This is a genomic window from Oceanimonas smirnovii ATCC BAA-899 (assembly GCF_000381965.1).
GTDB classification, from domain to species: Bacteria; Pseudomonadota; Gammaproteobacteria; order Enterobacterales; family Aeromonadaceae; genus Oceanimonas; species Oceanimonas smirnovii.
The window spans coordinates 111,045-226,387 of the sequence record NZ_KB908455.1 but is presented as its reverse complement, the minus strand read 5'-3'; the positions used below and the strand labels follow the sequence as shown (position 1 = coordinate 226,387).

The window sequence follows — 115,343 nt, the reverse complement described above, 5'->3', positions numbered from 1 at the left end:
ACGCTAACCTGCGCACAAAAAGTCAGGCTGTGGTCGATGCACTGACCGCCGCCGGCGTTGTCATTCACCCCGAAACTCCGATGGTAGTTTTCTCATGAAGCACAGTCACAGCATCATTACCCTAGCCGCCCTACTGGCGGCTTTTTTATTTAGTTGGCAGTGGGAAGTGGCGCTGGCCATGGCTGCGTTCTGGCTGGGCCGCGAGCACGCCCAGGCGGAATACCGCTGGCTGGCTGCTCACAATGCCAACCGCGCCCGCATGCCCTGGTACGCCGGCTTTCTGCCGGCGTCCTGGAGCCGCGACAGCTTAATCCGCGACCTGCTGCTCCCCACCGCCGCTGCCCTGGCCCTGTGCCTCGCCGGCTGGTGGATGGGGCAGTAACGCAAGTGGGGCCTTGTAACACTATAAGTTCTGAGTCTATCCTATTGTTTATACGAGACATTCATCACAAAAAGCAGCGTATAACAAGTGACGGTATTCCAGTCGGTATGGACGTTGAAGGCCGTTGCGAAAAGTCTTGTTGATCATACAGTTCCATTCGTAGTGCACAATCGAGTGGGAATAACCACTCGTTAGGTAACAGCTGGTACTAACCGGCATGAAATGACACTTAAGCCCATGTTTACATGGGCTTTTTTGTTTTTGGGGCCAGCACTGTCTGGCAACAATTGGCAGCGGGAAGCACGACTTGTGATATAGATAAGTTGCGTTAATCCCTATGCAGTTTCTTCATGAAAATAAAATAGATAGTTGATAGTAGTAGTAGAGTTAATGATGCAAGGTAAGTGTAAGTAATATATTTATATGAAGGGCCAAGTTCATTTATTGCTAAATAAAAAATCTCATTGTCGATCATGATGAAATCGATCTCTCCTATAATTAAAAATAGAAGGAAAATAGCGTAAGGCCAAAGAAACCAATGAGTTTTTAGTTTTAAAATTAAAATTAAAATTAATGAAATTGCACCAAGGAAAACAAGCATTTTATCATAACTAATTATCTTGTCAGCCACTTCGGCATGCGCAAGGAAAGGCCAAATCCCCATAAAAATAATTAAAAAGTAATAGTTCACTCAAGCACCTCAACAAGAATCGGACCATTTGAGATTCTAATGATGGTTCTCATAGCTGCTGTCTGTTTGTTACCTAATATACCACCACCTATGTCGATACATCCTGCAGAACCTAGTAAAGAACCACCATGCAAAAAAAATCCATCTCGTCCGTAAAGCTCAAAATCCTCTCCTTCTTTTGGGTGTAACCTAATTCTCCAATTTCCCCAATCCCCATGTCTAATGTTTCTATATGTGTTTTTTAACAGTCCTGGACTACTCAATTCCTCTGGCTTTACAATATACCTTCCTACAGGAAGGGGGCCTTCCCACGAAGTACTTTGACACTTAACAGAACTATTGTTAAGACAAGATCCAGTACCAGTTGTAGCATCCATTGTCATTGAGAAGCTAGGAGTAACTATAAAAATCTTACCTTCAGAAATACGAAATTTCATTCTTACAGAGTAGGCGGCTTCAACATCGATAGGTGTAATATTTGAAGCAGCAGTAGTCGTCAAATCCGCAATCTTGACATAATGCTCATCATCTATAACTAAAGTGTTTTGGCTGTTCATGTGTTCTCCTCCGTGAGCGACATAAATATTTCGATATTTTCTGGATTGTTACGCTCCTTGAGCAAGTGTGTAACTCCATATTCATCAGTAATTCCTCGCTCATGACTTCCATCTTGTCTAATTATAATGTAGCTTCGATTGGCTATGGGTAGACTGTTCGAGTCCAGCAGCCGTATCTTCTCGTTATATCTTGTATAAATTGAACCAAAGTTATGTGGCTGGGAAGTATCGTTGCTTTTCGGGTGGCCAGTACGACTACTTGATCTTGCAATAACTTTCCCACCACATGATGTCACACTAGCATTAATTGCTGCGGGCTTGCCATCAACCATAATCCACGATAAACCAGATACAATGACTGCCCCACATGAGCATTTGTCACCTACACGAGCTATGGGCATCCCATCGAGAAAGCTTGATGGAGATCCTTCAATGATACAATGTGGTCCATTTTTGCATTTACAATCGATTTTATCACCGACTTTGCCTGTTCCATAAGAGACTCACCTTGTTTATTTTCACTTAGAATTAAATTGATAACAATGCTACTATTATCGTGAAAGATTAACCATTACAAAGCATTCGCATGAAGGAAACTAATGTTTTTTTATATTCTTTTTGGCTGGAGTGTGAAACATAGCTTTATATCTTCGCTGAAAATACAGAGGGAGGCCGTCCGAACTGTTTGCTGAACGCCGTCGTGTAAGCGCTGTGGCTCTCGTAACCACTTGCCAGTGCTACCTGGGTAATTGGTACTCCCTTGATTAACAGCGTGAGTGACGACATTAACCGCAGTTGTTGACGCCATTTACCAAAGGTCATGCCGGTTGATTGCAGAAAACGCCGGTGAAAAGTCTTATCGCCCATTGCCAGTTTGTCAGCCCACCCGGTGGCGGTGGTTGCATCACCCGGGTTGTTCAGGAGTGACTGGCACACTCGCTGTATCGGGCTGTCAGCATTGCCTGCAGGCCAGGGAAGGTGAAACGGAAGGGCAGGCTGGGCATGTATTTCCTCGATCAAAAGCTCGCCCAGTAAACCCATGCGGGTAGCAGACAAACTCTGTTTGTCGGCCTGGGTCAACGCCATGATCAACTCTCTTACCAAACCGGAAACATGTATCACACAATCTGTTTTCGGTAGGCGGGCGCAGATATCATTATGCACGAACAGTCCGTGTGCTTGCAGCGCCACGGGAACAACCAGACGGTGTTCAACACCTGACCGTAACCAGACCGCTGCAGTGGGAGGAACCAACCACTGACCGCTTTGTGCTTCTACGCGCAGTAAACCACGATCTGCATAAATTAAATGACCATGCGAATGCGTGTGCATGGGAACGACATGACCGGCAGGGTAGTGCACCGCCACACCAAATATTGGCAGACCGCTTGCTTCTTCCAGGCTGAGGTCAAGTGCATGACTGCCGTCTTCAGGAGAAGAAAAACCCATACAAGTGGAATTTGTCCATTTAGATAAAATATCTGTCCATTTTTATGTAGTTAGACAAATTGTACAAGTCTAATATTGGGTCCAGGCAAATCACAGGATCTCATTCCCATGTTCAATTTTGATCTTTCGCCACAGCGACTAACGCTGGCTCCTGGTCGGGGTCCGCACGTATTTACCCGTGCTGCGACCCATCCTGATTTCCCCTGACCCCGACCATCGTCAGCTTGTTTCGAGCCAGGGGAATCAGGAGTTAACCGATTCTTTTGGAGTATTTTTAATGCTGGCTGATCCTTCCCGTAAATATCGTCCTGTTTCTCCGGTTAATCTGGCCGATCGTCAATGGCCGTCCCGTACCCTGACGCAAGCGCCTGTCTGGTTGTCCACTGATTTGCGCGATGGTAATCAGGCACTCTTTGAGCCAATGAACCGCGATCGCAAGTTGCGCTTGTTCCATGAACTGGTGCGGATCGGTTTTAAAGAAATTGAAATAGGCTTTCCCGCGGCCTCGCGCACCGACTTCGAGATTGTGCGTCATCTTATCGATACGGATCAGATCCCAGATGATGTTACCCCCATGGTGATGACGCAATTACGCGATGACTTAATCACCGAGACGGTACGCAGTATGGCGGGTGCACGGCGTGTTATTGTGCATGTTTATAATGCCATCGCGCCCGCCTGGCGTGACATCGTGTTCGGCATGAGTGTGCCACAGATAATGGAAATGGTGGAACGCCACATTGTGCTGCTTAAGCAGCTAACAGCAGACCATCCAGAAACGGAGTGGGTTTTGCAGTATTCTCCCGAGACATTCAACATGGCTGAGCCGGAGGTTGCACTGGCCATGTGTAACACCGCCATTCGCGTCTGGGATGCCGGGCCGCAGCGGCCGATGATCATCAACCTGCCAACCACGGTAGAAGTCTCCACGCCCAATGTCTTTGCCGATCAAATCGAATGGATGGATCGCCGGCTGGAGCGGCGTGAGCACATTGTTCTGTCTGTGCATCCTCACAACGACAGAGGAACGGGAGTGGCCTGCGCCGAGCAAGCCATGCTGGCCGGCGCGCAACGGATTGAGGGCTGTCTGTTTGGCAACGGTGAACGCAGCGGCAATGTTGATTTAGTCACGCTGGCGTTGAATCTGTATACCCAGGGCATCGCACCCGGACTGGATTTTTCCGATATTGCAGCGGTTGCCCGTGTGGCTGAGGAATGTACCGCCTTGCCGGTGCATCCGCGTCATCCGTATGTGGGCGATCTGGTGTTTACCGCTTTCTCTGGCTCGCATCAGGATGCCATCGCCAAGGGATTTGACGCGCAGCAGGCAGATATGCCTTGGCGTGTTCCTTATCTGCCGGTTGACCCACAGGATCTGGGGCGCACTTACGACAGCATAGTGCGCGTTAACAGCCAGTCGGGAAAAGGCGGTATCGCATTTTTACTGCAACGGGATCACGGCATCACCATGCCCCGTCGCATGCAGGTGGAATTCAGCTCGGTTGTGCAGACGTTGGCCGACACCAGTGAAACAGAGCTGAGCAGCGAGCAAATCTGGGAACTGTTTGAGTGCACTTATTTTGCTTCGATACGGGAACAGTCCGGCTTCACCTACCGCGGCCATCGTCTGTACGAGCATGCAGACGGGCAGGGTATTACCCTGGATATTGCGGATGCGAATGGCAATATCAACACTGTCGAGGGAGCAGGCAAAGGCCTGATTGCCGCTACTGTGGCTGCGTTGGGGCTGCCGTTGCGTATCGATAGTTATGAGGAGCGCAGCCTGGGCGCGGGCTCTGATGCAGAGGCACTGGCTATTGTGGAAGCAGCCGTACCCGGCGTTCCCGGGTCCCGCTTTGGCGTGGGGCGGCATCTGAACATTGTTACCGCTTCGGTTTTGGCGGTGTTAAGCGCAGCGGCCAGATTTTCGATGTTAAACAAAACAAGCCGCTGAGTTTAATTACCACTCAAACCGCCTCAAGTGAGGCGGTTTCTTTATCACGCTGAGTTAAGGTATCAACCAGCTGGTTGTAGCGCCTTGATCGGTGGTTGTGGGCGCTGTTTAGCTTGGGCCAGATCGTAGTTCATCTGCATGGTGAGCCAGGCACGGGCTGTGCTCACACCCGCCATTTCCAGACGAAGAGCAAGGTCAGGGCTGATCGCTGCTCGGCCGTTCAGTACATGGGACAGGGCTACACCGGACATGCCCAGTCGCTCAGCCGTTTCCATGACGGACAGGCCCAGCTCAGCAATAACGTCTTCGCGCAGCAATTCGCCAGGGTGTGGAGGGTTTATCATTATGGTTTTTCTCCAGTGTGGTATTCGACATAGTAGTAGAGGCGCGGTATGTGAACCTATGCTTGTATCATTCAGCCTCTTGCAGCTCTTGGTGTTCACGTTTATGATTTGTTCATGATTCATGAACGGTAGTGATGTGTGAACACTAACGCGACTCTGCTGATGCTGGTCATGGATAATCTGCCCTCGCATATTCAAGGAGAGTGCACCTTTGACCCACAGCCGGATGGCAAGCCTTACTCTGATGCCCAGGTCACCCTGACGGTACGCGGCGAACGCTACCAGTTTAGCGCTGAAATAAAGCATATCCACCGCAAAGAAAGCCTCACAGCACTGCTGGACGCTGCTCGTCCCGACACCCTGCTGGTGTGTAACAGACTGACCGCTCATCTCGCCGACTTTTGCTCCAGCAACGCTATCAATTTCATCGATGAGGCCGGCAACGCCAGGGTGAGCTGTAACGGGCTGAATCTGTGGATTGAAGGAAAAAACAGCTCTGAAAGTCACCCTGTAACTCAGCAGCAGGCAAAGCCTGGGCTGGGCTTTATGAAGCTGGTATTTGCCTTTTTGGCTGATGAGGATGTGTTACGTTTACCATTTCGAGCCATTGCCGAGACGGCAAATATTTCATTGGGCATGGTCAGCAAGGGGTTTAAACACCTGGAGTCTGAAAAGCTTGTCAGTCTGGGCAGTACCCGGCGCATTCTGGATAAGGAAGCTCTTTACCATATCTGGATTGAACACTATCGCACGGTACTAAGACCAAAACTCGGTGGGCTAAAACTGGTTGCGCCTGATGATTGGCGAGATATCCCCTTAACACCCAATGATTACTGGGGGGGAGAAGTGGCCGCCGATGAACTGACGGGCTACCTACAGCCTTATGAGTTACAGCTTTTTACCTTTGAGCCACTGCAGAAAAAGCTTGCTCTGCTCAAGGCAAAGCCAGACCCTGCCGGCAGACTCTGGTTGGTTCCGGCATTCTGGGGAAAGGAGCTGGACATCAATATCAACGCCAGGGCATTGCTGGCTGTTGCTGAGCTGCTTGCAAGCAACGATAGCCGAAACAAAGAGGTTGCCGAACTCATCAATGAGCAATATCTACACCTTAAAACACTCCCTGAAACCCGGGTTTGAGCCTGTACTGATACTGCTCACGAGCAGGACCTCGGGCGGGACTGGAGTTGTGAAAACAGTCTCCACTCAGTTAAAAAACTAAAAAATTCTGAACATGGTATTTTTCTTGGTATCGAAGAGTTAAGGCTTGTTAAGTATCTGATACTTAAGGCTTTGAAGTCGCTGTTAATAATAGAGTCGGAATAATCCAGTTTAGCTGAATGACAAAAGCCCCTGCAGTGCAGGGGCTTTTTGTTTTGGAGGTGTTCATGATTTTACCGTGTTCATGAATCGTGAACGTTTTCTGGGTGTGAACGTTTAAGCGTGCTCCTATGCCAGCTTAAGCAGTATCACGCCCAGAAAGATGGCGGCTACGCCGGACCATTCCACACGGTTGAGCCGTTGCCTGAAGAGCACCAGGGCAGTAGAGGAGGTAAGTAGTATGCCAATGCCGCCCCACAGGGCATAGGCTACGGACAGGTCTATGCCCTTAACTGCCTGCGACAGAGACGTGAACGAGGCCAAAATACTGATGATGCCCAAAGTACCGATCATTCGTTTGCGAAAACCATCAGAATATTTGATGAGTATATTGGCCGCCACTTCCAGCACAATGGCCAGCAGCATAAAGACATAATGAATAAGTTCGGCGTTTTGCATGGTTTAATCCCCCGCAACATTTTTTGTGGAGGCCCCTACAGTTGTTAATACCACGCCAGTGACCAGCACGGTAAGTCCAAGCAGTTTGGTCCAGCTGAGGCTTTCATTGAAAAACTGAAAGCCGATAAAGGTGATGCTGATCAGGCCTGCTGCCTCCCAGGTGGCGTAGGCTTTGGCCAGTGGTATTTGCTTAACAGCCAGCGCCAGAAAGTAGAAAGACAGCCCAATCATGGCATACATAAACAGCAATGCCGGCACGGAAGTGCTGTCAGAGACTATTTTCATGGTAACTACTCCCACTACTTCAGCAGCGATGGCAGCCATCAAAAAGATCCATGGTCCTGTCATTGTCATGATTTTCTTTGCTCCTTTAAGCACTGTTATAATGCCATTGTTACCGTAATCAATACGGAACCAAAGTTTGACTCTATCTGTTTTATTGATAGATTGGCGGTATGCAATGGAATCTTGAACAATTAAGGCAGTTTGTTGCCACCGCTGAGCACGGTTCAATCAGTGCCGCAGCCCGTCATTTGAGCAAGGCACAATCGGCGGTCAGCACAGCGCTCGGATTGCTGGAAGCCGACCTGGGCGTGGTGCTGTTTGATCGCAGCAAGCACCGCGCTACTCTGACTGATGCCGGTCAAATCATGCTGCTGGAGGCGCGGGAGCTGTTGCGGCAGGCACAGGCTCTGAACCAGCGCGCGCTTGCTCTTGCCACTCGTAACGATGGCAAGCTGGCGCTGGCATTGGATGAAGTCTTACCGCGTACGGCCATCAGGACGCTGGCACGGGATATTGCCTGTCACTTTCCTGAACTTGAGCTTACCCTGCTGAATGGCACGGCGACCGAAGTAGCTGACTATGTGGATCAGGAGCGTGCCGATCTGGGCTTTCACTTTAACCGGGAGCCACTGCGGGAGCGCTTTGACGAACGACATATAGGGGCGCTGAACCAGGGGTTATTTGTGTCTGAGGGACATGATCTGTTGCAGAAAAAGCAGGTCAGTCGCACCGATCTGGCCCGTTATCGGCAGCTGGTCATGCATTCCGAAGATATTGAAGAAAATGTATACAGCCCGCGTGTATGGCGCGTGGATAACTTTCATACCATTGCCGAAATGGTGGCGGACGGGCTTGGCTGGGCGGTGTTGCCGGCGCACATTGCTGCTTATGGCAGCCATAATACGCCCTTGTGTCAGGTTTATTGTCCGTTTTTGGACTTGCCGCAGTTGTCTGTGCGCATGCTGTGGTGTCAGGGCAGCAGCCCGGGTGTCACGGCACACTGGGTGGAGAAACGGTTTATGGCGCTGCTGCAGCAATAAATGTATGCCGCGGAGTTACCGCGACATACGGCGTTACTCAATAAGACTGACTGTGCACCCCTTTTACTGCCCGGCCGGATGGATCTGCCATGTTTTTCCATTGCTCGTCCCATTCCAGCGCGGTAGGCGTGGAGCAGGCCACGGAAGGGCCACAGGGCACACACTGGGCGGCAGAGTCTTGTGGAAAGTGGCCTTCAAAAATGGCGCGGTAGTAATAGGCCTCTTTGGACGTGGGGGTGTTGATCGCAAAGCGGAATGCTGCCGTGGCCATCATCTGATCCGTCACCTGTTCTTCTACCAGTGCCTTCAGGCTGTCGATCCAGGAGTAGCCCACGCCGTCGGAAAATTGCTCCTTCTGTCGCCAGGCCACTTCATGAGGCAGCATGTCTTCAAAGGCTTCACGCAGAATGTGCTTTTCCATTTTACCGTTAACGCACATTTTGTCGGCGGGGTTGAGACGCATGGCCACGTCCATAAATTCCTTGTCGAGAAAGGGCACCCGGGCTTCCACGCCCCAGGCCGCCATCGACTTGTTGGCCCGCAGGCAGTCAAACTGGTGCAGGGCTTTTAGCTTGCGCACCGTTTCTTCGTGAAAGGCCTGAGCATCGGGGGCTTTGTGAAAATAGAGGTAGCCGCCAAAAATCTCGTCGGAGCCCTCGCCGGAGAGCACCATTTTAATGCCCATGGCCTTGATCCGCCGGGCCATTAAATACATGGGCGTGGAGGCGCGAATAGTGGTGACATCATAGGTTTCCAGGTGGTAAATCACGTCACGCAGGGCGTCCAGGCCTTCCTGCACTGTGTAGTGCAACTCGTGGTGCACGGTTCCCAGTTCATCCGCCACCTTGCGGGCGGCAATCAGATCCGGTGCGCCTTCAAGGCCAATGGCAAAGGAGTGCAGCCTGGGCCACCAGGCGTCGCTGTTACCGCCGTCTTCAATGCGTTTGTCGGCATAGCGTTTGGCAATGGCCGAGATAATGGAAGAGTCGAGCCCGCCCGAGAGCAGCACGCCATAGGGCACATCGCACATCAGCTGACGCTTCACCGCCGCCATCAGCGCTTCACGCAGCTCGGGCACGCTGGAGGTATTGTTCTTCACTGCGTCATAATCTTCCCAGTCTCGCCGGTAATAACAGCGCAGCTGGCCTTCCTTGCTGTAGAGCAGATGGCCCGGAGGGAATTCACTGATGGTTTTGCAGATGGGGGTGAGCGCCTTCATCTCGGACGCCACATAGAAGTTGCCGTCTTCATCATGGCCGGTGTAGAGGGGAATAATACCCATGTGATCGCGGCCAATCAGATAGGTGTCGTTTTCCTCGTCGTAGAGCACAAAGGCAAAAATACCATTGAGATCGTCGAGAAACTCAGGGCCTTTTTCCTGATAGAGGCCGAGGATCACTTCACAATCAGAGTGGGTTTGTGGCTTATAGTCACAGGTGAGGGTGGCTTCCAGCGCTTTGTGGTTATAGATTTCACCATTTACTGCCAGCGCATGTGTGCCGGTCGCGTTCAGCAGAGGCTGAGCACCGCTGTCCAGACCGACGATGGCCAGGCGCTCATGCACCAGAATGGCTTTATCATTACTGTAAATGCCAGACCAGTCCGGGCCGCGGTGGCGTAACAGGCGGGAAAGCTCCAGCGCCCGCGAGCGCAGGGCGGCCGGGTCTGATTTTAGTTCCAGAATACCGAATATTGAGCACATGGTGTTGTCCTTAACCAAAAAAGCGATTGCTTTGAGATTGGCAAAGGATGGAAGAACTGGAAAGCAAAACTTATAAAAAACCAGCAAAAATCCTTTTCTGGTTTTGAATCGTTAAAAATACAGTCCTATTTTTAACGGTTGAATAATTCAGGCTCAGGGTATGCTACAGCCTGAGGGCAGGGGCAATGGGATCATCTACTCTGAACCAGCCGGCAATACTGAGCCGGGAGCGGTTTGCCGGCAATACCTCGTGCGGAAAGCGCTCGGATAAAAAGCACACCAGGGTGCCGCCATGTGGCGTTACGCTGTGCAGAGGTACTTTGCTTTTTTCACCATAGATCAGCAGCTCGCCGCCATCTGCAGGCTGCCAGCCGTCGTTCAGGTAGAGCACTGTGGTCAGCCGGCGGTTGCTGCGGCCTTTAAAGGCATCCAGGTGCTTTTTATAAAAGTCACCCTGATCATAACGGGCATAATGACACTCGTAGTCTTTTAGCCCCATAAATAGGTGCCGGTTAACCGCCTGCTGCAGATCAGCCATTAATGATAGATAAGCTTGCTGAGGGGCGGTGGTGCCGTCCAGCCAGCGGGTTTTGTCGGTTCGAATACGTTCATTGTTGTGATTGGCCTGCTCGCGACCGATACCAGCCGGGGTAAATTCCCAGTCGGGCAGGTGATGAAAGTCATCGCGCAGCGCCGTTACCCGGGCGGACTCGAGAAAATCAGGAAAAATACCCATGCCGGGGCCGGCAATGGCGTCAATAATATCGTCAAGAACCCATTTAGTGTGCACTGCGCTGGTCAATGGCAAACCCTCCTGTGGAGCGCTTTTTTACACCTTCAACAACGCGGGGAACAGCGAGAAATATTTCCCGTCAGAAAGAGTAGATTCATGGATGGTGCCAAATACCGCATGTAAACGCAAAAACCCGCGCATTGCTGCGCGGGTTTTTTAATGTGGCGGTGAGAGAGAGATTCGAACTCTCGATACGTTGCCGTATACACACTTTCCAGGCGTGCTCCTTCAGCCACTCGGACACCTCACCAAATTTTTGCTCCCTCGGGAACGGGACGTAATGTACTGGGTGCGGCGGGCAGGTTCAAGTACTTTTATACGTTTGTTGTTTGATTGCCTTTTTACTGCGCAGAGTGGCGGCTTAATGCACAGCTGCCGGCATTTTCTGTGGTTCATCCTGCATCAGATAGCCCAGATCACCCAGCTCCTGCGTCAGCTGATGAGTCGCCATCATGGTTTGCTGCATAATCCACTGAAACTGATGCTGCTCTATCCCTGCCTGAGTATGCAGGTAGTTGGCCACAATCAGCCGGGGCAGATTGTCATCTACAATATCCACAAAGATTTTAAGGCTCGGGTAATTCATGTTCAGTCTTCCCAGATCCGCCATCAGCATCAGCAGGGCGGTGGGACGAATTTCCACTTCGGTAGTAACAATGGCGTCTTCGTGCTCTACAAACAGCCGGCTTTCCAGAATGCCGTCCAGTTCTTGCAGTTCAGCAAGGTGAATGCCATGACAGTTTTCGCAAATATAATGATCTATGTGGCCGGCCACCAGCCAGCGCATGGCAATTTCTGCTGTTAACACGTGTTATCCCGATAAAAGAAAGCTGAAGGGGCAGCATTGTAAACCAAAGCAAGGGTGCTGCAAAACCGGCATTACCTATCTGCATCGGTTGCTTTTTATGCGAAAAAAAGGAAAGCTGTTCCACAACGGTCGTCATGGCAGGGATGCAACAAAAAAGGGTAAGTAAATGAAGATATTACTGGCAGCAGTTGATCTGCAGGAAGGCGCTGAAAGGGTAGTCGAACGGGCCGGCATGCTGGCTGCACAGTTAAATGCCCGTTTGCATCTGGTGCATGTGATTAATGAGGCCATGGTGCTGTATGAGCCTATGGTGGAAATTTCCGTGCGCCGGCGGCTGCAGCAGGGCGCAAACCAGGCACTTGATCAGCTGATCCACCAACTACCGGCGGCACAGGCGGCGGTCACAGAGCGTCATGTTATGCTGGGCAAGCCGTCTCAGGCACTGGCGCGCAAGGCGGCTGAGCTTAACGCCGATCTGGTGATTGCCGGCCGCCAGCACGACGAGCCGGTACAAGAGCTGTTTTTGGGGACCACGGTAGAGCGGCTGTTACGTCGCTGCATCATGCCAGTGCTGGTCGTGTGCAATACCAGCCGCATTCAGCCCTATCACCATCTGGTGGCAGCTACCGATTTCTCCCGCAGCTCTCACCATGCGTTGCGTTCCGGGCTGATGCTGGCACCCAAAGCCAATGCCACTTTGGTGCACGTATTTGAGCCTCCCATGCTGCCAAGGTTGTTACAGCAGGACAACATGCACCCCGACAGCATGATGGCCCACCAGCGCAGCCGCATCGAGCAGGAAGTGCAGGAAGAAATGTCCCATTTTATTGCCACGGATGATCATCACCGCATCAGCACCCGCATTATGTCGGGTGAGGTAAAGAAAACCATTTTGTCGGTCGTAGAAGAAACCCATGCTCAGCTGCTGGTGCTGGGCTATCATGGTCGTCAGGGTATCAGCCGCTTGCTGGTAGGTAACCTGGCCATGAGCTTTTTAAGTGCGCCGCCCTGCGATGTACTGGTGGCTCGTTAATCTGGTTAATTTCTGCCCAAGCCTTTGAACTTTCCCTCGGCCGCCGGTATCCTTGGCGGCCTTCGGCATTCTGCCTGTTTCTCTTCAATTGATAGTGAGTCTGTTTCTTTGATTTCCACCAACAACATCACCATGCAGTTTGGCGCCAAGCCGCTGTTTGAAAATATTTCCGTTAAATTCGGCGACGGCAACCGTTATGGCCTTATCGGTGCCAATGGTTGCGGCAAGTCTACCTTTATGAAAATTCTGGGCGGTGATCTCGAGCCCAGTGCCGGTAATGTCAGCCTGGATGTCAATGAGCGCATCGGCAAACTGCGTCAGGATCAGTTCGCCTATGAAAATAACCGGGTGCTGGATGTGGTGATGATGGGGCATGCAGAGCTGTGGGCGGCCATACATGAACGCGACAGCATTTATGCCAATCTGGAAGCCACCGATGAGGATTATATGCGTGCCGCCGAGCTGGAAGGGCTGGTGGCGGAATATGACGGCTACACCGCCGAAGCCCGTGCCGGAGAACTGCTGCTGGGCGTGGGCATTCCGCTGGAGCAGCATAACGGCCCCATGAGTGAAGTAGCGCCTGGCTGGAAACTGCGGGTGCTGCTGGCGCAGGCGCTGTTTTCCGATCCTGATGTGCTGCTGCTTGATGAGCCCACCAACAACCTGGACATAGACACCATTCGCTGGCTGGAAGGTGCGCTGAACGAGCGCAACAGCACCATGATCATTATTTCTCACGACCGCCACTTTCTGAACAGTGTGTGTACCCATATGGCGGATCTGGATTATGGTGAACTCAGAGTTTATCCGGGCAACTACGACGATTACATGTTTGCTGCCACTCAGGCCCGGGAACGCCTGCTGGCCGATAACGCCAAGAAAAAGGCCCAGATTGCCGAGCTGCAGAGCTTTGTCTCCCGCTTCAGCGCCAACGCCTCCAAGGCCCGCCAGGCGACTTCCCGCGCCAAGCAAATCGACAAGATCAAGCTGGAAGAGGTAAAAGCTTCCAGCCGCCAGAACCCCTTTATTCGCTTTGAGCAGGACAAGAAGCTCTATCGCAACATTCTGGAAGTGGAAGGCCTCATCAAAGGCTATGGCGAAGCGCCGCTGTTCAGCAATCTGAATATGATGATTGAAGTGGGAGAGCGGGTTGCCATCCTGGGTACCAACGGCATTGGTAAAACCACCCTGGTGAAAACCCTGGTCGGCGAGCTGACTCCCGACAGCGGCACCATTAAATGGTCAGAAAACGCCAGCATTGGCTATTATGCGCAGGATCATGCTGCCGACTTCGACACTCAGATGACAGTGTTTGAATGGATGAGCCAGTGGCAGCAGGAAGGAGACGACGAACAGACAGTGCGCTCTGTGCTGGGCCGGCTGCTGTTCAGCCAGGACGATATCAAAAAGAAAGTGGGCGTGCTGTCGGGTGGTGAGCAGGGCCGCATGTTGTTTGGCAAGCTGATGATGCAAAAGCCTAATATTCTGGTGATGGACGAGCCCACCAACCACCTGGATATGGAGTCTATCGAGTCATTGAACATGGCGCTGGAAATGTATCAGGGCACGCTGATCTTTGTGTCTCACGACCGGGAGTTTGTGTCGTCGCTGGCCACCCGCATTCTGGAGCTGAGCGAGAACGGTATTCGTGACTTCAGCGGCAGCTACGATGATTATCTGCGCGAGCAGGGCGTAGTGTAATCAAATAAAAACGCCGGGCATTGCCCGGCGTTGTTGTATTCAGGGGTTATCAGCGCAGGATCAGCATGGGTTTGTGCGATTCCTGCAGCATCAGGTTGGTGATGCTGCCCAGCAGCCACAGGCGAATACGGGAGTGGCCGTAAGCACCCATCACCATCATATCCATGTTCTGCCTGTCCTGATAGGCCAGCAGATTTTTCTTTACCTCTCCCTGCAGCAGCGCTGCCGTGGCCTGATGGCCGTTATCTTCCAGCAGCTGACGGGCGGCTTCAAGCTGAGCCTGTTTTTCCTCGCTGGGGCCGGCCACCATGACCACATGGCATTCCAGCCCCTTGAACAGGGGAGACCTGGCAATATATTCCACGCATTTGCGTGTTGTTTCGCTGCCGTCAAAGGCGATCATGACCCGCTCGGGGGCCTTGAATTCACCGTCGGTCAGCAGCAGCGGCTTGTCGGTGGTGCGAATAACATGCTCAACATGGCCGCCCAGACGGTCGGGGCTGTCATCTTCGTTATTGCCGCGCCGGCCCAGCACCACCAGATCGGCGTAATCATCGTATTGCTCCAGCACCTCGGTCAGGCGACCCTCGCGGGAAATGGTACGCGGAGCGGGATAGCCTGCCTGCTGAACGTGCTGGCTGGCCTGCTCCAGAATAACCTGGCTCTGGGCCTTGGCGAGTTCGGCACGTTTTTTGTCGAGATCAGCCAGTTCTGCGTGAATTTTATCCTGAGCACTCAGGCTGGCAGCAGCGCTCATGTTGTAGAGCAGGGTAGGCTCTGGTTTGTGCATAACGTTCAGCAATACCAGAGAGGCAGAAAGTTGCTGGGCAGCCCAGGCCGCATATTCGCTGACACAGGCGGTGTGTTTGGAACCGTCGATACCGGCCAGTACATTGGTGCTCATCTTTTTCATCCTGATATAGAAAGGTGATTGACACAATATGAATGTAGGGGGCTTGTTGGGCGCACTGTATCACAGTTTGCCGCAGGTTAAAGATGGCTTGGCCAAGACCGTCACTTTTATTGATTCAGAACAAAATGACCTTAAGTTCACGTTGCTTAGATGAAAATAAGATGTAAAAAATCGTAATAAATTTGATCCTGATCATGTCTAACTAGCTAGCCGACAGGTTTTCTTTCGGTCGCGTTGTGTTAACACTGCACCGCTGAAGCTGGAGTTCACTTAAAGGTTTTGGCGCTTTACCAGGAGAATTACCATGAAAACCGTCATGTCCTTGCTGTTTGCTGCTGTATTTACCATTGGCATGGTGCCGATTTCTGCCACCGCCGCCAGCGGAACCGCGCCTGCGTTTGAAGTCCCCCTTAAAATGGGTGATGGTGCAGACAATCGTCAATGTAAAATGCTGGAAAGGCAGGGTAAAAAACTGCCGGGTTATTGCCGTCTCTGATAACCGCAAGTCGTAATGCGGTAAAAAAGGAGCCATAAGGCTCCTTTTTCTTGTGTGCGCTGCGGCGCTCAGCGCAAGATCAGCAGGGGGGCTTGTGCATCCTGAATCATGGCGGTGGTAGTACTGCCCACCAGCCACTGCCGAATGCGGGAATGGCCATAGGCACCCATGATCATCAAATCAATGCTGTGTGCCTGCTGATAGCCTGTCAGCGCCTTGTCGGCCTCGCCGGGCACAATGGCAGTGACGGCACAGATGCCGGCCTGCTCCAGCAACTGCCGGGCCCAGCCCAGTTGTGCGCGGTTGTCGTCGGTATCGGCACCGGCCAGCACCAGATGCAGCTCCAGCCCCTTGAACAGCGGGCTTGCAGCCAGCATTTCCACGCCCTTGCGGGTGGTGGCACTGCCGTCAAAGGCCAGCATCACTTTTTGCGGAGCGGCAAACTCACCCAGGGTTACCAGTATGGGTCTGTGCATGGCGCGGATCACCTGCTCCACATGGCTGCCCAGGTGAGCAAGCGCCGAGCCGGACGCTTCACCCTGGCGGCCCAGCACCAGCAGCCGGGTGTCGGTTTCAAGCTCTGCCAGCGCCTCCACAAAGCTGCCGTGGCGTTGCAGCGTACTGGCGTTACTCACACCCTGCGCAGTTACCCGCTCTTTGGCGGCGTCCAGCATCAGCCGTCCCTGCTCTCGGGCCAGCTTGCCGCGTCTGGCATCCAGCTCGGCCAGCTCGGCCAGCAGCTGCTCCTGGCTGCCAAGACCGATGCTGCCGCTTAAATTACCCTGCACCGGGCCGGTTTCTTTGTCGAGAACATGCACAAAGGTCAGAGGAACATTCAGGCGCTGCGCTGTCCAGCCGGCCCAGTCGCACACGGCTTCAGCGTGGCTTGAGCCGTCGATACAGGCGAATACTTGTTCGGTCATCTTCTTTCCCTTTCTCATTAGTGGCCCATCAGCTTTTCAACGGCTTTGGGATCATTATGCACGGCAAAGCGATCCACCAGCGTAGCGCTGGCCTCATTCAGACCAATTATCTCTACGTCTGTGCCTTCCCGGCGGAACTTGATTACTACCTTGTCGAGGGCACTGATGGCGGTAATGTCCCAGAAGTGAGCGCGGCTCAGGTCAATGCGCACACGGTCGACCACTTCCTTGAAGTCAAAGGCGGCCACAAACTGCTCGGCCGAGGTAAAGAACACCTGACCCACCACCTTGTATTCACGGGTGCCGTCGGCGGCTTTTTCTGAGCCTATATACAGAATCTGGCCGACCTTGTTGGCAAAGAACAGGGCGCTCAGCAGCACACCTACCAGCACGCCCCAGGCCAGGTTATGGGTGTAAACCACCACGGCCACGGTGGCAATCATCACCAGACTAGTGCTTTTGGGATGAGTTTTGAGGTTCTTGACAGACTCCCAGCTGAAAGTACCAATAGACACCATGATCATCACCGCCACCAGCGCCGCCATGGGAATTTGTGATACCCAGGGGCCGAGAAATACCACCAGAATAAGCAGTACCACACCGGCCACCAGGGTGGACAGCCGGCCACGGCCGCCGGATTTCACGTTGATGATGGACTGGCCAATCATGGCACAACCGGCCATGCCACCCAGCAGGCCAGCTCCAATATTGGCCAGGCCCTGACCTTTACACTCGCGGTTCTTGTCGCTTTTGGTGTCGGTGAGATCATCCACTATGGTGGCGGTCATCATCGACTCCAGCAGGCCCACAATGGCCAGCGACAGTGAGTAGGGGAAAATAATGGCCAGGGTTTCCAGGTTCAGCGGCACATCGGGCCACAGGAACACCGGCAGGGTATCGGGCAGCTCGCCCATGTCGCCCACGGTGCGCACATCAATATTGAACAGCATGGCCACCAGGGTCAGACCCACAATGCACACCAGCGGCGAGGGCAGCAGTTTACCGACCACCGGCACCAGCGGCAGCAGGTAGATAATGCCCAGACCGGCGGCGGTCATGGCATACACATGCCAGGTGACGTTAGTCAATTCCGGCAGCTGGGCCATAAAAATCAGAATGGCCAGCGCATTAACGAAACCGGTGACCACAGAGCGGGACACAAAGCGCATCAGCTCACCCAGACGCAGGTAGCCGGCGACAATCTGAAACAGGCCACACAACAGAGTGGCGGCCAGCAGATATTGCAGACCGTGCTCTTTCACCAGGGTGACCATCAGCAGCGCCATGGCACCGGTAGCAGCAGAGATCATGCCCGGCCGGCCACCCACAAATGCGATAATGACAGCGATACAGAAGGAGGCGTACAAGCCAACCTTGGGATCGACCCCGGCGATAATGGAAAAGGCGACGGCTTCCGGGATCAGGGCCAGGGCAACGACAATGCCAGCCAGCACATCGCCGCGCACGTTCGAAAACCAGGTTTGTTTGATACTGGGTAACATAATAATGGTTCCAGGTTGTGTATAAACGCAATCCATGCCGGTTGTTAAGGAGTGAGAGCATGGCGTTCATGTTTTAATCGGGTACAGCAGAATACTCGCCATAGCGAGTGAAGGGCCGCCAAGCTATGGCGGAAGGGAAGAGTAAAGGCTAGGGTGGCGTAACGCCGTTATTCATAAATTTCATAAAAGTACAATTTTTTATAATCACTATTAGTATGGCAAAAGGTATTATAGAGAGCTGGCCGTCCGGTAACAAGGTCGAATAGGACTTCCTTACTGGCACGTGGTTTGCTGGTCATTGAATAGCAGTGAATACAGTGCTAAACGATGGCGGAAAAGATGAGCAATTGTATCTAAAAGGAGCTGAACTTAATGAGCGATAACCGAATGCTGGGCAGCCGCGTGCTGGATGCCCTGCAGCATATAGGCCTGATTATTGTGGCGGTCGCCACCGTGGTGGCGGTGGGCATAGAAGTGAACACCATGTGGCAGAACCGGACCGTGACCCTGGCGGATCTGCTGCTGATGTTCATCTATCTGGAAGTGCTGGCCATGGTGGCCATCTATCTGCGCTCCGGCAAGCTGCCCATTCGTATTCCGCTTTACATTGCCATAGTGGCGCTGGCCCGTTATCTCATTCTTGATATGAAAGGCATGGATAACTGGCGGCTGATCACCGTAGCCGGCGCGGCCCTGGTGCTGGCACTGGCCGTGCTGGCCATTCGCTTTGGCCACGCCAAATATCCCTACGACAAGGAAGAAGGCGGGCACTAGCCCGCGTGTTCTATTACATGGCGGGCAAAACCGCTGCCTGCTTCTTCATAAATATTAAACACCTCATCGGCCCCCAGCTCGCGCAGCTGGGCGCCTTCTTCCGGATAGCGAATAATGGCGGCCACCCGGCCACTGAAGTTGGCATGGCGTATCTGCTCCAGCGCATAGAGGTTACCGGCATGGTTGGGCATGGCCAGAAAGATATATTCCAGCTCGGTACCAATGTTGGCCTTGTCCCAGAAATCCGAGTCGGACGCATCGCCTTTAATCACATTAATATTCAGCTCTTTCAGCAGCGGAATTTTCTTCTCGTCAGAATCTATTCCTACCAGCTTGCGGCCTGAATTAACACTTTCCAGCTCCATATAGGCACCCTGACCAATGCGGCCCATGCCTACAATCAAAATATTGGCATCCCCCAGATGAATGGGCATATCGTCCGGGTGCAGACGGTTCGGATCCCGGGGTGAAAGCCTGTGCATCAGGCGACGGTAAATATTTTCGTTATTCGCATTAAGCGGGGCCGAGGCTACAAAGGAAACGGCCAGAGCGATAGAGGCCACAATGACCCAGTCGTTACTGAGCATGCCCTGCTGGGCAGCCAGTGCCGCTACAATCAGACCAAATTCGGAATAGTTGCTCAGGCTCATGGTGGCCAGCAGGGCGGTACGGGGACGCAAAAAACAGCGTTTGTACAGCTGGTAATACAGCAGGCTCTTCAGTGGCAGCACCAGCAATAAAATCAGCGCTATCCACAGCGCATCCATGGTGGGCATGCCGTTCAGGCCAATGTTCAGGAAAAACGCCACCAGAAACAGCTCTTTCATATTAAAGAAGGACTTGGCCAGCTCGGGCGCGCTGTAGTGTGACGCCAGCATCATGCCGATAACCAGCGCGCCCAGGTCACCCTTGAGCCCCACCAGCTGAAAACCGCCGTAACCCACCACCAGCGCCAGAAATACCGCAAACAGGGTTTGCAGCTCGCCATGACCGGCCCGCTCCAGAATGCGAAAGAAAACCGGCCGCAACAGCGGCAGCAGCACCAGCAAACTCAGTGCCCAGGGGCTGGGTACCTTGCCGGCAGAAATGCTGAGAAAAGCGACAGCAAACAAGTCCTGCATCACCAGCACGCCAATGGCCACTACGCCATAGAAGGTGTTCATGTCGCTGCGCTCTTCCAGCACTTTTACGGCAAATACCGTACTGGAAAAGCTGAGCGCAAAGGCCATTAGCATGGCCTGTTGCCATTGCAGCTCCTGCGCCAGGGCAAAGCCCAGGGTCTTGATGGCCAGCAGTACCAGGGTAAACAGCAGGGTAGAAGAAACGATATGACCGCAGGCGGTGCCCCACACTTCCTTGCGCAGCAGGGTTTTAATATCGAGCTTGAGCCCGATGCTGAACAGCAGCAAGGTAACCCCCAGATTGGCGAGGGTATCGAGAGTGGCGTTGGGCTCAAAGCCCATGGCATTCAGTACAAAGCCGGCGGCAAGAAAGCCAATCAGCGGCGGCAGTCCAATCAAATAAACAGCCAGACCGCAGCCGAAGGCAACAGCAATAAAAATGGGATCCATGTAATTCTTATCGGTTTTAATTAGCTCCTGAAGTGGCGTTATAGTGGGCGTTTGGCCCGTGTGTTGTCAACAAAGCTCGCCACTTTCAGGTATTTTTGTCAGAACAGATCGATGTCGTGCACCGAGCTGTAAATATGCTGCGGCCGGAACGGCATTTTATCAATGTCGGCCACCTGGCTGACGCCGGTCAGTACCAGAATGGTTTCCAGCCCGGCCTGAAAACCGGCCAGAATATCGGTGCGCAAATTATCACCGACTATCAGGGTGTTTTCTGAGTGTGCGTCCATATGATTAAGGGCGGCACGAATGATCCAGGCGCTGGGCTTACCCACATAAAACGGTTTCTTGCCGGTCATGCGCTCAATGGGGGCACACAGGGCACCACAGGCCGGATGCATCTGCGGGCCGTGGGTGTCGGGATTGGTAGCAATAAAGCGGGCACCTTTGGCCACAAAGCGGGCCGCCATCTGAATCATGCTCCAGTTGTAGTTGCGGGTTTCGCCCACTACCACAAAATCCGGATCAATATCGGTAATGGTAAAGCCGGCTTTATACAGCTCATGGATCAGCGCGCCTTCGCCAATCACGTAGGCTTTCTGACCGCTCTGGCGCTTAAGAAAGTCGGCGGTGGCCATGGCGGATGTATAAAAGCAGTCTTCGGGCACTTCGATGCCGGCAGAATAAAACCGGTTCTGCAAATCTTTGGGAGTCTGTGCCGGATAGTTGGTTAAAAACAGCAGGTTCATATCCTGCTCCAGCACCCGGCGCACAAAGGCATCGGCACCGGGAATTAAATCGTTGTTGTGCAGAATAACGCCGTCGATATCGCAGATAAGATTATTTTTTTGCATTGCCTCTCCTTAAACCGGTGTTGCCGGTACCTGAACCACTGTGTTGCCAGAATATGACAGTTTCATGACCAAGTCCGGTTTTATTACCGGTTTATGCAAGTGAGCCAGCCTCCCAGACCATTAATACGGCGGGAAATGGCGGCGGCCCGCTGATTGACATACGCTGACGGGCGGGCAGCAGAAAACTGCCGGGGATTAGGCAGCACGGCGGCCAGCAGGGTGGCCTGCCGGCGATTGAGGCTGGCTGCCGTGGTATTGAAATAAGCCTGAGCAGCCGCCTCGGCACCATAAATGCCCGGACCAAATTCGGCAATATTCAGATAAAGCGTCAGAATACGCTCTTTGGGCAACAGCAACTCCAGCATGGGGGTATAAACCGCTTCCAGAGCCTTGCGGGTGTAGCTGCGGCCAGGCCACAGATACAGATTCTTGGCCGTTTGCATGGTGATGGTGCTGCCGCCCCGCAGCCGGCCGCCCTCGGCGGCTTCGGTCAGCACATCGCCAAAGGCGTCCCAGTCAAAGCCGCTGTGTTTGCAGAACTTGTTGTCTTCGGCAGCAATGACCGCCATTTTCAGCTGGCTGGAAATGCGCGGGCCGGGCTGCCAGTCTTTCTGCAGGCTTTCTCCTTCAAACAGCCGAATCACCATCAGCGGCGTGACCGGGACCGGCACAAAGCGATACAGCAGCGTCAGTGCCAGCGGCACCAGCACCAATAACACAAGCAGCCAGCGCAGCAGGCGTTTAAGCAAAAACATGTGAGCTTGTACTCTCTTTTTCAGGGTTTATTGACTGTGGCTCAGCTGACGCCACAATATTCGCTTAAATTTGTTATGTTTATTAACAAGCCGGCAATAACAAGGAGAACCACCATGTCTGCATTTATTGAGCAACTGCCGAAGGTGGAGCTGCATCTTCACATTGAGGGGTCTCTGGAGCCGGAGCTGGTATTTGCCCTGGCCCGGCGCAATGGTATCACCCTCGATTATGCCAATGAAGCTGCCCTGAAAGCAGCCTATGAGTTTGACGATCTGCAATCGTTTCTGAATATCTATTATGCGGGCATGAGTGTACTGCAAACCGAGCAGGACTTTTTTGATATGACCCATGCCTATTTGCAGCGGGCTCACAGTGAACATGTGCGTCATACCGAGATCTTTTTTGACCCTCAGGCCCACACCGGCAGGGGCGTGCCCTTTTCAGTGGTGGTTACCGGCATTCACAGAGCGCTGGAGCAGGCCCGTTACGACTGGGGCATGAGCAGCCGGCTGATCATGTCGTTCTTGCGCGATTTACCGGAAGCGTCGGCCATTGACACCCTGCGACAGGCTGAGCCGTTTCATGGCTGGCTGACCGGGGTGGGGCTGGACTCTGCCGAAACCGGCAATCCGCCGGACAAGTTTCGCCGGGTCTATGCCATGGCGCGGGATCAGGGTTATCGGCTGGTGGCTCACGCCGGTGAAGAAGGGCCGCCTCAGTATATTCGTGATGCGCTTGAACTGCTCAGGGTAGAGCGTATTGACCACGGTGTGGCGGCCATCAAGGATCCGGCCCTGATGGCGGAGCTGGCCGAAAGCCGCATTCCGCTCACCGTATGCCCGCTGTCAAATCTCAAGCTGAAAGTGGTGAATACCATGGCCGAACATCCCATGGGCGAGCTGCTGCAGGCCGGACTGTGCGTGACCGTGAACTCAGACGATCCGGCCTATTTTGGCGGCTACATGAATGCCAACTATCAGGCTCTGCAACAGGGCCTGGGCATGAGCGACAGCGAGCTGTTACAGCTGGCGCTGAACAGCGTGGAGGCCAGCTGGCTGTCACCGGAAGAAAAAGCCCTGCTGAACCGTGAGGTGCACGAGCATGGCGAAAAGTTCGGAGTTTATGCGCCGCTGGGCTAAAGCCGGGCCTTTCCCTGCCGATAGACTCTCTGTCACCAAGTTAACGGCAAAGGGCAACAAGAGGCGAGTGGCGTGCGCAAACTGACGGTAGTAACAGCACTGATGCTAAGCAGCGCCAGCTGGGCGCAGCCCCGCACCTATGTGGCCGATTTGGATCATTCCCGCTGGCGACTGGCTGCCGATTCGGCGGTGGAGTGCCGGCTGGAGCACAATATTCCCGGGTTCGGCACCGGTGCCTTTGTCAGTCGTGCCGGCAAAAACGTCAATCTGGTGTTTGAACTGAGCCCGCTCAGGGCCAACCCGCGCACCCGCCAGGCGGCCTTGCGCAGCGAGTCACCCTACTGGCAGCCGGGCCGTGCCGCCCGTGCCATCAGCCAGGTGACTTTTTATCAGCAGTTTGATGCCATGGTAGAGCAGCAGAATGCCTGGGTGATGCTCGACGAGCTGAGCCAGGGGCGCTGGCCCACCTTTTATTTTGAAGACTGGTATGCCGGTGACAAAACCACTGGAGTGGGGCTGTCGTCGGTGAATTTTCGCGCCCGTTACGCCGCCTTTCTGGACTGCCAGCAAAGCCTGCTGCCTTACGGCTTTGAAGACATTGCCTTCAGCGTGCTCAATTATGTGAACAACGCCGATGAGCTGACCCCGCATTCCCGCCAGCGGCTGGCCATGATTGCTGATTACGTCAAGGCCGATCCCAATATCGGTGAGGTGGTGATCAATACCTACACCGACAGTTTTGGTACTGCCTTTCATAACAAGCAGCTGTCGCTGCTGCGGGCCAAAGCTATCAAGGATCACTTTATGGCGCTGGGCCTGCCCGACACCAGCATTATGGTGGAAGGCCATGGCGAGCGCCGGCCGGTGGCCGACAACAGCACCCCCGAAGGCCGCGACACCAACCGCCGGGTAGTGATAAGCCTGGGCCGCGCCCCTATCTGAATGGACTCCGGGTCACGCCCGGAGTGACGGTGCTTTACGCCGGGAAAAACAAGAATTTGGCACCCACCAGCAGCAGAAATACCGCAAAGGCGCGCTTAAGCACTGCGGCCGGCAGCTTGTGCGCCAGAATGGCACCTACCCGGGCAAAGGGCATGCTGGCCACGCTGATACCGATCAGGGCCGGCAGATACACATAGCCCCAGGCTTCATCGGGCATGTTCTGATCCAGCCCGTGCACCACATAACTGAGTGCACCCACCAGCGCAATGGGAAAACCACAGGCCGACGACACCGCCACCGCCCGCTGCATGGGCACCGAGCACCAGCTTAAAAACGGCACCGTGAGCGATCCGCCGCCAATGCCGAAAATGCCCGAGGCCCAGCCAATCACGCCGCCAATGGCCGCCTGCACCGGTTTACCCGGCAGCCTGCCGCTGCCCTTGGGCATCAGATTAAACAGCATCTGTGCCGCCATCAGCCAGGCAAACAGGCCAATCACCCGTTGCAGCGCCAGACCTGACATTTTGTCGGCGGTATAGCCACCCAGCCAGGCACCAATCACAATACCGGCACTGAGCATGGCGGCCAGCGGCCAGTCAATGGCGCGGCGGCCATGGTGAGTATGAATGGCACTGAGCGAGGTGAACATAATGGTGGCAAGGGAGGTGCCCACCGCCATGTGCGCCACCAGATCACCGCCAATGCCTTGCAGGTTAAAACTGAAAATCAGTACAGGCACAATAATCAGGCCGCCACCCACACCAAAAAGTCCTGCCAGCGTGCCCGCAAAGGCTCCCAGCACCATATACATCAACCAGGTCATGTTCGTTCCTTGAAATAAGGGGTTAAAGGTTATTTTTCTTGTTTGGAAAGCCAGTCATCAAGCCGGGCTGTCAGCCATAAAATCAGCAGGCCCAGGCACACCAGCGCCACATAGCCGAGCCAGCTCATTGCTGCCCCCGAATTTTGCGAATGCCTGCTTCATAGCGGCCTTCCGGGCTGTGTTGCTGAGTCTGAAAATACTTCAGGAACCACATGTATTGCTCGGGCCAGTGGCTCAGCAGAGCTTCAATTTCAGCGTTCATGGCCCGGGTATCAGCGGTGAGATCCGCTGTGGGGTAGGGGGCCATGGACGGGCGTACTATCAGCTCATAGCGGTGTTGCTCGGTGTTATACACGCTCAGCACCGGAATAGCACAGGCACCGGTCAGTTTGACCAGTTTGGGCAATGCGGGCAGGGTGGCTTTCATTTCGGCAAAAAAGGGCACAAAGATACTGGCTTCGCGGCCATGGTCCTGATCCGGCAGATAAAAGAAATGCTTGCCGTCCCGAATGGTTTTAATCACCGCCTTAATGCCGGCATCGCGCTCATACACAATGCCGTTAAAGCGGGCCCGCTGGCGATTAATAAACCAGTCGAACACTTCATTTTTGGCACTGTGCATCATGGTGCACATGGGCATGCCCAACGAGGTCAGATAAAGCCCGCCGGCATCAATGGCCCAGGTGTGGGGGATCATGAAAATAATCTGTTTGTTTTCTGCCAGGGCGGCGTCGATGTGCTCCTGGCCATGCACTTTGAAGCGCCCCTGTAAATAGGCGGGGCTGCGGGCGGTCCATTCGCCATAGGCAAAAAAGGTCATCAGGCCGGCGCGAATGGAGTGCAGCAGCAGGGCCTCGGTTTCCTGGTCCGATAACTCAGGAAAACACAGCTTTATATTGGTGCGGGCAATGTAGCATTGCTTTTTGGCAAATTTGACCAGCAGCGGGGCAAAAAAGCCGGCAAAAGCATCCCGTGCACGCACCGGCACCCAGGCCAGCAGCCATAAAAGAGCAATAGAAAGCCAGGTAGGCCAGTGGCGCGGATGCAGATAGCGGGATTTAAACTCAGCATCGTAAACGGGATCTTGCCCGGACATATTCTTTACCTCTAATGCGTAAGATCGCCAAGTGTAAGCAAAAACGGGTCTCAAATCACCCCTGCCGCCGGGGCCGGAAGTAATCGGTATTATTATAAAAGGCCGGATTTTCATTGGCCGGCCACCAGCCGGGAATGCCGAGCAATGGCAGAGGGTGCAATGGCTTTGGCTTATCAAACAGTTGTTGCTGCTCCAGGTGCGCGCACAGGGCGCTGTCCAGCAGCTGATACTGGCGGTGCACAGGGGCCTCAAAAAAAGCATCGGGCATGGTAATGACCACGGCTTTGGCGGTCAGGCCAATAAAAGGTGCCAGTGCCAGCTCATACAACGCATGGCCAAACACAAAGGCCCGGCGCTGCTGCCAATGCGTCCGGCCAGTTACAAACAGGGTTTGCCAGTCGTGCGCCTGCAACAGCGCGGCGGCTTCATCGCCTTCACGTACCGCCAGCACCAGACCGCATTCATCAAAATGGGTGATGCGATCCCGGCGGGGCGTACGCCGGCGGGCACCGTGAACGGCAATATGCTCCATATGCAGCCGGTTCAGCAGCGCCTTGGTGTGAGGGAACAGATGCCAGATAACAGCACCGAAAAAGTCATGCCAGTTAGCCTGTCGGGTAGGAACCTGCCCTCTGGCCACCGCTTCTTCGTAATAGCAGTCAAGAGCGGCAAAATGCTGGTCGTCAATAAAACGCACGGGTAGCTGTGCTGCCAGCTGCTTATTCAGACAGGCAACATCGGGCCAGCGGGGCTGCTGAAACCGTATCAGATCGGTCAGCTGGCCAAGAATGGGGTTGCGCGTGGTAAAATCAGGGTCCCAGCTCATTGGTCGTCCGCTCACATAAAAGCCGCCAAGCATAGCGCCGCGGCAAAAAATGTTCAGCAAATTTTGAAAACAAGGCATTCTCCGGTGCCAGGACCCTGGTTAGAATGCCTGTGTCAAATTCTGACGAGTGAGGCAAGCCAATGAAACGGGTATTACAGACAATCTGGTTAATGGCTTTACTGCTCCCTGGCACGGCCATGGCAGCAAAGGATAACAGTGTGAAAATAGATGATAAATGGGTACTTGGCCGGGTGGAGTGGTTGTGTCTGCCGGCATTGCAAGACACCATAAAGGCACGCATCGACTCTGGTGCCAAAACCTCTTCCATGTCGGCGACCAATATTGCAGAGTTCGAGCGCGGCGGCGAGCCCTGGGTGCGCTTTACCTTTTTGCACGACCACATCTCATCGGACATGGAAGCGCCGCTGACGCGCTATGTGCGCATTCGTCAGGCCAACAGCAAAAAGGCTGACCGACGAGTGGTAGTGACGCTACCGGTACGCCTGGGTGATCTGGAGAAAAACGTGGAGTTTACACTTAAGGATCGTACGCGCATGCTGTATCCGGTGCTGCTGGGCCGCGAATTTATGGGAAATGATGTGCTGATAGATCCGTCCCGGCGGTTTGTACAGCCAAAGCATCCATAAAAAAAGGGCGGTAAACACCGCCCTTGCTATTTATATTCCGATGTTACCTGGACTGCATGGCCCGGCGTATGCACAGGGCAGCACCGCCCCAGGTAATGCCAAGGCCGATGATCATCATGATAATGGCACCACTGGTCATGCCTTTACCTCCTGCTTGTTGCTCATATTAATGATAATGGCCACCACCAGCATCACGGCAATCATGCCCCAGCCAATAAACAAAATTTCGTTATTGCTGTAGCCGCCGTAGTTCTCTTTAAAGGCATCCATGATGTTGTTGAACAGAATCACAATCAGCATGCCAATGGAGACAAATTTGATGCACAGCTGCCACCAGATGCCAATGCTGAACTCAGACAGCTCATTGGCCCGCTTCTGATAATCCGACAGCTTGCACAGCCAGCCCACCAGGAACAGCTCAAGCAGACAGGAGCCCAGCAGTGCCATATTGTTAATGTAGTAATCCACCAGATCCAGCAGCAGCAGACCGCCGTTGGTAATAAACAGCAGGCTCACCACAAAACCGGTGCCACAGAACACCACAGAGGTTTTCTGCCGGCTCCAGCCGGTCTTGTCCATCAGACCGGTGGTAACGGCCTGGGCAATGGAAATGTGTGAGCTGATACCGGCAAACACCAGTGCCAGGAAGAACAGCGGGCCGGTAATGCCCGGAGCAGGCAGCAGATTGATGGCGGTAGGCAGGGTTACAAAGGCAAGCCCCACGCCCGAGCTGACCACTTCAGTGAGCTCTTTATCCTGCACGTGGGCCATGTAGCCCAGGGCACCAAAGATCATGATGCCGGCCAGCATGGAGAAGCCGCAGTTCATCAGCACCGTCATAAAGGCGTTGTTGTTGATGTCTGACTTTTTGGGCAAAAAGCTGGCATAAGACAGCATAATGGCAAAGCCCACACTCAGGGTGAAGAAGATCTGACCATAGGCGGCAGACCACACCTTGAGATCCCAGATTTTGCTGAAGTCGGGCTCCAGCAGCCAGTTAATGCCGTTCAGCGCGCCGGGCAGCGACACTACCCGGCCAATCAGCACCAGCACCAGCAAGAACAGCAGGGGCATCAATACCTTGTTGATTTTTTCAATACCGTCCTGCACGCCACGGTAGGTAGCCACAAAGCTGGCTGCCCAGGCCAGGATCAGCGGCAACAGCAAGTGAGTCTGAATGCTGCCAAGATTGGACGGAGAGTTGTCTCCCAGCTTCAGAAACTCGCCAAAGAAGAAGGCATTGCTGTCGTCGCCCCAGCTCTGATCCACCGCAAACCAGGCATAGGAAATGGCCCAGGCAATGACCACCACATAATAAAAGGCGATCACCGCGCAGATCATGACCTGAAACCAGCCCAGCCACTCAAAGCGATGGTTCAGCTGGCGCAGGGTGCCGGGCGCACCGGAGCGGTATTTATGCCCCAGCGTAAACTCCAGGATCATAAAGGGAATGCCTGCGGTCAGCATGGCAAACAAATAGGGAATAAAGAAGGCACCACCGCCGTTTTCATAGGCCATATAGGGGAAGCGCCAGATATTACCCAGGCCCACGGCAGAGCCGACGGCCGCAAGGATAAACCCGGTACGGGAACCCCACTGCTCACGTTTCATAACGAATCCTCGGGAATAAAAGATAACTAAAAGGGTAGTTTCACCGGCGCAGGGTAGGCGGGGGCAGGGGTAAAATCAACGCGCCGATCTGCTGCTTCAAAGGATTTATCCCTTACATCTGTATGTCATTGGTTCTTTTTACGGAATGATTAACAACTATGTGTTGTTATGCTGGTGTGATCATCTTGAAACTGGCAATGCTTCAGCTAAATCGTGTTTTTTGCATTTTGATAAAAACTGTGGATGTACGCATATACCGGAGTGTAAAAAGAAACTTGCGCACTTATGCAGCAGGTAACAATGCTCTCTTGGTTTTAAGCAGCACAAAATCAGGCTTGATGCATAAAAAATCATGCAAGTTGATTTTTTATATAAGCATCAGTAATTCTTATGACCACAGGGCATTGGTTGGTGTTTATTGCTTGATAATTAACCGTTAACAGGTTGTTTTCTTTCGTGCTGTGAGTGATTTGCCATTAGTTTTTCTAACTTCAAAACGCAGAAAAAGTCAGTTGAGGGCAGCGCCGCCCGCGCCTATGCTGCGCCCGCATTCATTTAAGGAGGCGCGTTATGAACACCACTTTGCAATCAGTACACAAAACTGCCCGCCCGGCAGCAAAAGCCGGCTTTCTGAGTACCCTTGGTACCTGGCTGCGCCGCAGCCGCACCCGTCGTGAGCTGGCGGCACTGCCGCCCTATCTGCTGAAAGACATCGGTATTAACGAAGCTGATCGTTATCAGGAAGTCAGCAAGCCGTTCTGGCAACAGTAACGCAACGGAATGCGCCTCAACAAAAAAGCCGCTGTCAGCGGCTTTTTTTATTAACCAAACACACCAAACCAGAGGGTGAGCACCAGAATACAGATAAGGTTAAGGGCAAAACCGGCCTTCATCATTTGTCGTTGCGGAATATAACCCGAGCCAAACACGATGGCATTGGGTGGGGTGGCCACCGGCAGCATAAAGGCACAGGATGCCGACACCGCAATCAGTGCCGCCACCATCACCGGCGACAGTCCCAGCCCTTCAGCCACGGCCGCAAACACCGGAATCAACAAGGCAGCGCTGGCCGTATTGGACGCCAGCTCCGTTAAGAACACCACAAACACACAAATGGTCAGCAGCATGACCAGCGGACTTGCCTGGGTCAGCCCTTCTGCCAGGTGGTTGGCCAGAAACAGACTGGTACCGGTTTCCTTAAGAATATGGCTCAAGGTCAGGCCGCCGCCAAACAGCAGCAACACGCCCCAGTCGGCCTGATGCTCCACTTCTTTCCAGTCGGCCACTTTGGTGACCCCCACCAGAATAATGGCCAGCACTGCCACCAGCGTATCAAAACCCGATATGCCGCCCAGCAGGGCGGATAAGGGTGATGAAAAAATCCACAGGCACACGGTGAGGGCAAAAATACCCAGAGTAAGAAAGCGCTTTGGGCTCCAATCGGGTGCATTTTCCGTCAGGTTGATTTGCTCATTAAGCTGAGGCCGGAACAGTACCCACAGCAAAACAATGGTCAGTGGCAGCAGCACCAGGCTGATGGGCAGACCAATGGCCATCCACTCGGCAAAGCCCAGACCGGTTTCGGCAGCGGCAATGGCGTTGGGCGGGCTGCCTACCAGGGTAGCAATGCCGCCGATATTGGCGCTGTAGGCAACTCCCAGCAGCACAAAAACATAGGTAGAAGCGTGGCGGTGTTCGTCCAGACAGCGCAGCAGCCCCAGCGCCAGCGGCAGCATCATGGCGGCCGTGGCGGTGTTGCTGATCCACATGGATAAAAAGGCCGAGGTAATAAACAACAGTAATACGGCGACGGCCAGCCGGCCACCGGCCAGCTGCAGAATGCGCACTGCCACCAGCCGGTCCAGCCCCTGACAGCGCATGGCGGCTGCCAGTGCAAAGCCACCCAGGAACAAAAAGATAATGGGATTGGCAAAATTGCTGAGGGCATCTCCTGTGCTCAGCACGCCCAACAACACTGCCAGCAGCGGCACCAGCAGGGCAGTAATGGTAATATTTACCGCTTCTGTCAGCCAGAGGGTGGCGATCACCAGCAGCAAGGCCAGTCCCTTGTTCACTTCCGGCTCAAAGGGCAGCCCCAGCGCCAGCGCCGGCAGTGCCGGAATGCACAGCAAAAAAACGCCGGTGCGAAACCGGGAAGAGGATGATTGGTTAGACATGTTGATTCCGTTATGTTGTTGTTTTGGTTTTGATTATCAAAAATGCGGCGAACTATATCACCGCCCGCAGGAGCAGTAGATGATGGCAGCCGCAAAATTCGAACCCAGTATTCACAAAAAACATAACTGGCTGATATTGGCGCTGGTATTAGTGTTACTGACGGTGTTGTGGCAGGGCGTCAGTCTGTTTCAGCAATACCGTAACGGCAGCCAGCTGGTGCAGGTGGCCACGCCGGTGATTGATGAACTCTATCGCATACACCACAACATCATGATGCCCGGTGCTGAAACCACAGTGCTGCTGGAAGAGCAAAGCCGTCGGCTGGCCTTGCTGGTATCGCACTTTAATAAATATCTGCAGCAGTTAAAGATGGCGCCTCTTGCCGAGTCTCTGCAGCCTGACGTCTACCTTGAGCGCTTGCAGAAATTACAGGATGCCGAGCTGCATGCCCGCCATAGTCTGCAGCATTTTATCGAGACCAGGAACAAGATACGTCAGCCTGAACAGCGGGCCGCCTTGCAGCCGCTGCTGCAGCGCAGCCGGCTCTATCTTTACAGTACTAACCCGCTTTTTGTGCAGGTGCTGGAGCAGCAGGCCATCAAGCTGGAGTCATTGTGGCCCAAGGCACCGGCCATGGCAGAAGCCTTGTATGCCCATGGCATTTTTATCAGCGATCTGCATGAACTGGTGCTGCTCAGGCAGGACCTGGCCGGTCGCAACATCACGCTTTTTTACCAAAAAGTGACCGAGTGGCGGCAGCAAGCCGAACGCAACCGGGATCGCTTACTGGTACTGGCACTCATGCTGTTGCTGGGCGGCCTGTGTGTGGCAGGGGGGGTGCTTTACATCAATAACCGTAAATTACATAAAGCCAATATCAGTGCCAGCTCACTGGCACAGGCGAAAACCGACTTTCTGGCCAATATGAGTCATGAAATCCGCACTCCCATGAATGCCATCATCGGCTTTGTGTCGTTACTGCAGCACACCCGCCTTGATCAGCGCCAGCAGGACTATCTGGCCAAAATCGGCTTGTCTGCCGATAACCTGTTGTTACTGATTAACGATATTCTCGATCTCACCAAGGTGGAAGCCGGCAAACTTGAGCTGGAAAATATTGATTTTGATCTGAATGAGCAGCTTGAGCAGCTGGCGGTGCTGTTCGCCGACATGTCGGAACAAAAGCGGCTGGAAGTCATTATTGACAAAGCCCCCTCAGTGCCCGACAGGCTGCGGGGCGATCCGCTGCGGTTGGGGCAGGTGCTGACCAACCTGGTCAGCAATGCCCTTAAGTTCACCGAGCGCGGCGAAGTGATGGTCAGCATTTCTCTGACCGATGAAGTCAGCCCCAGGCTGTGTTTTGAAGTGCGTGACACCGGCATTGGCATTATGCCCGAGCAGCAGGAGCAGCTGTTTCAGTCATTCAGTCAGGTGGATGCCAGCACCACCCGCAAATACGGTGGCAGCGGATTAGGTCTGAGTATCTGCCGGCATCTGGTGGAGCTGATGCAGGGGGATATCAGGCTGCACAGTGAGCCGGGCAGAGGCTCGGTGTTTTATGTGTATTTGCCGCTGCACCTGGCACAGGAGCAGGTTCAGCAGTCAGAGTGCCTGTTTGAACCCGGCACCCGGGTGTTACTGGTGGATGACAATGCACATGCCCGTGAGGCGCTCACTGCCATGCTGAGCAATGCCGGTTTTGTGGTGCATGGCGCGGACTGTGCCGAGCAGGCCCGCAGCTTATTGAAGCTGCATGGCACCGAGTTTGATCTGGCCCTGATAGACTGTTGTCTGGGAATGGAAAACGGCATGGATCTGGCACGTTATATTCGTCAGCAACCCGCATTTGAAGGGTTGCCTGTGGTGGTGGTCAGTGCCTTTGGCAGAGAGCGGCAAACGGCTCAGATGCGCCTGCTGGGCATTCATCATTATGTTTCCAAACCGGTGACCTGGCAGCGTTTGTCGGCCTGTTTAAGCAAGGTATTGCACCCTCAGACAGCATCTGCTGATGTGGTGGTCACCACCACAGAGCAAGACAGTTATCGCCAGCAGCTGGAAGGCATGCATGTGTTGCTGGCAGAAGATAACCGGCTTAACCAACAGCTGATAGTAGAATATCTGTCCCGGGTGGGCGTGCGCGTTACCCTGGCCGATAACGGCCGCCAGGCCGTTGAGCTGCTGAGGCTGCAACCCTTTGATGTGGTGCTGATGGACTTGCAGATGCCGATTCTGGACGGGCTGGAAGCAACTCGACAGATACGGCGGCTGCAGCAGCATCATCAGGTTCCCATTATTGCACTGACCGCCAGTGCCATGCGGGCAGATCAGGAAAGCAGTCTGGCATCGGGCATGAACGCCTACATTTCCAAGCCGGTGAGCAGTGTTGTGCTGTATAAAACTCTGCAGGAATACAGTGGCAGACCCATACCGCCGCTGTCTTCCTCTGTGGTATCGTCTTCACCGCCGGTGACGGCCTCCCAGGCTGCTAAAACAGCGGTGGCCGACCTGCTGGCCTGCCGGGATCAATTGTGGCTGGTGCAGGCGGCTCAGGCCGAAAAGAACCGGGCGGAAACCACACAGCTGCTCAATGAGCTGGCGCATTGTGCGGTCGCAGCCGGAGAAACCGCATTGGCAGATCTGGCTGAGGCGGCCATGGTCTGGCCGCAACAGGGAGAGGATGTGCCCTATGCTCAGCTGGAATTACTGCAAAGAGAGCTGGCCATGGTGTTATCTCGCTACAACTAGCATAAATTTATGTGTAACGTGATCTTTGTCACACATTGTTTTGTTTTGGTTTTATGTTCTGATTTTTTAGTTTTTGTTGGAGTTTTATATTTCAAGTAAAACCTGCCGCAGTTTAACCACCAATCCCCTTTGGGAAGCGGGTTTGAAAGAGGTTTTTTCATGCATAAGGCAAGGTTTTTTTGTGATGTAACTCGCTGGATTTTTCCCTGATTTTGGATGATATTCTCGCCCAACAGGCATTCAGATTCCAAAGTAGGGTAGCGTTATGAAAGTATTGGTTTTAGGTAGTGGTGTGGTTGGCGTTACCAGCGCCTGGTATCTGGCTCAGCAGGGGCATGAAGTGGTAGTGCTGGACCGCCAGCCCGATGCCGCAGAAGAAACCAGCTTTGCCAACGCCGGCCAGCTTTCTTTTGGCATGTCTTCTCCCTGGGCTGCGCCGGGCATTCCGGTCAAGGCCATGAAATGGATGTTCCAGGCTCATGCCCCCCTGAAAGTGCGCCCCGGCACCAATCCGGCGCAGTGGAAGTTCATGCTGTCGATGCTGGCCAACTGTAATGAAAAATCCTACAGCATTAACAAATCCCGCATGGTACGCGTATCCGAGTACAGCCGTCAGTGCATCAACGCCCTGCAGGATGAACTGGGGCTGCCCTTTGAAGGCCGTAAAAAAGGCCTGTTGCAGGTATTCCGTACCGAAAAGCAGGTAGCCGATGCCGCCAAAGACATCAAAGTGCTGCAGGAATTTGGTGTGAATCACGCCATGCTGAATGTAGAAGACTGCATTGCCCGTGAGCCCGCACTGGCCCGGGTAAAAGACAAACTGGTAGGCGGTCTGCACTTTCCGGACGATCAAACCGGTGACTGCAATCTCTTTACCAAGGCACTGGTGAAAAAGTGTCAGGAAAAAGGCGTTGTGTTCAAATTCAACACCGAGATCAAGGCACTGGTGCGTGACGGTGACGAAATTCGTGGCGCTCAGACCGATCATGGTCTTGAAACTGCCGATCAGGTGCTGGTGTGCATGGGCAGCTACTCGCCGTTTCTGCTCACGCCGCTTGGCATCAGTCTGCCCATTTATCCCATCAAAGGCTATTCACTGACCATTGATGTGAAAAAAGACGAAGATGCGCCTCAGTCCACGGTAATGGATGAAACCTACAAAGTGGCCATTACCCGGTTTGAGAACCGTATTCGTGCTGCCGGCACCGCTGAACTGGCCGACTTTAACAAGGATCTGCCCAAGGCCCGGCTGGATACCATTTCTCAGTCGGTCACCGATTTGTTCCCGGAAGGCGGTCATATCGACAAGGCCGAGTTCTGGACCGGTTTCCGCCCCATGACCCCGGACGGTACTCCCATTATCGGTGGTACCCGCTACAAGAACCTGTGGCTGAACACCGGTCACGGTACGCTCGGATGGACCATGGGTGCCGGCTCTGCCTCGCTAATTGCCGATCTGATCAGCGGTAATAAGACCGATATCGACAGCGACGGCCTGGCTTACAGCCGCTACGGTTAAGCTGGCCGGAGAAGCAAACCGCTTCTCATCTGGACACTGAACGCCAAAAAACGCACTATTGCCGTTTTTTGGCGTTCTTCGTTTATGCTGCTTACTCTGCTCAATATAGTGCTGCCGGTGTTTGCCGTGGTGGCGGTCGGTTTTCTGTTTGGCCGTCGTCAGCACAACCCGGAAATGGGCTTTGTAAACGCGGCCAATGTGGCGGTATTCTGCCCTGCACTGGTGTTCTCGGCGCTGATCAGCAACCCGGTTTCCCTGTCTCAGAGCTGGCCGTTAATTGTGGCCGGTGCATTGTGCATCATACTGCCGGGGCTGATGCTGGCGCTGTTTCATGTTCGCGGTATTGAGCGGCGCACTCAGGTGCTGGCGGGCATGTTCCGCAACACCGGCAATATTGGCATTCCGCTGATGATGCTGGCCTATGGCGAGGAGCAGCTGGGGGCCATTATTATTTTGTTTGTGCTCTCTAACCTGCTGCACTTTTCCCTTGGGCTGTTTATTCTTTCCCGCGAGGCCGGCCGCTGGCAGTGGCTTAAAAATCCCATTGTATGGGCGGCCGTGGCCGGGGTTGTGCTGGCCGATCATCAAAGCCTGTTGCCGCAGTTTGTGTATACCAGTGCCGACTTGCTGGGCCAGATGGCGGTGCCGCTGATGTTGTTTGCACTGGGCGTGCGCTTGTCGGCGGGCGAGGTGGGCAACCTGGGGCCGGCATTTAAACTGAACCTGCTGTATCTGCTCGCCGGTGCCGCCAGTGTTGCGCTGGTGGCCTGGTGGCTGCCATTAACCAATGACTGGCTTAAACTGCTGGCATTATCAGTGATGTTGCCGCCGGCGGTGCTTAACTATCTGCTGTGCGAGCAATATCGCTGCCAGCCCGACAAAATGGCCAGCATAGTGCTGCTGGGTAATGTGATGTCGGTTGCCGTGATCCCGGTGGTGGTCTTTCTGACCCTCACCTATCTGTAAAGAGAGCTGCGAAGCTTGCAGCAGTCGAGTATCGAAGCATCAATGCGGTTGCACTCCGCCGACACGCTTCGAGTACTTCCCTGTAACGCTCGAAAATGCCATCCATGGCATTTAATGCTCGGCTACGGCAAACCCCATTACTGCTTCGAGTGTCTGCAGGCGGTAGATGGGACAAGACGGTTGGGACGAGTCCCAACACTCTTCAATTCCCGCCAGAGTTAGCTTGGTTAAATTTACGTTAAATTAATTTTAACACCAGGTTAATACCAAAGTCTAAGTTTCAATCAGCCCTGCCAGCGCTATTGTTATTTTCGAACCGTATTCGGCTATTCAAGGAGAGGAAGAATGGCGTTCGAAAATCAGGAAAAAGCAAAAGCATACTGGCAGGAAAACCTCAGGCTGATGGGCATATTGCTCGCCATCTGGTTCACGGTTTCCTATCTGTTTGGCATTGTGCTGGTAGAAGCCCTCAATGCCTTCACTATTGGCGGTGCCAAGCTGGGGTTCTGGTTCTCCCAGCAAGGGGCCATCTACGTCTTTGTGGTGCTCATTTTCGTTTACGTATGGCGAATGAATGTGCTCGACAAAAAATACAACGTTGAAGAAGAGTAAGGGGTAGGAAATGGATATCCAAACCTGGACATTTATACTGGTGGGGCTGAGCTTTGCCCTCTACATTGGCATTGCCATCTGGGCTCGTGCCGGCACCACAGGTGAATTCTATGTGGCTGGCGGTGGCGTGCATCCGGTGGCCAACGGCATGGCCACCGCAGCCGACTGGATGTCGGCGGCGTCGTTTATCTCCATGGCAGGCATTATTTCCTTTGCCGGTTACGACGGCAGTGTGTATTTGCTGGGCTGGACCGGTGGCTATGTACTGCTGGCGCTGTGTCTGGCACCCTACTTGCGCAAGTTCGGCAAGTTTACCGTGCCCGACTTTATCGGTGATCGTTACTATTCTCAGACTGCCCGCATGGTAGCGGTGTTCTGCGCCATTTTTGTGTCCTTCACCTATGTGGCCGGACAAATGCGCGGCACCGGCGTGGTGTTTTCCCGCTTCCTGGAAGTAGACATTGATGTGGGCGTAATCATCGGCATGGCCATTGTGTTCTTCTATGCGGTACTTGGTGGCATGAAGGGCATTACCTATACCCAGGTGGCCCAGTATTGCGTGCTGATCTTTGCGTTTCTGGTGCCTGCCATTTTTGTCTCTCTGCTGGTGACCGGCACTCCGGTGCCGCAGCTGGGCTTTATTGGCCAAACTAGCGACGGAATGGAGCTGCTTGATAAACTGGACGGCCTGTCGCAGGAGCTGGGCTTTACCGAATATACCTCCGGCAACAAATCGGGCATTGATGTGTTCTTTATTACCGCCGCGCTTATGGTGGGTACTGCCGGTCTGCCTCACGTGATTATTCGCTTCTTCACCGTGCCCAAGGTGCGTGATGCGCGTATTTCTGCCGGCTGGGCGCTGCTGTTTATCTCTTTCCTCTACACCACGGCACCGGCTGTGGCTGCCTTTGCCCGGGTTAACATGATTGAAGGGCTGAACGGCCCCGACGGTCAGGGTGTGGCTGCCGAGCAGGCTCCCGCCTGGGTAGGCAACTGGGAAAAAACCGGCCTGGTTAACTGGGAAGATAAAAACGGTGACGGTCGCCTGTTCTATTCCGGTGACGAGCGTAATGAAATGACCATCAGCCCCGATATTATCGTGCTGGCCAGCCCTGAAATCGGCAAGCTGCCCAACTGGGTAGTGGCATTGCTGGCGGCGGGCGGTATGGCGGCGGCGCTGTCGACGGCAGCGGGTCTGTTGCTGGTTATTTCCACCTCCATTGCCCACGATCTGCTCAAGAAAGGCCTCAAGCCCGACATGACCGATAAGCAGGAGCTGATGGCCGCGCGTATTGCCGCTGCAGTGGCCGTGATTGGTGCCGGTTATCTTGGTATCAACCCGCCCGGCTTTGTGGCACAGGTAGTGGCCTTTGCCTTTGGTCTGGCTGCCGCGTCTTTCTTCCCGGCCATTGTGCTTGGTATTTTCTACAAGAAAATGAACAAGGAAGGGGCCATTGCCGGCATGGTGAGCGGCATTGCCTTTACCGCCAGCTATATTATTTACTTCAAGTTCATCAACCCCGCCGCCAGCACCCCGGAAAACTGGCTGTTCGGCATTTCCCCCGAGGGCATTGGTACCCTGGGCATGCTGGTTAACCTGACCGTGTCTTTGGTGGTGGCCAAAGTGACTCGTGAAACCCCGCAGGAAGTGCAGGAACTGGTAGAAAGCATTCGTTTCCCCAAAGGGGCAGGCGAAGCTCACAGCCATTGATCTGCATCATGGTAAATATCAGGGACGCGTAAGCGTCCCTTTTTTATTTCACTGGTTTGCAAGCCTCTGTTCATTAACTGCTTTTATCTGTTTATACTGGCTTTTTTATTTTTCGGTGGCGTTAAGGATCTGAATGTTAAAATGGTTCAAATCCGCTCAAAGCAGCACGGTAGTCAGCATCTATCTTACCCAGACGGCGCTGTATGCAGTGGAAGAGCAATATCCGCGGCAGGTGATTGAGCTGCTTTTTAATCAGGGCGAATCCGCAGCCTCAGCGCTGGTCCGGTTAATCGGGCAGCAACAATGGCAGGGCCGCCGAATAAAACTGGCACTGGGCCGGCATTTTTACCGGCAAACACAAATAGACAAGCCCGCCATGCCCGACGACGAGCTGGCCCAGGCCTTGCCCTGGTGCATGCGAGAAATGGTGGATGAACCGGTAGAGCAGCTGCTGTTTGATTATATTGATTTGCCAACGGGGCCGCAGGGCACAGCGCGCATTGCCGTCTATTACAGCAAGCGCCAGCCGCTGGCCGAGCTGGTGGCTGCCATTACGCCGCTTTGCTCCATCGCAACCATGGGGCCAGATGAACTGGCCATGTGTAATCTGCTGGCGGCTGATCAGCGAGGACTGGTGCTGCACAAGGTGCCCGGCCAGGAGCTGACCATGACCTTTATTCATCAGGGACAGTGGCATTTTTCCCGTACCATTCGTGGTTTTCAGGCGCTGGATGATGAGTCGATGGCGGTTGATCAGTTTGTATTCGACAACCTGCTGCTTGAACTGCAGCGCAGCATTGACTACGCCACCGGCCAGCTGAAGCTGAATGCTCCCAATCAGTGGTTTTTGGCGTTGCCGCAACGAGTGACTCCGGAAGTGCAGCTGGCTATTAAGCAAGTATTTGATATTGAAGCCGAATCATTGACCAATGAGCACTTGTCACCGGTCAGCCTGCCCGCCATCGGTATGCTGGAGGAGGACAAGGCATGAAAACCCGCATTGAGTTTTATCAGGCTGCCCTCAAGCCGGTAAAAGAGCTGCCCACCAGCCGCCATGTGCTGCTGGGCATGCTGGCCGTTGTGTTGTTGTGGGGTCTGGTGTTTGCCTGGCAGTCGGTGACAAACCATCGTCTGACCGTTGGCAACCAGCAGCTGCAGCAACAGCTGGACGCGGCCCAACATACGGTAGCCCGGCTGCAGCAAAGTGTGGCGCTGCTGAATCAGGCTCAGGACGACACCGAGCGCCTTCGTCTTGAGCGTGATATTCGTACCCGTCGCCAGCTGCTGGGGCTGCTCAGCCGGGATCAGCTGGTGTCTTATGCCAGCACCCTGGACGACCTGGCCCGGGTACCCTGGCAGCAGCTGTCTCTGACCAGCCTGCAACTGCAGGGGCAGGCCATGACCCTCACCGGCGAGGCTGCCACCGCCGCTGCCGTGCCGGCCTGGATCCTAGGGTTTGAACATTATCAGAGTCTGGCCAGACGCGAGTTTGGCAAGCTGGATATTCATCAGAATGGCACCGAAGGCCTTGAATTCAGTCTGCACAGCGACGGAGTAGCCCGATGAAAGCAAGGCTTAAACAGCTTCACGATGCTTATATGGCCCGCAACCGGCGCGAGCGCTGGTTACTGGCCGTGGTACTGTGGGCGCTCACGGCCTGGGCCGGGCTCACTTTGTATGAGCAGACCCTGGCTGCCACCGGCCAGCAGCTGCAGGCACAACAGCAGCTGCTGGAACGGCAAATTAACGAGCAGCAAGGACTGGAGCAGGAATTTAACCAGCGTATCAGTGAGCTTAAAGCCAACGATCAGCGGGCGCGGGTGGCCCGGTTGTCTCGTCAGTTAAGTCAGATCAATGCCAATGTGGATGCCCGCATGCGCACCCTGGTGGGGCCCGAGCAAATGCCGGCGTTGTTGCTGTCGGTGCTGGATCAGCAAACCGGGCTGACCTTAACCGGCCTGACCAACCTGCCTGCCGAGCCCATAAACCCGGCTCAGGAAGGCGGCGACATACTCTACCGGCACGCGTTGGCGCTGGAGCTGTCGGGCAGTTATTTGCAGCTGCTCGACTACGCCAAACAACTGGAAAGCCTGAGCGGACGCATTTTCTGGCAAAGCCTGAGCTTTGAGCTGCAGCAGCACCCCACCGGTCTTATTCGGCTGGAGTTTTTTACCATCAGTCAACACAAGGAGCTGATCCGTGGTTAACGCCAGTGTTCTGCTGTTTTCATTATTAAGCACCGCCGGCAGTGTGCAGGATCCGACCCGGCCGCTGGCCGGCGGGCCGCAGCCGGTGACCGAGGCGGACAAACCCGCAAGCAATAACAGCAGTGTGCCTGTAGTGCAGGCCATTTTTGCCGGCGGCAGCACCCAGGGTGCCATCATTGACGGCCAGTGGGTGACGCTTGGCAAGGCAGTTGGCAACTACCGCCTGCTGGCCATCACCAAAGAGCAGGTGACCCTGGAAAACCAGGGCAAGCGCCTGATCCTGAACCTGTTCTCTACTTTTAATGATACGGATACCCCATGAAACGGATGCTTAAACCGCTTACATTGGCCCTGGTTGCTGCCGGCCTGACCGCCTGTGTGCAGACCCCCGACGGCTCCTTGCCCAAGCAGGCGCTGGACGAAGCCCTGCAAACCCGGCCCGATGCCGTGCCCGCTGTGGTGGAGCAGGAGCTGTTAAGCAGCCGCCGGCCGGCAGCCGGCACCAGCCTGGCACCGGCGCGCCGTTTTGATATTGCCGCCCGGGACGTAGATGCCCGGGAGTTTTTTGCCGCCCTCGGCAGCCAGCATAACGTGAGCATTGCGGTGCACCCGGATGTGACCGGCACCATTACCCTTAACCTGCGCCGGGTGACCCTGCCGGAAATTCTGGATGCCATCTCCGGCCTTTACGGCTACGGCATAGAGCAGCGCAGTGGCGTCTATCAGGTGTATGCCAACGGCGTGCGCAGCCGTACCTTTAATGTGAATTATCTGATGTTGTCGCGCAATGGTCAGTCGCAAACCGCCATCAGCGGCAGCAGCCTTGGCAGCAGTGACGAAGACAGTAATACCGGCGGCAGCTCTACCCGTATTAATACCGAATCCAATAATGACTTCTGGTCTGATCTGGAAAGCGCCCTTGGCCGGTTAATTGGCAATGAAGAGGGCAGGGTGGTGGTCACCAACCCTCAGGCCGGCCTGGTGACGGTGCGCGCTGCTCCCGACGAGCTGGCACTGGTAGACGACTTTTTAACCCGGGCCGAACGTCAGCTCAAACGCCAGGTAATTCTGGAAGCGCGCATCGTGGAAGTGGAGCTGAATGACGGTTATGAGCAGGGCATAGAGTGGAATAACCTGTCGGCAAACAGCCGCTCTGGTCAGGTTGCTACGGGTAATACGGCGGTAACCTACCCCGGCTTTTTAAGTCCGTTGTCAGACTTGCTGGGAGGCGGAGCTGTATTTACCTATACCGATGGTAACTTTGATGCGGTGGTAAACCTGCTGCAAACCCAGGGTGAGGTAAATACGCTGTCAAACCCTCGTGTTACTACCAGCAATAACCAGAAAGCGGTGATTAAAGTAGGCACAGACGAATACTTTGTGACAGACTTTTCCATTGAAACAGAAACAAATAACGATGGCAGCACCAACCGAATTTATCCGGAGCCCAAATATAAGCCGTTCTTTTCGGGTATATCTTTAGACGTCACCCCCCAGATTGGGGAAGACAACCGTATTTTGCTGCATATTCACCCGGCTGTCGTGGAAGTTGAAGAAGATCTTAAGCTGTTACCACTGGATAATAATGTCACTATACCCTTGAATTTTGCCAAAAGTACGGTGCGTGAGTCGGACACGGTAGTAGAAGCCGCCTCTGGTGAAGTGATTATTATTGGTGGCTTGATGCAGGAAAAACAAACCGAACAGGAAACGGCCATTCCATTGATCAGTGAAATACCTGTACTGGGCAATTTATTTAAAAACCGTAATCTTGCTACTCAGAAAAGCGAGCTGGTGATTATGCTGCGTCCGGTGGTGGTGGCCGCCAATACCTGGCAGACCGAGCTGCAGCGCTCCCGGGATCTGCTGGAAAAATGGTATCCGCCCCAGCCTGAGACGGTACCGCTGAGCCAGGAATACCGGGGGGCACGATGAAGCTGACGGCAAGTCTGCTGCTTGTGCTGACGGCTGCCATGGCTTATGCCGATGATCAGCCCGACTGGAACGATCCGGTGTGGGCTCAGGTCATGGCCACGCCGCCGGCGGCCAGCGAGTTGTCCATCAGTGAAGTCACGGTCAGCCGTGCCGATCAGCTGGCAGAAGCCGAAGCCACCGCCAATGCGGCGCTGGCCACGGGCAACTGGATGCAGGCCGAACAGCAGTTGAATGATGCGCTGGCACGTTATCCTGATGCTCATCAGTTGCGGCTTAAGCTGGCGGCACTGCAATATGGCCGGGGCGCACCGGCACAGGCCAAGGCGCTGTTGCAGCAGGGGCTGGCGCAGGCGCAGGCACCGGAGCAGGCCGAGCTGCGCCTGACGCTGGCCCGTATTCTGGCCAATGAAAACCGCCATGCCGCAGCCTGGCAAGTGCTGAAGCAAGCCGAGCCGGAGCTGGCGCAACACCTGGACTATTATGCCCTCATGGCCGAAGCCGGCCGGCGCAGTGGCCGCTGTGAAGACGCCATGGCCGTTTATCATCGCCTGCTTACTCAGCAAAACAGCGGCCCCTGGTGGCTGGGGCTGGGATTGTGCCAGCGCAGTCTGGGCCGGGATTTCACCCATGCCTTTGAGCAGGCGCAAGCCAGTGTGGATCTGGGTGTGGCATCCTTGCAATTTGTTAACCAGCAACTGGAGCAACATGGCACAACGCAAACTCACTAAACGTCTCGGCGAGCTGCTGATTGACCATGGCGTGATCACCCAGGGCCAGTTGGAAACCGTGCTGCAGAAGCAGCGTCAGGAAGGGGGCCGCCTGGGAGCCGTGCTGGTGCAAATGGGCATGCTCACCGAGCTGGAGCTGCTGGGTTTTGTGGCCGAGCAGCTGGACATTCCCCTGCTGGATCTCAATAAAGTCGATATTGATCCCCTGGCGGTCAAGCTGATGTCGGAAGTGTATGCCCGCCGTCACCGTGCGCTGGTGATCGGTGCCGACGACACTCAGGCTACAGTGGTGCTGGCCGACCCCGCCGATCTCGACACCCAGGATGCCATCAGCAATTTGCTCTCGCCCCGGGAAGTACACCTGGCGGTGGCCCCTCACAGCCAGATGCTGGCGCTGTATGATCAGCTCTACCGCCGCACCGACGACATTGCCAACCTGGCCGGCAAGCTGTCGGAAGAGCATGCGCCCAGCCGCACCGTGATTGAAACCGCCGGTCTGGAAGACAACGACGCCACCGTGGCCCGCCTGCTTAACTCGCTGTTTGAAGATGCCATGCAGGTGGGGGCCTCCGATATTCACATAGAGCCCGACAATAAAGTCATTCGTCTGCGCATGCGGGTAGACGGCCTGCTGCAGGAAACCCAGCTGAAAGAAGTGGCCATAGCGCCGGCGCTGGTATCGCGGCTCAAGCTGATGGCCGGGCTGGATATTTCCGAGCGGCGCTTGCCGCAGGATGGCCGCTTTGAGCTGACCATTAAACACAATCCGGTGGATGTGCGCATGGCCACCATGCCGGTGCAATATGGCGAGGCGGTGGTACTGCGGCTGCTGGATCAGTCCGGCGGCACCCGCACTCTGGAGCAGGCGGGCATGCCGCCTGCCTTGCTGGCCTCCTTCCGGCGCAAACTGGCCAGCCCCAATGGCATTATTCTGGTCACCGGCCCCACCGGCAGCGGTAAAACCACCACCCTCTATGGTGCCCTGGCGGAGCTGAACACCCCCGACCGTAAAATTATTACCGCCGAAGATCCGGTGGAATACCGGCTGCCGCGGGTCAATCAGGTGCAGGTAAACAGCAAGGCCGGGCTCACCTTTGCCCGCATTTTGCGCACCAGCCTGCGCCAGGACCCCGATGTGCTGCTGATTGGCGAAATGCGCGATCAGGAAACCGCCGAAATTGCCATGCGCGGGGCGCTGACCGGCCACCTGGTGCTGTCTACCCTGCACACCAACGATGCGCCCAGCTCGGCAGTACGATTAATGGACATGGGCGTGCCCGGTTATCTGGTGGCCAGCACCCTCAAGGCCGTGCTGGCCCAGCGGCTGGTGCGCAAAATTTGTGAATACTGCAAGGTGCCGGCCCAGCCCGACGAGAGCGAACGCCAGTTTTTAATACATTTGAATCCGCAGGCCGAACAGGGCCGCTTCTATCGTGGTGAAGGTTGTGCCAGCTGTAATCACACCGGTTTTAAAGGGCGAATAGGGGTGTTTGAGTGGCTGGAAGTGAATCAGCCCATGGCCGATGCCCTGCGTCATGAAAATACCCAGGCCTTTGAAACGGAAGTGGCCCGTCTGCCGGGCTTTGTGACGTTGCCTCAGGCGGCCCTGGAGCAGGCACTGGCAGGCAACATTGCCGTTTCTGAGGTGCTGCGCCTGTCTGAGTGGGTAGACTGAGATGGCCTTTTATCACTACAAGGCGCGGGATCGCCAGGGCCAGCTGAGTGAAGGACGCATGGAAGCGCCCAGCCGGGAAAGCGCTGCCGCCAGTCTGGCTCAGGCCGGGCTGATCCCGGTAGAAATGAAAGAAACCCGCTCCGGTACCAAAACCTGGCTGCAGGTGCGTCAGTTTTTAAAAGGCGGCATCAAGCCCGAAGCGCTGCTGATATTAAGCCGGCAGTTTGCCTCCCTTACCCGCGCCGGTATTCCCATTCTGCGCATTGTGGAAGGGCTGCGCGACACCACAGACACCAGAGTATTAAAAGAAGCCCTGGATGAGGTAGCTCAGGCACTGAATCAGGGCCAGACCCTGGCCAATGCGCTGGCGGCGCATCCGCATTTGTTTAACAGTTTGTTTGTGTCTCTGGTGGAAGTGGGGGAGAGCACCGGGCAGCTGGAGCAGGCATTTTTGCAGCTGGCCCATTATTACCAGCTGGAGCTGGATACCCGCCGGCGCATCAAGGCGGCCATTCGTTATCCCATGTTTGTGACCATTGCCATGGTAGCCGCCATGACGGTGATAAATATTTATGTGATCCCCGCCTTCAGTGGCATTTTTGCCCGGCTGGGTGCCGATTTACCCTTGACTACCCGGTTTTTGATTGGCAGCTCACATTTTTTTACTCACTATTTTGGCCTGCTGGTGATGGTGTTGCTGGGCCTGAGCGCCGGCTTTATGTGGTATGTGCGCACCCCGGCCGGCAGGCTGCGCTGGCATAAAATCCTGCTGCGCGTGCCCATAGTGGGGCCGCTGATCAAGCGCATTTTGCTGGCGCGCTTTTGCCGCAGCTTTGCCATGATGCTGGCCGCCGGCGTGCCCATTACCCGGGTGCTGCGGCTGGCAGGCAGTGCCACCGACAACGCCTTTTTAACCCAGGCCATTCACAATATGGGCGAGGGCCTGTCTTCCGGTGACAGCCTGTCGACCGTGGCGGAAAACAGCCGGGTATTTACCCCGCTGATTTTGCAGATGTTTCGGGTGGGCGAAGAAACCGGCCGGGTAGATGAAATGGTGATGGAAGCGGGCCGCTTCTATGAAGAAGAAGTGGACTACGACATTGCCAACCTGTCTTCCCGCATTGAGCCCATTTTGATCACCGCCATTGCCGCCATGGTGCTGGTGCTGGCATTGGGTATTTTTACTCCCATGTGGGACATGATGGATCTGGTCAAAGGCGGGTAAGTGTGAAGCATCAGTCCGGCCACACCAAGCATCAGCACAGAACGCTGCAGAGCAGTAGTAAGGATTACCGGAGCCGACCATTAAATGCCATGGATGGCATTTTCGAGCGTTACATGGAGGTACTTGTAGCGTGTCGGCGTAGTGTAACCTTGCTGCTGCTCTCAAACTGCTGCTTCAAAAATACTCGGAACAGGGCTGGATTGGCACCATACAAGCCGTTAAGATAGTAACCACACCTTTTGTAATAATTAACCTGAAAGGAAATAAAATGAAAAGAGCAGCGGGTTTTACCCTGATTGAACTGGTTATTGTTATTGTAATACTCGGCATTCTGGGTGCCGTGGCGGCACCGCGGTTTTTAAACCTGCAGGGTGATGCTTATGCCGGTAATATTAATGGTCTGAAAGGCTCTATTCAGTCTGCACTGACCCTGGCCAATACTAAAGCTGTGCTGGAGGGTAAGGATGGTATTGGTGAGAGCAATGCTACAGTTACTGATGTTGACGGTTATCCTGATGTTGAATTTAAGTATGGATATCCCATTGCTGCCGATGATGAGACAGGTATCTTAGGTGCCTTACAAAGCGTTCCCACATCCGGTGATGATGGTGATTACACAATAGTTGAAGAAACAAATGCTATAAGAATCCATCCTAAGGGCAGAGCCAGCGATGATGAAAAGTGTTTTGTAAGATATACAGAAGCAACAAGCTCTAACGCGCCAGCTACTGTCGAAGCTAACACAGAGTGTGATTAACTTTAAAAAAGGCGGCTTCGGCCGCCTTTTTTAACCATTCACTCTTTCCAATAAAGGAAACCCATGTGCAGCACAGCCGGTTTTACCCTAATCGGGCCCGTGGTGATTCCCGCTGTTTACGGGGCCACCAATGCCCCCCATTTATTAAGCTCTCCCCCTTATGGTGCGTAAACACGCTGCCTTTACCCTGATAGAAATGGTCGCCGTGCTGGTGCTGGTGGGCATTCTTGCAGCCGTGGCCATTCCGCGCCTGCCCGTGGGGGGCGACTTTGAAGATGCCCTACAGGCCCGCAATCTGGCGGGGTTACTGCGTCTGGCCCAGCTAAGAGCCATGAACGACCCCGAAGCGCTGCAAAGCGGCACCGATATCAACCGCTGTGGTGTGATTGCGGTTACTCGAACAGGAGTAAGCATTTCCAGCAATTGCAGCAGCGCCACTTTGCTTACCGGCTTCAGTGGTACAAACCCTGATATCTGGCTGGGAGCTGAGCTTTCGGTTTCCTCAAACCAGAATCTGCCCTTTACTCTGCAGTTTGGCCTGTTCGCCAATGAAAACTTTCTTAGTGATAACAGCTACCTGGGCCGGCCCCATATAAACGGTAATCCGCTTGATAGCACACTCACCATAACCCTGGCCGGCACCTCGGTAACCATAGAGCCAGAGGGGTATATTTATGTGGCGCGCTAATGCCGGCCTCAGCCTGCTGGAATATGTGATTGGCCTGGCCATTTTGGCTATTGTGCTGGTGGGGGCGGGGCTGTTTTTTGTAAGCCAGCCCCGCCAGCTGGATCCGGTGTTTCAGTTTCGCGCCGTCTCACTGGCCGAAGCCCTGGCCGAACAGGTGCTGGCGGTACAGTACGACGATAATAATAATCCGCAGGCACAAGTTCGGTGTGATATCGATGAAGACGTTAACTGTTTGAATAGCGCCACTGCTGATGTAAGTAGCGGCATTAAGTCTTTTGAGCATTTGGATGACTTTCATCTTTGGTGTGATGAAAACGCCATTACCGGCGATGCGCTGGCAGCCCAACTGGCACTGACCCAGCAACAGCTTTATGCCCGCTACACAGTAGAAACCTGCGTTACCCTTGAAACTGATGATGCCGGCACTGCATTTAAAAAGGTGCTAATTGCCATCGCAGATCAAAACGGAGCCGATGTGTCCTTTACCCTGCACAGGTACAACATAAGATGAAAGCGCGCGGTTTCACCCTGCTGGAGCTGGTTATCGTGATGGTGCTGATTGGTATCAGCGCCGTGTTTGGCACCCGTTTTATTGCCCAGATGGCCAGCAGCTATATGGGCGGGGCCGAGCGTGCCGAAGTGCTCGCCGGTGCCCGCTTTACCATGGAGCGGTTGCGCCGCGAGCTGGCCGTGGCGTATGGCCCCAGTGTGTATATCAAAAACAACTGCCTGGCATTTGTGCCTGCCCTGGCGGCCGGCACCTATACCGGCACGGTGAAAAACCAGCTGGCTACTTTTATTAAACCGCTGAGCCTGCAAGATAAAAATATAAAAAATAGTTATATGGCCATTCGGGCTGACAGTGGCGAGGCTGAATGGAGTAATTATCCAGCTACACTCACCAACACTGTTTATCAACTGGAGCAAGAGCCTGCCAATGACAGCTTTGGTGTGAGTGACATTTTTGATACTCCTGCTGATATTGATTTCAAGCGAGAAGGGGCAGGCCAGCGTTACACTCTGCTCAAGCCTGAGCAAATTCGGTTTTGCAGCGAGCAGGGCAGGCTTTATCGTGAACAAAACACCGGTGCCGGCTGGGAAGATAAAACCCTGATGTTGAGCGGGATCAGTGAAAATGGCGTATTCAAAGACTATGATGAGACCAGTCAACTGATACAAATGGAGCTTGTATTGAGCACCCAGGACGGCAATCTGGTGCTGCCCGCGCAGCTGCAGGTGATCTATGCGCCTTAACCCTCAGGCCGGCAGCATGCTGGTAAGCATCATCTTTATTATTGTGATCCTCTCGGGGTTAATGGCCGCCATGGTCACCCTCTCGGGCCAGAGCAGCCGCCAGCTGGTATACGAAGTGCAGGCGCTGAAAGCCCGCCTGGCAGCCGAGTCGGTACTGGAGCAGCAAATTTATGCCGTGCTCGACAATTTCAATGCCGACAAGGTAGTGGATAAAGACAGCCCTTTCTTTGTTAATGGATGTGATGCGTACATTCACAGCATCACACCTGCTGGCGCATTACAAAGACAAATTATTTCCACCGGCACCTGCACCGGCAGCGGCCTTACCGTGGTCCGCAATATAGAAGTTGAGGTGATTAATGAATAAAACGGCCTTGTTTTATCTGACGGCACTGCTTGCCACGGCACCGGCACTGGCATCCGGTATTCCTGCGCTTTTCCCTTTTGCTGCCCAGAGCCATGATCAAAAGGGTGAAGTGGAAATGGGCTGGAGTACCAGCATTAACGGCACCAATAACGGTGTGCTGAACTTTAAAAAAGAGGATGATCTGAAAGGAAAGTGCGACGGAATAACATGCACTGTTTCAGGGAAAATCACTCCGGCTTATTCACTGCCGCGATTTAATCGCTCTCCTTTTACATTGCCAGACTTCAAGAAAACGAACTCTTCGTTTGAAGCCAAGTGTAGTGGCTCCGGCACCATTAGATATGATCGCGATGCATACGAAAAAGTGGAAGCGCAGGGAAGTTGCAGATTGCATATTGCCAATTCGGGCGATGTGCTGATAAAAGGAGACTTGTCGGCACAGGGCAGTACCATCCTTTATCTTGATAGCGGTAATTATTGGTTAGACTCATTGAAATTATCCGGTAGCAGCAAAATTATTATTAATGGTAATGGTGAGGTTAACTTTTACGTTAAAGACAATGTTGATGTCTCCATCAGTAATCAGGTGGGCAGCCCGTCACAAAAAGTGAACATATTTCATTACGATGATGATCAGGTAAAGCTGGGTAGCAGCGCCACCTGGTATGGAAATATAAAATCTTACGGCGACTTTGAACTGCAAGGCAGTAGTAAGCTTTATGGCGCGGTACAAGCCAAATCTCTTGAATTATCTGGTAGTACCAGACTATATCTTGATGCCGGCACATACTGGTATGAAGAGGTTGACTTACAGGGCAGCGCCAGAGTAATACCACAAGGTGATGAACTCACAACCTTTTATATTGAAGAAGATTTAGAGTTACAGGGTAGTACTGAACTGGGTACCAGTGAAAACCCGGTACTTGCCTTTGTATACGGTGACGGCGAAGCAGAGCTTGAAGGCTCTTCCAGGATCTATGGTTATGTATACGTTGAAGGCGAATTGGAGATGCAGGGCAGCACAAGAATATTTGGTGCTGTCAATGTGGTTGATCTGGAAATGGAGGGAAGCTCCGCTATCAACTTTGAAGAACTTTCTGCATCAGATGGAGTTCATCATTACCAGCTCAGCTTTAACAAGGAAGCGAATGAACTGACAGCCTACGCCTGTGGTGATGAGGCCTGTAACGATTTGCTGCTCTATTCAGACTATGCCAGGTTGAAGATAGATGATGGCGAGAACAATAATAACATTTCCAACTTCAATAATTTTATAGGCAAGGTGACTGACTATAAGCCTAATACCAAGCTGGATAAAAATAAATGCATACAGTTTGTGGCAGATAAAATGACCCCCTCACCTGATGAAGGTGAGTTGCGCTGTTATCTGTCTGACGGCACTCGCCTGCCAAGCTGCAAGTTGTGTACCGAGCAGGATGTGCAATCTTATCTCGCTGCCTATGTGTATGATGAGATCACTCTTAATGAAGAAAAATTGGGAGAAACTACTCCCAACTTCGATTTTTATATTACTGAGCTGAACGGCACCGGAACACTTCAAACCGGTAATAGAGTGTTGAAAAAAGGCAGTGAAGTTAGCTTTCCGTTGGACCTGACCTATAACAAGGCTGAAGCCATATCCCTGACCATTAAAGGTGACAATGGCAAAAATGGTAAAAACAAGCAGGAAGTGGAATATCAGCTTGATCTGGTGTTTGTGCCCAAACAGCTGCGCTGGTCCGCTGCCGATTGCAGTGGCGATGATGGCTTTTTATACGCCGAACATGCGGCATCTTGTACCGTACTGGGTAACGCCGGTGAACAAGTCGCGCTGACACTGCAAGCTTATGGTGAAGGCGATAAGCTGATTGATGATTACAACGCCCAGTTGAATGACATTATTATTCATGAATTGGGTGATGATGCCAAAGAAACTGATGATACTCCTGTCATCAAACAGCCTATGGTTAATTTTAATCAAAATAATAACCCGGGCTTTCAAAGCGCCAAGCCTATTTCCGGGGTAGCCCTGATACAGGCAACCGTGCCTGAAACCTGTGCGCCTTATGCCGTGGGTGATAACGGCTGCATGCTGAAAACGGATGGTGATATAGCCATTGTCGGCCGCACCGTGCCTGCTTCACTTGAGATAATAAAAACTCAAAATGGTGATATCAAAGATGATGTGGTTTATGCAGGTAAACCTGGTTTAAGCTTTGACACAGAGCCCGCTTTTACTGTGGTGGGACTTGATACCAAGGGTAATGTACTAAGCAGTTACAGCGGTGAGTTTGCTGAAGGTCTTGTCACTAATACGGAGCTTGCACTCAGTACTTATCTTGAGTACGGCACTCTTGAGCTGAATATCTCAGAGCAGAAAACTGGTGAGCATAAGATAACGCTTGATACCAGCATGCTCAAATTTATCAAAGCGGCTCCTTTTTCAGAAACAGCGCTTGATCTGCCTCTTCAACTGACAATCAGTGATCATGACAAGACAAAGGGGAGCGAAGATACAACCACACTTGCCGGCGAAGACGACACCCTGCGTTTTGGCTTTGTCACCCTGATGGATACTGAAATAGAAGTAGGTAAAGAAGGCACCATGTTCAGCAAGTTGCACTATTACGGTGATAGCCTTAAGCAGCTGAAAGAAGATACTGGTACCGATTACGATCTTTCAGATGGAAGCCATCTACAGGCTGCTTTGGATGGTAACTCAGTGGAAAATCTGACGCTCGGGTTCAAGCTCAAGGCTGAGGGCGAGGTGAGCAAGGAGATTAAGGTCGACCCTTACGCCAGTGAACTAAAAGACATAATAGTTACCATTGAAGGACTGCATTACTGGCTGAAGCCGGCAGATAAAGACAATGAAGGCGGCCTTGAAGATCCTGAGGCACTGCTGGACATTACCGGCCGCTTCAGCCCGGGCGAGCGCACCTTTAACCGGCGTGAAGCCACTCGCTGATCCCAGCCGGTACTGCAGGCCCAGCCTGCAGTACAAAAGTGTGATGTAGATGTTTTACTAATTGTTTACAAAAAATTATCATCAGTTCGCAAGCCATAATAACAAGGTAAGGATACCGACAGTGCGCGAAGATCATCACCATCAGGAGGCTGCTGCTCAGACGAGCGTGTTTGAGCAAAACCTGAGCTTTAAGCGGCAGCTGCTGCACCATGTGTTTGAAAATGCGCTTGAGTCCATTATCGTGACCAATGCCGACGGCATTATCGAGCGGGTTAATCCGGCCTTTACTCAAATTACCGGCTTTACTGCCGAAGAGGTGTTGGGCAAAACGCCACGGCTTATTCAGTCTGCTAAACATGAGCCTGACTTTTACCGAAAAATGTGGCAACAAATCAGCCGTACCGGCCAATGGAGTGGTCAGGTATGGAACCGGCGCAAGTCCGGCGAGGTGTATCCGCAGTGGCTCAGCATTAATACGCTTACCAACCACCATGGTCAGATAACCCACAGAGTGGCCATTGGTCACGATCTCAGCGGTCAGCGCATGGCCGAGCAGGATCGCATGCCCTTTACCTTTAAAGATCCGCTCACTCAGCTGGGCAATCGTCAGTTATTAACCTCTCGCCTGGAGCAGGCGCTGGCCGAAGCACAGCGTAACAAAATACGGGTGGGGTTAATGGTACTCGATATTGGCCGGCTGAAACCGGTAAATGAGCAGCTGGGCATGACCTGGGGCGATGATGTATTGCGTCAGCAGGCGCGCATTATGCAGGCGGCAGTAGACGAAGCCGATACCCTGGTGCGGCTGCAGGGCGATATGTTTGCCATTTTGCGCCACAGCAAGGCGGAAGATACCACCATGGGGCATCTGGCAGAAAAACTGCTCAGTCTGCTGGGGCAGCCCATGGTGCTGGCTGATCAAAATGTGGTGTGCATGCAGCCCAGCATTGGCATTGCCATTTATCCGCGCGATGCCAAAGAGCCCGAAAACCTGTTGCAGGCGGCAGAATATGCTCATGCCATGGCCAAGCGGGAAGGCCGCGGCCGCTATCAGTTTGTGGATGAGCAGCAGCACAGGCTGCACCACAGAGAGCTGATTATTGAGCAGAGCCTAGGGCATATGCTGAATACCGGTCTGGTGCAGGGAGTGAGTTTGCATTATCAGCCACAGGTGTGCTCGGTTGATGAGCGCATTGTCGGGGTTGAGGCACTGCTGCGCTGGACGCACCCGCGCCTTGATATGATTTCTCCTGCCGAGTTTATTCCGGTGGCCGAGCAAAGCGGGCTGTCTGTGCGTTTGGATCGCTGGGTAATAGAGCAGGTGTGCACACAGCTGGCCGCCTGGCGGGAGCAGGGCATGATGCCGCCCATGGTGTCGGTAAACCTGTGTGCCCAGCAGTTCAGCCAGGCCGATTTTTGTGACTGGCTGATGGTTACCATGGCCCGCTTTGGCTTGCCGCATTCTCTCATCAAGCTGGAAGTCACCGAGTCCACCATGATGGATCAGCTGGATACCGGCATTAATATGCTGCAGCAGCTGCGGGATCAGGGATTTAAGCTCTCTCTGGACGACTTTGGCACCGGTTATTCGGCGCTGTCCTGCCTGCACTGGTTTCCGCTGGATGAGCTTAAAATTGATCGCAGCTTTATGGTGGAAGCCTGCGAAAGCTCAAGAGCGCTGACCTTGTTGCGCACCATTATGCAGCTGGCAGAGCAGCTGTCATTAAGCCTGGTGGTGGAAGGAGTAGAGCAAAAAGAGCAGCTGGAGCTGCTGGAAGAGTTCGGCTCCATTACCGTGCAGGGATATTATTATTACAAGCCCATGCCGGCCAGCGAACTCTTGCCGCTCTTGTCTTTATGCAGTAAAGGGCCGGGTAACAGCACTCTTATGTAAATGCTGCCTTAATTAAGCTTTTGCTGGTTTGGCCGATACCTTGTTTATCGAATGCTAAAAAGGAGCAGGATAATGGCGATTTCTCCGGTTTCAGGTAATCAGGTTTATCAGGTAGCCAGCAAAAACGAGCGACAGACACCGGCAGAAAAAGGTGCCGAGCACGATGTGGTCAGCGCCCGCTCCGAGCTGAAAGCCCGCAGTAACCAGAGCATAGTGCAGGCCATGTTTGATGGCGGTAATACGGGCAATAACAAGGCCATGAGTATTCTTTATGGCGAGATAATGAGTACGATCAATGCGGAGCTTGGCGAGCAGCATGCCATTACTCCCGAAAAGCTGGCAGACAAGCCCGACGATTACTGGTCTCCGGAAAACACCGCCAGCCGCATAGTAGACGGAGCCCTTGGTTTTTTTGAGACCTTCCAGAAACAAAACCCCGGTATGCCGGAAGATAAGCAGCTGGAGCAGTTTCTCGACACCATCACCAGCTCCATTGATAAGGGCTTTGGAGAAGCCGTCAATATTCTGGAAGGGCTAAGTGTGTTCGACGGCAGCATCAAGGATAACGCCACCGCCACCCGCGAACTGATTACAGACAAACTCAACACCTTTCGTGAAGAAAGGTTAGGATCTGGCGCTTAAATATTCCTGTAACCGTTGCTGCCTGGCGTTATTGAACACCAGCCCCAGCTTGGTGCGCCGCCACAGAATATCGTCGGCGGTGCGGGCCCACTCCTGCTGCATTAAATAATCCACCTCGGCACCGTATAAGCCGGCTCCCAGGTGCGCTCCCAGGTCTTCCAGACCTTGGCAGCCCTGCAAAAACTGCCGGCACAGGGTGCCGTAGCTGCGCACATAGCGCCGAGCCAGGGGCAAAGGCAGCCAGGCGTATTCTTGTATCAGCTTCGCCTGCAGGCCGGCATGGTGATTGAAATCGCCGCCGGGTAACACCAGCTGGCTGGTCCAGGGGCCGCCGGTGCCGGGCAAAAACGCCGCCAGCTGGTTGATGGCGTCTTCTGCCAGTGCCCTGAAAGTGGTGATTTTGCCTCCAAACACCGACAACAGCGGTGCCTCGTTGCCATCGGCGCTCAGCAGCAGTTTGTAATCCCGTGAGGCTTTCTGGGCCTGATTATCGCCATTGGCCATTAACGGCCGCACGCCGGCAAACTGATGCACTACCTGTTGCGGTGAAATCTGAGTGCGAAAGTGCTCGTTAACCACGTCACACAGGTAGGTAATTTCATCATAAGCCGGTGCCACACTGGCCGGATCACCGGTGTAGTCCACATCCGTGGTGCCAATCAGGGAATAGTCCTGCTCATAGGGCAGCACAAACACAATGCGGCCGTCGCGGTGTTGCAGAATATAGGCGTCATCACTGTCATACAGGCGCGGCACCACTATGTGGCTGCCCTTTACCAGCCGCAGGTGCGCCGGTGGCGCTGTGTGCAGCACCTCATCAAACAGGCTGCTGGCCCAGGGGCCGGCAGCGTTCACCAGAACCCGTGCCAACACGGTGCGCCGGCTGCCGCTGGCGTCTTCCAGCGTTACCTGCCAGAGGCCGTGGGCACGCTGTGCCTGAATGCAGCGGGTGCGGGGCCAGATGTGTGCGCCGCGCTCCCGGGCCGCCATGGCACACAGCACCACCAGGCGGGCATCGTCCACCCAGGCATCGGAATATTCAAAGGCCAGCTTCAGCTTCGGTTGCAGAGGGCTCTGCCCGTTCAGAAACACGCGGCGTGATGGCTGCAGCCGATCGCGCCGTGCCAGATGATCATACAGCCACAGCCCCAGCCGTATCATCCAGGCGGGGCGCAGGTGAGGTTGATGAGGCAGCCGAAAGCGCAGCGGCCAGATAATGTGCGGTGCCGCCCGCAGCAGGGTTTCCCGCTCGGCCAGTGCCTCGCGCACCAGCCGGAATTCATATTGCTCAAGGTAACGCAGGCCGCCATGGATCAGCTTGCTGCTGGCGGAGGACGTGGCTGCGCCCAGATCGTTCATCTCGCACAGCGCCACATCAAGCCCACGGCCGGCGGCATCCAGGGCGATGCCGGTGCCGTTAATGCCGCCGCCTATGACCATTACATCCAGCGGTTGGCTCATGGTTCACTCCTGGCGCGGGCTACTGCCGCCTGCCAGCCTTGATAATGGGCCTCGCGCTCATCATTTGGCATAGTGGGCGTAAACGCCTGATCAATGCTCACGCACTGCGCCAGCTGCGTTGTATTCTGCCAGAAGCCGGTGGCCAGCCCGGCGAGAAAGGCTGCGCCCAGCGCCGTGGTTTCCAGCAGGGCAGGGCGCACCACCCTGGTGTGGGTAATGTCCGCCTGAAACTGCATTAAAAAGTTATTGGCAGCGGCACCGCCGTCCACTTTCAGCGCCGCCAGGCGAAGCCCCGCGTCCTGTTGCATGGCATCGAGCAGATCCCGGCTCTGAAAGGCAATGGCCTCCAGTGCGGCCCGCACAATATGGTGGCGGTTGGCCCCGCGGGTCAGCCCCGTGATGGTGCCTTTGGCATAGGCATCCCAGTAGGGCGCGCCCAGTCCGGTAAAGGCGGGCACCAGATACACACCATTGGTGCTGGCAACTGCGTTAGCACAGGCTTCGCTGTCCTTGGCGTGAGCAATTAACCCCAGCTCGTCCCGCAGCCACTGAATAATGGCACCGCCCATAAAGACCGAGCCTTCCAGCGCATAACTCACGCCGCCGCCGGCCCCCACCGCCAATGTGGTGAGCAGGCCATGGTTCGACTCCACTTTTTGCTGGCCTGTGTTCATCAGCATAAAACAGCCGGTGCCGTAGGTGTTTTTTACCATGCCCTTGTTAAAGCACAGCTGGCCGAACAGTGCCGCCTGCTGATCCCCGGCCATGCCGGCAATGGGTACTTTGCCGCCAATATCCGCATCGCCATACACCCGGGAAGACGGCTTTACCTCGGGCAGCAGGCTGGCGGGAATATTCAGCGTTTCCAGTAACAAGGGGTCCCATTCCAGGGTGTTGATATTAAACAGCAACGTGCGCGAGGCATTGGTATAGTCGGTGACATGCACCCGGCCTTCGGTCAGCTTCCACACCAGCCAGGTGTCTATGGTGCCAAACAGCAAGTCACCGGCGTCGGCCTGTTCGCGTGCACCGGGCACATTGTCCAGCAGCCAGCGCAGCTTGGTGCCCGAGAAATAGGCGTCGGGCACCAGACCGGTGCGCTGTTTTATCTCGTCGGTCAGGCCCTGCTGCTTGAGCTGCTCGCAAATAGCCGCAGTGCGCCGGCATTGCCAGACAATGGCGTTGTGAATGGGCTGGCCGGTGTGTCTGTTCCACACCACTGTGGTTTCCCGTTGATTGGTAATGCCAATGCCCGCCAGCTGGCTGGGGCGCACGCCGGTTTTGGCCAGCACTTCGGTTAAGGTGGCGCGCTGGGTGGCCCAGATTTCGGTGGCATCGTGCTCCACCCAGCCCGCTTGCGGATAGTGCTGGGTAAATTCCCGCTGGGCTATACCCGCCACACGCGCCTGGTGGTCAAACAAAATAGCGCGCGAGGAGGTGGTACCCTGATCCAGCGCCAGTATGTATTGTGGCTTGCTCATGATGCCTCCTTCCGGGCCAGTAATTGAGTACAGACAGCAGGCAATAGCGGCTTCCAGGGTTTGCGCGGCCCCTTATACAGCTCGCCGGTTTTGTCGTTTATCCAGCTGGCCAGCTCACTGCCGCAGCCGGTGCCGGCGGGCACAGGGTGCTGAGGCTCGCAGCTCGCATGGCCGGCAGGGCAGTGCAGCCGCACATGAAAATGCCCCGAGTGACCATACCAGGGGCGAAGGCGGCCCAGCCAGGGCGCATCGCCGTAAGCACGGCACATGGCCTGTTTGATCAGCGGGTGCACAAAAATACGGCTCACGCGCTCATCCTGGGCGGCCAGGGCAATCAGCCGGCGCTGGTTATCGGTAAAGTGGCGGTTAAGCACATATAGCTTATGGTTGACCATGTCCTGCTCGGGCAGGGCAGGGTTGCCCGCGCGCAGCCAGATGTCTGCATCCAGCCCGCTCTGGTGGCTGCGGTGGCCATATTCAAAGGGGCCGCCATGCTTTCTTGCCATATCGGCCACCAGCATGGGCGGCAGGCCGGCGGCGTTCAGCCGTTGGCCCAGCCCCTGCAAGTAATCAATCAGCTCGGGCTGGCCGTAATAACGCTGGCGCTCGGCGCGAACCACCTGAAAGCCCGCACCAGAAAGAGGCAGCGCTTGAGACTGAGTCTGGCAGCCCGCCGCGTAGCCACCAATGGCCTCGGCCTGTGCGCCAAAGTGAATGCTGAACAGGATCAGCGCCAGCCAGAAAACCGGTTTTAACATCAATGTGCTCTCCTTTGCCCACATGGCACCATTATTTATGCCAGTGCAAATTTTTGCTAGGGTAGCGACTTTTAATCTCGTCGGAATTTCATCATGACCGCCCAGCGCCTGTCCGTGCAACAGTTGTTACAGCAGCCTCTTGAGTTTGTGCTGCTGCCACCTGCTTTTCGTTTTTATGCCACTCAGGCCGCTGTGCTGCTGGCCAGTTTGGCTGTGGTGGTGTGGTCGGCGCTGGATGCGCAGAACGGCTTTGAGCTGGTGCATTATGTGGGGCTGGTATTTGGCGGTGTGCTCTTGCTGGTGAGCCTGTGGCCGGCCAGCTGGAGCCGGCAGCGGTTAATGAACCTGGCCTATGACGCCGAGCGGCTGTATCTGGTGAACGGGAATCGCAAGCTGGTGGTGAGCCTGCCCAGAGACAGGGTGAGGGCAGTGAACAAGGGCAAGCTGCCGGGCCACGACGGAGCCATTATTGCCTTTACTCTGGATCTGCAGCTGAGCGAGCAGGAGCTGAACGCCGTACAGCAGGCGCTGGAAACCCAGGCCGAAGAGCGCTTTGCCCTGGGTGAAAACTGCTACCGTTTTGGCTTTGTGGCCAACTGGCAGCCGCGCCGCAAACTGCTGGATGCTATCGCACCTTTGGCACCCATGGTGGTGGTAGAAGAGCCGGTGGAAGAAGACGACGATGACTGGGATGACTGAGCCGCGCCTTTAGCGCGGCTGGTTGCTGGCGGGTAACTGGGAATGCCGACAGTCGTTCTCAGATACGAAACACCGAGACCACCTCCTGCAGGTTTTGTGCCTGAACGGCGATGTTTCGAGTGGCCTGAGAATTGTCGCGCACGGCCTGTACGGTATTGTCGGTGATGTCCCGAATGACTACCACATTACGGCCAATTTCATTGGCAACGCTGCTTTGTTGCTCAATAGCAGTGGCAATTTGAGTGGCCATGTCTGAAATGACGGTCACTTCTCCGGTAATGTCATCCAGTACTCTTTCAGCTTGTTTGGCCTGCTGGCTGCTTTCCAGTCCTTCTTCTCTGCTTTGGTAGATAATCTTCACCATGTCGTCAGTTTTTGCGTGCAGTGAGCTGATGATGGTCGCTATTTCCTGGGTTGCATCCTGAGTGCGCGCCGCCAGCGCCCTGACTTCATCGGCCACCACGGCAAATCCCCGGCCCTGCTCACCTGCTCGGGCGGCTTCAATGGCAGCATTGAGCGCCAGCAGGTTGGTCTGATCGGCGATATCGCGAATAACCTGTAATACGGTACCGATGGTGTCGCTCTGACGGGACAAGTCCTCAATGCTGCCTACCGAGTCTTCCAGCCGGCCGGCCAGACGGCGAATGCGCTCTATGGTGCCCTGCACCTGCTGCTGTCCTTCCGTTGCACTGCCGTTGGCCTTGCCGGCCTTGATGGCGGTCTGGTCGGTATTGCGGGCAATGTCATCAATGGTGCTGACCATTTCTGTTACTGCGGTGGCAACCTGCTCGGTTTCCTGCTGCTGGCGTTCAATGTCTGCGGTCGTGGCGGCGGCGCTTTCTGACAGTTGCTGAGTGGTCTGATTCATGGTGCCCACAGCCTGATGCACCTGCTGAATTACCTCCCGGAACCCCTGAAGCATGGTATTCAGCGCATCGGCAATGTCTGCCATTTCATCTTTGCTGCCGGTATCAATGTGCAGTCCGAGGTGGCGGGTATGATGAATGCTCAGCACGCCTTCACGAATTTGCCTGATGGGGCGGAAAATGGAACGACTGATGGCAATGGCGACTCCTGCAGTGAGCAGCAACATCAGCATAAATACCAGGGTCGCGGTACGGGTTGACTGATCCAGATAGGCCTGCAGCCGCTGCTCGATATCGGCAAGAGTACTGTTCAGCAGGCTCTCGGTACTCTGAATAGTCTGACGCATGGTCAGCTGCAATCCTTCCTCACTGCTCAGTCCCAGACGTTGCAGCTCATCGGCATAAGCGAGAAAACGCTGCCGGTAATGGCTGGCCTGAACCCGGGATAAAGCCAGGGTGTCAAGTTCACTAAGCAATTGCTCATGCAGATTATTAAAACGTTGCAAATAGCGGACTTCATGGCGCAGCATAAAGTCCTTTTCGGCTCTGCGAAGCTGCAGCAGAGTAATAAGAATCCGATCGGCACCGGCGTTATTCAGAGAGGCTTCAACATCGTGTACGGCTTGGCGCAACTCGCCCTCCAGCCCGGACTCATGATCCAGCCCGAGACGCTGATAAGCGTCCGCCACTGCCGTGAAATCGGTGCTATACCGGCTGAAACGTTCACTTAAACTGGTCAGTGCGGTGATCGGTAACTGTTGCTGCTCAAGCACAGCCTTCAGTTGAGCCAGGTGCTGCTGGGTTTGCGCCATTTGTTGCTGAAAGTCGTCCAGATAACGGGTATCGAGGCGGGCGATAAAATCTTTTTCATCCCGGCGCAGGCTGAGCATATCGTTATGCAGCGTCATTGCCAGTGCCTTGCCATGGTTCAGAGCTTTGATGGTATTCAGGGTATGCGTAAACAAGGTAAACAAAATTCCCATGGCGGCAATCACCACCAGGGTGTTGAGAGCGAGCTTGTGTTTTATTTTCATCCGTTAATTTTTTCTCGTTATCGGAACATCTGAAAGAGGGGGTTGTGCGCCATGAGCAGGCGCAGAGGGTCAGCGTAAAAACGGGTTATTCAGTCGCTCATGGCCGAAGGTACTTTCGGGGCCGTGGCCGGGTACAAAGGTGATGTCGTCACCCAGCGGCAGCAGAGTGTGTTTAATGCTGTCTATCAGTTGCTCGTGGCTGCCGCCGGGAAAGTCGGTGCGGCCAATGCTGCCCTGAAACAGCACGTCGCCCACAAAGGCCAGCCGTTGCGCCTTGTGCAGCAGCACCATGTGGCCCGGCGTGTGGCCGGGGCAGTGATACACGTCCAGCACATCTTCACCCACAGTGACGGTGTCACCGGCATTCAGCCAGCGGTCGGGAGTAAAACCCGGCACGGGATCAAAGCCAAACATCTGCACCTGCTGAGCCAGGCCGTCTATCCAGTAGGCATCTTGCTTGCCCGGGCCTTCCACCGGCACGCCGGTATTGGCTTTCAGCTCGCCGGTGCCGCCCACGTGATCCAGATGGCCGTGAGTCAGAATAATGCGCTCCAGAGTCAGCCCCCGTTCATTAATGGCGGCCAGCAGGCGCTCGGTTTCACCGCCCGGGTCTATCAGTGCCGCCTTGTTGGTGGCGCTGCACCATACCAGGCTGCAGTTTTGCATAAAGGGGGTTACCGGCAGGGTAATACGATTCAGCATTGTGTTTCCTCAGGTTGAGCTTCGGGCTGCTGTGCAAGCCATTCGGCCAGTTCGTCGGCGTCACCGCGTTTAACGATGCGATCGGCCTTGGCCGCCTGATGGCGGGCATAAATGGGGTCGTAATAAACACCCAGCAGGGTGGCGATCCACTCTTCATGGGCCTCACTGCCATAACCCAGCTGCTGATGGCGAACCGCCTCAGACATAATTTCCGACAGCCGTCGCCATTCCCGATCGCCCAGGCGTTTATACAGCCGTTTCAGGCTGTTCTGCAGGTAGCTTTCCAGCCGCGCAAAATCCTGGTTAAAGTGGTGTTGCATGGTGTCTACATAGTCGTGGCGAATTTGCTGCACCCGCTGCTCAAAGGGCACTTCCAGCAACAGCAGCGGTGCCTGCTGCATGCGCTCATACAGGGGCAGGGGCACCGGGCAGCGGCCAATCATGGCGCTTTCGTCTTCTACCAGCCAGCCCTTAATACCACTGTGACGCTGCTTTAACCGGGCAATGGCCAGGCGGTTTTCAAAGTTGATGGGAGTGGGCTGAGGCTCGCCCCAGTTGCCAAAGCTGGAGCCTCTGTGGTGGGCATAGCCTTCCAGATCCAGCGACAGCGGGCTGCGCGCCAGCCAGTCGGTTTTGCCGCTGCCAGTGAGGCCGGTGAGCACAAAACCCGGGCCGGCAAAACCCTGTTCAATTTCGGTGAGCAGCCGCCGGCGCAGTGCTTTGTAGCCACCCTTGACCCGGGACACTGGACGGCCGGCATCACCAAGCCACTGCTGCACCGTCTGGCTGCGCAGGCCGCCCCGAAAGCAATAAAGCACGCCGTCAGGGTTTTGCTCAAGCCAGTTCAGCCAGCCCTGCAGACGGGCCTCGCGTATTTCACCGCACACTAATTGATGGCCCAGTTCAATGGCGGCCTGCTGGCCTTCATGTTTGTAGCAGGTGCCCACCTGTGCGCGCTCGTCATCTGTCATCAGTGGCTGATTACAGGAAGCCGGAAAGGCCCCCTGTAAAAACTCGACCGGCGCGCGCAGGTCCAGCAGAGGCGTGTTATTGATAAACAGCGCATCGAGATCGGTGTGCAGATCAGGCATCCACTACCTCAATGCGGTGTTCGCCGGCGGTGACCAGCTCGCCAATGGGCGCCAGGCTCAGGTTATGGCTGGCGGCCACGGATAAAAATTCGTCAATGGCGCTGGGGCGCACCGCCACCAGCAGGCCACCGCTGGTTTGCGGATCGCACAGAATATGCTGCTGGCGCTGCGTGATGGGGGCCACTTTATGGCCATAGGCATCAAAGTTGCGCAGGGTGCCGCCGGGCACGGCACCCGCCTGCAGGTAATAATCCAGGTTGGGCAGCAGCGGAATATCCGCCATATGCAAAATGGCGCTCACATCAGCCCCTTCACACACTTCCACCAGGTGCCCGAGCAGGCCAAAACCGGTCACGTCGGTCATGGCACTGACGCCGTCCAGTGCGGCAAAATCCTGACCGGGCCTGTTCAGCCGGCACATGACCTCGGGCGCAATCTGGCTGTCTTCGTTTCGCAGCACGCCTTTTTTCTGGGCGGTGGAGAGCACGCCAATGCCCAGCGGCTTGGTCAGAAAAAGAATATCGCCGGCGGCGGCGGTATCATTGCGTTTCACCTGATCCAGCGCAATCTGGCCAGTGACTGCCAGGCCAAAAATGGGCTCGGGTGCGTCTATGCTGTGGCCGCCGGCAAGGGAAATGCCGGCGTCATGGCAGGCCTGACGACCGCCGTCAATCACCTGCTGAGCCACTTTCGGTGCCAGCGTGTTGATTGGCCAGCCCAGAATGGCAATGGCCACCACTGGCGTGCCGCCCATGGCGTAGATATCGCTGATGGCATTGGTGGCGGCAATGCGGCCAAAGGTAAAGGGATCGTCCACAATGGGCATAAAAAAGTCGGTAGTGGAGATAATGCCCATGCCGTTACCAACATCCACCACGGCGGCATCGTCACGGCTGTCGTTGCCCACCACCAGGCGCGGATCGTTAAAACCGGGCAGCTGGCTGTGCAGTATGGTGTCGAGGATTTTGGGGGAGATTTTGCAGCCGCAGCCAGCACCGTGGCTGTATTGAGTCAGGCGAATGGGTTCCACGTGAGCTTCCTTGGTAACTGTCAGAAAGCCTGTATAGTACTCCTTATAGGCAGGAATCGCACCCCACAGCGCGTGCGGGTGAGCGTAAACTTAAAGGCAGCGAAACAATAAAAAGGAGCCGAAGCCATGAGCATTATTGCCAGAAAAATCTGGGTCAGCGGTCGGGTGCAGGGAGTGAGTTTTCGTTATTACACACAGTGCGAGGCCGAGCGTCTGGGCGTGAGTGGTTATGCCCGTAATTTGCCCGATGGCAGAGTGGAAGTGCTGGCAGAAGGGCAGGCCCCTGCCGTGCGGCAGTTAACCGCCTGGTTACGCAAGGGGCCCGACAGCGCAAATGTGGCAGGGCTGGAAGAAAACGACATCACCCCCACAGGTGTGCGCGGATTTGAAACCGGATGACAAGGGCTGGAAGCTTGAAGCCGGAAGTGTGGCACAACAACTTCCGGCTTTCAGCTTCACGCTTCCAGCTTGTGTTTAGCCTTTAAGCGCCTGGTCCAGCTCTTCGATTTTGGCTTTCCAGATGGCGGGGCCGGCTTCGTGGGCATTGTTGCCGTCGCTGTCGACCGCCACGGTGACCGGCATGTCTTCCACCTCAAACTCGTAGATGGCTTCCATGCCCAGGTCTTCAAAGGCCAGCACTTTCGCTTTTTTCACCGCCTTGGCCACCAGATAGGCGGCACCACCCACGGCCATCAGATAAACGGCCTTGTGATCACGAATGGAGCTCACGGTGGCCGGGCCGCGCTCAGCCTTGCCCACCATGCCCATCAGGCCGGTCTGCTCCAGCATCATGTCGGTGAATTTGTCCATGCGGGTGGAGGTGGTGGGACCGGCCGGGCCCACGGCCTCGTCACCAATGGCATCCACCGGGCCCACGTAGTAAATAAAGCGGCCGTTAAAGTCCACCGGCAGGGGCTCGCCCTTGTTGATCATGTCCTGAATGCGCTTGTGAGCCGCATCCCGGCCGGTCAGCAGCTTACCGGAGAGCAGCAGGGTTTCGCCCATTTTCCAGTCTTGAATGTCGTCACGGGTCACGGTATCCAGGTTGACCCGGCGCACGTTTTCACCCACTTCCCAGGTGACTTGTGGCCAGTCTTCCAGTTTTGGCGGAGTCAGCTCGGCAGGGCCTGAGCCGTCCAGATGAAAGTGCACATGACGGGTGGCGGCGCAGTTGGGGATCATCACCACCGGCTTTGAAGCGGCATGGGTGGGCGCGGTCTTGATTTTCACATCCACCACGGTAGTAAGGCCACCCAGACCCTGTGCACCAATGCCCAGTTTGTTGGCCTTTTCAAAGATTTCCAGACGCAGTTTTTCTTCGGTGGTGTCGGCACCACGCTCGATCAGCTCGTGAATGTCCACCGGATCCATCAGGGATTCCTTGGCCAGCACGGCGGCTTTTTCAGCGGTGCCGCCAATGCCGATGCCCAGCATGCCCGGCGGGCACCAGCCGGCACCCATGGTGGGCAGTGTCTTCAGCACCCATTCCACCACGTCGTCGGACGGGTTCAGCATCACCATTTTGGACTTGTTCTCGGAGCCGCCGCCCTTGGCGGCAATGGCCACTTCCACTTCGGCACCGGGCACCATGTCGATATGCACCACGGCGGGGGCGTTATCTTTGGTGTTTTTGCGGGCACCGGCGGGGTCAGCCACTATGCTGGCGCGCAGCGGATTATCCGGGTTGGAGTAGGCGCGGCGTACACCCTCATCCACCATTTCCTGCACCGTCATATCCGAGTCCCACTGCACCTGCATGCCGATTTTTACAAAGCAGGTCACAATGCCGGTGTCCTGGCACAGGGGGCGGTGGCCTTCTGCCGACATGCGGGAGTTAATCAGAATTTGCGCAATGGCGTCTTTGGCGGCCTGGCTCTGCTCTTTTTCGTAGGCTTTTTCCAGCGCCTGCACGAAATCCAGCGGATGGTAATAAGAGATATATTGAAGGGCGTCAGCAACGGAGTCGATAAAGTCCTGCTTTTTGATAATGCTCATGGCTTCCTCATGGGTTATCGGCTGGCTTTGAGTTGTTATAATCGGCGCTATGATACGCTTGCGCGCCCCCGGCTGACCAGCCGGAGCCTGAGCGTAATGCCAAAACTGTCGAGTGGATTACATAATGGGACTGCCTTTGCACATACACAGCGAGCCCTTTGCCGGCCCGGTGCGTGACTTTTTCTCTCCTCTGGCAAGCCAGCCCTGGTCGGTGCTGCTGGAGTCGGCCTCGCCGCTGGCCGGTGACAGCCGTTATCACATTATCAGTGCCGGGCCGGTGGCCACCCTGGTCACCAGAGGGAACAGCACCACCATTACCCATGCCAATGGCACAGAGCACAGCAGTGACTGCTCCTTTGCGTTGCTTAAAGCCTGGCAACAGCGGCTGCTGGATGAGGTGACCTTACCAGAGGAACTGGCCCATCTGCCCTTTGCCGGTGGTGCCCTGGGGCTGTTTGGTTACGATTTGGGCCGGCGGCTGGAGCGCATTCCTGAACATGCCCGTAATGAGCTGATCACCCCCGATATGGCAGTAGGCCTGTATGACTGGGCCTGGGTGATAGACCGTAAAACCGAACAAGCTCATTTGCTGGTGCTGGGCAATGAGGCGGCACTGCAACAAAAACTGGCCTGGTGGCGGGGCCTGAGTGCGCCAGAGGCGGAAAGCTTTAAGCTGGCCGGCCCCTGGCAGGCCAATCAGAGCCGCGAAGCATATGGCACCAACTTTAATAAAGTGCAGGACTATCTGGCCGCCGGCGACTGTTATCAGATAAACCTGACGGTGCGCTTTAATGCGCCTTTTGAAGGGAGCCCATGGACCGCCTATCAGGCGCTCAGTGAGCATAATAAAGCGCCGTTTTCCGCCTTTATGCCCCTGCCGGACACCACCATTTTAAGTCTGTCGCCTGAGCGCTTTATTGCTCTGGAAGGCCAACAAATAGAAACCAAACCCATCAAGGGCACCCGGCCCAGAGGCCAAAACCCGCAGCAGGACCGGCAACTGGCCGATGAGCTGGCCGCAGCGCCCAAGGACAGATCCGAAAATCTGATGATAGTGGACCTGCTGCGCAACGATATTGGCCGGGTCTGTGTACCGGGCAGTGTCAGGGTGCCGTCGCTGTTTGCCATTGAGTCGTTTCCGGCGGTGCATCATCTGGTGTCGACCATTACCGGCGAGCTGAAGCCGGGGCTCGACGGCACCGATCTGCTGGCGGCCACTTTTCCCGGCGGCTCCATTACCGGTGCCCCCAAAATACGCGCCATGGAGATTATTGAAGAGCTGGAGCCCCATCGCCGCCATGGCTATTGCGGCAGCATGGGCTATTTAAGTGCTCATGGCCGCATGGACACCAGCATTACCATTCGTACCCTGCTGGCAGAGCAGCACCGGCTTTACTGCTGGGCCGGCGGCGGCGTGGTGGCCGACTCCGAGCAGGCCAGCGAATATCAGGAGCTGTTCGATAAACTGGGCCGCATTTTACCCGTGCTGGAAAAGCTATGACCCTGGATGAGCTGATCACCCGCATTAATCTGCTGCCGCCACAGCCTGATGACGGCTGGCCCGGGCATGCCCGGCCCGCAGCGGTGCTGATGCCGGTGCTGGAAGGCCGGGAAGGGTTAGAGCTGGTGCTGACCCGGCGCAGCCGGCATTTGCGTCAGCATCCCGGGCAAATCAGTTTTCCCGGCGGCCGGGTAGATAAAGAAGATGCCAGCCTGTGGCACACGGCCCTGCGGGAAAGCGAAGAAGAGATTGGCCTGCCGCCGGCGCGCTGCCGGCAGCTGGCGCGGCTGCGGGCCCAGTACACCATTTCCGGTTTTGCGCTCACGCCCTTTGTGGGGCTGGTGGAGGGACAGCCGGAATTTGTGCTGAACCCCGATGAAGTGGACGAGCTCTACCGGATTCCGCTGGATTATCTGCTGGACTTGCGCCATCACCATGTGCTGAGCCAGCAGCGGCGGGGCAGGCTGCACCGGGTGGTGTTTATTCGCTGGCACGGGCTTTGGGTGTGGGGCATTACCGCGTCTGTTATTCATCAGTTTGCCCATCAGGTGGCGCGCTGACTGGCGATCCTTATCACAAAGTCTATGTTTCTGCGCTGGCTTGTTAAAATTCTGTTGGGTTAAAACTCAAATAAACCTACAATCGTTCAATAATAGTTGAGCGATTGCCGCGGCGTCGCTGTTTCACATCTGTAGTGTTCGGAGTTGCCATGATCAGCGTGTTTGACATCTTCAGTATCGGTATCGGCCCGTCTTCTTCCCATACCGTAGGCCCCATGCGGGCGGCCCATGCCTTTGTGCAGGCCATGGCGGAGCAGGGCACCCTTACTCGTACCACACGAGTAGAAGTAGAGCTGTTTGGCTCTTTGGGCCAGACCGGCATTGGCCATGGCACCGGCAAGGCGGTGATCCTGGGGCTGGGCGGTTTTGATCCCGAATCCGTGGACGTAGACATGATCCCTGAGTTTCTGGAAAAGGTGGAAGCCAGCCAGGAAATTGTACTGAACCAGACTCATGCTGCCGCCTTTCCGCGCACGGGTGCCATTGTGTTTCATCGTCGAAAAACCCTGCCCTTGCACAGTAACGGCATGACCTGCCGTGCCTTTGAGGACGATAAGGTGCTGGCAGAGCAGTCTTATTACTCCATTGGCGGCGGTTTTATTGTGAAAGCGGAAGAGTTTGCCGACACCAAGGCGGCCGCCGTGGCCGAGTCCAGCGCCAGGCCGGTGCCGTTTCCGTTTAAAAGCGGCAATAAGCTGCTGCAGCTGTGCCGGGAAAACGGCATGTCCATCAGTGGCCTTATGATGGAAAACGAAAAGGTAAACCGCAGTGAAGAAGAAGTGGTTGCCGGCCTGCGGGAGATCTGGGACGTAATGAAGGCCTGTGTGAAACGGGGCTGTAAAACCGAAGGCATTTTGCCCGGCGGGCTTAAGGTAAAGCGTCGTGCACCCTCTTTGCACCGCCGGCTGGTGAGCGAAGCCCATTACAATAAGGATCCCTTAAGCGTGATGGAGTGGGTGGATTTATTTGCGCTGGCGGTAAATGAAGAAAACGCCGCCGGTGGCCGGGTGGTGACGGCGCCCACCAACGGGGCCGCCGGCATTCTGCCTGCGGTGCTGCATTATTACGACAAATTCGTGCAGCCGGTAGACGACGACGCCCTGGTGCAGTATTTCCTTACCGCCGCTGCCATTGGCATTCTCTATAAGGAAAACGCCTCTATCTCGGGTGCCGAAGTCGGTTGCCAGGGGGAAGTGGGCGTGGCCTGCTCCATGGCTGCCGGTGCGCTGACTGCTGTGGTGGGCGGCACCATCGAATATGTTGAAAATGCCGCCGAAATTGGTATGGAGCACAACCTGGGCCTGACGTGCGATCCTGTGGGTGGTCTGGTGCAGGTGCCCTGCATAGAGCGCAATGCCATGGGCGCGGTGAAGGCCATTAATGCCAGCCGCCTGGCCCTGCGCGGCACCGGCGAGCACAAGGTGTCCCTCGACAAGGTGATTAAAACCATGCGCGACACCGGCAGAGACATGAAAACCAAATACAAGGAAACCGCCCGCGGCGGCCTGGCGGTGAATATTATTGAATGCTGAACGGAAAGAAAGCTTGAAGCTGAAAGCCTGAAGCTGGAAGTAAAAAGCCCGGTTAAAAACCGGGCTTTTTTGTAGCTGTCACTTTAGTTGGCAGAAGGTACTTCCAGCTTCCAGCTGACGGCTTCCAGCTATTACTTGATGCGCATGCCGGGCTGGGCACCGGTGTGCGGCTCCAGGATCCACAGATCCTTGCCGCCGGGGCCGGCGGCCAGCACCATGCCTTCACTCATGCCAAAGCGCATTTTGCGCGGGGCCAGGTTGGCCACCATAACGGTGAGTTTGCCTTCCAGATCTTCCGGGCTGTAGGCCGACTTGATGCCGGCAAACACTTGGCGGCTTTCGCCACCCAGGTCCAGCTCCAGGCGTAGCAGCTTGTCGGCCTGGGGCACGGCTTCCGCTTTCTTGATCAGCGCCACCCGCAGGTCTACCTTGGCGAAGTCATCAAAGCCGATGGTGTCGCTGATGGGGTCGTCTGCCAGCGGGCCGGTGGGGGCTGCCTTGGCCTGCTCAGCGGCCAGATCTTCTTTGGACGCTTCCACCATGGCGTCGACCTTGTCGGATTCCATGCGGCTGAACAGCGCCTTGAACTTGGTCACGGTGTGGCCGGTAAGCGGCGCGCTCACGGCATTCCAGGTGAGCTCTGTGTTGAGGAAGGCCTCGGCGCGCTCGGCCAGCTTGGGCATCACCGGCTTCAGGTAGGTCATCAGCACCCGGAACAGGTTAATGCCCACAGAGCAGATGGCCTGCAGCTCGGCGTCTTTGCCTTCTTCCTTGGCCACCACCCAGGGTGCCTTGTCGTCCACGTAGCGGTTGGCCTTGTCGGCCAGCGCCATGATCTCGCGAATGGCACGGCCATATTCACGCTGTTCGTAAAATTGACCAATGCGCTCGGCAGCACCGGCAAATTCGGCATACAGCTCAGGCTCGGCACACTCGGCGGCCAGTTCACCGTTAAAGCGCTTGGCAATAAAGCCGGCATTGCGGGACGCCAGATTGACCAGCTTGTTGACCACATCGGCATTTACCCGGGCCACAAAGTCGCCCAGGTTCAGGTCCAGATCGTCAATGCGGCTGGTGAGCTTGGCGGCGTAGTAATAACGCAGGCACTCAGGGTCCAGATGATTAAGGTAAGTGTCGGCCTTGATAAAGGTGCCCTTGGACTTGGACATTTTGGCACCGTTTACCGTTACGTATCCGTGCACAAAAATATTGGTGGGCTTGCGGAAACCGCTGCCGTCCAGCATGGCCGGCCAGAACAGGCTGTGGAAATAAACAATGTCCTTGCCGATAAAGTGATACAGCTCGGCCTCGCTGCCGGGCTTCCAGTAATCGTCAAAGTTCAGATCGCCGCGTTTGCCACAGTAGTTTTTGAACGAGCCCATGTAGCCGATTGGGGCGTCCAGCCATACGTAAAAATATTTGCCCGGCGCATCGGGAATTTCAAAGCCGAAATAAGGGGCGTCGCGGGTGATGTCCCACTGTTGCAGGCCGGATTCAAACCACTCTTCCAGCTTGTTGGCCATTTCTTCCTGCAGGGCACCGGAGCGGGTCCAGGCCTTGAGCATGCCCTCGAACTGAGGCAAATCAAAAAAGAAGTGCTCGGTATCTTTCATCACCGGAGTGGCGCCCGACACCGCAGAGCGGGGGTTAATCAGCTCGGCGGGGGTGTAGGTAGCGGAGCAGACTTCACAGTTGTCGCCGTATTGGTCTTCCGCCTTGCAGCTGGGGCAGGTGCCTTTTACGAAACGATCGGGCAGAAACATGTTCTGCTCAGGATCGTACAGCTGAGAGATGGAGCGGCTTTCAATAAAGCCGTTTTCCTTCAGGCGGCCGTAGATAAGCTCCGCAAACTCACGGTTTTCATCGCTGTGCGTGCTGTGATAGTTATCAAAGCCGATATTAAAGCGTTCAAAGTCGTGTTCATGCTCTTTTTTCACCGCGGCGATCATGTCTTCCGGGGTTACGCCCAGTTGCTTGGCCTTGAGCATGATGGGGGTGCCGTGGGCATCGTCGGCGCAGATAAAATGGACCTGATGGCCACGCATTCGTTGGTAACGAACCCAGATATCGGCCTGAATGTGCTCCAGCATATGACCAAGGTGAATTGAACCGTTGGCATAGGGGAGGGCGCAGGTAACGAGAATCTTACGTGGATCGGTAGCCATAATTTCCATTTTTGTAGAGTTGAGTTTACGGGACCCCGCATGTTACCCGAGTTTTTTGGCATATACACTCTTCAGCAACGTTTTACCTGCGCAGTGCTTTTGCTAAAGTGCTGTTACTCCCCTCATTTGGACCTAACTGAATGAATATTGAACCAATTCGGCAACGGTTAAGCCGCTTTCAGCCCGTTTTCTGGGCGCAGGATCCGGTGTCTGCCGGTTTTGTACGCAGCATAACCTGTGAAGGCGATGTGTTAACCATTGCGCTTACGCTGCCTTTTGTGGGAGCGGACAAAGCCGGGCTTGAGAGCCTGAATGACGAGCTGTGCGCCATTGCCGGCGCAAAGCAGATTAACTGGCAGCTGCATACCGATGTGGCGTCTCTGGCTCATGCCAATGAAGCCAGGCCCATTGCCGGTGTACGCAATATTATTGCGGTGTCGTCCGGCAAGGGCGGCGTGGGCAAGTCCACCACGGCAGTGAACCTGGCGCTGGCGCTGAGCCGGCTGGGGGCGAGAGTGGGTGTGCTGGATGCGGATGTGTACGGCCCTTCCATTCCCATGATGCTGGGAGTGACCGGTCAGCGCCCCGCCAGTGACGACGGCAAAACCATGAGCCCGATTTCCGCTCATGGCGTAAAAGCCAACAGCATAGGTTTTCTGGTGGGAGCCAACGACGCCACCATATGGCGCGGGCCCATGGCCAGCAAGGCGCTGGAGCAGATATTGCGGGAAACCCGCTGGGGCGAGCTGGACTATCTGGTGGTGGACCTGCCCCCGGGCACCGGTGACATTCAGCTCACCATTGCCCAGCAGGTGCCTACCACCGCTGCTGTGGTGGTGACCACGCCCCAGAACGTGGCCCTGGCCGATGCGGTAAAAGGCATTAATATGTTCGGCAAGGTCAATATTCCGGTGCTGGGCGTGGTAGAGAACATGAGTTATCACCAGTGCAGCCAGTGCGGCCATAAAGAAAGCCTGTTTGGCGAAGGCGGTGGTGAGCATCTGTGCAGCGAGCATGGCGTGCCTTTGCTTGGCCAAATGCCGCTTAATGCCACTCTGTGTCAGCAAATGGATGCCGGCACGCCGGTAATGACGGTAGATCCGGAAGGTGAGGTGGCTGGCCGCTACCTCAATATGGCTGCCCGGCTGGCTGCCGGCCTGTATTTTACCGGCAAAACCGTGCCCACCACGCTCTACACCCGGCTGGTATAAGTATTAGTGCTGCTGGTGCGCCATGCGGGTGCACCGGCTTTTATTCAGGTTTCAGGAGTTGTCATGCGTCTTTGCGATCGGGACATTAAACAATATCTGGCCGAGGGCCGAATCAAGATTGATCCCGCCCCGGCAGAGGAGCGGATCAGTGGTGTGAGTGTGGATGTGCTGCTGGGCAACGCCTTTCGTGTGTTTCAGGATCATACCGCGCCCTACATTGACCTGAGCGGCCCCAAAGGGCAGGTGCAGGAGCAGATTAACCGGGTAATGAGTGATGAAATCATTATTGCAGACGGTGAAGCCTTCTTTCTGCACCCCGGCGAGCTGGCGCTGGCCGTTACTCACGAGTCGGTGACGCTGCCCGACGACATAGTGGGCTGGCTGGACGGCCGCTCTTCCTTGGCCCGCCTTGGCCTGATGGTGCACGTAACGGCGCACCGCATAGATCCGGGCTGGAGTGGCCGCATTGTGCTGGAGTTTTATAACAGCGGCAAACTGCCCCTGGCTCTGCGCCCCCAGATGGTGATTGGTGCCCTGAACTTTGAAACCATGTCGGGCCCCGCCGAGCGCCCCTACATGAGCCGCGCCAGCGCCAAATATAAATCTCAGCAAGGTGCCGATGCCAGCCGCATAAATCAGGACTGACCCCCTTCGGGGGAGCTGTAAGCTATAAGCCGTCAGCTTTAAGTGGTGTTGTTTTTACCGGGAACGGCCACTATTGGTTTTACACGCACAGAACGGGACAAAAATAATGAAAAAATGGCTATATGCCTTGGCGGCACTGGTGGTGCTGCTGCTATTGGGGGTCGTGGCGCTGACCCAGCTGGTAGACACTGACAGAGTCAAACGCCTGCTGGTGGAGCAGACCCGGGAAAAAACCGGCCGTACTCTGGTCATAGAAGGAGACTTAAGCTGGCGCTTTTTTCCTTCGGTGGGGTTTACCCTGGGCAAAACATCGCTGCTTAACCCGCCCGGCTTTGAACAGGGCGCCACTCTCTCGGTGGGGGAAGTCAGCCTGGATGTGGCGCTCAAACCTTTGCTTGATAACCGGCTGGATGTGGGTCAGGCCGTGCTCAGCAATGCCCGCCTGCACCTTATTACCCACAAAGATGGCAGCACCAACCTGGATGATCTGCGTAATCTGGGCCAAAAAAGTGCCGAACCCCAAACCGCGCCAGCTCCTGACGCACAGGCCAGCGAAGCCGGGCCCAAACGTGAGCTGCAGTTTGTCAGTCTGGCCGGTATAAAGGTAACCGATGCGGAAGTACTGCTACAGGACGAACGTTCCGACACCCTCACTCGCCTTAACCGGGTAAATATCAGCCTTGACCAATTTGCGCCGGGGCAGGAGGTGCCGCTGACGCTGTCCGGCAACCTGTTCTCCGATGAAGTACAGGCCAGTATTAACGCCAGCGGAACACTCTGGCTGGCACCGGAATATGACCGGCTGCGTCTGGATAACCTGACACTGAACGCCGGCGTGACCGGCCGTGCTGTGCCCGGTAATAAAGCGCTGACGCTCAGCGGCAATCTGGCCTATGACATGACCAGCAAGCAGGCCGGTTTTACCAACGTCACTATGTCGGCAGGCTCTTTGACCCTGGATGGCGAGCTGCAGGTAGATCACGGCCCGGAAATTCCCGAGATTCGTTTTAATCTGCACACACCGCTGCTGGATCTGGAGCAGCTGAGTGCGGAGTGGAGCAGCGAGCAGGGCGGCAGTGACAGTGCGGCCACCAGCACAGATAATGCTTCGGCCAAGTTACCGCCTTCGGTGGCTGCCAGCGAGCCGGATCTGTCCATTCTCCACAAGCTCGATGTGCAAGGTACGCTCGCAGCCGATCTGCTTAACGTGCAGGGCATGGAAATGCAGGGCGTGTCTCTTGAGGTAAAAGTGCAGGACGGCAAGGCCACTGCCAGCGACATTAACGCCAGCCTGTATCAAGGCTCCCTGCAGGGCGAGGTGAGCCTGAATGCCAACCGTAACCCTGCAAGCTTTATGCTCAATACGCAGCTGCAAAACGTAAACGGCTTTGAACTGCTGAATGACGCCGCTGGTATTGACTCTCTCGAAGGCCGCGCCAGTGTGGCCCTGAATGTGGCCGGGCGCGGGCTGACCGAACGGGCCATTAAACAAAGTCTCACCGGTACCAGCCGGGTGGAATTTGCCGACGGTGCCCTGCGCGGGGTCAATATTGCCGCCATGATCCGCCGTGGTTATGCTCAGGTAAAGGGGCTGCCGGTGCCCAACGACAATGAGCCTCAGAAAACCGATTTCAGCGCCCTGACTGCCGACTTTGATATCGGCAAAGGTAAGGTCAGCACGCAAAACCTGAACCTGGCATCTCCGTTGCTGCGGGTAAAAGGCGAAGGTGAAACCAGCCTGCTGGACAGCACGCTCGATGTGCTGTTCAGCACTGCCATTGTAGGCACGCTCAAGGGCCAGGACGGTGAATCACTGGATGAGCTGAAAAATATTACCGTGCCCCTGCGGGTAAGCGGCACCTATCAGCAGCCGCGCTACACCCTGGATATGCAGCAGGTGTTTGACCTTTACCTGAAAGAAAAAGCCAGCAAGGAAGCCGAGCGGGTCAAGCGCAAGCTCAACGAAAAACTCGGCGACGAGCTTGGCGACAAAATCAACGAAAAACTGCCCGGTCTGTTTGACAAGCTTGGGCTGTAACTACTCTGCCCGGCGGCAGCCGGGCTTTGTCTTTAAAAAGACAGGCCTTTTCCAATGGCGTCCAGCTCATGCAGCGGAAACGGCTGATTGGTATCCTCGTTATACTGCACATGCAGCTGGCGCAACCTGTGGGTATATAACGCCAGCGTTTGTGGCTCGTCCTGTGGCTGGCAAAAGACCACGCATATTTCTTCCGGACGCACCAGCTGACGAATGTTGCGGGCACTGTATTTGTGCTCCCCGTTGTCATGGCGCGATAGCCCGGCATTATGCTTGTGCGGGATCATGGTTTGCGCCGGAACCTTGAGGCCATAGAAGGTGCGGGACGCAGCTTCCCAGTCAAACAAACCGGATACATCCAGTTGCTCTCCCTTATGAAAATGTAGCGGTATTCTGTGTTCATCTCTGTTTAGCCGCACCAGCCGGGTATTGGGCAGCTGGCTGGACGTGACAGTTTGATTAAGCAACTGAAGTTTATCAAAGGCCAGTTTATTGTTGGTGAGGCTTGCCCATTGCTGGCCGATATGACTGACGTTGGTTTGCACCAGGTTGGGGCCGTTTTTATCAATTTGTTGCAGTGCCTGCTCAAAGAAGCGTTCAAAGCGTTTATTGTTGTTATCGGCTTCAGTGCGCGAAAACGGTTCAAACTTGCCTGTCAGCACCGTTAATAACGCGGTTGCATAGGGCTGCCATTGCGGTGTGCCATCGGCTTGCGGCAAGGCGCATTCAAGGCAGTGGTTAACTACTCTGGCCGCCAGCGGCAGTGTGATGGCAGGCATGATTTGGCCGGCGGTGATATGGCGGTTTTGTTGTATTACGGTCAGGGCCGCCGGTGCCGGATCTGTGTCATTCAGCCCGGCGGGAACCACCCCCAGCATACGCAAACAATCGCGCATAGCCATGGTGTATTTTTCAGCCGGCATCGTTTCTTCAATTAATATTACCTGGGGCAGAATATGATGCTTTGCCAGTGCCCGGCGGGAAAAAACGTAAGGGTCACAGGCTTTACCCCGCAAGCTGCTGTTCATTTCCAGCACAGCACAGGCAACGGAGCCGGAAGTGTCGAGGACGCTTCCAATATATTGCATCATGGTTTGTTCTGTTTGCCGGTTCAGTGTTTTTTGCCTGTCGTTGAGTATCTGCTTAATTTGAGACGGAGTGCGTCCTGTTTTCTCTTCTTCGTTCAGCTCGGCTGTGGGCAGTTGTTCACTCAAGGGGCCGGCCGCCAGAGAGACCAGGTTAATACACAAGCCATCGGGCCAGCGTAATTGAGTGTTTGTGCTGTTTTCAGGTTGGCCCAACAGTGTGATCAATTCATTCATCACCACAGAGCGCGTGTTTTCCTGTCGCTGAAATAAATACAGGGTTAGCTGCTGCAGGCCGGTTTCAAGATGGTTGAGCGTATCTAGCACCCGTTGGCGACGCAGCTGGCTGGCATTGTTTTCCCGAAAGGGTTTGTTCAGACGTTTTCTTTTTGTAACACGCTGCATGGTACCGGTCTGACAAAAGCCGGCCTGCTCCAGGTGCTGATTAAGGGAGTGAGTAATATCCATGCGGTCTGGCCAGCCCACTCCGGTGCCTCCGGCAAAAAAGCGATCACCGGCACCATGGCTTAACCGGGGGAGTAACCAAATGCTCTGATCCTGAATAATGGGAACGATACACTCGCTTTGTTCGTGGTGCTTACTACCGGTCAGGCGGTTAATCAGCGCCAGAATACGGGCATCCTGTTTGTACTTCCAGCGGGCTTCAATGCTTTTGTGGCTGCTGTGTTTGTCTTGCTGAGCATAGTATTTCAGCGAGGTATGCCGGTAGTTGCCGGCTTCATCCGGAATAAACATATCCATACTGCGGGCATTACCACCATAGAAAGACGGATAGTCAACTGGACCCCAGTTGCGAATGGACGGGCGAGCCAGCAGGTGAATGCCTTCACGTTCTGGAAAAGTGGCTGTTGTCAGGCTAATGGCCTCAGACCAGTAACAGTTCTTCTTTACCGAGTCCTGGCTTGGTGGAAAAGCCACCAGCTCCAGGCCATAAAATAGAGAAGAAGAATGAGCGGTCACCGGAACAAAGGTTCTTGTTTCTCCCGATCGGAATGCCAGTGTTTTACCGCCCAATATATGATTGGCATAGCTCACCAGAGCATCAAAGGCGAGGGTATCTTTTGCCATGGCGCAGGCACCGGCATGCTGCTCTGTGGCCAGACTCACGTCTATGATGTGCCAGTTCTCATTGTGTTGCGCGCTAGCGGCAATCTCTGCACGCGCACTGCCCGGCTGTTTGTCATAAAGAATGCCAAGCCACAATGACAGTGCGCTGAACACGGCGTCACGCAGGGTGTTATCTTGTGTGCGGTCATTGAGAAAATACAGTTGCAGGTAGCCATCGATTTTGTTTCTTCTTACCATGGCCAGATCCGGCACCAGCACGGCCAGCACTTCATCCAGTCCTTTCAGTGCCTGAGATGGCCAGATTTTTGCGGAGCGGCTTTGAAGCCGGTGCCATTGCAACAGCACCTGATGAGCAGACATGGGCATGGTGAAGCAGGTAAGCGACAATGCATTGAATGATGCAGCTGGTGTCCAGGCGGCCAGGTGCAGGCTGTTAACTGAGATCGCCATATTGCAGTCCTTGTGTCTGTTTCAGGGCGAGATAAAAAGGCTCGTAAAGCAGCCGGGCTATGTCGTGCTCGTTAGGGTTATAGCGAGGATCCATGGCCTGTTGCAGTTGCTTGACCATTTGTACCAGTACGCTGGAGCCAGGTGTGTCGGGTTTATTGTCGATGCACTCAAAAGAATGCGGGGCAAACCGTTCATCCACAAAACCAACAAACACCGGGCAACCACCACGAATGCCACGACCGGTGGTTTGCCAGAGCGGAGCCAGCAGGTTCCAGGCAAACTGCGCTTTGTAAGTGGCAGGAAGCCCTGAATACTGGCTGCGATAGTCCAGGCTGAGGCGCACAATGTGTGTGGCTTTATTGCGCATTCTGCGGGCTCTTTCTGCCAGCGGTGCGGTTTTGGACAGGTGCTCACTGCTCTGATTGATTTGCGCAATGGCAAAGCGGTTAAGCCGGCCGGTAACCGCCGACAGATCATCGGGACGGGGATGAGGGCGATGCAGAAAATAGATGCTTGAAATGGCCGCTTTATTAGCTGAGTTCAGTATGTTGTGGCCTCGGGAGACCACCTGCACAGGGGCCACCAGCACGGATTTTTCCGGCGTGTTGCCAAATTGCTCTATCAGTGAACGAGGCAGGGGGCGGGCCAGCTGGGGGCGTTGATCCGACGCGTTTTCATCTGCTTTATCTCTCACCAGGCAATAGACACGCCAGTCACCAAAACCGTTTTTATCCAGACATTGTCTGAGCTGATCTGCGGTGTGGGCTGCATCGGCATAAGAGTTGGTTACCAGCAATGCCCGCCGCCTGTTATGCAGCCATGACGCTCCCCATTGCTGCTCCAGCCGCTGCCACTGTTGCTCCAGCAGTGTGAAACCGTCGGCATTGGATGCCAGGCCATGAGCAATAAAGGTCAGATTATCCCGGCGTCTTTCGGGGCTGGTGCCCGATACCCTGACCTGTTGGCCAGTTTGGCGGGGCAAATGAACCAGCGCAAAGGTGGAGTGTGCAATGGCGTCCAGCTCAGCGTTGGGCTGTAGCAAAATGCCCTTTACCGGCACCTGTACATCGAACACCGGAGAAGCATTATCGGTATGGTTGCCACCTGCCCAGCTGGTGCCCGACAGCATGAGCACATTGGGGCCGACTTGCCCTTCGGCCGCAAGCAATTGATGCAAGTGAGTCAGCAAATATCTGCCTACTCCCAGATGGTTGATCAGGGTGAGTTGTCCTCCCTGACGGTCGAACTTATCCTGGCCGGGCTCGTCGTATAACAGCCCAAAAATGGCACCGGACGGGTTCATGGGCAACAGGCTGCGATAATGCCGAATAAGATGATTGGCTTTGGTAAACAGCTCTTCGTCGTTCAGGCCAAAGTCCTCGGCCACCGCCGGCTGGGCCTTGATCAGCCAGTTGTAATAAGACAGTGCCAGTTCGGCAATCACAGCCAGTAACAAGCGCAGCGCATTTTCTCTTCGTGTGACCACAGACTGGCTGGCGGGCAGGCAGAACACGGCCAGCTCGGTATTCAGCAGTAACTCTATTTGTGTGGTCAGATCTTCAACGTGATCGTGCAGCAATACATCTTTGGCAATGGCCTGCAATGCATGGGCGGCTTGTTCATAGCCGGTATCTGTAAATAAAAACGATGACTGCCGTGATGCCATGGTGCTGGTATTAATGGGCAGTGCTGAAGAAATGGCTGATGCTACCTGAATAATTTGCTGAAAGTCCTGCTCGGCCTGCTGTTGGTGGCCGGCGGTATTTTTGACAGGGTTAATCTCGCGCCAGAGGCCATACAGCAGGCCGGCGGCGGTAAAGGGAGTGTTCTGGTAGACCTTGCACAGGCTGGCGCGTTCGCGTTGCAGCAGCGCATAAAGCGTGCCGATTAACCTGGAAAATACGTGGAAGTTGTTATGCCAGCGGGTTGCAGTGGCGTTGCGATACTGCAGGCCACTTTTTTCCCTGATTTTTTCTGAAGTTCGCATGCCAATAACAGGAATATACACATCCGGGGCGCTGCCCATAATGGCGGTGCTGGGCACAAAGGCGTTATCCAGACTTGCCTGAACAGCATCTGCCTCATCCACAATGACCAAATCAATATCATATTGCAGTAGTTCCGGCAGGGTCAGATGCTCTGCCCGGGTCCATTTATCCGGGCTCATATATGCAAATGCTGCCGATGTCATGATCAGTACCTGGGCGGTTGTCGCATCACGCTGCTGCGATTGTGCCGGACACTGGGCCCATAACGGGCAGGAATGTGCTTTACCGTCCTGTTGCTGTGACTGGACAGCAGAGATTTTTTCGTGATCAGAAAGCGTTGTTTGTCGCAGGTTATGGCAAGGCTTTTCACTAAAATCGGGAAAGCGGCGGCTGCGTTCTCCGCGCACCACGGGGGGAGACTCAGGCTGCATGCCGTCCAGCGGGCAAGACACACTGAAACTGGAGGCAAGATCTCCCAGGGAGGATATGGCCCAGCCGGTATGTCGCTGGCCTTGCTGCCAGTGAATGGCATCCAGGTGCGTTTCACGCCGGCGCAGGCTGGATAATACAGTAGCGCGAATGCCGTGCCGTTTCAGCCTTGAGGAAAGCGTGGCACCCTGAATAGTGTCATTTACTATCATGGCAATACGCTTTGGCTGCTGCCCTTTGGTCAGGGCAAACAATAACGCCATTACCAGCGTTGACTTTCCTGATGACAACATACCTACCAGATGTGTGCTCCCGTTAAGGGTGATAGTGTCGCCATCAAAAAAATCATTCGACAGGCTTTTAAGGTTGAGTGTTTGCTGCAGACGTTGCTCGAGCCGAAGTGGCGGCAAACTGGCTGGCCAGTCGGGCTGGCGTTCGGTGCTATCTATGTCTTTGGCGGCGGCTATCAGCTCGCTTAACTTAATGCGAACAGGTTGGCGTTCATGGCGGGGAGACAGTGCGTGTTGCTGAACAGAGCCCGCGGTTATGTTTGTCACCGGAATTTGATAGGAATATACCGTATTACCATTATTTACTTTGACTCTGGCGCTGCCGGGAGAGGCCAGTTTGATGTCTCGTATTACCCAGGGCACGGCACCTGCCAGGGTCTGGTGCAGCAAGGTCAGCACTCGGGGGTGAGCAAACTGTTTAAGTGTGGGCTTGTTCTCCGTGATATCAAAGCTGCGCAGTGTGGCGGGCTGTTCACGGTAGTGGCGACAGTTATCGGACCATACCGCCACCGAGCCGAAGCGGCCACATAAATGACGCAGGTTACACAGCGCATTGGCCAGTGCCGGGTGAGCGGTGGCACCGGCAACCAGCGAAGGGTAGCCCAGCATCAGAGCGGGTACGGCGGTAATATCCTGCTCTGGCAAGTACTCGCTCAGCACCACAAAACACAGCTCGGTGAGGGCCAGGGTACGTAAATGATGCTGATTAAGTCTGGTAGCTGCGGGCTCGGTGAGCGCCAGTGCGTTGCAGTACTCATCAATAAACTGCAGATCGGTTCTCATCAAGTGTCCTCCAGGCTGGCCAGTAGTCCGGAGACAGTGCTGAGTGTGACCCGCTGTTTGCCGTAGCTTGATCTGAAAGCGTTGAACCGTGCTTCAAACCGACTGTCTGTTTCCAGCAAATAGTCAGGGATCACCAGATAACACTCATGGGTGCCGGTATATTCCTTGAATCCATTAAAACGGGCTGCCAGCTTCTGTGCTGAAAAGTAGTCCTTTACATCAACCGCTATCTTGCGGCCGCGAGGGGAGCATGCCAGCAGATCCATTCTGTCCAGACCCGGCCATAATGTGACCTGCCAGCCCATGTTTTCCAGCCCTTGTGCCAGCGCCAGCTCGGCTCGCCCCGGCAATGCCCAGAAGGTTCTGAACGGACGACGCAGATACATCATGCCGGGGTGGTAGGGCTTTGAGTCATGACAGCCGCTGCCGGCAAGGCGAATGGCCTCTGGTTCCCGGCATTCGGTGCTAAAGCTGAGCGTGTCTCCGGTATGGTTTTTCAGGCACAAAATGGTACCCGAGATACTGCATAGAGGAAGTTTGCCCTGCAGGCACATTGAAGCGTGTACTGGCTGATAAAACGTGTTGATCATCTGAGCTACTTCGTTTGTGTTAACCAGATCCGGGTGAGTGATCAGCACTCTTGCCGTATCAATAAGCGGGTGTTCAATCAGTATGCGTCGCCAGGTGCGATAGAGCTGCTCACCATCAGCTTGCGCTTTGCACAGACGTATTAACGCTGCAAACCCCTGATTCTCTTTCAGCTCCTGCTCAGGGTTATGCCCCTCTACCGCCAGGCTGCGGCATGCAATGGAAATACCTGAGTCTTCCAGCAGACAGGCGCTGAAAAAGGTGTGTTCTTCATCCCAGCTCATATCGCTGACCCACTCGTACAGGGGCTGCTGTGCCCGAGTAATGAGTTGTTGCAGATCCGTAGGCCAATGTATGGTGTTTGTGCCGATGTTATGGGCTGCAGAAAGGCTGAATGCCCGTATTAACAATGGCGGGTAGGGGGCATTCAGATAACCCTGCTCGTCTATTAAGTCCTGTATTTGAACCAGAGCAGAGGCATAAATGCGCACCAGTTGCTCTGTGTTAATGACTGAGGGGGAAGGGCCACTGAGCTGTTCCAGCCGTTGCTGAATATCACTCGGTATCGCCGAGTCTCCGTTGAGGTAGCGATACAAGGTGGCCCTGCTGATTTGCAATGCCCGGGCACAGGCGGATTTCCAGCGACGACCATGGCCGAGCTGCTCGGCAAACAGCTGCTGGCATTGCTCGGCAAAGATTAAGTGGGTGGAAGCCATCACGCTCAACTGTTTCAAGTGTTGAGCGTTAAAGGCTAGTGTATCAAGTGTATCAGCGCCAGTTTATGGGTTAATCCAAATCCGCCGCACTGTGGCGCTCTTCCAGCTGTTCGCTTTCATCGCCCCAGGTGCGGTTTACCCGGCGGCCGCGCTGTACCGCAGGGCGGGCATCAATGGCCCTGGCCCAGCGCAGTACGTTGGGGTAATCGGATACCGACAGAAACTCGGCGGCATCGTACAGCCGGCCCAGCACCAGGGCACCATACCAGGGCCAGATGGCAATGTCGGCAATGCTGTAGTGGTCGCCGGCAATATAGGGCCGGTCGGCCAGCTGCCGCTCCAGCACATCGAGCTGGCGTTTGGCTTCCATGGCAAAGCGGTTAATGGGGTATTCCAGTTTTTCCGGCGCGTAGGCGTAGAAGTGGCCAAAACCACCACCCAGGTAGGGGGCCGAGCCCATCTGCCAGAACAGCCAGTTCATCACCTCGGTCTTTTGCGCTGGGTCTTCGGGCAGCAGAGCGCCGAACTTTTCTGCCAGATACAGCAGAATGGAGCCGGACTCAAACACCCGCACCGGTTTATCTGTGCTGTTATCCAGCAGCGCCGGTATCTTGGAGTTGGGGTTCACCGCCACAAAGCCGGAGGAAAACTGATCGCCCTCGCCAATGCGGATCAGCCAGGCGTCATATTCGGCACCGCTGTGGCCCAGCGCCAGCAGCTCTTCCAGCATAATGGTCACCTTAACGCCATTGGGCGTGGCGAGCGAATACAGCTGCAGCGGATGCTGGCCCACGGGCAGGGCTTTATCATGGGTGGGGCCGGCCACCGGGCGGTTGATATTGGCAAATTCACCGCCGTTGGCGGTATCCCAGGTCCAGACAGCAGGGGGCGTGTAGGGCGTTGTCATGCTCAATTTCTCCTGTTGAATTAGCGAGTAAGGTCACTTCTGCATTGACGTTACCATATTGCATTCCAGTAACAGGTGTCCATGTTTTACATATATGGTAAAAAGAATATGTAATTTATTGTATATGCATTTATTCGCATGTAAGGTATTCACATCTCTCGACCAAAACAATAACAAGGCAATACCATAATGAAGCCCACTTTTGAGCATTTACCCAACCTGGACGCTGAGCAGTTTCAGCTGCCCGACAGCAAGGCGCTGGCAGTGACCGGCGAGCAGCATGCGCCCAGAATATTGCTGCTGTACGGATCGTTACGCCAACGCTCTTTCAGCCGTCTGGTCACCGAAGAAGCCGGCCGGCTGCTGCAGCAAATGGGAGCAGAGATTCGTATTTTTAATCCTGAAGGTTTGCCCTTGCCGGACGGCGCAGACGAGCAGCACCCCAAGGTACAAGAGCTGCGCGAGCTGGTGCAGTGGAGTGAGGGCATGGTGTGGTGCTCGCCGGAGCGTCATGGTGCCATGACCTCGGTAATGAAAGCCCAGATAGACTGGATTCCGCTGAGCCTGGGGGCGGTGCGGCCCACTCAGGGCAAAACCCTGGCGGTAATGCAGGTCTGCGGCGGCTCCCAGAGTTTTAATACCGTTAACCAGATGCGGGTTCTGGGGCGCTGGATGCGCATGATCACCATTCCCAATCAGTCATCGGTGGCCAAGGCCTATCAGGAGTTCGATGACAATGACCGAATGAAGCCCTCGGCCTACTACAACCGCATTGTGGATGTGATGGAAGAGCTGGTGAAATTCACCCTGCTTACCCGGGGTTGCAGTGACTATCTGACCAACCGCTATTCCGAGCGGGTAGAAAGTGCCGAGCAACTGTCTGCACGAGTGGATCAGCGTTCAATTTAAGGAGCGGCAGCCATGGGAATCTTTGAACGTTATCTGTCACTTTGGGTAGGGCTTGGCATTGTGGCCGGCGTTGCGCTGGGCAGCCTGGTGCCCGGCCTGTTTGGTGCCATTGCAGACATTGAATTCGCCCACGTGAATCTGGTGGTGGCGGTGCTGATCTGGGTGATGATCTACCCCATGATGGTGCAGATAGACTTCAGCGCCATTAAAAATGTGGGTAAAAAGCCCAAAGGGCTGATGCTGACCCTGGTGATTAACTGGCTGATCAAGCCCTTTACCATGGCGGCGCTGGGCTGGCTGTTTTTTCGTGTGTTTTTTGCCGGCTGGGTAGACCCGGAAACCGCCGGAGAATATATCGCCGGCATGATACTGCTGGGGGTGGCACCCTGCACCGCCATGGTGTTTGTGTGGAGTCAGCTGACCAAGGGTGATCCGAACTACACCCTGGTACAGGTGTCGGTGAACGACATCATTATGGTGTTTGCGTTTGCCCCCATTGCTGCGTTTTTGCTGGGAGTGAGTGATATTCAGGTGCCCTGGCAGACCTTGCTGTTGTCGGTGGTGCTGTATGTGCTGCTGCCCCTGCTCGCCGGTGTCTGGACCCGGCACCGGCTGGAGCTCAAAGGGGATGGCACCGGTCTTGAACAGTGGCTGCAGCGGCTCAGGCCCTGGTCCATGCTGGGGCTGCTGGGCACAGTGGTGTTGTTGTTTGGCTTTCAGGCACCAACCCTGCTTGAGCAACCCCAGACCATAGTGCTGATCGCCATTCCGCTGCTTATTCAGACCTACGGTATTTTCATCATTGCCTACGGGGCGGCCCGCTGGCTGCGGCTGCCGCACAATGTGGCCGGACCGGCCTGCATGATTGGCACTTCCAACTTTTTTGAGCTGGCGGTAGCGGTGGCCATTTCATTATTCGGGCTGCACTCGGGCGCGGCCCTGGCCACCGTAGTAGGGGTGCTGGTGGAAGTGCCGGTGATGCTGTCTTTGGTGGCACTGGTGAACCGCACTCAGCACTGGTTTTCTCACGCTTAAGGTGTTTTTACTTTCACAAGGAATGACAAGATGACCATAAAAGTAGGTATTAACGGATTTGGCCGCATGGGCCGGCTTACCATGCGGGTGCTGTGTGAGCACAGTGATGTGGAAATAGTGCACATTAATGACCCTGCCGGCGATGCAGCCACTCTGGCGCACCTGCTGAATTTTGACTCGGTGCACGGGCGCTGGTGCCATGAGGCCGCCGCCGACGGCAACACCATGCAGATCAACGGCCGGAACATTGCGGTAAGCGGCAACAAGGCCATTGCCGACACCGACTGGTCCGGCTGCGACCTGGTGATTGAAGCCTCGGGCAAGATGAAGAGCAAGGCGGTGCTGCAGGCCTACCTGGATCAGGGCGTGAAACGGGTGGTGGTCACGGCACCGGTAAAAGAAGAGGGCGTACTTAATGTGGTAATGGGCGTGAACGATCACCTGTTTGATGCCGAACAACACACCATAGTGACGGCGGCCTCCTGCACCACCAACTGCCTGGCGCCCGTGGTCAAGGTGATCCATGAGCAGTTGGGCATTCAGCATGGCTCTATCACTACCATTCACAGCATTACCAATACCCAGACCATTCTGGATGCGCCCCATAAAGATCTGCGCCGGGCGCGTTCCTGTGGTACCAGCCTTATTCCTACCACCACAGGATCGGCCACCGCCATTACCCATATTTTTCCCGAGCTTAAGGGCAAGCTGAACGGCCATGCCATTCGCGTGCCTCTCAGCAACGCCTCCATCACCGACTGTGTGTTTGAAGTGGCCCGGGAAACCACGGCGCAAGAGGTCAATGCGCTGCTGAAAGCGGCCGCCGAGGGTGAGCTGAACGGTATTCTCGGTTATGAAACCCGGCCTCTGGTGTCGGTGGATTATCAGACCGATCCGCGCTCCAGCATTATTGATGCTCTGTCCACCATGGTGGTAAACGGCACTCAGGTAAAAATCTATGCCTGGTACGACAACGAATGGGGCTATGCCAACCGTACCGCCGAGCTGGCGCTGAAGGTGGGGCGTGCATAAATGCTGACCGGCTTGTCTCCTGCCGTGCGCCAGTATTTGGTGGTCACCGGCAATTACTGGGCCTTTACCCTCACCGACGGTGCCCTGCGCATGCTGGTGGTGCTGCACTTTCATGAGCTGGGTTATTCACCGCTGAACATTGCCCTGTTGTTTTTGTTTTATGAGCTGTTTGGGGTGATCACCAACCTGGCAGGGGGCTGGCTGGGTGCCCGCATTGGGCTGAACCGCACCATGAACCTGGGCCTTGGCTTGCAGGTGCTGGCGCTGGCCATGTTGCTGATGCCGGCGCTTACCGTGCCCTGGGTGATGGCGGCCCAGGCGCTGTCGGGTATTGCCAAGGATCTGAACAAGATGAGCGCCAAAAGTGCCATCAAGACCCTGGTGCCCGAAGAAGGCAGTCTCTATAAATGGGTGGCGGTGCTCACCGGCTCCAAAAACGCCCTTAAAGGGGCAGGGTTCTTTCTGGGCGGTGCACTGCTTGCCTGGCTGGGCTTTGCCGGTGCCGTTACTGCCATGGCCGCTGCGCTTGCGCTGGTGTGGCTGCTGAGTCTGGTATTGCTGAAGCAGGAGCTGGGCAAGGCGAAGCACAAGCCCAGATTCCGGGATATTTTTTCCAAAAGCCGGGCCATTAATATTCTTTCGGCGGCCCGGTTATTTTTGTTTGGTGCCCGGGATGTCTGGTTTGTGGTGGCGCTGCCGGTGTTTTTGTCTCAGACCCTTGGCTGGAGCCACGGCCAGACCGGCGGCTTTCTGGCGCTGTGGGTCATGGGCTACGGGCTGGTGCAGTCGCTGGCGCCACGCATTACCGGCAAGCAGGCAGATGGCACCGGTGCCACACGCTGGGCAGCGGCACTGACACTGCTGCCTGCCGCCATGGCGTTGGGCCTGATGAACGGCCTGAGCCCGGCCTGGGTGCTGATAGGTGGTCTGTTGCTGTTTGGTGTGGTGTTTGCGGTGAACTCGTCTCTGCACAGCTACCTGATTGTCAGCCATGCCAGCAGTGACGGCGTATCGCTGGATGTGGGGTTTTATTACATGTCCAACGCCATGGGCCGGCTTATTGGCACCTTGCTGTCGGGCTTTGTGTTTCAGCTTGCGGGGCAGGGCAGTGCCGGCCTGCAGGCCTGTCTATGGATCTCAGCGCTGTTTTTGTTGTTCACCACGCTTATCTCGCTTCGGCTGCCTCGCCGCGTATATTTTTGATAAGTCATGAATTATATTCATGACTTTTGCGCGGAGCTTGCACATGCTGGAACGTTTTCACCTTGAAGTGCTGGCGGCCATTAAAGAGCAGGGCACCCTGACTCAGGCTGCCGAGTCGTTAAACTTGTCGCAGTCGGCCCTCAGTCACAGCATAAAAAAGCTGGAAGGCCAGCTAAAAACGCCGGTGTGGCAAAAAGAGGGCCGAAGCCTGCGCCTGACCAATGCCGGCGAGCAAATTTTAACGCTCGCCAACCGCGTGCTGCCCCAGTTCAAACACACAGAGCATTTGCTGCGGCAAATTGCCACCGGCGAGATGGGCTCGCTGCGCATTGGTATGGAGTGCCACCCTTGCTACCAGTGGCTGCTGAAAGTGATTGAACCCTATCTGGAAAAGTGGCCCAACGTCGATATTGACGTTAAACAGGAGTTTCAGTTTGGTGGCCTGGGTGCGCTGCACAGTTTTGAAATTGATATTCTGGTCACGCCCGATCCTCTCTACAAACCCAGCCTGAGCTTTATTCCCGTATTTGATTATGAGCACCGGCTGGTGGTGGCATCAAGCCACCCGCTTGCCGCACAGGCTGCGGTGTTGCCCGAGCAACTAGCCGGCGAAGTGCTGTTTACCTATCCGGTAGAGCCCGAGCGGCTGGATATTTTCAGCCAGTTTTTAAATCCGGCTAAATGTACGGTAAAAAGGCACAAAACCATAGAAACCACGGAAATCATGCTGCAGATGGTGGCAGCGGGCCGGGGCGTCAGCGCGCTGCCAGGCTGGCTGGTAGACGAGTTTGCTCAAAAAATGCCCATTAAAAGCCTGCGTTTTGGTGAGCAGGGCATTAACAAGCAGATTTTTCTGGGCGTGCGCAAGGGTGAGGAGCACATCAGCTATTTGAGTGACTTTATCACTCAGGCTCAGGGTATATCCTGAGCAACTCATGCAATAATTTCATTTATTGATGAAATTAAATCATTTTTGTTCATGTAATTGAGTCTGTATAACTTAACTCATCGCTTAGCTCTGGATGTCTGGACATCCGGCGCGCACACAGAATACAAACTTCATTGCGGGACAAAGGGATAAAAATCATGAGTAACGATTTCAAATTTTCGGTGAACAGCATCGCCTTCGACGAAAACTACCAACCTGCAGACAGCACTCGTGCTACCACCAACTTTGCCAATCTGGCCCGGGGAGAGAGTCGCCAGCAGAACCTGCGCAACGCCCTCACCATGATCAACAACCGGTTTAATGCCATGGCAAACTGGGACAATCCCAACGCCAATCGTTACTCTGTTGAGCTGGAAATTATCTCGGTTGATCTCGACATCAATACCGATGCCGAACGCTTTCCGACCATAGAGATCCTGAAAACCTACATTGTTGACCACAAGACCAAGCAGCGCATTGAAGGCATAGTGGGCAATAACTTTTCTTCTTATGTGCGTGATTATGATTTCAGCGTGTTGCTGCTGGAGCACAACAAGGGCAAGGCCGGCTTCAGCGTGCCGGAAAACTTTGGCGATCTGCACGGCAAGCTGTTCAAAAGCTTTGTGCAGTCTGACGCCTACAAACAGAACTTTGCCAAGCTGCCGGTGATCTGCCTGAGTGTGTCAGACAACAAGACCTATCATCAGACTGAAAACCAGCACCCCATTCTGGGCGTGGAATATCTGCCTAACGAGTCGTCACTCACCGAGCAGTATTTCAAGAAGATGGGCCTTAAGGTGCGCTACTTTATGCCGCCCGGCAGCGTGGCTCCGCTGGCCTTTTTCTTCTTTGGCGATTTGCTCAATGACTACACCAATCTGGAGCTGATCAGCACCATCAGTACCATGGAGTCATTCCAGAAAATCTACCGGCCGGAAATTTACAATGCCAATGCCAGCGCAGGTAAGTGCTATAAACCGGATCTGCAAAACGCCGATCACTCTGTCACTCACATTGTGTATGACAGAGAAGAACGCAGCCAGCTGGCCAAAAAACAGGGCAAATTTGCTGAAGACGTGTTTATCAAGCCTTATCAGGACATTCTGGAACAGTGGTCTGCCAACTACGCCTGATAATAAAACAAGGCCCTGATAAAAGGGCCTGATAATTAACGAGAACAGAAACGGAATTTATGATGACCCAGTTATTATTACCTACTTCTACCGCCGGCAGCCTGCCCAAACCGTCCTGGCTGGCCCAGCCCGAGACCCTCTGGTCACCCTGGAAGCTGGAAGGGCAGGAGCTGATCGACGGCAAGCAGGATGCGCTGCGGGTATCGCTGCAGGAGCAGCAAACCGCCGGCATCGACATTGTGAGCGACGGCGAGCAGACCCGTCAGCACTTTGTCACCACCTTTATTGAACACCTCGACGGGGTGGACTTTGAACAGCGCAGAACCGTTAAAATCCGTGATCGCTACGACGCCAGCGTGCCGTCTGTGGTGGGTGCGGTCAGCCGTCAGAAACCGGTGTTTGTGGAAGACGCCAAATTTCTGCGCCAGCAGACCGACAAACCCATTAAATGGGCGCTGCCCGGCCCCATGACCATGATCGATACCCTCTATGATGGTCACTATAAAAGCCGGGAAAAACTGGCCTGGGAATTTGCCAAAATTCTCAACCAGGAAGCCAGAGAGCTGGAAGCGGCGGGCGTGGACATTATTCAGTTTGACGAGCCGGCCTTTAACGTCTTCTTTGATGAAGTGAATGACTGGGGCATTGCCGCCCTGGAGCGTGCCATTGAAGGTTTGAAGTGTGAGACCGCCGTGCACATTTGTTACGGCTACGGTATTAAGGCCAACACCGACTGGAAAAAAACGCTGGGCTCCGAGTGGCGGCAATATGAAGAAGTGTTCCCGCGGCTGCAGCAGTCCAGTATCGACATAGTGTCACTGGAATGCCAGAACTCCCATGTGCCCATGGAGCTGATTGAACTTATTCGCGGCAAAAAGGTGATGGTAGGGGCCATTGATGTGGCCACCAATGCCATTGAAACGCCTGAGCAGGTGGCCGACACCCTGCGCAAGGCCCTGCAGTTTGTGGATGCCGACAAGCTTTACCCCAGCACCAACTGCGGCATGGCCCCCCTGGCCCGCGCGGTGGCCAGAGGCAAGCTCAATGCCCTGAGCGCCGGTGCCGCCATCGTGCGCAACGAGCTGCTGGGTTAAATCAACAGACACCACGCCCGGCGTGGTGTCTGATTCAGATGTGTTGCTCCCATACCGTCTGGATAACGAAAAAAAGAAAGGCGGTTGAGCAGCCAAATTTGAGCACACCAGCAATGGCAATAACAGGGCCTATCTGTCGCCATGGACGCTCCAGCACCACATCACCATACCCCAGCGTACTAATTGATACCCCGACAAAATAAAACCCGCCGGTCAGTGACGACACCAGCTTTGTCAGCCGCAGAAATACACTCCAGCCCACAACCTCCAGCAGATGCGCCATAAACAGTATGATAAAGCAGCACAGAATAATGGCCTTGCCTTTTTCGCTGGGAGCCAGACGGGAAATGAAAGCGGGAGTAGAGTGCAGCATGGCACCGGCAACATCAAAGATAAGCCAGGTGTGAATGTAAAACAGTGTCACTACCAGAAGAATGGCCAGCGAATAGATTTTGGCTGCCTGAAATACAGTGACATAACCGGCGGCTGGTTTCATCAGGGTAACGGCTCCCGGGAGGTTAATGTGCCAAGCATAAAGGCAAGATTCACCGAGGTAAGCAGAGCGCCGGCATAAGCGTCTTCACGGGCCAGACGAGCATCAAGCAGGGCGCTGTCTGCCACCGTTACTGTATCAATGGTACCCAGACCATGACGGTATGCTTCAAGGGCGGCATCATAGGTTGTGGCTGCTGCCGCGACCAGCGCACTGGCCGCATGATAAGACGCCAGTGCGGTGCGCAGTGCATGATGGGCCGCCACTATTTCGGTCACAGCGGCTGTCTGTATTCGTTGCAGCTCATATTCGGCAGTGCTGATCCTGGACTCAGCTTCTTTAACACGGGCATTGCGCAGTCCGCCATCATACAGCGGCACAGTAACGCCAAGCAGAATACTGCTGCCACGGCCCTGCTGGCCGATGCTGGGCAGACCGGAAACATCAAACTCTCCTTTGCCCCAGCTGAGGTTGCTGCCAAGGTATATTTTAGGCAGATATCCTGCCTGCACGGCTTCTGCTCCGGCCTTGCTGCCTTGCAATGCCGCATAGCTGGCGGCCACATCGGCACGTTGTGACAGCGCCTGCGGGATTAAGGTATCGAGCGGAGTATTCAGCGCCGCGGGCAGGGGGCGTTGGGCCGAGTGCTGAGCTGCTATGGTTAATTCTTCGGTGGTGCCCACTGCCGCCAGCAGATGCTGATAAGCGGTGCGTTCGTTACCGTTGGCCTGGATCTGGCGTAACTGTGCCTGCGCCAGCGCCTGATCCGCCTGCGCTGTTTCTATACTGGTTGCCAGCCCCTGAGCGGCGCGGGCGTTAACAGCAGCCTGTATTATCTCAGCATTGTGTACAGCCTGATCGGCAATATGCTGGCGCTGAATGGCTGCGCCGTAGTGATGATAGGCCTGTGACACCTTGAAAATTAAGGTCTGATGAGCACCGTTAAATAAATAGTTCGCCGCCAGAGCAAGCTGGCCGGCTTGTTCCTGTAATGCCTGGCGCTGGCCAAAATCAAATAACAGCCACTGCAGTGACAGTATACTGGCCGTGCCATCAAGATTATTTTCCACATCGCGGTTTCCCAGCCTGTCCGGCAGCGGTACGGTCAGGGTTTGTGAGCCGGCTACAACACTGGCAGTAATGAAAGGTAAATAGCTCGCTTCTACCATGCCGGCGGCAATGGCTGCCTGGCGGGCCTGCTGCCAGGCGCTGCGGGTAAGAGGATTAAGTTGCTGGGCCAGATCAATCAGGGCCGGCAAATCATAAGTGCGGTCAGGATCTGCCAGTGTGCCTGGAGTGAGTTGTGCCCGCTTGCTGTCGGCAGGAATCATAAACGTTTTTGTCCCTCCTGATGAATAGCGGGGCTGGTGCTCAGCAACCCAGGGCTGATCCGGCGAGGCAGAAGGGGCGTAACTGTCCTGGCTGACACAGCCGCACAGCATGCCGGCCGTAAGCAATAAAAGAAGACGTAAACCGGACACACCTTGTGTCATTCTATGGCTCCAGTTATTCGGTTAAGTGACTGCATCAAGGGAGACGCTAACAGACCGGGATCCGGGTGCGGCCTTGCCTCCGCTGGCGCTGCAAGCGGCGTTTCGGTTATTGTTGCTGCGCTCCATTCCAGTTGCTGCGCCAGTGGTTCCAGTGTTGGCTCCCGGCTCAGCCAGAGGGCCGCACACAGTGCTTCCAGCTCGGTGATGGCCTGCTTCAGGGCGGCTTCCCGCGGGGCCGTGGGGCGTAACCTGCGTGGTTCAAATGGCAGCAGTGCCAGTGCTTCTTCCGCTTTGCCGGTCAGGGCGGTCACGCTGGCCGCGCTGTCGATGGCATTGATACGGACCTGGGCAGGCATGCGTGCCATTCTGGCCAGCTCTGTCAGTGCGCTGGCCAGTAACTGACGGGCGTTCTTCTCCACTGTTGTCGGCCAGACAAAAGAGAAAATAAGATACACCACCAGGTTGCCGAGCAATATGCCCACCAGCCGGCCCTGTATGGTCTCCAGGCTCAGGCTGGGCCCAAATCCCTGTAACACCGTGAGTAAAAAGGCCAGTGCCACCTGCACGCCGGCATAGGCAATGCGCTCCGGGCCGGAAGCAATCCAGGCACTGAGCAGGCAGCCTGCAAACACCAGCACCATCAGAGAGCCAACATCGTCAATGTGCGGAATGATCAGAAAAATGGCAGTAATGCCCAGAACCGCACCGATCAGACAGCCCGTGATACGCAGCAATAATTTATGCAGGGTTTCACCTGTGGTGGTGAGGGCAGCGACATAGCAGGTGATCATGGCGGTATGAATGCCCTGCCAGTCAATGGTGGTATAAATCAGAAAGCAGAGCATGGCCGCCAGTGTGGTTTTGAGCGCAAAGCGCCAGTAGGCAGGATTACTGAACGCATCTGCCGCCATAAAGGGGGGTCTGGCAGTGGGTGCCACAGTTGCCTGCGGAACCACGCCGGCCAGCCTCTGCAGGGCCTGCCAGGCTTGCTGCTCGGCCGGCGTGAGATTGTCAGGCAGAGTGACAGGTGGCTGGCGGGTATCGTGGTCAAGGGCATGACGTGCCGCATGAATGGCGGCCGCCAGCGCAGTGCGCCCTTGTTGTGACCCGCCTGCGGGCAACGCTGATATGGCCAGCATCAGAGCAAAACCGGCACGCACGTCGGTGGCAATCTGCTGTGTGGCAGACAAGGGCACCAGCCGTAATACCCTTACGGCCAGCAATGGTGGCTGCAAGGCGGTGTTGCCCTGACGCAAATAGCCGCGCAGCCGGTTTTGATTACCGGTTTCCAGGGCTTCTGCGGCTGCGGCGAGGCGTAAACACAAGGCATGACGCAGCAGCGAAACAGGCGACATTCCCAGAACAAGATTAAAACCGATCATGAATAGCATCGGCATGGCTGCCATGGCCCAGGCTTCCCGCAATGCAAAGCTGGCTGCCTCGGCAAACGGGGCCTGAACGATCAGCGTCATTAAAAAGGCGATGATCAGCGCTGCCACATTGCCTTGTTCGCCCAGTTGGGTGGCAGCGCCAAGATAAACCAGCAACACGGAAGAGATAACGATCCCCGCCATTATGTGCATGGTGGAGCCGCTGGTCAGATTGATCAGCCAGGTCAGCAGTGCAATGAGGCCCGGCAGCAGCAACAGCAGGCCAATACCGGTAACAATGTTGGCCACCGCATCAGACTTCATCAGAAAAATAATCAGATAACAGCTGAGCGCCGCTTCAGGAATTTTAAACAGCATACTGGCACCGGCCACCAGCGCACAAAGCAGCGCAACACGCCAGCTCTGGCCCATGCGTCCGGGCACGGGCCGTAAATCTTCCCGTGACTGGCACCAGAGCGTATGCAAGGCACCACGAACACTACTCATGGGCGCTGTCATGGCAGCGGTCATCCTGACTGATTAACGCAACCGCCGACGCGCCGGCCCGCATCAAAGATGCCGGAGGTTGCTCGAGCCGGATCTTGACCGGAAAGCGTTGTACCATGCGTACCCAGTTGAGGGATTTGGGAACGTATGGAAAGTTGCGTGGCAAATTAATCAGCTCTTCAGAGATCACCCCCCAGCCGATACTGTCTACCCGTCCCATTACCGGGTTAGTGCTATCAGCCAGTACATAGACCCGGGCGCAGTCTCCCACGGCAATGTGTTTGAGCTCGGTTTCCGCAAAGGTAGCGGAGGCATACCAGTGTTCAGTGTCTATCAGGGTAAACAGCGACTGACCGGGCGCAATAATTTCTCCGGCCGACACCGTCAGCCCCACTACCAGGCCGGTATGGGGGGCGCGCACCTGAGTTTCTTCCAGCTCCAGTTCAGCCAGTGCCAGCGCAGCCCGGCGGGCCTGCACCAGGGCTTCGGCTTCATCCAGGGTAGCCACCATGGCTTCGGCCGCCGCTTGCTGGTGTATGGCCTGCTCCAGACTGATCTGGGCATCACGCCGCAGGGTACGGGCATCGTCCAGCTGCTGTGCCGTCACATACCCCTTGGGTGCCAGCGGCTTCAGCCGGTTAAGTGTTGCCTCGGCCAGCGCCAGGTTGGTTCGGGCGCGGGTTAACTGTTCGGCAGCAATGGCGGCATTGGACTGTTCGGCAGTAATGCTTCTGCGTTGGGTATCGCGAAGCGCTTCCGCCAGTTGCAGGTCGGCCCTGGCCTTATCAACGATAACGGCATAGGGTTTGGGATCTATTTCAAACAACAGATCGCCAGCGCTTACCCGCTGATTATCCTTGACGGCAATACGCACCACGCGTCCGGCGACCGTTGCTGCAATATTGACCGTATTGGCGGAGATAACGGCTTCATCAGACAAGGAGGTGGCAGTGGTATGGCGCATATAATACCAGCCAGCAATGGCGGCACCGACAAGCACGATCACGGCAATAATGATACCGGTGGGGCTGTATCGGCGTCTGTAGGCAGAATTTACCATGCCTTATACTCCCCACATGGCCGAAGCCAGAATAAAGGCAATTAAAAAACCAAATGCCGTATAGACAGCGGTGCGTAAAGGCAGCCCTTCGTCAATGCCCCATCTGATCAACACCACTCTTAATAATACGGCACCCACAATGCCGGCAAAGGCGCAGACAAGCCAGAACGGAAAGTAGGCATCATAAAAGGCAATAGAAGGGCTCATGAATACCCCTAGCTGTTGTTATTCAGAAGCAGTTGAGTGCCATCAAGGTGCTGTCCGGTAAATTGACTCAGTGGCACTACCAGGGCACGGGTATGGTTTTGCAGCTGAGTAAGGTCAAAAGTGACATAGTTCAGGCTTTCATACAGGCGCACGCTCAGACGACGCTGTTTAAGATCAGACAGTGTGGTCCAGGTTGAATACTCAGAGGTATACATGATATTGCCGGTGACGCCCGGTGCCACTTTATCCTGCAGCGCATCGCTGGCGCGGCTGTCGATACTGATCCCCCGGGGGCGGTCGAAATTGTTCATGATATGCGCCAGAGTGGTAATGGCGTCATCCGGATTTTTCGCTTTTTCTGCAAACTGGGAATAGTAAACAGCACGAACAAAGCGGCCTACAGAGGTGTTTGAGGCCGGCAGCCCTGCGGTAGCAATGCCCGAGTCGGGTTGAGTCAGTGTGACCTTGCCGAGTGATAATTCCGACTGATCAATATTACTTAAAAAAGTGTAATTATTGAGGTTGGTTAAATGCCAATTAAATTCCGGCCCGTTGGTCATCACTCCCAGGGGATTATCGTAAATTTGCTGTTTGCCATTCGAGAACTCAATCACAATGGAGTTGCCATCGGCGTCATGCACTGCATAGTGAAATGGGGTTTTCAGCAGCCCCAGGGGTAATAAGGCCGTTACCAGCACCGGCTGTTGCGCCAGTGCGGTTTTTACCTCATCAACCCTGGTGAATTGTGACAATACCCAGCTGCCCAGATCAATGGCTGACAGCATGGCCTGAGTTTTTTCCGACATGTCGGCGGGGCCCTGGGTACTGGCAAACGCCAGCACACTGAAGCTCAGCCCCTGATCATTTATGCCTTCAACGACCTTCAGATCCTTGGTAACGGGATCGGGCATGGTGATCGACAAAAAGGAATGTTTGGCGTGGTAATTGAGCGCGTCATGTTTATTTGCCTTGGATGAAAAGTCGGTGTCCTGCGGGAAAAAAGCCATGCGATAATCCAGCTGCACCGGCAGCTCCATGGTTCTGCCGGCATAAGGAGCACCATGAACATCTTTATATAGCAAAGAGGTACAGGCATGACCGGCTGCAGGCAGCATAAACGCAGCAGAAAGCGTTGCCGATAATAGCGATTTCTTGAAGGCAGGTAAGACGCGCATAATACATTCCTTATATAAAGTAGTGGCATAACCCTTGCCCATTCCTGAGCATTTATAACTGCAATGACTAACGTAACATAACACAGCAGTAACACGAATATATGACTGCTGATAATTCTTGCTGCCGGTAACACACAAATTTTGGAAAACACGGATGGCACGAGCACGGTATGCCTGACTGGATACAACGTTATTCACGGTGAACTGAAGATCTGCGGAGCCTTGTCGTTATATGAGATTTTATGCACTAAAAGTCAGGAAAACGAATGAGACTCTCTACAATATGGGACCGTGCGAAAAAGGCAGTGTTGCTTATTACCGTGCTGATGGGGGCAGCAGCCATTCTGCCTGGTGCCTGGAATGCCTTTAATATACTGGTGTTGGATGATACGGCCCGCATGATCGAGTATCGGCTGAAATCGCTTTCTCCTGGCCAGTATTCAGCGGCCATTCAGGAAGCTCTTTCAGAAGAGGACGTGGAGCTGGCGCTGTCTTTGGTCACGCTTGCGAAACAGCGAGATGTTGCGCTACCGCCGGAATTATTGGAAGAGCTGGAGCGGCAACAAGGGTTCTGGCAAACCTCAGCCCGGGTTAGCAAGGATGTGTGGGCCGGGGTTAGTACGGGTGAAGCCAACAGCATGGCTGGCCTCAGTGCGGCCATGGTCAGTGATATGGCGGTGATCGGAGATGTCAGAGATCTGGTAAACCAGGCGAAGCTCTGGCCTGAGCACGATCCGGTGATTCTGGCACTGGCCGGCACCGGAACCGTGCTAACGGCTGCGACCGTGACCACCATGGGAGGAACTGCCGCAGCCAGAGGCGGGGTGTCGCTTATCAAGGTGGCCAGAAAAACAGGAAAACTGAGCAAGGGGCTTGCCAGTCAAATTTCTAAAATCAGCAAGGGTGTTATCAACAGCAAGGCATTACGGTCATTTTCCAACCAGGCAAAAAGTATGAATATGTCTCAACTGACCAGTGGTCGTTACTGGGATGAGCTGAGCGAAGCATCTCGGAAAATCATTTCCCGCAAGAAATCCGCCGAGCTGGTGGATGCCGGCGGCAGCATTAAAAACATTGGCTCCAACACAAGTCTTAAAGGGGCGATGGATGCCTTGGACAAGGCAGGCTCGGTTAAGGAGCTGCGTCGTTTAGAAAAGGTATCCAGCACGCTCGGTGATGGCTTTCGCGGTGCCCTGAAGGTACTTCCGGACATTGGAAAAAGCGTTTACCGGCTTTTTTCGCTGCTGTTCTCCTTATTGTCATCCTTGATGATGGCCGTTATCTGGCTGATATATTCACTCTGGGTGACGATGAAGGGGTTGGATGGGATCAGCCTGCCGTTCAGACGTTTTACCTTGCCCGACCGGTAACTGTTTCGTCCCACAGCAGTGACAGGATCTTTTTGATAAAAACAGGCGACGCATTAGGTCGCCTGAATACTGCACTCTTGCTCTTCATCAGGCTGGTTTCAGCATTCCCCCTTGGGCATACTGTTTGGCCACATCTTATTTTCATCGGCTTGCCTGCTTTTTAGCCATCGCGAGCCTGTTTTGTATTCAAGGATCTCCATGGCCATTAAAAAAACCGCACTTTACTCTTCTCTCTGGGCCAGCTGCGATCAGCTGCGCGGCGGCATGGATGCCTCCCAGTACAAGGACTATGTGCTCACCTTGTTGTTCATGAAATACGTGTCCGATAAAGCCAAAGACAACCCTTATTCCATGATTGAAGTGCCGCCGGGTGCCAGCTTTGACGACATGGTGGCCCTGAAGGGCGACAAGGAAATCGGCGACAAGATCAACAAAATCATCAGCGCCCTGGCACAAGAGAACGATCTCAAGGGCGTGATTGATGTGGCCGACTTCAACGACGAAGACAAGCTCGGCAAGGGCAAGGACATGATTGACCGGCTGTCCAAGCTCATCGGCATTTTTGAAGGCATTGATCTCTCGGCCAACCGGGCGGAAGGCGACGATCTGCTCGGGGATGCCTACGAATACCTGATGCGCCACTTCGCCACCGAGTCCGGCAAGAGCAAAGGCCAGTTTTATACCCCGTCGGAGGTATCGCGCATTCTGGCCAAGGTGGTGGGCATTAATAAGAACACCTCCCAGGAAGCCACCGTTTACGACCCCACCTGCGGCTCTGGTTCTTTGTTGCTGAAGGCCAGCGACGAAGCCCCCAGGGGTTTGTCTATCTATGGTCAGGAAATGGACAACGCCACCAGCGCCCTGGCCCGCATGAACATGATCCTGCACGACAACGCCACCGCCAAGATCTGGAAGGGCAACACCCTGAGTGCGCCCCAGTGGAAGGACGACAACGGCGAGCTTAAAACCTTTGACTTTGCCGTGGCCAACCCGCCGTTCTCCAACAAAAACTGGACCAGCGGCCTGAACCCGGCAGATGATGAATTTGGCCGCTTTGAATGGGGCACGCCACCGGAGAAAAACGGCGACTACGCCTTTTTGCTGCATATTCTCAAAAGCCTTAACAGCAACGGCAAGGGCGCGGTGATTTTGCCTCACGGCGTGCTGTTTCGCGGCAACGCCGAGGCCCGCATTCGGGAAAACCTGATCAAACAGGGCTACATCAAGGGCATTATCGGCCTGCCCGCCAACCTGTTTTATGGCACCGGCATTCCCGCCTGCATTATCGTGCTCGACAAAGCCCACGCCCGCAGCCGGGCAGGCGAGGCCGGGCAGGGCATTTTTATGGTGGATGCCAGCAAGGGCTTTATAAAGGACGGCAACAAGAACCGGCTGCGCAGCCAGGACATTCATAAAATTGTGGATGTGTTCACCAAGGGCATAGAGCTGCCGCGCTTCAGCCGCAAGGTGCCTTTAAGTGAAATTGTGGCCAACGACTATAACCTGAACATTCCCCGCTACATTGACGCAAGCGATCCGGAAGACTTGCACGACTTGTCTGCCCACCTGCAAGGGGGCATTCCCAACCGGGATATCGATGCCCTTGCCGACTACTGGCGAGTATTCCCCAGCCTGCGTGCCACCCTGTTCGCACCGGCGCGAGAAGGCTACAGCCGGGCACTGGTGAGTGCCGCCGAGGTGAAAAGCACCATTCTGGCCCACGACGAATTCAAGGCATTTGCCGAGCGCAGCCTGGAGCCCTTTACCCAATGGGCCGAAGACGCCAAGCTTGATGAAATCGCCAAAGGCGACAGCCCCAAAGAGCTGATTTTTGAACTGTCGGAAGACCTGCTCAGCCGCTACGCCAACCTGCCGCTGCTCAGCAAATACGATGTCTACCAGTTGCTGATGGACTATTGGGCCGAGGAAATGCAGGACGATGTGTATGTGCTGGTGCAGGACGGCTGGCCCGCGGGCAAGGTGCTGCGCAAACTGGTGGCCGCCAGGGGCGAAAAGCTGAAGGAAACCCCGGATCTCGTCATCAACAAGGTGAAGTACAAGGCCGAGCTGATCCCGCCCGCCCTGATCACCGCCCGTTACTTTAAGGATGAGCAGCAGCAACTTGATGCGCTGCAAGCGGAGCTCGACAGCGCCACGCAAGCGCTGGAAAGCTTTATTGAGGAAAACAGCAGTGACGACGGCCTGCTCAGTGACGCCCTGAACGACAAGGACAAGATCACCAAGGCCAGCGTGACCGCCCGCCAGAAGCAGGCCACCGATGCGGAAGAAAAAACCGCCCTCAAACAGGCCAAAAAGCTGTTCGACGCCGAGGCTAGCGCCAAAAAGGCACTGAAAGACGCTCAGGATGCGCTCGACCAAGCGGTATTCAAGCAATACGCCAAGCTGGATGAGAACGCCATTAAAACCCTGATGGTGCAGGATAAATGGCTGGCTCATCTGCAAGGTGCCATAACCAGCGAAGTGGAGCGGGTCACTCAGCAACTGGCCAACCGGGTCAAGCAACTGGAAGAGCGCTACAGCCAGCCATTGCCTGCGCTGACCCAGACCGTGGAGAATTTAAGCGAGAAAGTCGCCGGCCACCTCAAGGCCATGGGGCTAGCGCTATGAGTACACCGCGTCACAATACGCTAGCCAGTTTGGTGGAGTCCATTGCGCTTATCATAGAGCAAGCGCGCGGACAAGTGCGCCAAGCCGTGAATAGCGCCATGGTTAACAGCTACTGGCATATCGGGCAAATGATTGTTGAGCACGAACAGCAAGGTGCTGCTCGTGCTCAATACGGCAAGCAGCAATTACAGCAGTTATCGGCAGAGCTCACCGAGCGATTGGGTAAAGGCTTTGATGTCACCAACTTGCGTAATATGCGCGCCTTTTATCAGGCGTTTCCAATTCGGGAGACGGTGTCTCTCGAATTGAGCTGGTCGCATTACAACGCCTTATCGCGTATTGAAAATGAGTCGGCACGCCGGTGGTATCAACAAGAAGCTCAGAAGCAAGCCTGGAGCGTGCGCGCTTTGGAGCGACAAATCAGCAAGCTCTACTACGAGCGCTTACTGGCCAGCCAAGACAAGACGCTGGTTGAAAACGAAGCCGCTCAGCACACCCAGCCGTTAGCGGAGTCGGTAAAAGAGTATTTGCGCGATCCCTACATTTTAGACTTTCTTAATCTGCAAGATAAAAGCTACCAGGAAAGCGAGCTGGAGCAGGCCATTATCAGCAATTTACAGCAGTTTTTGCTGGAGCTGGGCAAAGGGTTTGCCTTTGTGGAGCGCCAGCAGCGCATTCGTTTTGATGACGAAGACTTCTATATCGACTTGGTGTTTTACAACTTCAAGCTCAAGTGCTTTCTGCTGGTGGATCTGAAACTGGGCAAACTCCGGCATCAGGACATTGGCCAGATGGACACCTATGTGCGCCTGTATGACGAGCAGTGCAAGGGCGACGATGATAACCCTACCATTGGTCTGGTGCTGTGCAGTGAAAAGAGCGAAGCCGTGGTGAAATATTCCGTGCTGGCAGATAAAAAGCAGCTGTTTGCCGCCAAATATCTGCCCTATTTGCCCAGTGAAGAAGAGCTGAAGCGGGAGCTGGAGCGTGAGCGGGCCAGGGCCATGGCGCAACTGTCGCAATCAGGTGAGCAGGAAGACGGCAATGAATAATCAGGTGGCGCAAGTGAGCAAAAAAGAATGGGCAGCAGCGGAGCCAATGGTGCCCGTAGGCTATAAGCAGACCGAAGTAGGGGTGATTCCGGAGGATTGGGAACTGTCTGATATTAAACATATCTCAGCACTCCCCATGCAAAATGGTCTTTTTTATGAGCCAAGAAGAAAGGGAACAGGTGTCCCTTTAATCAATGTTGGCGATATGTATGCTGCTGCTCCAATTGATGTTGATACATTAGAGCTTTTCGATGCCACAGAAAATGAAATAAAAGTGTTTAGAGTTAAGTTAGGGGACTTGTTCTTTACACGATCTTCAGTGGTCCCTAGTGGGATTGCTTACTGTAACATTTTTAACTCTGAAAGTGATGATGTGGTTTTTGATAGTCACCTAATTCGAGTAAGGCCGAACACGGAAATTATAGACTCGAAATATCTTTACCTTAACTGTATCTCAAAACATGCGAGAGCAGCTTTAATTTCTGAAGCAAAAACGGCTACCATGACAACTATTGATCAGGGAGCTATTAATCGCTGTCCAGTTCTCGTTCCACCAAGAAAAGAACAAACCGCCATCGCCAATGCGCTGTCCGATGTTGATGCGCTGATCGGCAGCCTGGAAGCCCTGATCGTCAAAAAACAGGCTATTAAGACCGCCACCATGCAGCAACTGCTTACCGGTCGCACCCGCCTGCCGCAGTTCGCCACTCACCCCGATGGCAGACCCAAAGGCTATAAAACCAGCGAGCTGGGGGAGATACCAGAGGATTGGAAGGTTGTGCCTTTTGGTAGCCTTTTTGAGTCCAAATCAACACAACGGAAAAAGCTTGCAGAGGATGAAGAAGTATCATTCGTTGGCATGCAGGATGTCAGTGAGTCAGCAAGACTGCTTCAAACTCAGCAGTTAGCATACACAAGGATAAAAAGTGGACTGACTTACTTTGAACGAGGCGACGTGCTTGTCGCTAAGATAACCCCGTGTTTTGAAAACGGCAAAGGCTGTCATACCGAGATACTAAAAACTGAAGTAGGTTTTGGTAGTACAGAGTTTCATGTTCTAAAAGCCAATCAAGATGCAGATTCCTGGTTTATTTACTTCTGGACAATTCAAGCTGACTTCAGAATGAAGCTTGAGTCTGAAATGGTTGGTAGTGCTGGCCATCGTAGAGTTCCTTTGTCAGCTATCACGGCATTTAACATTCCAAGTCCGAGCTGCCGAGAAGAACAAACCGCCATTGCCACCATCCTCTCCGATATGGACGAAGAAATTCAGGCGCTTGAAACACGGCTAGCCAAAACCCGCGATCTCAAGCAGGGCATGATGCAGCAACTGCTCACCGGTAAAATCCGGCTGGTAAAGCCATTAGCGGGAGATGAGCACCATGCCGGTTGAGGTAACCCTGGAGCAGTTGCGTTCATTGCTGAAAGAGCTATGTGGACTCCCAGCGGAAACCGAGTGGGTGGAGTTCAAACACAATGCAGATGTGGAAAAGATTGGTGAGTATATTTCAGCGCTTGCCAACTCTGCCGCCCTGCTGGGTAAACAAACCGCGTATCTGGTTTATGGCGTGGATGATGACACTCATGAGGTTGTAGGCACCAGTTTCAAACCTTCCCAGCAGAAACATAAACAGCAAGAGCTGGAAAACTGGCTGTTACAGAAGCTGTCGCCGAAAATCCACTTTCGTTTTCATGAGTTTCTGGCAGGAGCGGAAGATGACAAGCCGGTAGTGATCCTGGAAATTCAGCCCGCCGCCCATCATCCGGTGCAGTTCGATGGCGTGGAATACATCCGCAGTGGCTCTTACAAGAAGAAGCTGAAAGACTTTCCGGAGAAAGAGCGTGAGCTGTGGCGGGTGTTCGACAAGACTCCGTTCGAGCAGCAACTGGCGGCAAATAACATTCCGGCAGATAAAGTGCTGCAATTATTGGAATATCCGGCCTATTTCGATCTGACCGGCCTGCCATTGCCGGATAACCGGGCCGGCATTCTGGACGCACTGAAAGCGGATCGGCTGATTGAGCAAGCCGTGGGCGGCCACTGGCACATCACCAACCTGGGCGCGATTTTGTTTGCCCGCAAACTGCAGAGCTTTCAGCACCTGGGGCGCAAAGCGGTACGGCTGATTTTGTACAAGGGGAACAGCCGTATTGAAACCATCAGGGAAATCGAAGGCAACAAAGGCTACGCCGTTGGTTTTGAGGGGCTGATCGATTATCTCAAAACCTTGCTCCCTTCCAACGAAGAGATTGGCAAGGCCTTTCGCAAAGAAGTGCCCATGTATCCCGAGCTGGCCATCCGTGAGCTGGTGGCGAATGCCATCATTCATCAGGATTTTTCCATTACCGGCACAGGACCCATGATTGAAGTGTTTGCTACCCGCATGGAAATCACCAACCCCGGCGTGCCGTTGGTGGCAACAGAACGTTTTCTGGACTCTCCTCCGCGCAGTCGCAATGAAGCCCTCGCATCCTTCTTGCGGCGCGTGAATATCTGCGAGGAAAGGGGCACAGGCATTGATAAGGTGGTATTTCAGACCGAGTTATATCAGCTGCCTGCACCAGTGTTTGAAGTTACGGATCAACACACCCGAAGCATATTGTTCAGCTACAAAACCTTTGCAGATATGGACAAGGAAGAGCGTATTCGCGCTTGCTACCTGCACTGCTGTTTGCGCCATGTAAACCGTGAGCATATGAATAATGCTTCTCTGCGTGAACGCTTTGGTATCGAGCAGAAGAATCAGGCTCAGGTAAGCCGAGTGATAAAAGATACTGTGCTCGCTGGATTAATCAGTGTCTACGACCCAAACGCAGGAACGAAAGCCATGCGCTATGTACCTTGTTGGGCGTAATTTGCTTGACTGTTGCTTGACTGAATGGCGTTAAAACTCACAAGATTATCTATAAGCTTATGATTTTAAAGTTAAATTTTGCTTGATGGTTGCTTGATTGGCAGAAACGCCGTGGGATTGATAAGAGGTAAGGATGAGTACCGTAGGGCAGCGTGATATAGAAAACTGGCAGCCGGTGGAGGCTGCTACATGAACCTGGCGGTTAACTTTGATAAGCGCGAGCTTGCTGAGGGTGTGGCTACCAGTGTGGTGAAAGTAGCCGAGGTGCTGGCAAACAGCCAGCTTTCTATCCCAATTTATCAGCGGCCCTACAAGTGGCAGGTTCACCATGTAGAGCAGTTGCTTGAGGATATTGCCCGCCATAAAGACAAAACCGCCTATCGGCTGGGTACTTTGGTGCTGCACCAGCATATGGAAGGGGATAAGGAAAAGCACGATATTGTTGATGGCCAGCAGCGCACCATTACTCTGCTGCTGATTGTTAAGGCAATACTGGCGGAAAAGGAAAAACTGGGTTTGTGCAAAAGTGAGCCACTCCGGCAGCAACTTGCCGGTTTGCAGCTGCAAATGTTTAAACCCGAGTTCGCCAGTGACGCTTCCCAGCAAAATATTCGGCGAAACTATCAGGCAATTCGTCGCCGGGTCATGCGGGCTGACTTCAACGAAGAGCAAATCGATTTTCTGCTTAACCGCTGCGAGCTGGTCAAGGTCACGCTCAGCGAGCTGTCGGAAGCCTTTCAATTCTTTGACGCACAAAACGCCCGGGGGCGGGATCTGGCACCTCATGATCTGCTGAAAGCCTATCACCTGCGGGAGTTCAGCCAGGATGACGAACCGCTCAAGGCCAGCACCGTGTACGGCTGGGAAAACAGTAACACCGAAGAGCTGGCCAGCCTGTTTGGCAAATACCTTTATCGCATTCGCAGTTGGGTAAAAGGGGAGTCGGCCCGCTATTTTGGCAAGGATGATGTGGCGCTGTTCAAAGGGGTCAACCTCGACAACAGCGCCTACTATCCCTGTATGGCGGCGATCCGCATTGCTCATCATACGGTGGATGACTACAACGCGCATTTCACCCGGCGTATTGATGCCCACTCCATGCCATTTCCCTTCCAGCTTGATCAGGTAATGATCAATGGTCGACGTTTTTTTGAAATGATCGGCCATTATCAGGCGTTGATTAAAGGCGGCATCCGGCACAAGGGAACAGCTAAACCTGTTGGACCACTTGCCGACCTGGATGGTTTCGCTCCCGAAATTCTCACTGTCCTTAACAGTTATGATGGTCGTCATCGCCGTGGGGATGGCTATGTGCGGCTGATGTTCGACTGCCTGCTGATGTATTACTACGACAAGTTCGGTGCCACCGACCTGGGCCGGGCGATAGAGAAAATCTTTATCTGGGCCTATAGCCTGCGCCTTAACATGCAAACGGTGAAGCTGGCCAGCATGGATAACCATGTGTTGAAGTACAACCTGTTCCGAGAGTTGCGCGACGCCACTCATCCGCAGCGTTTTCTGCAATATTCGTTGCCCGTGGTGGAAAAGGTCAATTCCTCCAAAACCTCTGATGTGGACACCTTGTTCAGGAAGATGGGCTATCTGACAGGAGACAGGAAGTGAGCCAAAACCAGAATATGATAGCGCCCTTGTCTGTACGGGAGCTGCTTGAGGGTAAGGTGCATTACTTGATCCCCATGTACCAGCGCAATTACGCCTGGGAAGAAGGCGAGATCACCCAGCTTATTGAAGACGTGCTCGATGTTCAGCCAAAAAATCAGCGGTACTATATTGGCACTCTGGTGGTCTTTCGGCGAGCACCACGGCAACACCGACCGGTGTTTGAGGTAATAGACGGGCAGCAGCGGCTGACCACATTGTCTTTATTGATGACCTATTTGCGTAATTTACCCGCCACACAAGCCTTGATACATGACTGGTATCGCCAGCCAAGCATCGAATTTGAATGCCGGGAGCATTCACGTCAGACCTTTATGGGCTTGTTTAATGGTCGGTTACAGGGTAATCCTCCCACGGTTATCGAAGTAAATGAGGTCAATGTTGCCATCGAAAACGGCTATCGCATCATTCACAAAGTGCTGGAGCAAAAATGCCGTGAGCGCGATGTGACCTTAACCGACTTTATCCATTATCTGCTCGACAAGGTGCAGATACTGAGAGTTGAAGTCCCCAAGGATACGGATCTCAACTACTACTTCGAGGTTATGAACAACCGGGGAGAGCAGCTTGAGAAACACGAAGTGCTCAAGGCTCGCTTGCTGGATGTACTTTCAAATATTGAGAATGCAGACGACAAGGCCCGCAGTGAACGTACTCTGCACATGGTGTGGGAAGCCTGTGCCAATATGGAAAAGTATGTACAGTCCGGTTTTAACACGGATGAACGAACCAGGCTGTTTGGACCCGACTGGAATGAACTGACGGTCGGCAGCTTTGACGCTCTGAGCCTTGCTCTTGAACAGGAAGAAACGGTAGCCAATTCCAATATACTGGATATTGAGGCCATCCTGAGCCAGCCCGATGGCAAACCCAAGCAGGACCGGGGAGAAGAGTCACCCGAGCGTTTTCATTCGGTGATTAATTTCCCCAATTTTTTGCTGCATGTGCTGCGTGCCATGCTGGCTGAAGATGTGCCGCTGGATGACAAGCGCCTGCTGGAGTCCTTCGATACTTTCCTGTTGTATGCCGACGGGGAAAACGACAACAAGGCGGAGCGGGTGAAGCAGTTCATTTTTGCCTTGCTGCGCGGCAAGTACCTGTTTGATCGGTTTGTCATCAAACGCGAGTTCATTGGCGAGAAGGACGGCTGGAGCCTGAAGCAATACCATAAAAATAACAGTGGCAATGCTTACTACCTGAACACCTTTAACGATGAGCATAACCGGCAGGCACTCATGCTGCTGACTGCCTTTCATGTTTCCACTCCGACCCTGGTATATAAACACTGGCTTAATGCCGCACTGCACTGGTTGCTGCATGGCCCCTTGCCGGTGCAGGCCGAAGCCTACCTGACACAGCTTGAGTCGGTAGCCAAGGCGTTTGTATTTGACCGTTTTCTGGCAGAGAGCGGACTTGGGTATTACGCCATCATCTATCAGCACCAGGGTGACTGTCAGGCAACTAAAGAGGCTATGGACACAGGAACCATGACGCGGCGGCTCAGCTATGGCGAGATTGAAAACAATCTGGTGTTCAACTATCTCGATTATTTACTGTGGAAGAAGCACAAAAGCAGTGACTCACGCATTAACGAGTTTGAGTTTACTTTCCGCAGCTCGGTGGAGCACTACTACCCGCAGCATCCGCTGCCGGGTTTTGATACTTGGGACAAAGACGATCTCGACTCTTTTGGCAATCTTTGTCTGATCAGTCACAGCAAGAATTCGCGGTTAAGCAACCTGATGCCCGAGGCCAAGCAGAGCTATTACAAGCACAATAAGATCGACAGCATCAAACAGCACCTGATGATGCAGGGTGAGTGGAGCACCCCCCGATGTGATGCGCATCAGCAGGAGATGCTGGGCGTATTACAGGACTCATTAAGCTGACAAGCGCATGGCGATGTGCACATCAATAACAAAAAACTTGGCGGCACTGAACAGCCGCAAGAGCGACAGGGAGCACGGATAAATGGGAACAGTAGGGCAGCGCGAGCGCGAGACTCAAAACCGGGTAGTGCGGTTTTTTCAAAATGAATTGGGTTATGAGTACCTGGGCAACTGGCAGGACAGGGAAGGCAACCGCAATATTGAGGCCGATGTGCTGGAAGCCTGGCTGCAACAACGGGGCGTGAGCCCGGCGCTTATTAACCGGGCGCTGCGCCAGCTGGATGCAGCAGCGGCGCTGGGCGAGGGCAAGCAGCTCTATTACGCCAACAAGGAGGTGTATCGGCTGCTGCGCTATGGCGTAAAAGACAAGGAAAGCGCCGGTGAGCAAAAGCAGACGGTATGGCTGATTGACTGGCAGAACCCGCAGGCCAACCATTTTGCCATTGCCGAAGAAGTGTCCATTAAAGGTGAGAACAAGAAACGCCCGGATATCGTGCTGTATGTGAATGGCATTGCCCTGGGTTTGCTGGAGCTCAAGCGTTCGTCGGTGTCGGTGAGTGAGGGCATTCGCCAGAACCTGGATAACCAGAAAAAGGATTTTATCCGCAACTTCTTTACCACCATGCAGCTGGTGATGGCCGGCAACGACACTCAAGGGCTGCGCTACGGCACCATAGAAACGCCGGAACGCTATTACCTGGAATGGAAGGAAGACGCGCCCAACCCTGATAGCAACCCGCTGGACTGGCACTTGGCCCGGCTGTGCGACAAGGCGCGTTTTCTGGAGATCATTCATAACTTTATCGTGTTTGATGCTGGGGTAAAAAAGACCTGCCGTCATAACCAGTTCTTTGGTATTCAGGCCGCCAAAATGCACATTGCCCGTAAGGAAGGCGGCATCATCTGGCACACTCAGGGATCGGGCAAAAGCCTGACCATGGTATGGCTGGCGAAATGGATTCGGGAAAACGTGAAAGACGCCCGCGTGCTGATCGTGACCGACCGCACCGAGCTGGATGAGCAGATAGAAAAGGTGTTCAGCGGGGTGGAGGAAGAGATCTATCGCACCAAAAGCGGTGCCGATCTGCTGACCACCCTCAATCAGCCCACCCCCTGGCTGCTGTGCTCGCTGGTACACAAGTTTGGCCGCCAGCAAGGCGAAGAAGAGGATAAAGCCGCCACCGAGGACTTCATCAAGGAGCTGAAAGCGGCCCTGGCCAGCGACTTTCGTGCCAAGGGTGAGCTGTTCGTGTTTGTGGATGAGTGCCACCGCACTCAGTCGGGCAAGCTGCATGAGGCGATGAAGGTCATAGTGCCCGAGGCCATGTTTATCGGTTTTACCGGCACGCCGCTGATGAAAAAGGACAAGAAAAAGTCGGTGGAAGTGTTCGGCCCCTTTATTCACACCTACAAGTTCGACGAGGCCGTGAGTGACGGCGTGGTGCTGGATCTGCGCTACGAGGCGCGGGATATCGATCAGCAGCTGACCTCACCAAAACGGGTGGATGAGTGGTTTGATGTTAATACGCAGGGGCTTTCCAACCTGGCCAGAACCCAGCTCAAGCAGAAGTGGGGCACCATGCAAAAGGTGCTGTCCAGCAAGTCGCGGCTGGAAAAAATAGTGGCGGATATCTGGCTGGATATGAAAAAACGATCTCGCCTGGCGGACGGGCGGGGTAATGCCATGCTGGTGTGTGCCAGCGTATATCAGGCCTGTAAGGCGTATGAGCTGTTCAGCCAGACCGATCTGGCGGGCAAGGTGGCCATTGTGACCAGTTATCAGCCAACGGCCGCCAGCATTAAGGGGGAAGAAAGTGGTGAAGGGCTGACTGAAAAACTGTTCAAGTACGATATTTACCGCAAGATGCTGGCAGAGCACTTTGGCACCACCGAGCAGGAGGTGATGAGCAAGGCCGAGCTGTTTGAGAAAGAGGTAAAGAAACGCTTTATCGAGGAGCCGGGCCAGATGCGCCTGCTGATTGTGGTAGACAAGCTGCTTACCGGCTTTGATGCGCCATCGGCCACTTACCTGTATATCGACAAGCAAATGGCCGATCACAACCTGTTTCAGGCCATCTGCCGGGTTAACCGGCTGGATGGTGACGACAAGGAATATGGCTACATCATCGACTACAAGGACTTGTTCAAGTCGCTGGACAAGGCCATTACTGATTACACCGCCGGTGCCTTTGACGGCTACGACAAGGAAGATGTGGCCGGCCTGCTGAAAGACCGGCTGGTGCAAGCCAGAGAAGACCTGGAAACCGCGCTGGAGATGGTGCGCGCCCTGTGCGAGCCGGTGCGCTCCCCCCGTGGCACCGCCGATTATTTGCATTACTTTTGTGGCGTGTCGGGGCAGAATCAGGACGAGCTGACCGAGAAGGAAGCCCTGCGTCTGACCCTTTACCGGAGCGTGGCTAAGTTGCTGCGTGCCTTTGCCAATATCGCCAATGAAATGCCCGCTGCCGGTTACGCACTGAGTGATATCGAGGAGATCCGTGCTGAAGTGGCTCACTATGAAAAAGTGCGCGACGAAGTGAAGCAAGGCAGTGGTGATGCCCTGGATATGAAACGGTTTGAGCCGGCCATGCGTTACTTGCTGGATATGTATATCCGCGCCGACGACAGCGAAGTATTGATGGACTTTGAAGAGCTGGGCCTGATCGAGCTGGTAGTGCAAAAGCAGGGCGACGATCTGATCAAGGCGCTGCCGGAAGGGCTGGCCAACAACCAGGATGCGATGGCAGAAGCGATAGAGAACAACGTGCGCAAGACCATAGTGGATGAAAACCCGGTCAACCCCAAATATTACGAGCGCATGTCGGTGCTGCTGGACGAACTGATCGAACAACGGCGGCAACAGGCACTGTCTTATCAGGAATACCTGGAGCAAATACGGGCACTGGCCAGCAAGGTGACCAAGCCTGAGCAGGGAGGCAGCAGCTATCCCGCCACCATGGACACCCAGGCCAAACGTGCCCTGTACGACAACCTGGGCCAGGATGAAGTGCTGATAACCAAAATTGACAGCGCCATCCGCTTTACCAAGAAGGCGGATTGGGTGGGTGATCGTTTCAAGGAGCGGGAAATTGCCAACGCCGTGCGTGAAGAAACCAGCGATTATGATGTGGACATCAAGCAGGTGATGGAGCTGGCCAAGGCCCAGAAGGACTACCACTGATGCCAGTGATGCAGATTGGCAGCCTGGCGGTGCAGTTAAACCGCAAGGCCATCAAGCACCTGCATATCAGTGTGCTGCCCCCCGATGGCCGGGTGAGGGTATCCGCACCCGAGAAAATGACTGACACTGCCGTTCGCATGGCAGTGATCAGCCGCATTCCCTGGATTAAAAAGCAGCAGCAGGGCTTTATTGATCAACCCCGGCAGTCGGAACGGGAAATGGTAAGTGGCGAATCCCACTATCTGTGGGGCAGACGTTACCGGCTGGAACTGACCGAGCGCACCGGTCGCCACGAAATCACTCATCAGGGCAACAACAAGCTGCATCTTTGGGTTAATCCCGGCACCAGCCGGGATAACAAGGCTCGGGTGATGGATAGCTTTTATCGTGCCGAAATGAAGCGCCATATCAGTGAGCTGCTGGATTATTGGACGCCAGTACTGGGTGTAGAAGCCGCCGCCTGGGGCGTAAAGAAGATGAAAACCAAGTGGGGCAGTTGCAGTATTCAGAGCAAACGCATCTGGCTTAATCTGGAGCTGGCCAAAAAGCCTCCGGAATGCCTGGAGTACATACTGGTGCACGAGCTTGTGCACCTGCTGGAGCGCCACCATAACGAACGTTTTCGGCAGTATATGGATCGTTACCTGCCCGACTGGCAGGAGCGCAAAGCCCTGCTGAACAAAGGGCCGCTCAGCCATGAGCGGTGGGAATATTGATTTTAGAAAAACGTAAAGGAATGCAGCATGTCTGAACAACAGTTAAAAAATAACCAAAAATACAAAGTGCTTACAGTGTGCATGGGCAATATTTGCCGTTCTCCCACCGCCGAGGCGGTGTTGCGCCATAAGGCGCGGCTGGCGGGGGTAGAGCTGGAGATTGATTCGGCGGGGACCATTGGTTTTCACGCCGGTAACGGGCCGGATGCACGCGCCAGAGCAGCGGGTGAGGCGAGGGGCTACGACTTTTCCGGTATGCGTGCCCGTCAGGTGACGGTGGATGATTTTGCCCGTTTTGATTTGATCCTGGCGGCAGATAAGGAAAACCTGCGGGACTTACAGAAACTATGTCCGCCGGCGCATGCTCACAAGGTGAAGCTGTTGCTGAGCTTTGCCGATGGCCCCGAGCAGGAGGTGCCGGATCCGTATTATGGCGGGGATCAGGGCTTTGAGCAGGTGCTGGATCTGGTGGAAGCCGCCTGTGATGGGGTGCTTAGGCAGATTAAGGGCTAGCATGTAGCTGGCAGAGCCTGTGCAACAGGCTTCAAGAAAGATTGCAGGTTTGTCTGTTATTGTTGGGATTCGCCATGCTCATCCCAATCTACAAATGACGGGGTGTCGCAGATAAGCCACGGAATATAAAAAGGCTCCCGAGGGAGCCTTTTTCTGTTAGCGCACTGTGATCAGGGTTTGGCCATGGGGGCCGAGGCCTGATTGGTAGCGTTGATGCTGCCGCCCTGGCGGCCACTGGTGGCGATGGGTTCGCGTACCAGAGGCGGGTAGTCGGGCTTCACATAAGGTGCTGCTTCCACAACCGGTGGTTTGGTCATGGGCGCGGAGGCCTTGCGGGCAGCCAGGTAGCGACCCAGTGCCACAGGAGCCGGTTTTGCCTCTTTGGCAGGCTGCGCAGCAGCTGCTACAGGCTCGGCTTGCACCGGTGCAGTTGGCTCGGGCGCGGCCTTGGCTTCTTGTTCAGCTGTGGGCGCTGCTTCAGGCTCGGCCTTGGTTTCCTGTTCAGCTTCTGCCACTGGCTCTGCAGCAACTGCAGGCTCTGCCGGCGCTTCCTGTACCGCTTTGGGCTCTTCTGCTTTCACTTGTGGCTGAGCTTTTTCTTCCTGAGCAACCACTTCCTGAGCGACGTCCGGCTTGGCTTGTTCGGCTTGCGGCGCAGGCTCGGTTTTAACCGGCTCTTGCACAGGCTGCTCTGCCTTGGCCGGCTCTTGAGCCGGTTTAGGCTCGGGCTGTACAGGTGCTGGCTGTTGCTCGGCCTGAGTGGCTTCAGAGGCTACCCATTTTTCTTCACCTTCGCGCTCAATCAGGGCAGCAATGGTTTCTTCCCGGCGGCGACGACGGCTGTCTTCATTGATGCGCTTGCGCTTGGGCGCGCGTTTGTGCGGCTGAGGCTGCTCGTTGGCAGGGGCGGCGGTTTGCTCGGGCTCACGGGTTTTCTCGGGCGCAGGCTTGGCGTCCTGAGTGCGGCCCTCACTGTCGAGACGTACCTGTTTACGCAGCTGACGGCGCTCGCGGCGCTCGGCCACGGCCTGTTCACGTGCCTGCTCCTGTTGTGCTTCCTGCTGCGGGGCAGGGGCCTGAGTTTGTTGTGGCACGTTCTGAGCCGTTTGCTGCTCCTGCTGACGGGCGGCGCGCTCGGGCTGCTGCTCACGACGGGGCTTGCGACGCTCACGGCGTGGGCGCTCGGCCTTTGGCTGCTGCTGCTCGGTGTTGTCCTGCGGGGCGGCCGCTGCCGGCTTTTGAGCGCGCTCTTCATCACGCGGTTTGCGAT

Annotated in this window: 101 protein-coding genes and 1 tRNA gene (2 of these 102 cut by a window edge); 59 read left to right on the top strand and 43 right to left on the bottom strand. The window is 54.8% G+C overall.

The genetic code is table 11. The annotated features are described in order from the left end of the window. Window positions 1-98: the final stretch of a hypothetical protein gene (locus G364_RS0103900; protein WP_156816428.1), read on the top strand. Its footprint begins 214 nt before the window's first position; only the last 98 of its 312 coding nucleotides appear in the window; its start codon lies beyond the left edge, outside the window; it ends in the stop codon at window positions 96-98. Next, complete coding sequence (locus G364_RS0103895; protein WP_019933844.1) at window positions 95-382, top strand: hypothetical protein; 288 nt, start codon at window positions 95-97, stop codon at window positions 380-382. Before G364_RS0103900 ends, G364_RS0103895 begins: the two co-directional genes overlap by 4 nt. 328 nt (window positions 383-710) lie before the next feature. Here the strand turns inward: G364_RS0103895 and G364_RS0103890 are convergent, their stop codons facing one another. The 4 genes from G364_RS0103890 to G364_RS0103880 form a co-directional block, all read right to left on the bottom strand. Continuing rightward, window positions 711-1,073: a hypothetical protein gene (locus G364_RS0103890; RefSeq protein ID WP_019933843.1), complete on the bottom strand. Its 363-nt coding sequence runs from the start codon at window positions 1,071-1,073 to the stop codon at window positions 711-713. Then, the gene (locus tag G364_RS16980; RefSeq protein WP_156816427.1) at window positions 1,070-1,630 is read right to left on the bottom strand and encodes a tlde1 domain-containing protein; all 561 of its coding nucleotides are present in this window, start codon (window positions 1,628-1,630) and stop codon (window positions 1,070-1,072) included. The genes G364_RS0103890 and G364_RS16980 overlap by 4 nt, the downstream gene beginning before the upstream one ends. After that, a complete protein-coding gene (locus tag G364_RS17525) occupies window positions 1,627-2,100 on the bottom strand; it encodes a PAAR domain-containing protein (RefSeq protein ID WP_083928688.1) in 474 nt (157 codons plus the stop codon). Before G364_RS17525 ends, G364_RS16980 begins: the two co-directional genes overlap by 4 nt. 172 nt (window positions 2,101-2,272) lie before the next feature. After that, window positions 2,273-3,079, bottom strand: coding sequence for an AraC family transcriptional regulator (locus tag G364_RS0103880; RefSeq protein ID WP_026344671.1), 807 nt, complete (start codon window positions 3,077-3,079; stop codon window positions 2,273-2,275). A 277-nt stretch (window positions 3,080-3,356) separates the two neighbouring features. On the opposite strand from G364_RS0103880, the gene G364_RS0103875 reads away from it, so the two are divergent. Beyond that, complete coding sequence (locus G364_RS0103875; protein ID WP_019933840.1) at window positions 3,357-5,033, top strand: 2-isopropylmalate synthase; 1,677 nt, start codon at window positions 3,357-3,359, stop codon at window positions 5,031-5,033. Between the two features lie 62 nt (window positions 5,034-5,095). Here G364_RS0103875 and G364_RS0103870 read toward each other — a convergent pair whose 3' ends face one another. Next, the gene (locus G364_RS0103870; RefSeq protein ID WP_019933839.1) at window positions 5,096-5,377 is read right to left on the bottom strand and encodes a HigA family addiction module antitoxin; all 282 of its coding nucleotides are present in this window, start codon (window positions 5,375-5,377) and stop codon (window positions 5,096-5,098) included. Window positions 5,378-5,548: 171 nt separating this feature from the next. On the opposite strand from G364_RS0103870, the gene G364_RS0103865 reads away from it, so the two are divergent. Then, a complete protein-coding gene (locus G364_RS0103865) occupies window positions 5,549-6,514 on the top strand; it encodes a type IV toxin-antitoxin system AbiEi family antitoxin (RefSeq protein ID WP_245541370.1) in 966 nt (321 codons plus the stop codon). A gap of 309 nt (window positions 6,515-6,823) precedes the next feature. On the opposite strand, the gene mdtI is transcribed toward G364_RS0103865, so the two are convergent. Continuing rightward, complete coding sequence (gene mdtI / locus G364_RS0103860; RefSeq protein ID WP_019933837.1) at window positions 6,824-7,153, bottom strand: multidrug/spermidine efflux SMR transporter subunit MdtI; 330 nt, start codon at window positions 7,151-7,153, stop codon at window positions 6,824-6,826. Between the two features lie 3 nt (window positions 7,154-7,156). After that, window positions 7,157-7,666, bottom strand: a complete 510-nt coding sequence (locus tag G364_RS17410) for a DMT family transporter (RefSeq protein ID WP_245541369.1) — start codon at window positions 7,664-7,666, stop codon at window positions 7,157-7,159. Here G364_RS17410 and G364_RS0103850 point away from each other — a divergent pair. After that, the gene (locus G364_RS0103850) at window positions 7,609-8,478 is read left to right on the top strand and encodes a LysR family transcriptional regulator (RefSeq protein ID WP_026344669.1); all 870 of its coding nucleotides are present in this window, start codon (window positions 7,609-7,611) and stop codon (window positions 8,476-8,478) included. The genes G364_RS17410 and G364_RS0103850 overlap by 58 nt on opposite strands. A 37-nt stretch (window positions 8,479-8,515) precedes the next feature. On the opposite strand, the gene asnB is transcribed toward G364_RS0103850, so the two are convergent. From asnB to G364_RS0103830, 4 genes are all read right to left on the bottom strand, one after another. Continuing rightward, window positions 8,516-10,180: an asparagine synthase B gene (gene asnB, locus G364_RS0103845; protein WP_019933834.1), complete on the bottom strand. Its 1,665-nt coding sequence runs from the start codon at window positions 10,178-10,180 to the stop codon at window positions 8,516-8,518. 163 nt (window positions 10,181-10,343) lie between these two features. Then, window positions 10,344-10,916, bottom strand: coding sequence for a 2OG-Fe(II) oxygenase (locus G364_RS0103840; protein WP_051089259.1), 573 nt, complete (start codon window positions 10,914-10,916; stop codon window positions 10,344-10,346). Between the two features lie 219 nt (window positions 10,917-11,135). Continuing rightward, window positions 11,136-11,223, bottom strand: a tRNA-Ser gene (locus G364_RS0103835). Window positions 11,224-11,334: 111 nt separating this feature from the next. Continuing rightward, window positions 11,335-11,760: a YbjN domain-containing protein gene (locus tag G364_RS0103830; RefSeq protein WP_019933832.1), complete on the bottom strand. Its 426-nt coding sequence runs from the start codon at window positions 11,758-11,760 to the stop codon at window positions 11,335-11,337. 187 nt (window positions 11,761-11,947) lie between these two features. On the opposite strand from G364_RS0103830, the gene G364_RS0103825 reads away from it, so the two are divergent. Both G364_RS0103825 and G364_RS0103820 read left to right on the top strand, forming a co-directional pair. Then, window positions 11,948-12,814, top strand: coding sequence for a universal stress protein (locus tag G364_RS0103825; RefSeq protein WP_019933831.1), 867 nt, complete (start codon window positions 11,948-11,950; stop codon window positions 12,812-12,814). A 108-nt stretch (window positions 12,815-12,922) separates the two neighbouring features. Next, window positions 12,923-14,515: an ABC-F family ATPase gene (locus G364_RS0103820; RefSeq protein ID WP_019933830.1), complete on the top strand. Its 1,593-nt coding sequence runs from the start codon at window positions 12,923-12,925 to the stop codon at window positions 14,513-14,515. 49 nt (window positions 14,516-14,564) lie between these two features. On the opposite strand, the gene G364_RS0103815 is transcribed toward G364_RS0103820, so the two are convergent. After that, window positions 14,565-15,419 (bottom strand): universal stress protein, encoded by an 855-nt coding sequence (locus tag G364_RS0103815; protein ID WP_019933829.1) that lies wholly within the window; start codon window positions 15,417-15,419, stop codon window positions 14,565-14,567. Between the two features lie 313 nt (window positions 15,420-15,732). Here G364_RS0103815 and G364_RS0103805 point away from each other — a divergent pair, with 313 nt between their 5' ends. Next, complete coding sequence (locus tag G364_RS0103805) at window positions 15,733-15,924, top strand: hypothetical protein (RefSeq protein ID WP_019933827.1); 192 nt, start codon at window positions 15,733-15,735, stop codon at window positions 15,922-15,924. Window positions 15,925-15,992: 68 nt separating this feature from the next. Here the strand turns inward: G364_RS0103805 and G364_RS0103800 are convergent, their stop codons facing one another. Both G364_RS0103800 and G364_RS0103795 read right to left on the bottom strand, forming a co-directional pair. After that, complete coding sequence (locus tag G364_RS0103800) at window positions 15,993-16,847, bottom strand: universal stress protein (protein WP_019933826.1); 855 nt, start codon at window positions 16,845-16,847, stop codon at window positions 15,993-15,995. A gap of 17 nt (window positions 16,848-16,864) precedes the next feature. Then, complete coding sequence (locus G364_RS0103795) at window positions 16,865-18,349, bottom strand: SulP family inorganic anion transporter (RefSeq protein ID WP_019933825.1); 1,485 nt, start codon at window positions 18,347-18,349, stop codon at window positions 16,865-16,867. A gap of 372 nt (window positions 18,350-18,721) precedes the next feature. Here G364_RS0103795 and G364_RS0103790 point away from each other — a divergent pair, with 372 nt between their 5' ends. Further along, on the top strand, window positions 18,722-19,123 hold the full coding sequence (locus G364_RS0103790) for a phosphate-starvation-inducible protein PsiE (protein ID WP_019933824.1): 402 nt from the start codon (window positions 18,722-18,724) through the stop codon (window positions 19,121-19,123). On the opposite strand, the gene G364_RS0103785 is transcribed toward G364_RS0103790, so the two are convergent. From G364_RS0103785 to mtgA, 3 genes are all read right to left on the bottom strand, one after another. After that, on the bottom strand, window positions 19,120-20,694 hold the full coding sequence (locus G364_RS0103785; protein WP_019933823.1) for a cation:proton antiporter family protein: 1,575 nt from the start codon (window positions 20,692-20,694) through the stop codon (window positions 19,120-19,122). The two genes, G364_RS0103790 and G364_RS0103785, sit on opposite strands and share 4 nt — an antisense overlap. A gap of 98 nt (window positions 20,695-20,792) precedes the next feature. Next, a complete protein-coding gene (locus G364_RS0103780) occupies window positions 20,793-21,545 on the bottom strand; it encodes an HAD-IIA family hydrolase (RefSeq protein WP_019933822.1) in 753 nt (250 codons plus the stop codon). 83 nt (window positions 21,546-21,628) lie between these two features. Continuing rightward, entirely contained in the window at window positions 21,629-22,300 is a 672-nt protein-coding gene (gene mtgA, locus G364_RS0103775) for a monofunctional biosynthetic peptidoglycan transglycosylase (protein WP_019933821.1), read from the bottom strand. A 114-nt stretch (window positions 22,301-22,414) separates the two neighbouring features. Between mtgA and G364_RS0103770 the strand changes: the two genes are divergently transcribed. Together G364_RS0103770 and G364_RS0103765 are read left to right on the top strand one after the other, a co-directional pair. Then, window positions 22,415-23,440, top strand: a complete 1,026-nt coding sequence (locus G364_RS0103770; protein WP_019933820.1) for an adenosine deaminase — start codon at window positions 22,415-22,417, stop codon at window positions 23,438-23,440. A gap of 72 nt (window positions 23,441-23,512) precedes the next feature. Further along, complete coding sequence (locus G364_RS0103765; RefSeq protein ID WP_019933819.1) at window positions 23,513-24,382, top strand: flagellar protein MotY; 870 nt, start codon at window positions 23,513-23,515, stop codon at window positions 24,380-24,382. Window positions 24,383-24,416: 34 nt separating this feature from the next. Here the strand turns inward: G364_RS0103765 and G364_RS0103760 are convergent, their stop codons facing one another. The 3 genes from G364_RS0103760 to G364_RS0103745 all read right to left on the bottom strand — a co-directional run bounded on the left by G364_RS0103760 (window position 24,417) and on the right by G364_RS0103745 (window position 27,127). Continuing rightward, window positions 24,417-25,205: a sulfite exporter TauE/SafE family protein gene (locus tag G364_RS0103760; protein ID WP_019933818.1), complete on the bottom strand. Its 789-nt coding sequence runs from the start codon at window positions 25,203-25,205 to the stop codon at window positions 24,417-24,419. A 124-nt stretch (window positions 25,206-25,329) separates the two neighbouring features. Beyond that, window positions 25,330-26,301 carry a lauroyl-Kdo(2)-lipid IV(A) myristoyltransferase gene (lpxM, locus tag G364_RS0103750; protein ID WP_019933816.1) on the bottom strand — a complete coding sequence of 324 codons (972 nt, stop codon included), beginning with the start codon at window positions 26,299-26,301 and terminating at the stop codon, window positions 25,330-25,332. A gap of 55 nt (window positions 26,302-26,356) precedes the next feature. Further along, the gene (locus G364_RS0103745; RefSeq protein WP_019933815.1) at window positions 26,357-27,127 is read right to left on the bottom strand and encodes a DUF3025 domain-containing protein; all 771 of its coding nucleotides are present in this window, start codon (window positions 27,125-27,127) and stop codon (window positions 26,357-26,359) included. Window positions 27,128-27,345: 218 nt separating this feature from the next. Between G364_RS0103745 and G364_RS16280 the strand changes: the two genes are divergently transcribed. Then, window positions 27,346-27,774, top strand: coding sequence for an ATP-dependent zinc protease family protein (locus G364_RS16280; protein WP_245541367.1), 429 nt, complete (start codon window positions 27,346-27,348; stop codon window positions 27,772-27,774). 43 nt (window positions 27,775-27,817) lie between these two features. Here the strand turns inward: G364_RS16280 and G364_RS17140 are convergent, their stop codons facing one another. Both G364_RS17140 and G364_RS0103730 read right to left on the bottom strand, forming a co-directional pair. Continuing rightward, window positions 27,818-27,913: a MetS family NSS transporter small subunit gene (locus tag G364_RS17140; RefSeq protein WP_019933813.1), complete on the bottom strand. Its 96-nt coding sequence runs from the start codon at window positions 27,911-27,913 to the stop codon at window positions 27,818-27,820. Beyond that, window positions 27,910-29,385 carry a sodium-dependent transporter gene (locus tag G364_RS0103730; protein ID WP_019933812.1) on the bottom strand — a complete coding sequence of 492 codons (1,476 nt, stop codon included), beginning with the start codon at window positions 29,383-29,385 and terminating at the stop codon, window positions 27,910-27,912. Before G364_RS0103730 ends, G364_RS17140 begins: the two co-directional genes overlap by 4 nt. A 570-nt stretch (window positions 29,386-29,955) precedes the next feature. Here G364_RS0103730 and G364_RS0103725 point away from each other — a divergent pair. After that, the gene (locus G364_RS0103725) at window positions 29,956-30,156 is read left to right on the top strand and encodes a DUF1127 domain-containing protein (protein ID WP_019933811.1); all 201 of its coding nucleotides are present in this window, start codon (window positions 29,956-29,958) and stop codon (window positions 30,154-30,156) included. 50 nt (window positions 30,157-30,206) lie between these two features. Here the strand turns inward: G364_RS0103725 and G364_RS0103720 are convergent, their stop codons facing one another. Continuing rightward, a complete protein-coding gene (locus G364_RS0103720) occupies window positions 30,207-31,562 on the bottom strand; it encodes an SLC13 family permease (protein WP_019933810.1) in 1,356 nt (451 codons plus the stop codon). A 79-nt stretch (window positions 31,563-31,641) separates the two neighbouring features. Here G364_RS0103720 and G364_RS0103715 point away from each other — a divergent pair, with 79 nt between their 5' ends. From G364_RS0103715 to G364_RS16775, 21 genes are all read left to right on the top strand, one after another. Then, the gene (locus tag G364_RS0103715) at window positions 31,642-34,308 is read left to right on the top strand and encodes a hybrid sensor histidine kinase/response regulator (protein WP_019933809.1); all 2,667 of its coding nucleotides are present in this window, start codon (window positions 31,642-31,644) and stop codon (window positions 34,306-34,308) included. 265 nt (window positions 34,309-34,573) lie between these two features. Next, the gene (locus G364_RS0103710) at window positions 34,574-35,827 is read left to right on the top strand and encodes a D-amino acid dehydrogenase (protein ID WP_019933808.1); all 1,254 of its coding nucleotides are present in this window, start codon (window positions 34,574-34,576) and stop codon (window positions 35,825-35,827) included. A gap of 84 nt (window positions 35,828-35,911) precedes the next feature. Next, complete coding sequence (locus G364_RS0103705) at window positions 35,912-36,793, top strand: AEC family transporter (protein ID WP_019933807.1); 882 nt, start codon at window positions 35,912-35,914, stop codon at window positions 36,791-36,793. Window positions 36,794-37,138: 345 nt separating this feature from the next. After that, the gene (locus G364_RS0103700; protein WP_019933806.1) at window positions 37,139-37,405 is read left to right on the top strand and encodes a DUF4212 domain-containing protein; all 267 of its coding nucleotides are present in this window, start codon (window positions 37,139-37,141) and stop codon (window positions 37,403-37,405) included. A gap of 10 nt (window positions 37,406-37,415) precedes the next feature. Then, a complete protein-coding gene (locus tag G364_RS0103695; protein ID WP_019933805.1) occupies window positions 37,416-39,116 on the top strand; it encodes a sodium:solute symporter family protein in 1,701 nt (566 codons plus the stop codon). Between the two features lie 133 nt (window positions 39,117-39,249). Beyond that, window positions 39,250-40,107 (top strand): hypothetical protein, encoded by an 858-nt coding sequence (locus G364_RS0103690; protein ID WP_019933804.1) that lies wholly within the window; start codon window positions 39,250-39,252, stop codon window positions 40,105-40,107. Then, a complete protein-coding gene (locus G364_RS0103685) occupies window positions 40,104-40,682 on the top strand; it encodes a PilN domain-containing protein (protein WP_019933803.1) in 579 nt (192 codons plus the stop codon). Before G364_RS0103690 ends, G364_RS0103685 begins: the two co-directional genes overlap by 4 nt. Further along, window positions 40,679-41,323, top strand: a complete 645-nt coding sequence (locus G364_RS0103680) for a type IV pilus inner membrane component PilO (protein WP_019933802.1) — start codon at window positions 40,679-40,681, stop codon at window positions 41,321-41,323. The genes G364_RS0103685 and G364_RS0103680 overlap by 4 nt, the downstream gene beginning before the upstream one ends. Further along, window positions 41,316-41,645, top strand: a complete 330-nt coding sequence (locus tag G364_RS0103675) for a hypothetical protein (protein ID WP_019933801.1) — start codon at window positions 41,316-41,318, stop codon at window positions 41,643-41,645. The genes G364_RS0103680 and G364_RS0103675 overlap by 8 nt, the downstream gene beginning before the upstream one ends. After that, on the top strand, window positions 41,642-43,258 hold the full coding sequence (mshL, locus tag G364_RS0103670; protein WP_019933800.1) for a pilus (MSHA type) biogenesis protein MshL: 1,617 nt from the start codon (window positions 41,642-41,644) through the stop codon (window positions 43,256-43,258). Before G364_RS0103675 ends, mshL begins: the two co-directional genes overlap by 4 nt. Continuing rightward, the gene (locus G364_RS0103665) at window positions 43,255-43,986 is read left to right on the top strand and encodes a tetratricopeptide repeat protein (RefSeq protein WP_019933799.1); all 732 of its coding nucleotides are present in this window, start codon (window positions 43,255-43,257) and stop codon (window positions 43,984-43,986) included. The genes mshL and G364_RS0103665 overlap by 4 nt, the downstream gene beginning before the upstream one ends. Next, window positions 43,964-45,661 carry a GspE/PulE family protein gene (locus G364_RS0103660; protein ID WP_019933798.1) on the top strand — a complete coding sequence of 566 codons (1,698 nt, stop codon included), beginning with the start codon at window positions 43,964-43,966 and terminating at the stop codon, window positions 45,659-45,661. Before G364_RS0103665 ends, G364_RS0103660 begins: the two co-directional genes overlap by 23 nt. A 1-nt stretch (window position 45,662) precedes the next feature. After that, entirely contained in the window at window positions 45,663-46,886 is a 1,224-nt protein-coding gene (locus G364_RS0103655) for a type II secretion system F family protein (protein WP_019933797.1), read from the top strand. Window positions 46,887-47,154: 268 nt separating this feature from the next. Then, window positions 47,155-47,643 carry a pilus assembly FimT family protein gene (locus G364_RS17470; protein ID WP_019933796.1) on the top strand — a complete coding sequence of 163 codons (489 nt, stop codon included), beginning with the start codon at window positions 47,155-47,157 and terminating at the stop codon, window positions 47,641-47,643. A gap of 160 nt (window positions 47,644-47,803) precedes the next feature. Then, window positions 47,804-48,331 (top strand): pilus assembly FimT family protein, encoded by a 528-nt coding sequence (locus tag G364_RS0103645; protein WP_019933795.1) that lies wholly within the window; start codon window positions 47,804-47,806, stop codon window positions 48,329-48,331. Further along, window positions 48,318-48,842, top strand: coding sequence for a type IV pilus modification PilV family protein (locus tag G364_RS0103640; protein WP_019933794.1), 525 nt, complete (start codon window positions 48,318-48,320; stop codon window positions 48,840-48,842). The genes G364_RS0103645 and G364_RS0103640 overlap by 14 nt, the downstream gene beginning before the upstream one ends. Further along, window positions 48,839-49,585, top strand: coding sequence for a PulJ/GspJ family protein (locus G364_RS0103635; protein ID WP_019933793.1), 747 nt, complete (start codon window positions 48,839-48,841; stop codon window positions 49,583-49,585). Before G364_RS0103640 ends, G364_RS0103635 begins: the two co-directional genes overlap by 4 nt. Next, window positions 49,575-49,952, top strand: a complete 378-nt coding sequence (locus tag G364_RS0103630) for a hypothetical protein (RefSeq protein WP_019933792.1) — start codon at window positions 49,575-49,577, stop codon at window positions 49,950-49,952. Before G364_RS0103635 ends, G364_RS0103630 begins: the two co-directional genes overlap by 11 nt. Further along, on the top strand, window positions 49,945-52,920 hold the full coding sequence (locus tag G364_RS0103625) for a hypothetical protein (protein WP_019933791.1): 2,976 nt from the start codon (window positions 49,945-49,947) through the stop codon (window positions 52,918-52,920). Before G364_RS0103630 ends, G364_RS0103625 begins: the two co-directional genes overlap by 8 nt. 121 nt (window positions 52,921-53,041) lie before the next feature. After that, window positions 53,042-54,814: a putative bifunctional diguanylate cyclase/phosphodiesterase gene (locus tag G364_RS0103620; RefSeq protein ID WP_019933790.1), complete on the top strand. Its 1,773-nt coding sequence runs from the start codon at window positions 53,042-53,044 to the stop codon at window positions 54,812-54,814. A gap of 72 nt (window positions 54,815-54,886) precedes the next feature. Continuing rightward, the gene (locus tag G364_RS16775; RefSeq protein WP_019933789.1) at window positions 54,887-55,456 is read left to right on the top strand and encodes a DUF5610 domain-containing protein; all 570 of its coding nucleotides are present in this window, start codon (window positions 54,887-54,889) and stop codon (window positions 55,454-55,456) included. Here the strand turns inward: G364_RS16775 and glpD are convergent. Genes glpD through G364_RS0103600 form a run of 3 tightly spaced genes read right to left on the bottom strand, consistent with a single transcriptional unit; the run spans window position 55,439 to window position 59,156 of the window. Then, window positions 55,439-56,917, bottom strand: a complete 1,479-nt coding sequence (gene glpD, locus G364_RS0103610) for a glycerol-3-phosphate dehydrogenase (RefSeq protein ID WP_019933788.1) — start codon at window positions 56,915-56,917, stop codon at window positions 55,439-55,441. The genes G364_RS16775 and glpD overlap by 18 nt on opposite strands. Beyond that, entirely contained in the window at window positions 56,914-58,401 is a 1,488-nt protein-coding gene (gene glpK / locus G364_RS0103605; RefSeq protein ID WP_026344666.1) for a glycerol kinase GlpK, read from the bottom strand. Before glpK ends, glpD begins: the two co-directional genes overlap by 4 nt. Then, window positions 58,395-59,156 (bottom strand): penicillin-insensitive murein endopeptidase, encoded by a 762-nt coding sequence (locus G364_RS0103600; RefSeq protein ID WP_019933786.1) that lies wholly within the window; start codon window positions 59,154-59,156, stop codon window positions 58,395-58,397. The genes glpK and G364_RS0103600 overlap by 7 nt, the downstream gene beginning before the upstream one ends. A 93-nt stretch (window positions 59,157-59,249) precedes the next feature. On the opposite strand from G364_RS0103600, the gene G364_RS0103595 reads away from it, so the two are divergent. After that, window positions 59,250-59,855, top strand: coding sequence for a hypothetical protein (locus tag G364_RS0103595; RefSeq protein ID WP_019933785.1), 606 nt, complete (start codon window positions 59,250-59,252; stop codon window positions 59,853-59,855). 58 nt (window positions 59,856-59,913) lie between these two features. Here the strand turns inward: G364_RS0103595 and G364_RS0103590 are convergent, their stop codons facing one another. The 4 genes from G364_RS0103590 to selD form a co-directional block, all read right to left on the bottom strand. Further along, complete coding sequence (locus G364_RS0103590) at window positions 59,914-61,755, bottom strand: methyl-accepting chemotaxis protein (RefSeq protein ID WP_019933784.1); 1,842 nt, start codon at window positions 61,753-61,755, stop codon at window positions 59,914-59,916. Window positions 61,756-61,824: 69 nt separating this feature from the next. Continuing rightward, window positions 61,825-62,457 (bottom strand): MBL fold metallo-hydrolase, encoded by a 633-nt coding sequence (locus G364_RS0103585; RefSeq protein ID WP_019933783.1) that lies wholly within the window; start codon window positions 62,455-62,457, stop codon window positions 61,825-61,827. Beyond that, entirely contained in the window at window positions 62,451-63,548 is a 1,098-nt protein-coding gene (mnmH, locus tag G364_RS0103580; RefSeq protein WP_019933782.1) for a tRNA 2-selenouridine(34) synthase MnmH, read from the bottom strand. The genes G364_RS0103585 and mnmH overlap by 7 nt, the downstream gene beginning before the upstream one ends. Continuing rightward, window positions 63,541-64,578 carry a selenide, water dikinase SelD gene (gene selD, locus G364_RS0103575; RefSeq protein ID WP_019933781.1) on the bottom strand — a complete coding sequence of 346 codons (1,038 nt, stop codon included), beginning with the start codon at window positions 64,576-64,578 and terminating at the stop codon, window positions 63,541-63,543. The genes mnmH and selD overlap by 8 nt, the downstream gene beginning before the upstream one ends. A gap of 126 nt (window positions 64,579-64,704) precedes the next feature. On the opposite strand from selD, the gene yccX reads away from it, so the two are divergent. Continuing rightward, a complete protein-coding gene (gene yccX / locus G364_RS0103570) occupies window positions 64,705-64,977 on the top strand; it encodes an acylphosphatase (protein WP_019933780.1) in 273 nt (90 codons plus the stop codon). Window positions 64,978-65,052: 75 nt separating this feature from the next. Here the strand turns inward: yccX and G364_RS0103565 are convergent, their stop codons facing one another. Next, on the bottom strand, window positions 65,053-66,573 hold the full coding sequence (locus G364_RS0103565) for a fumarate hydratase (RefSeq protein ID WP_019933779.1): 1,521 nt from the start codon (window positions 66,571-66,573) through the stop codon (window positions 65,053-65,055). Window positions 66,574-66,697: 124 nt separating this feature from the next. Here G364_RS0103565 and pabB point away from each other — a divergent pair, with 124 nt between their 5' ends. The 3 genes from pabB (at window position 66,698) to G364_RS0103550 (ending at window position 70,166) form a co-directional block, all read left to right on the top strand. Further along, window positions 66,698-68,074: an aminodeoxychorismate synthase component I gene (gene pabB / locus G364_RS0103560; protein WP_019933778.1), complete on the top strand. Its 1,377-nt coding sequence runs from the start codon at window positions 66,698-66,700 to the stop codon at window positions 68,072-68,074. Next, complete coding sequence (locus tag G364_RS0103555; RefSeq protein WP_019933777.1) at window positions 68,071-68,634, top strand: CoA pyrophosphatase; 564 nt, start codon at window positions 68,071-68,073, stop codon at window positions 68,632-68,634. The genes pabB and G364_RS0103555 overlap by 4 nt, the downstream gene beginning before the upstream one ends. Window positions 68,635-68,783: 149 nt before the next feature. After that, entirely contained in the window at window positions 68,784-70,166 is a 1,383-nt protein-coding gene (locus tag G364_RS0103550) for an L-serine ammonia-lyase (RefSeq protein ID WP_019933776.1), read from the top strand. A 131-nt stretch (window positions 70,167-70,297) separates the two neighbouring features. On the opposite strand, the gene metG is transcribed toward G364_RS0103550, so the two are convergent. After that, window positions 70,298-72,331, bottom strand: coding sequence for a methionine--tRNA ligase (gene metG / locus G364_RS0103545; RefSeq protein WP_026344663.1), 2,034 nt, complete (start codon window positions 72,329-72,331; stop codon window positions 70,298-70,300). A gap of 140 nt (window positions 72,332-72,471) precedes the next feature. Here metG and apbC point away from each other — a divergent pair, with 140 nt between their 5' ends. The 3 genes from apbC to G364_RS0103530 all read left to right on the top strand — a co-directional run bounded on the left by apbC (window position 72,472) and on the right by G364_RS0103530 (window position 76,225). Then, complete coding sequence (gene apbC, locus G364_RS0103540) at window positions 72,472-73,542, top strand: iron-sulfur cluster carrier protein ApbC (protein ID WP_019933774.1); 1,071 nt, start codon at window positions 72,472-72,474, stop codon at window positions 73,540-73,542. 63 nt (window positions 73,543-73,605) lie between these two features. After that, on the top strand, window positions 73,606-74,187 hold the full coding sequence (dcd, locus tag G364_RS0103535) for a dCTP deaminase (RefSeq protein ID WP_019933773.1): 582 nt from the start codon (window positions 73,606-73,608) through the stop codon (window positions 74,185-74,187). A 106-nt stretch (window positions 74,188-74,293) separates the two neighbouring features. Then, a complete protein-coding gene (locus tag G364_RS0103530; RefSeq protein ID WP_019933772.1) occupies window positions 74,294-76,225 on the top strand; it encodes an AsmA family protein in 1,932 nt (643 codons plus the stop codon). A gap of 32 nt (window positions 76,226-76,257) precedes the next feature. Here G364_RS0103530 and G364_RS0103525 read toward each other — a convergent pair whose 3' ends face one another. The 4 genes from G364_RS0103525 to yghU form a co-directional block, all read right to left on the bottom strand. Next, a complete protein-coding gene (locus G364_RS0103525; RefSeq protein WP_019933771.1) occupies window positions 76,258-78,849 on the bottom strand; it encodes an RNaseH domain-containing protein in 2,592 nt (863 codons plus the stop codon). Then, on the bottom strand, window positions 78,833-82,339 hold the full coding sequence (locus tag G364_RS0103520) for a pPIWI_RE_Z domain-containing protein (RefSeq protein ID WP_019933770.1): 3,507 nt from the start codon (window positions 82,337-82,339) through the stop codon (window positions 78,833-78,835). Before G364_RS0103520 ends, G364_RS0103525 begins: the two co-directional genes overlap by 17 nt. Then, a complete protein-coding gene (locus G364_RS0103515; RefSeq protein WP_019933769.1) occupies window positions 82,339-83,643 on the bottom strand; it encodes a restriction endonuclease-related protein in 1,305 nt (434 codons plus the stop codon). The genes G364_RS0103520 and G364_RS0103515 overlap by 1 nt, the downstream gene beginning before the upstream one ends. Before the next feature lie 70 nt (window positions 83,644-83,713). Then, entirely contained in the window at window positions 83,714-84,550 is an 837-nt protein-coding gene (gene yghU / locus G364_RS0103510) for a glutathione-dependent disulfide-bond oxidoreductase (RefSeq protein WP_019933768.1), read from the bottom strand. 189 nt (window positions 84,551-84,739) lie between these two features. Between yghU and arsH the strand changes: the two genes are divergently transcribed. The 7 genes from arsH (at window position 84,740) to G364_RS0103475 (ending at window position 91,884) form a co-directional block, all read left to right on the top strand. Next, window positions 84,740-85,459, top strand: coding sequence for an arsenical resistance protein ArsH (gene arsH / locus G364_RS0103505; RefSeq protein WP_019933767.1), 720 nt, complete (start codon window positions 84,740-84,742; stop codon window positions 85,457-85,459). Between the two features lie 12 nt (window positions 85,460-85,471). After that, the gene (gene arsB, locus G364_RS0103500; RefSeq protein ID WP_019933766.1) at window positions 85,472-86,494 is read left to right on the top strand and encodes an ACR3 family arsenite efflux transporter; all 1,023 of its coding nucleotides are present in this window, start codon (window positions 85,472-85,474) and stop codon (window positions 86,492-86,494) included. Window positions 86,495-86,524: 30 nt separating this feature from the next. After that, window positions 86,525-87,526, top strand: a complete 1,002-nt coding sequence (locus G364_RS0103495; RefSeq protein ID WP_019933765.1) for an ArsJ-associated glyceraldehyde-3-phosphate dehydrogenase — start codon at window positions 86,525-86,527, stop codon at window positions 87,524-87,526. Beyond that, window positions 87,527-88,729 carry an organoarsenical effux MFS transporter ArsJ gene (gene arsJ, locus G364_RS0103490; RefSeq protein WP_019933764.1) on the top strand — a complete coding sequence of 401 codons (1,203 nt, stop codon included), beginning with the start codon at window positions 87,527-87,529 and terminating at the stop codon, window positions 88,727-88,729. A gap of 43 nt (window positions 88,730-88,772) precedes the next feature. Further along, on the top strand, window positions 88,773-89,657 hold the full coding sequence (locus tag G364_RS0103485; RefSeq protein ID WP_026344662.1) for a LysR family transcriptional regulator: 885 nt from the start codon (window positions 88,773-88,775) through the stop codon (window positions 89,655-89,657). Between the two features lie 158 nt (window positions 89,658-89,815). Further along, on the top strand, window positions 89,816-90,790 hold the full coding sequence (locus tag G364_RS0103480) for a DUF1852 domain-containing protein (protein WP_019933762.1): 975 nt from the start codon (window positions 89,816-89,818) through the stop codon (window positions 90,788-90,790). Window positions 90,791-90,849: 59 nt separating this feature from the next. Then, complete coding sequence (locus G364_RS0103475; protein ID WP_245541366.1) at window positions 90,850-91,884, top strand: methionine synthase; 1,035 nt, start codon at window positions 90,850-90,852, stop codon at window positions 91,882-91,884. 34 nt (window positions 91,885-91,918) lie between these two features. Here the strand turns inward: G364_RS0103475 and G364_RS0103470 are convergent, their stop codons facing one another. The 6 genes from G364_RS0103470 to G364_RS0103445 all read right to left on the bottom strand — a co-directional run bounded on the left by G364_RS0103470 (window position 91,919) and on the right by G364_RS0103445 (window position 98,189). Beyond that, window positions 91,919-92,380: an ion channel gene (locus tag G364_RS0103470; protein WP_019933760.1), complete on the bottom strand. Its 462-nt coding sequence runs from the start codon at window positions 92,378-92,380 to the stop codon at window positions 91,919-91,921. Beyond that, window positions 92,380-93,708 carry a TolC family protein gene (locus G364_RS0103465; protein ID WP_019933759.1) on the bottom strand — a complete coding sequence of 443 codons (1,329 nt, stop codon included), beginning with the start codon at window positions 93,706-93,708 and terminating at the stop codon, window positions 92,380-92,382. The genes G364_RS0103470 and G364_RS0103465 overlap by 1 nt, the downstream gene beginning before the upstream one ends. Window positions 93,709-93,866: 158 nt before the next feature. Continuing rightward, entirely contained in the window at window positions 93,867-95,747 is a 1,881-nt protein-coding gene (locus tag G364_RS16270) for an FUSC family protein (protein WP_169336643.1), read from the bottom strand. Further along, the gene (gene mdtN, locus G364_RS0103455) at window positions 95,740-96,807 is read right to left on the bottom strand and encodes a multidrug transporter subunit MdtN (protein ID WP_019933757.1); all 1,068 of its coding nucleotides are present in this window, start codon (window positions 96,805-96,807) and stop codon (window positions 95,740-95,742) included. Before mdtN ends, G364_RS16270 begins: the two co-directional genes overlap by 8 nt. 3 nt (window positions 96,808-96,810) lie before the next feature. After that, window positions 96,811-97,014 carry a YtcA family lipoprotein gene (locus G364_RS0103450; protein ID WP_019933756.1) on the bottom strand — a complete coding sequence of 68 codons (204 nt, stop codon included), beginning with the start codon at window positions 97,012-97,014 and terminating at the stop codon, window positions 96,811-96,813. An 8-nt stretch (window positions 97,015-97,022) separates the two neighbouring features. Beyond that, complete coding sequence (locus G364_RS0103445) at window positions 97,023-98,189, bottom strand: linear amide C-N hydrolase (protein WP_211212422.1); 1,167 nt, start codon at window positions 98,187-98,189, stop codon at window positions 97,023-97,025. Between the two features lie 266 nt (window positions 98,190-98,455). On the opposite strand from G364_RS0103445, the gene G364_RS0103440 reads away from it, so the two are divergent. From G364_RS0103440 to G364_RS0103395, 10 genes are all read left to right on the top strand, one after another. Then, window positions 98,456-99,559, top strand: a complete 1,104-nt coding sequence (locus G364_RS0103440) for a hypothetical protein (RefSeq protein WP_026344660.1) — start codon at window positions 98,456-98,458, stop codon at window positions 99,557-99,559. A gap of 198 nt (window positions 99,560-99,757) precedes the next feature. Beyond that, the gene (locus G364_RS0103435) at window positions 99,758-102,187 is read left to right on the top strand and encodes a type I restriction-modification system subunit M (protein ID WP_019933753.1); all 2,430 of its coding nucleotides are present in this window, start codon (window positions 99,758-99,760) and stop codon (window positions 102,185-102,187) included. Continuing rightward, on the top strand, window positions 102,184-103,239 hold the full coding sequence (locus G364_RS0103430; protein WP_019933752.1) for a PDDEXK nuclease domain-containing protein: 1,056 nt from the start codon (window positions 102,184-102,186) through the stop codon (window positions 103,237-103,239). Before G364_RS0103435 ends, G364_RS0103430 begins: the two co-directional genes overlap by 4 nt. Next, window positions 103,232-104,632, top strand: coding sequence for a restriction endonuclease subunit S (locus tag G364_RS16265; RefSeq protein ID WP_019933751.1), 1,401 nt, complete (start codon window positions 103,232-103,234; stop codon window positions 104,630-104,632). The genes G364_RS0103430 and G364_RS16265 overlap by 8 nt, the downstream gene beginning before the upstream one ends. Next, window positions 104,622-106,094 carry an ATP-binding protein gene (locus tag G364_RS0103420; RefSeq protein WP_019933750.1) on the top strand — a complete coding sequence of 491 codons (1,473 nt, stop codon included), beginning with the start codon at window positions 104,622-104,624 and terminating at the stop codon, window positions 106,092-106,094. The genes G364_RS16265 and G364_RS0103420 overlap by 11 nt, the downstream gene beginning before the upstream one ends. Before the next feature lie 189 nt (window positions 106,095-106,283). After that, on the top strand, window positions 106,284-107,717 hold the full coding sequence (locus G364_RS0103415; RefSeq protein ID WP_019933749.1) for a DUF262 domain-containing protein: 1,434 nt from the start codon (window positions 106,284-106,286) through the stop codon (window positions 107,715-107,717). Continuing rightward, on the top strand, window positions 107,714-109,663 hold the full coding sequence (locus G364_RS0103410) for a GmrSD restriction endonuclease domain-containing protein (RefSeq protein WP_019933748.1): 1,950 nt from the start codon (window positions 107,714-107,716) through the stop codon (window positions 109,661-109,663). Before G364_RS0103415 ends, G364_RS0103410 begins: the two co-directional genes overlap by 4 nt. An 82-nt stretch (window positions 109,664-109,745) precedes the next feature. Further along, window positions 109,746-112,844, top strand: a complete 3,099-nt coding sequence (locus G364_RS0103405) for a type I restriction endonuclease subunit R (protein WP_019933747.1) — start codon at window positions 109,746-109,748, stop codon at window positions 112,842-112,844. Continuing rightward, window positions 112,844-113,560, top strand: a complete 717-nt coding sequence (locus G364_RS0103400) for a M48 family metallopeptidase (protein ID WP_019933746.1) — start codon at window positions 112,844-112,846, stop codon at window positions 113,558-113,560. The genes G364_RS0103405 and G364_RS0103400 overlap by 1 nt, the downstream gene beginning before the upstream one ends. A gap of 27 nt (window positions 113,561-113,587) precedes the next feature. Beyond that, a complete protein-coding gene (locus G364_RS0103395; protein ID WP_019933745.1) occupies window positions 113,588-114,073 on the top strand; it encodes a low molecular weight protein-tyrosine-phosphatase in 486 nt (161 codons plus the stop codon). 170 nt (window positions 114,074-114,243) lie between these two features. On the opposite strand, the gene rne is transcribed toward G364_RS0103395, so the two are convergent. Further along, window positions 114,244-115,343: the end of a ribonuclease E gene (gene rne, locus G364_RS0103390; protein WP_019933744.1), read on the bottom strand. It continues 1,837 nt past the right edge of the window; only the last 1,100 of its 2,937 coding nucleotides appear in the window; the start codon falls outside the window, past its right edge; the stop codon is at window positions 114,244-114,246.

Excerpts from the sequence above, each read along its gene's own strand:
- G364_RS0103465 (WP_019933759.1), bottom strand. The coding sequence starts at position 93,708 with ATGATTCCTGCCGACAGCAAGCGGGCACAACTCACTCCAGGCACACTG.
- apbC (WP_019933774.1), top strand. The coding sequence starts at position 72,472 with ATGAATATTGAACCAATTCGGCAACGGTTAAGCCGCTTTCAGCCCGTT.
- asnB (WP_019933834.1), bottom strand. The coding sequence starts at position 10,180 with ATGTGCTCAATATTCGGTATTCTGGAACTAAAATCAGACCCGGCCGCC.
- G364_RS0103530 (WP_019933772.1), top strand. The coding sequence starts at position 74,294 with ATGAAAAAATGGCTATATGCCTTGGCGGCACTGGTGGTGCTGCTGCTA.
- G364_RS0103730 (WP_019933812.1), bottom strand. The coding sequence starts at position 29,385 with ATGAAACGTGAGCAGTGGGGTTCCCGTACCGGGTTTATCCTTGCGGCC.
- G364_RS0103805 (WP_019933827.1), top strand. The coding sequence starts at position 15,733 with ATGAAAACCGTCATGTCCTTGCTGTTTGCTGCTGTATTTACCATTGGC.
- mdtN (WP_019933757.1), bottom strand. The coding sequence starts at position 96,807 with ATGGTAAATTCTGCCTACAGACGCCGATACAGCCCCACCGGTATCATT.
- G364_RS0103785 (WP_019933823.1), bottom strand. The coding sequence starts at position 20,694 with ATGGATCCCATTTTTATTGCTGTTGCCTTCGGCTGCGGTCTGGCTGTT.
- lpxM (WP_019933816.1), bottom strand. The coding sequence starts at position 26,301 with ATGTCCGGGCAAGATCCCGTTTACGATGCTGAGTTTAAATCCCGCTAT.
- G364_RS0103660 (WP_019933798.1), top strand. The coding sequence starts at position 43,964 with ATGGCACAACGCAAACTCACTAAACGTCTCGGCGAGCTGCTGATTGAC.
- arsH (WP_019933767.1), top strand. The coding sequence starts at position 84,740 with ATGAAGCCCACTTTTGAGCATTTACCCAACCTGGACGCTGAGCAGTTT.
- G364_RS0103590 (WP_019933784.1), bottom strand. The coding sequence starts at position 61,755 with ATGAAAATAAAACACAAGCTCGCTCTCAACACCCTGGTGGTGATTGCC.
- G364_RS0103520 (WP_019933770.1), bottom strand. The coding sequence starts at position 82,339 with ATGAGAACCGATCTGCAGTTTATTGATGAGTACTGCAACGCACTGGCG.
- G364_RS0103470 (WP_019933760.1), bottom strand. The coding sequence starts at position 92,380 with ATGAAACCAGCCGCCGGTTATGTCACTGTATTTCAGGCAGCCAAAATC.
- G364_RS0103585 (WP_019933783.1), bottom strand. The coding sequence starts at position 62,457 with ATGCTGAATCGTATTACCCTGCCGGTAACCCCCTTTATGCAAAACTGC.
- G364_RS0103870 (WP_019933839.1), bottom strand. The coding sequence starts at position 5,377 with ATGATAAACCCTCCACACCCTGGCGAATTGCTGCGCGAAGACGTTATT.
- G364_RS0103420 (WP_019933750.1), top strand. The coding sequence starts at position 104,622 with ATGCCGGTTGAGGTAACCCTGGAGCAGTTGCGTTCATTGCTGAAAGAG.
- G364_RS0103635 (WP_019933793.1), top strand. The coding sequence starts at position 48,839 with ATGAAAGCGCGCGGTTTCACCCTGCTGGAGCTGGTTATCGTGATGGTG.
- G364_RS0103595 (WP_019933785.1), top strand. The coding sequence starts at position 59,250 with ATGACCGCCCAGCGCCTGTCCGTGCAACAGTTGTTACAGCAGCCTCTT.
- G364_RS0103695 (WP_019933805.1), top strand. The coding sequence starts at position 37,416 with ATGGATATCCAAACCTGGACATTTATACTGGTGGGGCTGAGCTTTGCC.
- G364_RS0103710 (WP_019933808.1), top strand. The coding sequence starts at position 34,574 with ATGAAAGTATTGGTTTTAGGTAGTGGTGTGGTTGGCGTTACCAGCGCC.
- G364_RS0103705 (WP_019933807.1), top strand. The coding sequence starts at position 35,912 with ATGCTGCTTACTCTGCTCAATATAGTGCTGCCGGTGTTTGCCGTGGTG.
- G364_RS0103720 (WP_019933810.1), bottom strand. The coding sequence starts at position 31,562 with ATGTCTAACCAATCATCCTCTTCCCGGTTTCGCACCGGCGTTTTTTTG.
- G364_RS0103745 (WP_019933815.1), bottom strand. The coding sequence starts at position 27,127 with ATGAGCTGGGACCCTGATTTTACCACGCGCAACCCCATTCTTGGCCAG.
- G364_RS0103475 (WP_245541366.1), top strand. The coding sequence starts at position 90,850 with ATGATGACCCAGTTATTATTACCTACTTCTACCGCCGGCAGCCTGCCC.
- G364_RS16980 (WP_156816427.1), bottom strand. The coding sequence starts at position 1,630 with ATGAACAGCCAAAACACTTTAGTTATAGATGATGAGCATTATGTCAAG.
- G364_RS0103875 (WP_019933840.1), top strand. The coding sequence starts at position 3,357 with ATGCTGGCTGATCCTTCCCGTAAATATCGTCCTGTTTCTCCGGTTAAT.
- G364_RS0103515 (WP_019933769.1), bottom strand. The coding sequence starts at position 83,643 with ATGGCTTCCACCCACTTAATCTTTGCCGAGCAATGCCAGCAGCTGTTT.
- G364_RS0103770 (WP_019933820.1), top strand. The coding sequence starts at position 22,415 with ATGTCTGCATTTATTGAGCAACTGCCGAAGGTGGAGCTGCATCTTCAC.
- G364_RS0103680 (WP_019933802.1), top strand. The coding sequence starts at position 40,679 with ATGAAAGCAAGGCTTAAACAGCTTCACGATGCTTATATGGCCCGCAAC.
- G364_RS0103700 (WP_019933806.1), top strand. The coding sequence starts at position 37,139 with ATGGCGTTCGAAAATCAGGAAAAAGCAAAAGCATACTGGCAGGAAAAC.
- yccX (WP_019933780.1), top strand. The coding sequence starts at position 64,705 with ATGAGCATTATTGCCAGAAAAATCTGGGTCAGCGGTCGGGTGCAGGGA.
- G364_RS0103550 (WP_019933776.1), top strand. The coding sequence starts at position 68,784 with ATGATCAGCGTGTTTGACATCTTCAGTATCGGTATCGGCCCGTCTTCT.
- G364_RS16270 (WP_169336643.1), bottom strand. The coding sequence starts at position 95,747 with ATGAGTAGTGTTCGTGGTGCCTTGCATACGCTCTGGTGCCAGTCACGG.
- G364_RS0103780 (WP_019933822.1), bottom strand. The coding sequence starts at position 21,545 with ATGCAAAAAAATAATCTTATCTGCGATATCGACGGCGTTATTCTGCAC.
- G364_RS0103415 (WP_019933749.1), top strand. The coding sequence starts at position 106,284 with ATGAACCTGGCGGTTAACTTTGATAAGCGCGAGCTTGCTGAGGGTGTG.
- G364_RS16775 (WP_019933789.1), top strand. The coding sequence starts at position 54,887 with ATGGCGATTTCTCCGGTTTCAGGTAATCAGGTTTATCAGGTAGCCAGC.
- G364_RS17140 (WP_019933813.1), bottom strand. The coding sequence starts at position 27,913 with ATGACCAGTGGTGCCATTATCATGATGATCATCGGCCTTGGCATTACC.
- G364_RS0103565 (WP_019933779.1), bottom strand. The coding sequence starts at position 66,573 with ATGAGCATTATCAAAAAGCAGGACTTTATCGACTCCGTTGCTGACGCC.
- G364_RS0103630 (WP_019933792.1), top strand. The coding sequence starts at position 49,575 with ATGCGCCTTAACCCTCAGGCCGGCAGCATGCTGGTAAGCATCATCTTT.
- G364_RS0103865 (WP_245541370.1), top strand. The coding sequence starts at position 5,549 with ATGGATAATCTGCCCTCGCATATTCAAGGAGAGTGCACCTTTGACCCA.
- G364_RS0103525 (WP_019933771.1), bottom strand. The coding sequence starts at position 78,849 with ATGGCGATCTCAGTTAACAGCCTGCACCTGGCCGCCTGGACACCAGCT.
- pabB (WP_019933778.1), top strand. The coding sequence starts at position 66,698 with ATGGGACTGCCTTTGCACATACACAGCGAGCCCTTTGCCGGCCCGGTG.
- mdtI (WP_019933837.1), bottom strand. The coding sequence starts at position 7,153 with ATGCAAAACGCCGAACTTATTCATTATGTCTTTATGCTGCTGGCCATT.
- G364_RS0103825 (WP_019933831.1), top strand. The coding sequence starts at position 11,948 with ATGAAGATATTACTGGCAGCAGTTGATCTGCAGGAAGGCGCTGAAAGG.
- G364_RS16265 (WP_019933751.1), top strand. The coding sequence starts at position 103,232 with ATGAATAATCAGGTGGCGCAAGTGAGCAAAAAAGAATGGGCAGCAGCG.
- G364_RS0103655 (WP_019933797.1), top strand. The coding sequence starts at position 45,663 with ATGGCCTTTTATCACTACAAGGCGCGGGATCGCCAGGGCCAGCTGAGT.
- G364_RS0103450 (WP_019933756.1), bottom strand. The coding sequence starts at position 97,014 with ATGAGCCCTTCTATTGCCTTTTATGATGCCTACTTTCCGTTCTGGCTT.
- G364_RS0103830 (WP_019933832.1), bottom strand. The coding sequence starts at position 11,760 with ATGCGCTGGCTGGTGGCCGGCCACATAGATCATTATATTTGCGAAAAC.
- G364_RS0103665 (WP_019933799.1), top strand. The coding sequence starts at position 43,255 with ATGAAGCTGACGGCAAGTCTGCTGCTTGTGCTGACGGCTGCCATGGCT.
- G364_RS0103880 (WP_026344671.1), bottom strand. The coding sequence starts at position 3,079 with ATGGGTTTTTCTTCTCCTGAAGACGGCAGTCATGCACTTGACCTCAGC.
- G364_RS0103400 (WP_019933746.1), top strand. The coding sequence starts at position 112,844 with ATGCCAGTGATGCAGATTGGCAGCCTGGCGGTGCAGTTAAACCGCAAG.
- metG (WP_026344663.1), bottom strand. The coding sequence starts at position 72,331 with ATGGCTACCGATCCACGTAAGATTCTCGTTACCTGCGCCCTCCCCTAT.
- G364_RS0103850 (WP_026344669.1), top strand. The coding sequence starts at position 7,609 with ATGCAATGGAATCTTGAACAATTAAGGCAGTTTGTTGCCACCGCTGAG.
- yghU (WP_019933768.1), bottom strand. The coding sequence starts at position 84,550 with ATGACAACGCCCTACACGCCCCCTGCTGTCTGGACCTGGGATACCGCC.
- mnmH (WP_019933782.1), bottom strand. The coding sequence starts at position 63,548 with ATGCCTGATCTGCACACCGATCTCGATGCGCTGTTTATCAATAACACG.
- G364_RS0103445 (WP_211212422.1), bottom strand. The coding sequence starts at position 98,189 with ATGCGCGTCTTACCTGCCTTCAAGAAATCGCTATTATCGGCAACGCTT.
- G364_RS0103440 (WP_026344660.1), top strand. The coding sequence starts at position 98,456 with ATGAGACTCTCTACAATATGGGACCGTGCGAAAAAGGCAGTGTTGCTT.
- dcd (WP_019933773.1), top strand. The coding sequence starts at position 73,606 with ATGCGTCTTTGCGATCGGGACATTAAACAATATCTGGCCGAGGGCCGA.
- arsB (WP_019933766.1), top strand. The coding sequence starts at position 85,472 with ATGGGAATCTTTGAACGTTATCTGTCACTTTGGGTAGGGCTTGGCATT.
- G364_RS0103640 (WP_019933794.1), top strand. The coding sequence starts at position 48,318 with ATGTGGCGCGCTAATGCCGGCCTCAGCCTGCTGGAATATGTGATTGGC.
- G364_RS0103395 (WP_019933745.1), top strand. The coding sequence starts at position 113,588 with ATGTCTGAACAACAGTTAAAAAATAACCAAAAATACAAAGTGCTTACA.
- G364_RS0103815 (WP_019933829.1), bottom strand. The coding sequence starts at position 15,419 with ATGAGCACCAATGTACTGGCCGGTATCGACGGTTCCAAACACACCGCC.
- G364_RS0103795 (WP_019933825.1), bottom strand. The coding sequence starts at position 18,349 with ATGTTACCCAGTATCAAACAAACCTGGTTTTCGAACGTGCGCGGCGAT.
- G364_RS0103555 (WP_019933777.1), top strand. The coding sequence starts at position 68,071 with ATGACCCTGGATGAGCTGATCACCCGCATTAATCTGCTGCCGCCACAG.
- G364_RS0103840 (WP_051089259.1), bottom strand. The coding sequence starts at position 10,916 with ATGGGTATTTTTCCTGATTTTCTCGAGTCCGCCCGGGTAACGGCGCTG.
- G364_RS0103760 (WP_019933818.1), bottom strand. The coding sequence starts at position 25,205 with ATGACCTGGTTGATGTATATGGTGCTGGGAGCCTTTGCGGGCACGCTG.
- G364_RS0103645 (WP_019933795.1), top strand. The coding sequence starts at position 47,804 with ATGGTGCGTAAACACGCTGCCTTTACCCTGATAGAAATGGTCGCCGTG.
- G364_RS0103435 (WP_019933753.1), top strand. The coding sequence starts at position 99,758 with ATGGCCATTAAAAAAACCGCACTTTACTCTTCTCTCTGGGCCAGCTGC.
- G364_RS17470 (WP_019933796.1), top strand. The coding sequence starts at position 47,155 with ATGAAAAGAGCAGCGGGTTTTACCCTGATTGAACTGGTTATTGTTATT.
- G364_RS0103800 (WP_019933826.1), bottom strand. The coding sequence starts at position 16,847 with ATGACCGAACAAGTATTCGCCTGTATCGACGGCTCAAGCCACGCTGAA.
- G364_RS0103790 (WP_019933824.1), top strand. The coding sequence starts at position 18,722 with ATGAGCGATAACCGAATGCTGGGCAGCCGCGTGCTGGATGCCCTGCAG.
- G364_RS0103600 (WP_019933786.1), bottom strand. The coding sequence starts at position 59,156 with ATGTTAAAACCGGTTTTCTGGCTGGCGCTGATCCTGTTCAGCATTCAC.
- G364_RS0103895 (WP_019933844.1), top strand. The coding sequence starts at position 95 with ATGAAGCACAGTCACAGCATCATTACCCTAGCCGCCCTACTGGCGGCT.
- G364_RS0103430 (WP_019933752.1), top strand. The coding sequence starts at position 102,184 with ATGAGTACACCGCGTCACAATACGCTAGCCAGTTTGGTGGAGTCCATT.
- G364_RS0103480 (WP_019933762.1), top strand. The coding sequence starts at position 89,816 with ATGAGTAACGATTTCAAATTTTCGGTGAACAGCATCGCCTTCGACGAA.
- G364_RS0103405 (WP_019933747.1), top strand. The coding sequence starts at position 109,746 with ATGGGAACAGTAGGGCAGCGCGAGCGCGAGACTCAAAACCGGGTAGTG.
- G364_RS0103690 (WP_019933804.1), top strand. The coding sequence starts at position 39,250 with ATGTTAAAATGGTTCAAATCCGCTCAAAGCAGCACGGTAGTCAGCATC.
- glpD (WP_019933788.1), bottom strand. The coding sequence starts at position 56,917 with ATGAGCCAACCGCTGGATGTAATGGTCATAGGCGGCGGCATTAACGGC.
- G364_RS0103485 (WP_026344662.1), top strand. The coding sequence starts at position 88,773 with ATGCTGGAACGTTTTCACCTTGAAGTGCTGGCGGCCATTAAAGAGCAG.
- arsJ (WP_019933764.1), top strand. The coding sequence starts at position 87,527 with ATGCTGACCGGCTTGTCTCCTGCCGTGCGCCAGTATTTGGTGGTCACC.
- G364_RS0103725 (WP_019933811.1), top strand. The coding sequence starts at position 29,956 with ATGAACACCACTTTGCAATCAGTACACAAAACTGCCCGCCCGGCAGCA.
- G364_RS0103495 (WP_019933765.1), top strand. The coding sequence starts at position 86,525 with ATGACCATAAAAGTAGGTATTAACGGATTTGGCCGCATGGGCCGGCTT.
- mtgA (WP_019933821.1), bottom strand. The coding sequence starts at position 22,300 with ATGTTTTTGCTTAAACGCCTGCTGCGCTGGCTGCTTGTGTTATTGGTG.
- mshL (WP_019933800.1), top strand. The coding sequence starts at position 41,642 with ATGAAACGGATGCTTAAACCGCTTACATTGGCCCTGGTTGCTGCCGGC.
- G364_RS0103715 (WP_019933809.1), top strand. The coding sequence starts at position 31,642 with ATGATGGCAGCCGCAAAATTCGAACCCAGTATTCACAAAAAACATAAC.
- G364_RS0103685 (WP_019933803.1), top strand. The coding sequence starts at position 40,104 with ATGAAAACCCGCATTGAGTTTTATCAGGCTGCCCTCAAGCCGGTAAAA.
- G364_RS0103625 (WP_019933791.1), top strand. The coding sequence starts at position 49,945 with ATGAATAAAACGGCCTTGTTTTATCTGACGGCACTGCTTGCCACGGCA.